Annotated in this window: 114 protein-coding genes and 3 tRNA genes (1 of these 117 running past the window's edge); 52 read left to right on the plus strand and 65 right to left on the minus strand. The window is 33.4% G+C overall.

Annotated elements, in window-relative coordinates; genetic code table 11:
* The first annotated feature begins 108 nt into the window (after positions 1-108).
* Positions 109-492 carry a DUF1508 domain-containing protein gene (locus DMA14_RS01800; protein WP_111422666.1) on the plus strand — a complete coding sequence of 128 codons (384 nt, stop codon included), beginning with the start codon at positions 109-111 and terminating at the stop codon, positions 490-492.
* Positions 493-614: 122 nt separating this feature from the next.
* Here DMA14_RS01800 and DMA14_RS01805 read toward each other — a convergent pair whose 3' ends face one another.
* Positions 615-830, minus strand: a complete 216-nt coding sequence (locus tag DMA14_RS01805; protein ID WP_008467260.1) for a PG1828 family lipoprotein — start codon at positions 828-830, stop codon at positions 615-617.
* A gap of 316 nt (positions 831-1146) precedes the next feature.
* Complete coding sequence (locus DMA14_RS01810) at positions 1147-2376, minus strand: 3-deoxy-D-manno-octulosonic acid transferase (protein ID WP_111422667.1); 1230 nt, start codon at positions 2374-2376, stop codon at positions 1147-1149.
* 136 nt (positions 2377-2512) lie between these two features.
* Here DMA14_RS01810 and DMA14_RS01815 point away from each other — a divergent pair, with 136 nt between their 5' ends.
* From DMA14_RS01815 to DMA14_RS01840, 6 genes are all read left to right on the plus strand, one after another.
* A complete protein-coding gene (locus DMA14_RS01815; protein ID WP_111422669.1) occupies positions 2513-3646 on the plus strand; it encodes a DegT/DnrJ/EryC1/StrS family aminotransferase in 1134 nt (377 codons plus the stop codon).
* A gap of 2 nt (positions 3647-3648) precedes the next feature.
* Positions 3649-4089 (plus strand): nuclear transport factor 2 family protein, encoded by a 441-nt coding sequence (locus DMA14_RS01820; protein ID WP_111422671.1) that lies wholly within the window; start codon positions 3649-3651, stop codon positions 4087-4089.
* A 15-nt stretch (positions 4090-4104) separates the two neighbouring features.
* The gene (gene galE, locus DMA14_RS01825; protein ID WP_111422672.1) at positions 4105-5121 is read left to right on the plus strand and encodes a UDP-glucose 4-epimerase GalE; all 1017 of its coding nucleotides are present in this window, start codon (positions 4105-4107) and stop codon (positions 5119-5121) included.
* Between the two features lie 79 nt (positions 5122-5200).
* Positions 5201-6106 carry a DMT family transporter gene (locus tag DMA14_RS01830; RefSeq protein WP_111422674.1) on the plus strand — a complete coding sequence of 302 codons (906 nt, stop codon included), beginning with the start codon at positions 5201-5203 and terminating at the stop codon, positions 6104-6106.
* Between the two features lie 50 nt (positions 6107-6156).
* The gene (locus tag DMA14_RS01835) at positions 6157-6354 is read left to right on the plus strand and encodes a hypothetical protein (RefSeq protein ID WP_111422676.1); all 198 of its coding nucleotides are present in this window, start codon (positions 6157-6159) and stop codon (positions 6352-6354) included.
* The gene (locus DMA14_RS01840) at positions 6342-6659 is read left to right on the plus strand and encodes a hypothetical protein (RefSeq protein WP_111422677.1); all 318 of its coding nucleotides are present in this window, start codon (positions 6342-6344) and stop codon (positions 6657-6659) included. Before DMA14_RS01835 ends, DMA14_RS01840 begins: the two co-directional genes overlap by 13 nt.
* A gap of 90 nt (positions 6660-6749) precedes the next feature.
* On the opposite strand, the gene fabD is transcribed toward DMA14_RS01840, so the two are convergent.
* Positions 6750-7622 carry an ACP S-malonyltransferase gene (gene fabD / locus DMA14_RS01845; RefSeq protein WP_111422679.1) on the minus strand — a complete coding sequence of 291 codons (873 nt, stop codon included), beginning with the start codon at positions 7620-7622 and terminating at the stop codon, positions 6750-6752.
* 74 nt (positions 7623-7696) lie between these two features.
* A complete protein-coding gene (locus DMA14_RS01850; protein ID WP_111422680.1) occupies positions 7697-8059 on the minus strand; it encodes a DUF983 domain-containing protein in 363 nt (120 codons plus the stop codon).
* A gap of 96 nt (positions 8060-8155) precedes the next feature.
* Here DMA14_RS01850 and DMA14_RS01855 point away from each other — a divergent pair, with 96 nt between their 5' ends.
* Positions 8156-9019, plus strand: a complete 864-nt coding sequence (locus DMA14_RS01855; RefSeq protein ID WP_111422682.1) for a helix-turn-helix domain-containing protein — start codon at positions 8156-8158, stop codon at positions 9017-9019.
* A 228-nt stretch (positions 9020-9247) separates the two neighbouring features.
* Here the strand turns inward: DMA14_RS01855 and DMA14_RS01865 are convergent, their stop codons facing one another.
* The 5 genes from DMA14_RS01865 to DMA14_RS01885 all read right to left on the minus strand — a co-directional run bounded on the left by DMA14_RS01865 (position 9248) and on the right by DMA14_RS01885 (position 13649).
* Entirely contained in the window at positions 9248-9781 is a 534-nt protein-coding gene (locus tag DMA14_RS01865; protein WP_111422686.1) for a YceI family protein, read from the minus strand.
* Positions 9782-10065: 284 nt separating this feature from the next.
* Positions 10066-10296 (minus strand): (4Fe-4S)-binding protein, encoded by a 231-nt coding sequence (locus tag DMA14_RS01870; RefSeq protein ID WP_012023810.1) that lies wholly within the window; start codon positions 10294-10296, stop codon positions 10066-10068.
* A 168-nt stretch (positions 10297-10464) separates the two neighbouring features.
* Positions 10465-11181 carry a pirin family protein gene (locus tag DMA14_RS01875; protein ID WP_111422688.1) on the minus strand — a complete coding sequence of 239 codons (717 nt, stop codon included), beginning with the start codon at positions 11179-11181 and terminating at the stop codon, positions 10465-10467.
* Positions 11182-11801: 620 nt separating this feature from the next.
* Positions 11802-12161 carry a hypothetical protein gene (locus tag DMA14_RS01880; RefSeq protein ID WP_111422690.1) on the minus strand — a complete coding sequence of 120 codons (360 nt, stop codon included), beginning with the start codon at positions 12159-12161 and terminating at the stop codon, positions 11802-11804.
* A 6-nt stretch (positions 12162-12167) separates the two neighbouring features.
* A complete protein-coding gene (locus tag DMA14_RS01885) occupies positions 12168-13649 on the minus strand; it encodes a helix-turn-helix domain-containing protein (RefSeq protein WP_111422692.1) in 1482 nt (493 codons plus the stop codon).
* 209 nt (positions 13650-13858) lie between these two features.
* Between DMA14_RS01885 and aceB the strand changes: the two genes are divergently transcribed.
* Both aceB and aceA read left to right on the plus strand, forming a co-directional pair.
* On the plus strand, positions 13859-15460 hold the full coding sequence (gene aceB / locus DMA14_RS01890; protein WP_111422694.1) for a malate synthase A: 1602 nt from the start codon (positions 13859-13861) through the stop codon (positions 15458-15460).
* Between the two features lie 204 nt (positions 15461-15664).
* On the plus strand, positions 15665-16945 hold the full coding sequence (gene aceA, locus DMA14_RS01895; RefSeq protein WP_111422695.1) for an isocitrate lyase: 1281 nt from the start codon (positions 15665-15667) through the stop codon (positions 16943-16945).
* Positions 16946-17136: 191 nt separating this feature from the next.
* Here the strand turns inward: aceA and DMA14_RS01900 are convergent, their stop codons facing one another.
* The 9 genes from DMA14_RS01900 to DMA14_RS01940 all read right to left on the minus strand — a co-directional run bounded on the left by DMA14_RS01900 (position 17137) and on the right by DMA14_RS01940 (position 26134).
* Positions 17137-17712: a Crp/Fnr family transcriptional regulator gene (locus DMA14_RS01900; RefSeq protein ID WP_066032734.1), complete on the minus strand. Its 576-nt coding sequence runs from the start codon at positions 17710-17712 to the stop codon at positions 17137-17139.
* Entirely contained in the window at positions 17712-18032 is a 321-nt protein-coding gene (locus DMA14_RS01905) for a DUF6370 family protein (protein WP_111422697.1), read from the minus strand. The genes DMA14_RS01900 and DMA14_RS01905 overlap by 1 nt, the downstream gene beginning before the upstream one ends.
* A gap of 2 nt (positions 18033-18034) precedes the next feature.
* A complete protein-coding gene (gene purT / locus DMA14_RS01910) occupies positions 18035-19195 on the minus strand; it encodes a formate-dependent phosphoribosylglycinamide formyltransferase (RefSeq protein WP_111422699.1) in 1161 nt (386 codons plus the stop codon).
* Between the two features lie 407 nt (positions 19196-19602).
* Complete coding sequence (locus DMA14_RS01915; RefSeq protein WP_111422700.1) at positions 19603-21471, minus strand: peptidase U32 family protein; 1869 nt, start codon at positions 21469-21471, stop codon at positions 19603-19605.
* A gap of 138 nt (positions 21472-21609) precedes the next feature.
* The gene (locus tag DMA14_RS01920; RefSeq protein WP_111422702.1) at positions 21610-22155 is read right to left on the minus strand and encodes a dihydrofolate reductase family protein; all 546 of its coding nucleotides are present in this window, start codon (positions 22153-22155) and stop codon (positions 21610-21612) included.
* A gap of 62 nt (positions 22156-22217) precedes the next feature.
* Entirely contained in the window at positions 22218-22805 is a 588-nt protein-coding gene (locus tag DMA14_RS01925; RefSeq protein ID WP_111422703.1) for a hypothetical protein, read from the minus strand.
* Between the two features lie 120 nt (positions 22806-22925).
* Positions 22926-23381, minus strand: coding sequence for a ferritin-like domain-containing protein (locus DMA14_RS01930; protein WP_111422705.1), 456 nt, complete (start codon positions 23379-23381; stop codon positions 22926-22928).
* 391 nt (positions 23382-23772) lie between these two features.
* Positions 23773-24963 (minus strand): pyridoxal phosphate-dependent aminotransferase, encoded by a 1191-nt coding sequence (locus tag DMA14_RS01935; protein WP_111422706.1) that lies wholly within the window; start codon positions 24961-24963, stop codon positions 23773-23775.
* 73 nt (positions 24964-25036) lie between these two features.
* On the minus strand, positions 25037-26134 hold the full coding sequence (locus tag DMA14_RS01940; protein WP_111422708.1) for a fatty acid desaturase family protein: 1098 nt from the start codon (positions 26132-26134) through the stop codon (positions 25037-25039).
* A gap of 107 nt (positions 26135-26241) precedes the next feature.
* Here DMA14_RS01940 and rsmG point away from each other — a divergent pair, with 107 nt between their 5' ends.
* Positions 26242-26871, plus strand: a complete 630-nt coding sequence (gene rsmG, locus DMA14_RS01945) for a 16S rRNA (guanine(527)-N(7))-methyltransferase RsmG (RefSeq protein WP_111422709.1) — start codon at positions 26242-26244, stop codon at positions 26869-26871.
* Positions 26872-26937: 66 nt separating this feature from the next.
* On the opposite strand, the gene DMA14_RS01950 is transcribed toward rsmG, so the two are convergent.
* From DMA14_RS01950 to map, 7 genes are all read right to left on the minus strand, one after another.
* Complete coding sequence (locus DMA14_RS01950; protein WP_111422711.1) at positions 26938-27669, minus strand: hypothetical protein; 732 nt, start codon at positions 27667-27669, stop codon at positions 26938-26940.
* A gap of 277 nt (positions 27670-27946) precedes the next feature.
* Positions 27947-29572 carry an L-glutamate gamma-semialdehyde dehydrogenase gene (gene pruA / locus DMA14_RS01955; RefSeq protein ID WP_111422713.1) on the minus strand — a complete coding sequence of 542 codons (1626 nt, stop codon included), beginning with the start codon at positions 29570-29572 and terminating at the stop codon, positions 27947-27949.
* A gap of 154 nt (positions 29573-29726) precedes the next feature.
* Positions 29727-30113 carry a Co2+/Mg2+ efflux protein ApaG gene (apaG, locus tag DMA14_RS01960; protein WP_008467225.1) on the minus strand — a complete coding sequence of 129 codons (387 nt, stop codon included), beginning with the start codon at positions 30111-30113 and terminating at the stop codon, positions 29727-29729.
* Positions 30114-30192: 79 nt separating this feature from the next.
* Entirely contained in the window at positions 30193-31446 is a 1254-nt protein-coding gene (locus tag DMA14_RS01965; RefSeq protein ID WP_111422714.1) for a type IX secretion system plug protein, read from the minus strand.
* A 74-nt stretch (positions 31447-31520) separates the two neighbouring features.
* Complete coding sequence (locus DMA14_RS01970) at positions 31521-34427, minus strand: DEAD/DEAH box helicase (protein WP_111422716.1); 2907 nt, start codon at positions 34425-34427, stop codon at positions 31521-31523.
* Positions 34428-34550: 123 nt separating this feature from the next.
* The gene (locus tag DMA14_RS01975; protein WP_111422718.1) at positions 34551-35324 is read right to left on the minus strand and encodes a class I SAM-dependent methyltransferase; all 774 of its coding nucleotides are present in this window, start codon (positions 35322-35324) and stop codon (positions 34551-34553) included.
* A gap of 21 nt (positions 35325-35345) precedes the next feature.
* Entirely contained in the window at positions 35346-36164 is an 819-nt protein-coding gene (map, locus tag DMA14_RS01980) for a type I methionyl aminopeptidase (RefSeq protein WP_111422868.1), read from the minus strand.
* Between the two features lie 204 nt (positions 36165-36368).
* On the opposite strand from map, the gene DMA14_RS01985 reads away from it, so the two are divergent.
* Positions 36369-37622: a DUF445 domain-containing protein gene (locus DMA14_RS01985; protein ID WP_111422869.1), complete on the plus strand. Its 1254-nt coding sequence runs from the start codon at positions 36369-36371 to the stop codon at positions 37620-37622.
* Positions 37623-37761: 139 nt separating this feature from the next.
* On the opposite strand, the gene DMA14_RS01990 is transcribed toward DMA14_RS01985, so the two are convergent.
* The 3 genes from DMA14_RS01990 to DMA14_RS02000 form a co-directional block, all read right to left on the minus strand.
* Entirely contained in the window at positions 37762-38388 is a 627-nt protein-coding gene (locus tag DMA14_RS01990) for a hypothetical protein (protein WP_111422719.1), read from the minus strand.
* Positions 38389-38610: 222 nt separating this feature from the next.
* Positions 38611-40128 (minus strand): 2,3-bisphosphoglycerate-independent phosphoglycerate mutase, encoded by a 1518-nt coding sequence (gpmI, locus tag DMA14_RS01995; protein ID WP_111422721.1) that lies wholly within the window; start codon positions 40126-40128, stop codon positions 38611-38613.
* A gap of 102 nt (positions 40129-40230) precedes the next feature.
* Entirely contained in the window at positions 40231-40443 is a 213-nt protein-coding gene (locus DMA14_RS02000) for a DUF5916 domain-containing protein (protein ID WP_111422723.1), read from the minus strand.
* 200 nt (positions 40444-40643) lie between these two features.
* On the opposite strand from DMA14_RS02000, the gene DMA14_RS02005 reads away from it, so the two are divergent.
* A complete protein-coding gene (locus DMA14_RS02005; RefSeq protein WP_111422725.1) occupies positions 40644-41369 on the plus strand; it encodes a murein L,D-transpeptidase catalytic domain family protein in 726 nt (241 codons plus the stop codon).
* Here the strand turns inward: DMA14_RS02005 and DMA14_RS02010 are convergent.
* Together DMA14_RS02010 and DMA14_RS02015 are read right to left on the minus strand one after the other, a co-directional pair.
* Positions 41358-42941 (minus strand): L,D-transpeptidase family protein, encoded by a 1584-nt coding sequence (locus tag DMA14_RS02010; RefSeq protein WP_111422727.1) that lies wholly within the window; start codon positions 42939-42941, stop codon positions 41358-41360. The two genes, DMA14_RS02005 and DMA14_RS02010, sit on opposite strands and share 12 nt — an antisense overlap.
* Position 42942: 1 nt before the next feature.
* Positions 42943-43380 (minus strand): GNAT family N-acetyltransferase, encoded by a 438-nt coding sequence (locus tag DMA14_RS02015; RefSeq protein ID WP_203418237.1) that lies wholly within the window; start codon positions 43378-43380, stop codon positions 42943-42945.
* A 135-nt stretch (positions 43381-43515) separates the two neighbouring features.
* Between DMA14_RS02015 and DMA14_RS02020 the strand changes: the two genes are divergently transcribed.
* Positions 43516-43588: transfer RNA gene (locus DMA14_RS02020), tRNA-Gly, on the plus strand.
* A 94-nt stretch (positions 43589-43682) separates the two neighbouring features.
* A tRNA-Gly gene (locus DMA14_RS02025) sits at positions 43683-43755 on the plus strand.
* Between the two features lie 139 nt (positions 43756-43894).
* Here DMA14_RS02025 and pepE read toward each other — a convergent pair.
* Positions 43895-44602 carry a dipeptidase PepE gene (pepE, locus tag DMA14_RS02030; RefSeq protein ID WP_111422730.1) on the minus strand — a complete coding sequence of 236 codons (708 nt, stop codon included), beginning with the start codon at positions 44600-44602 and terminating at the stop codon, positions 43895-43897.
* A 163-nt stretch (positions 44603-44765) separates the two neighbouring features.
* On the opposite strand from pepE, the gene DMA14_RS02035 reads away from it, so the two are divergent.
* The 7 genes from DMA14_RS02035 (at position 44766) to DMA14_RS02065 (ending at position 50867) form a co-directional block, all read left to right on the plus strand.
* A complete protein-coding gene (locus DMA14_RS02035; RefSeq protein ID WP_111422732.1) occupies positions 44766-45533 on the plus strand; it encodes a carboxypeptidase-like regulatory domain-containing protein in 768 nt (255 codons plus the stop codon).
* The gene (locus DMA14_RS02040; RefSeq protein WP_111422871.1) at positions 45520-46245 is read left to right on the plus strand and encodes a carboxypeptidase-like regulatory domain-containing protein; all 726 of its coding nucleotides are present in this window, start codon (positions 45520-45522) and stop codon (positions 46243-46245) included. The genes DMA14_RS02035 and DMA14_RS02040 overlap by 14 nt, the downstream gene beginning before the upstream one ends.
* Positions 46235-46990, plus strand: coding sequence for a hypothetical protein (locus DMA14_RS02045; protein WP_111422734.1), 756 nt, complete (start codon positions 46235-46237; stop codon positions 46988-46990). The genes DMA14_RS02040 and DMA14_RS02045 overlap by 11 nt, the downstream gene beginning before the upstream one ends.
* Positions 46987-47493, plus strand: a complete 507-nt coding sequence (locus tag DMA14_RS02050) for a DUF6702 family protein (protein ID WP_111422736.1) — start codon at positions 46987-46989, stop codon at positions 47491-47493. The genes DMA14_RS02045 and DMA14_RS02050 overlap by 4 nt, the downstream gene beginning before the upstream one ends.
* 66 nt (positions 47494-47559) lie before the next feature.
* On the plus strand, positions 47560-49803 hold the full coding sequence (locus tag DMA14_RS02055) for a M1 family metallopeptidase (protein WP_111422738.1): 2244 nt from the start codon (positions 47560-47562) through the stop codon (positions 49801-49803).
* A gap of 153 nt (positions 49804-49956) precedes the next feature.
* Complete coding sequence (locus tag DMA14_RS02060; protein ID WP_111422740.1) at positions 49957-50304, plus strand: Sec-independent protein translocase subunit TatA/TatB; 348 nt, start codon at positions 49957-49959, stop codon at positions 50302-50304.
* On the plus strand, positions 50304-50867 hold the full coding sequence (locus tag DMA14_RS02065; RefSeq protein WP_111422741.1) for a phosphatase PAP2 family protein: 564 nt from the start codon (positions 50304-50306) through the stop codon (positions 50865-50867). The genes DMA14_RS02060 and DMA14_RS02065 overlap by 1 nt, the downstream gene beginning before the upstream one ends.
* 282 nt (positions 50868-51149) lie before the next feature.
* On the opposite strand, the gene DMA14_RS02070 is transcribed toward DMA14_RS02065, so the two are convergent.
* The 6 genes from DMA14_RS02070 to DMA14_RS02095 form a co-directional block, all read right to left on the minus strand.
* Positions 51150-51791 (minus strand): O-methyltransferase, encoded by a 642-nt coding sequence (locus tag DMA14_RS02070; protein ID WP_111422743.1) that lies wholly within the window; start codon positions 51789-51791, stop codon positions 51150-51152.
* Positions 51792-51906: 115 nt separating this feature from the next.
* On the minus strand, positions 51907-52272 hold the full coding sequence (locus DMA14_RS02075) for a hypothetical protein (protein WP_111422746.1): 366 nt from the start codon (positions 52270-52272) through the stop codon (positions 51907-51909).
* A gap of 177 nt (positions 52273-52449) precedes the next feature.
* Positions 52450-53001: a hypothetical protein gene (locus tag DMA14_RS02080; protein ID WP_111422748.1), complete on the minus strand. Its 552-nt coding sequence runs from the start codon at positions 52999-53001 to the stop codon at positions 52450-52452.
* Positions 53002-53012: 11 nt separating this feature from the next.
* On the minus strand, positions 53013-54464 hold the full coding sequence (locus DMA14_RS02085; RefSeq protein WP_111422750.1) for a hypothetical protein: 1452 nt from the start codon (positions 54462-54464) through the stop codon (positions 53013-53015).
* A gap of 5 nt (positions 54465-54469) precedes the next feature.
* Positions 54470-55039, minus strand: a complete 570-nt coding sequence (locus tag DMA14_RS02090; protein WP_111422872.1) for a YceI family protein — start codon at positions 55037-55039, stop codon at positions 54470-54472.
* A gap of 281 nt (positions 55040-55320) precedes the next feature.
* On the minus strand, positions 55321-55881 hold the full coding sequence (locus DMA14_RS02095; protein ID WP_111422751.1) for a YceI family protein: 561 nt from the start codon (positions 55879-55881) through the stop codon (positions 55321-55323).
* Positions 55882-56242: 361 nt separating this feature from the next.
* Here DMA14_RS02095 and rlmN point away from each other — a divergent pair, with 361 nt between their 5' ends.
* On the plus strand, positions 56243-57286 hold the full coding sequence (gene rlmN / locus DMA14_RS02100) for a 23S rRNA (adenine(2503)-C(2))-methyltransferase RlmN (RefSeq protein ID WP_091492539.1): 1044 nt from the start codon (positions 56243-56245) through the stop codon (positions 57284-57286).
* A gap of 151 nt (positions 57287-57437) precedes the next feature.
* Here the strand turns inward: rlmN and DMA14_RS02105 are convergent, their stop codons facing one another.
* Entirely contained in the window at positions 57438-58301 is an 864-nt protein-coding gene (locus DMA14_RS02105; protein ID WP_111422753.1) for a hypothetical protein, read from the minus strand.
* 160 nt (positions 58302-58461) lie between these two features.
* Between DMA14_RS02105 and DMA14_RS02110 the strand changes: the two genes are divergently transcribed.
* A complete protein-coding gene (locus DMA14_RS02110; protein WP_111422755.1) occupies positions 58462-59439 on the plus strand; it encodes a polyprenyl synthetase family protein in 978 nt (325 codons plus the stop codon).
* 14 nt (positions 59440-59453) lie between these two features.
* On the opposite strand, the gene DMA14_RS02115 is transcribed toward DMA14_RS02110, so the two are convergent.
* On the minus strand, positions 59454-59945 hold the full coding sequence (locus tag DMA14_RS02115) for a barstar family protein (RefSeq protein WP_111422756.1): 492 nt from the start codon (positions 59943-59945) through the stop codon (positions 59454-59456).
* A gap of 269 nt (positions 59946-60214) precedes the next feature.
* Here DMA14_RS02115 and DMA14_RS02120 point away from each other — a divergent pair, with 269 nt between their 5' ends.
* From DMA14_RS02120 to dnaG, 4 genes are all read left to right on the plus strand, one after another.
* Positions 60215-60775, plus strand: coding sequence for an RNA polymerase sigma factor (locus DMA14_RS02120; protein WP_111422758.1), 561 nt, complete (start codon positions 60215-60217; stop codon positions 60773-60775).
* Positions 60762-61487 (plus strand): hypothetical protein, encoded by a 726-nt coding sequence (locus DMA14_RS02125; RefSeq protein ID WP_111422759.1) that lies wholly within the window; start codon positions 60762-60764, stop codon positions 61485-61487. Before DMA14_RS02120 ends, DMA14_RS02125 begins: the two co-directional genes overlap by 14 nt.
* 38 nt (positions 61488-61525) lie before the next feature.
* The gene (locus DMA14_RS02130; protein ID WP_157957644.1) at positions 61526-63121 is read left to right on the plus strand and encodes a hypothetical protein; all 1596 of its coding nucleotides are present in this window, start codon (positions 61526-61528) and stop codon (positions 63119-63121) included.
* 128 nt (positions 63122-63249) lie between these two features.
* A complete protein-coding gene (gene dnaG / locus DMA14_RS02135; protein ID WP_111422763.1) occupies positions 63250-65322 on the plus strand; it encodes a DNA primase in 2073 nt (690 codons plus the stop codon).
* 93 nt (positions 65323-65415) lie between these two features.
* Here dnaG and DMA14_RS02140 read toward each other — a convergent pair whose 3' ends face one another.
* Positions 65416-66045 (minus strand): response regulator transcription factor, encoded by a 630-nt coding sequence (locus tag DMA14_RS02140; protein ID WP_008467169.1) that lies wholly within the window; start codon positions 66043-66045, stop codon positions 65416-65418.
* A gap of 92 nt (positions 66046-66137) precedes the next feature.
* Positions 66138-66944: an NAD(+) synthase gene (gene nadE / locus DMA14_RS02145; RefSeq protein WP_111422765.1), complete on the minus strand. Its 807-nt coding sequence runs from the start codon at positions 66942-66944 to the stop codon at positions 66138-66140.
* A gap of 99 nt (positions 66945-67043) precedes the next feature.
* Between nadE and gldB the strand changes: the two genes are divergently transcribed.
* Together gldB and gldC are read left to right on the plus strand one after the other, a co-directional pair.
* Positions 67044-68000 (plus strand): gliding motility lipoprotein GldB, encoded by a 957-nt coding sequence (gene gldB, locus DMA14_RS02150; RefSeq protein WP_111422766.1) that lies wholly within the window; start codon positions 67044-67046, stop codon positions 67998-68000.
* Positions 68000-68332 carry a gliding motility protein GldC gene (gldC, locus tag DMA14_RS02155; protein WP_008467164.1) on the plus strand — a complete coding sequence of 111 codons (333 nt, stop codon included), beginning with the start codon at positions 68000-68002 and terminating at the stop codon, positions 68330-68332. Before gldB ends, gldC begins: the two co-directional genes overlap by 1 nt.
* An 875-nt stretch (positions 68333-69207) precedes the next feature.
* Here gldC and yihA read toward each other — a convergent pair.
* Positions 69208-69828 (minus strand): ribosome biogenesis GTP-binding protein YihA/YsxC, encoded by a 621-nt coding sequence (yihA, locus tag DMA14_RS02165; protein WP_111422770.1) that lies wholly within the window; start codon positions 69826-69828, stop codon positions 69208-69210.
* Positions 69829-69870: 42 nt separating this feature from the next.
* Complete coding sequence (locus DMA14_RS02170) at positions 69871-70635, minus strand: alpha/beta fold hydrolase (RefSeq protein WP_111422771.1); 765 nt, start codon at positions 70633-70635, stop codon at positions 69871-69873.
* A 377-nt stretch (positions 70636-71012) separates the two neighbouring features.
* Here DMA14_RS02170 and DMA14_RS02175 point away from each other — a divergent pair, with 377 nt between their 5' ends.
* The 16 genes from DMA14_RS02175 to DMA14_RS02250 all read left to right on the plus strand — a co-directional run bounded on the left by DMA14_RS02175 (position 71013) and on the right by DMA14_RS02250 (position 88988).
* Positions 71013-71486, plus strand: coding sequence for a division/cell wall cluster transcriptional repressor MraZ (locus DMA14_RS02175; protein ID WP_035691746.1), 474 nt, complete (start codon positions 71013-71015; stop codon positions 71484-71486).
* Entirely contained in the window at positions 71461-72369 is a 909-nt protein-coding gene (gene rsmH, locus DMA14_RS02180; RefSeq protein WP_185957094.1) for a 16S rRNA (cytosine(1402)-N(4))-methyltransferase RsmH, read from the plus strand. The genes DMA14_RS02175 and rsmH overlap by 26 nt, the downstream gene beginning before the upstream one ends.
* 21 nt (positions 72370-72390) lie before the next feature.
* Positions 72391-72738, plus strand: coding sequence for an FtsL-like putative cell division protein (locus DMA14_RS02185; RefSeq protein ID WP_066032697.1), 348 nt, complete (start codon positions 72391-72393; stop codon positions 72736-72738).
* Positions 72729-74738: a penicillin-binding protein gene (locus tag DMA14_RS02190; protein WP_111422773.1), complete on the plus strand. Its 2010-nt coding sequence runs from the start codon at positions 72729-72731 to the stop codon at positions 74736-74738. The genes DMA14_RS02185 and DMA14_RS02190 overlap by 10 nt, the downstream gene beginning before the upstream one ends.
* Complete coding sequence (locus tag DMA14_RS02195; protein ID WP_111422775.1) at positions 74735-76198, plus strand: UDP-N-acetylmuramoyl-L-alanyl-D-glutamate--2,6-diaminopimelate ligase; 1464 nt, start codon at positions 74735-74737, stop codon at positions 76196-76198. Before DMA14_RS02190 ends, DMA14_RS02195 begins: the two co-directional genes overlap by 4 nt.
* A 100-nt stretch (positions 76199-76298) precedes the next feature.
* Positions 76299-77531 (plus strand): phospho-N-acetylmuramoyl-pentapeptide-transferase, encoded by a 1233-nt coding sequence (gene mraY, locus DMA14_RS02200; protein ID WP_111422777.1) that lies wholly within the window; start codon positions 76299-76301, stop codon positions 77529-77531.
* A complete protein-coding gene (gene murD / locus DMA14_RS02205) occupies positions 77532-78863 on the plus strand; it encodes a UDP-N-acetylmuramoyl-L-alanine--D-glutamate ligase (protein ID WP_111422779.1) in 1332 nt (443 codons plus the stop codon).
* Between the two features lie 90 nt (positions 78864-78953).
* On the plus strand, positions 78954-80273 hold the full coding sequence (locus tag DMA14_RS02210) for an FtsW/RodA/SpoVE family cell cycle protein (RefSeq protein WP_111422780.1): 1320 nt from the start codon (positions 78954-78956) through the stop codon (positions 80271-80273).
* Between the two features lie 16 nt (positions 80274-80289).
* Positions 80290-81378, plus strand: coding sequence for an undecaprenyldiphospho-muramoylpentapeptide beta-N-acetylglucosaminyltransferase (gene murG, locus DMA14_RS02215; protein WP_111422782.1), 1089 nt, complete (start codon positions 80290-80292; stop codon positions 81376-81378).
* Positions 81379-81453: 75 nt separating this feature from the next.
* Complete coding sequence (gene murC / locus DMA14_RS02220; protein ID WP_111422784.1) at positions 81454-82803, plus strand: UDP-N-acetylmuramate--L-alanine ligase; 1350 nt, start codon at positions 81454-81456, stop codon at positions 82801-82803.
* Positions 82790-83512, plus strand: a complete 723-nt coding sequence (locus DMA14_RS02225; RefSeq protein ID WP_111422786.1) for a cell division protein FtsQ/DivIB — start codon at positions 82790-82792, stop codon at positions 83510-83512. The genes murC and DMA14_RS02225 overlap by 14 nt, the downstream gene beginning before the upstream one ends.
* Before the next feature lie 6 nt (positions 83513-83518).
* Positions 83519-84925 (plus strand): cell division protein FtsA, encoded by a 1407-nt coding sequence (gene ftsA, locus DMA14_RS02230; RefSeq protein WP_111422788.1) that lies wholly within the window; start codon positions 83519-83521, stop codon positions 84923-84925.
* A 79-nt stretch (positions 84926-85004) separates the two neighbouring features.
* Complete coding sequence (gene ftsZ, locus DMA14_RS02235) at positions 85005-87002, plus strand: cell division protein FtsZ (protein ID WP_111422790.1); 1998 nt, start codon at positions 85005-85007, stop codon at positions 87000-87002.
* Positions 87003-87265: 263 nt separating this feature from the next.
* Positions 87266-87715 (plus strand): GatB/YqeY domain-containing protein, encoded by a 450-nt coding sequence (locus DMA14_RS02240; RefSeq protein WP_111422792.1) that lies wholly within the window; start codon positions 87266-87268, stop codon positions 87713-87715.
* Positions 87716-87836: 121 nt separating this feature from the next.
* A tRNA-Arg gene (locus tag DMA14_RS02245) sits at positions 87837-87910 on the plus strand.
* A gap of 136 nt (positions 87911-88046) precedes the next feature.
* Positions 88047-88988, plus strand: a complete 942-nt coding sequence (locus tag DMA14_RS02250) for an AraC family transcriptional regulator (protein WP_111422794.1) — start codon at positions 88047-88049, stop codon at positions 88986-88988.
* A gap of 269 nt (positions 88989-89257) precedes the next feature.
* Here DMA14_RS02250 and DMA14_RS02255 read toward each other — a convergent pair whose 3' ends face one another.
* The 6 genes from DMA14_RS02255 to DMA14_RS02280 form a co-directional block, all read right to left on the minus strand.
* A complete protein-coding gene (locus DMA14_RS02255; protein WP_111422795.1) occupies positions 89258-89809 on the minus strand; it encodes a GNAT family N-acetyltransferase in 552 nt (183 codons plus the stop codon).
* Between the two features lie 25 nt (positions 89810-89834).
* Positions 89835-90437: a hypothetical protein gene (locus tag DMA14_RS02260; RefSeq protein ID WP_111422797.1), complete on the minus strand. Its 603-nt coding sequence runs from the start codon at positions 90435-90437 to the stop codon at positions 89835-89837.
* Between the two features lie 31 nt (positions 90438-90468).
* A complete protein-coding gene (locus DMA14_RS02265) occupies positions 90469-90654 on the minus strand; it encodes a hypothetical protein (RefSeq protein WP_111422799.1) in 186 nt (61 codons plus the stop codon).
* Between the two features lie 40 nt (positions 90655-90694).
* Positions 90695-91552 (minus strand): tol-pal system YbgF family protein, encoded by an 858-nt coding sequence (locus DMA14_RS02270; protein WP_111422801.1) that lies wholly within the window; start codon positions 91550-91552, stop codon positions 90695-90697.
* A 93-nt stretch (positions 91553-91645) separates the two neighbouring features.
* Positions 91646-92152, minus strand: coding sequence for a hypothetical protein (locus DMA14_RS02275; RefSeq protein ID WP_111422803.1), 507 nt, complete (start codon positions 92150-92152; stop codon positions 91646-91648).
* Between the two features lie 99 nt (positions 92153-92251).
* Positions 92252-92716 carry an Mpo1 family 2-hydroxy fatty acid dioxygenase gene (locus DMA14_RS02280; RefSeq protein ID WP_111422805.1) on the minus strand — a complete coding sequence of 155 codons (465 nt, stop codon included), beginning with the start codon at positions 92714-92716 and terminating at the stop codon, positions 92252-92254.
* 138 nt (positions 92717-92854) lie between these two features.
* Between DMA14_RS02280 and DMA14_RS02285 the strand changes: the two genes are divergently transcribed.
* Positions 92855-93613, plus strand: coding sequence for a hypothetical protein (locus DMA14_RS02285; RefSeq protein ID WP_157957645.1), 759 nt, complete (start codon positions 92855-92857; stop codon positions 93611-93613).
* A 30-nt stretch (positions 93614-93643) separates the two neighbouring features.
* Here DMA14_RS02285 and DMA14_RS02290 read toward each other — a convergent pair whose 3' ends face one another.
* Positions 93644-94159 carry a DUF2199 domain-containing protein gene (locus DMA14_RS02290; protein WP_111422808.1) on the minus strand — a complete coding sequence of 172 codons (516 nt, stop codon included), beginning with the start codon at positions 94157-94159 and terminating at the stop codon, positions 93644-93646.
* Positions 94160-94161: 2 nt separating this feature from the next.
* Positions 94162-95409, minus strand: coding sequence for a TMEM143 family protein (locus DMA14_RS02295; protein WP_111422810.1), 1248 nt, complete (start codon positions 95407-95409; stop codon positions 94162-94164).
* Positions 95410-95713: 304 nt separating this feature from the next.
* Here DMA14_RS02295 and DMA14_RS02300 point away from each other — a divergent pair, with 304 nt between their 5' ends.
* Positions 95714-96031 (plus strand): GIY-YIG nuclease family protein, encoded by a 318-nt coding sequence (locus tag DMA14_RS02300; RefSeq protein ID WP_111422812.1) that lies wholly within the window; start codon positions 95714-95716, stop codon positions 96029-96031.
* Positions 96032-96576: 545 nt separating this feature from the next.
* Here DMA14_RS02300 and DMA14_RS02305 read toward each other — a convergent pair.
* Positions 96577-97041: a hypothetical protein gene (locus DMA14_RS02305; RefSeq protein WP_111422814.1), complete on the minus strand. Its 465-nt coding sequence runs from the start codon at positions 97039-97041 to the stop codon at positions 96577-96579.
* Positions 97042-97373: 332 nt separating this feature from the next.
* Here DMA14_RS02305 and DMA14_RS02310 point away from each other — a divergent pair, with 332 nt between their 5' ends.
* Positions 97374-97784: a helix-turn-helix domain-containing protein gene (locus tag DMA14_RS02310; protein WP_111422815.1), complete on the plus strand. Its 411-nt coding sequence runs from the start codon at positions 97374-97376 to the stop codon at positions 97782-97784.
* 109 nt (positions 97785-97893) lie between these two features.
* Here DMA14_RS02310 and DMA14_RS02315 read toward each other — a convergent pair whose 3' ends face one another.
* The 4 genes from DMA14_RS02315 to DMA14_RS02330 form a co-directional block, all read right to left on the minus strand.
* Positions 97894-98280, minus strand: a complete 387-nt coding sequence (locus DMA14_RS02315) for a hypothetical protein (protein ID WP_157957646.1) — start codon at positions 98278-98280, stop codon at positions 97894-97896.
* A gap of 122 nt (positions 98281-98402) precedes the next feature.
* On the minus strand, positions 98403-99620 hold the full coding sequence (locus DMA14_RS02320) for a hypothetical protein (protein WP_111422819.1): 1218 nt from the start codon (positions 99618-99620) through the stop codon (positions 98403-98405).
* A 233-nt stretch (positions 99621-99853) separates the two neighbouring features.
* A complete protein-coding gene (locus DMA14_RS02325; RefSeq protein ID WP_111422820.1) occupies positions 99854-100567 on the minus strand; it encodes a LytR/AlgR family response regulator transcription factor in 714 nt (237 codons plus the stop codon).
* Positions 100543-101625 (minus strand): sensor histidine kinase, encoded by a 1083-nt coding sequence (locus DMA14_RS02330; RefSeq protein ID WP_111422822.1) that lies wholly within the window; start codon positions 101623-101625, stop codon positions 100543-100545. The genes DMA14_RS02325 and DMA14_RS02330 overlap by 25 nt, the downstream gene beginning before the upstream one ends.
* 83 nt (positions 101626-101708) lie before the next feature.
* Here DMA14_RS02330 and DMA14_RS02335 point away from each other — a divergent pair, with 83 nt between their 5' ends.
* Positions 101709-101954, plus strand: coding sequence for a hypothetical protein (locus DMA14_RS02335; RefSeq protein WP_111422824.1), 246 nt, complete (start codon positions 101709-101711; stop codon positions 101952-101954).
* Positions 101955-102201: 247 nt separating this feature from the next.
* Positions 102202-103731 (plus strand): SulP family inorganic anion transporter, encoded by a 1530-nt coding sequence (locus DMA14_RS02340; protein WP_111422826.1) that lies wholly within the window; start codon positions 102202-102204, stop codon positions 103729-103731.
* 356 nt (positions 103732-104087) lie between these two features.
* Here the strand turns inward: DMA14_RS02340 and DMA14_RS02345 are convergent, their stop codons facing one another.
* The 9 genes from DMA14_RS02345 to miaB all read right to left on the minus strand — a co-directional run bounded on the left by DMA14_RS02345 (position 104088) and on the right by miaB (position 113771).
* Positions 104088-105293: an alkaline phosphatase family protein gene (locus DMA14_RS02345; protein WP_111422828.1), complete on the minus strand. Its 1206-nt coding sequence runs from the start codon at positions 105291-105293 to the stop codon at positions 104088-104090.
* A gap of 318 nt (positions 105294-105611) precedes the next feature.
* Positions 105612-107243, minus strand: a complete 1632-nt coding sequence (groL, locus tag DMA14_RS02350; protein WP_111365082.1) for a chaperonin GroEL — start codon at positions 107241-107243, stop codon at positions 105612-105614.
* An 84-nt stretch (positions 107244-107327) separates the two neighbouring features.
* The gene (locus DMA14_RS02355; protein WP_008467105.1) at positions 107328-107603 is read right to left on the minus strand and encodes a co-chaperone GroES; all 276 of its coding nucleotides are present in this window, start codon (positions 107601-107603) and stop codon (positions 107328-107330) included.
* 143 nt (positions 107604-107746) lie between these two features.
* Positions 107747-108091, minus strand: a complete 345-nt coding sequence (secG, locus tag DMA14_RS02360) for a preprotein translocase subunit SecG (protein ID WP_111365084.1) — start codon at positions 108089-108091, stop codon at positions 107747-107749.
* Positions 108092-108094: 3 nt separating this feature from the next.
* The gene (locus DMA14_RS22870) at positions 108095-109810 is read right to left on the minus strand and encodes a tetratricopeptide repeat protein (protein ID WP_203418239.1); all 1716 of its coding nucleotides are present in this window, start codon (positions 109808-109810) and stop codon (positions 108095-108097) included.
* Positions 109811-109899: 89 nt separating this feature from the next.
* Positions 109900-110403: an LptE family protein gene (locus DMA14_RS02370; RefSeq protein ID WP_111422830.1), complete on the minus strand. Its 504-nt coding sequence runs from the start codon at positions 110401-110403 to the stop codon at positions 109900-109902.
* 100 nt (positions 110404-110503) lie between these two features.
* Positions 110504-111763 (minus strand): sigma-54 interaction domain-containing protein, encoded by a 1260-nt coding sequence (locus DMA14_RS02375; RefSeq protein WP_111422832.1) that lies wholly within the window; start codon positions 111761-111763, stop codon positions 110504-110506.
* Between the two features lie 108 nt (positions 111764-111871).
* Positions 111872-112243 carry a GxxExxY protein gene (locus DMA14_RS02380; protein WP_111422834.1) on the minus strand — a complete coding sequence of 124 codons (372 nt, stop codon included), beginning with the start codon at positions 112241-112243 and terminating at the stop codon, positions 111872-111874.
* Positions 112244-112325: 82 nt separating this feature from the next.
* A complete protein-coding gene (gene miaB, locus DMA14_RS02385; protein WP_111422836.1) occupies positions 112326-113771 on the minus strand; it encodes a tRNA (N6-isopentenyl adenosine(37)-C2)-methylthiotransferase MiaB in 1446 nt (481 codons plus the stop codon).
* A 371-nt stretch (positions 113772-114142) separates the two neighbouring features.
* On the opposite strand from miaB, the gene topA reads away from it, so the two are divergent.
* Positions 114143-115343 carry the start of a type I DNA topoisomerase gene (gene topA, locus DMA14_RS02390; RefSeq protein WP_111422838.1) on the plus strand. Its footprint extends 1328 nt past the window's final position, so the window shows 1201 of its 2529 coding nt (coding positions 1-1201); it begins with the start codon at positions 114143-114145; its stop codon lies off the right edge, out of view.

The raw sequence follows: 115343 nt of genomic DNA on the forward strand, positions 1-115343 counted from the left end.
CTCAGAATCTCAGAATCTCAGAATCTCAGAATCTCAGAATCTCAGAATCTCAGAATCTCAGAATCTAGAAAAATCTAAAATTAACAATCTAATATCTAAAATTTATAAATGGGTGCTTTTGTAATTAGCAAGCGATTTAATGATGAATATAAATTTACGTTTACCTCTCGAAAAGGGAAGGTTATTTTTACGAGTTTGAGTTATGAGTTGAGGTTTGAGTGTGAAGAGGATATTGAGAAGTTTAAAGCGAATATAGAACTTGCGAAATTCTTGAAGTTTAAGGGTTCTGGAGGAAAGTATTTTTTTAAATTGATGTTGGGAGAGGTTCATTTTGCTACAAGTCGAAAATACAGCACGGAATTACTTTTGCAGAAAGGGATAAAAGAAATTGTAACATATTCTTCTAGGTCAGAAATTTTAGATTTCTCTTCAAGTGAGTCGATTTTTGGAGATGATGAGGTTGAAGAAGAAATGGAAGAGGCGGCTGAATAAATAAAAAAAGCGTTCATAAATTATGAACGCTTTTTTTATTGCTTTTGGATTAATGGAAAAATTAATCGCAAAAAAAAACCATCTAAAAGATGGTTTTAAAATCGTTAGAACTTAGGTTCTAATTATTTTTTTACTTCTTCTACTTTAGCAGCAGCAGAATCAACTTTAGCAGCAGCAGAATCAACAGTTGCAGCAGCAGAATCAACAACAGCAGCAGCTGAATCAACAGCAACAGCAGTAGAATCTACAGCAGGAGCTTCAGCAGCAGCGTCAGCTTTTTTACAAGATACAACAGTTAATACAGCAACAACAGCTAAACTTAAAAATACTTTTTTCATCTTACTTTATTATAAAAGGTTAATTATTAATTCGTGGCAAAGATATAAATTTTTTAATATGTAAAATATTTTTTCACTTTTTTTTTAAAATATTTTCCTTACTCACGTTTATCTTATTTATCAAAGAATATGCCAAAATTATAAATTTTTCTTAAATTATCTAATTTCTAGTCTAAATTATTTTTCATTGAATAATCTTTATGTAAATCAGTTATTTAGCTTCTTGGGTTAAGGGTTTGTTTCGTTTTTTAAGAGTATTTAAGCAAGATCTATTTGCTTATTTTCTCAAATTTAACGCTTTTGTCAAATCAAAAGGTTATGAGATGCGTTTCATAATCGTTTCGGTGGCTCCTTTATTGTCTTGAATAAACGCTTTGCAGATTTTACTTTTTTCTTCTAGAAAGTTTTTATCATTCAATAATTGGTCAAATACTGCTTTAAGTTCTGTGCTTGTTGATATTGTTAAGCACCCACCAATTCCAACTAAAGCGATAGCTTCTGCAAAATTCGAATAGTTTGGGCCAATTACAATTGGGATTCCGAAAGTAGCAGGTTCTAGTATATTATGTATTCCTGGGTTTCCAAATCCGCCTCCTACGTATGCGATCGTTCCATAGCTGTAAATCTTAGTCAAAATGCCAATTGTATCTATTATAAGAACATTATAGTTAGATAAATCTTTGTTTTCTTTTTCTGAGAATAAAACCGTTGGTTTGGTGATTTTCGACAATAGATCTGAAATTTGATCTGGCTTAATATTATGCGGAGCTATAATAAATTTTACATTTTCAGAAGCTTGATTGATGTATTCGGCAATCAAAACTTCGTCTTTTGGCCATGAGCTTCCAATGACAATTGTTGGTTGGTTGTTCTTGAAATTTTCAATAAAATCTAAGCGATTGTCTCTTTCTAAAATAGCATTTACACGATCAAAACGGGTGTCGCCAGAAACAATTACATTTTTAAAACCAAGTGATTCTATTTTTTGTTTAGAGCTTTCATTCTGAACAAAAAAATAGGTAAATGCATTTAATGCTTTTCGGTAAAAACCGCCATACCATTTAAAAAACATTTGATTGTCTCTGAAGATTCCTGAAATTAAATAAGTAGGGGTTTTGCTTTTTTCTAATTCCTTTAAATAGTTTAGCCAGAATTCGTATTTGATAAAAAAAGCAAATTCAGGATTAACTAGTTTTAAAAATCTCTTTGCATTGCTTTTGGTGTCAAGTGGTAAATAAATGGTCACATCGGCAACTGTGTTATTTTTACGCACTTCGTATCCAGATGGGGAAAAAAAGGTTACAATTATCTTATGCTCAGGATATTTTTCTTTGATTTTTTCGATTACCGGAAGTCCTTGTTCGTATTCGCCTAGTGAGGCAGAATGGAACCAGATGGTTTTGTCGTCTGCTTTAGTTTTTTCTTCTAATATTGAAAATACATTTTTTCGCCCTTCAACAAAAAGCTTAATTTTCGGACTAAATAGCGCTATTATTTTTAAGAAAAATCCTGCGATGTAGATGGTTAGATTGTATAAAAAAAGCATGTAATTTTTTTTGCAGCTAAATTACATTTCTTTCGACTATTTTCATTGGTTTGAAGCTATTAATAACTATTTTTGTTCCTCCTTTTAGAGATTTCTGTTAAAAATAGAGTCTTTAATTTTTAAATATTATTCGAAAATGAAAAAAATACAAATGGTTGACTTAAAAAGTCAATACGAGAAAATAAAATCTACTGTAGATGCTTCAATTCAAGAAGTTTTAGATACAAATACTTACATCAATGGGCCTTTAGTTCATCAGTTTCAAAAGAATCTTGAAGATTATTTAGGTGCAAAACATGTTATTCCTTGTGCTAATGGTACAGATGCGTTGCAGATTGCAATGATGGGTTTAGATTTGAAACCAGGTGATGAAGTAATTACTGCCGACTTTACTTTTGCTGCAACTGTTGAGGTTATTGCTTTATTGCAATTAACTCCAGTTTTAGTTGATGTTGATTTGCATAATATGAATATCGATATCGAAGCAGTGAAAAAAGCAATTACACCAAAAACAAAAGCGATTGTTCCAGTTCATTTATTTGGACGTGCAGCTAATATGGATGCGATTATGGAAATTGCTAAAGAACATAATCTATATGTAATCGAAGATAACGCACAAGCAATCGGTGCAGATTATATTTCGAAATCTGGATCAAAAGTAAAAGTGGGTACAATTGGTCACGTTGCAGCAACTTCATTCTTTCCTTCTAAAAACTTAGGTTGTTATGGAGATGGAGGAGCGATTTTTACAAATGATGATAAATTGGCACATATTATTCGTGGAATCGTAAATCACGGAATGTATGAGCGTTACCACCACGATGTTGTGGGTGTAAATTCACGTTTAGACAGTATTCAGGCGGGAGTTTTAAATGCAAAACTGCCTCTTTTAGATGAATATAATAAAGCTCGTCGTTTGGCGGCGACTAAATATAATGCAGCTTTCGCAGGAAATGCAAAAATTATTACTCCTGATTTTGATGCAAACGAAAATGACCACGTTTTTCATCAATATGTATTAAGAATTTTAGACGCAGACAGAAATGCTTTAATGCAACATTTATTAGATAAAGGAATTCCATGTGCAATTTATTATCCAATTCCATTGCATTCTCAAAAAGCATATTTAGATCCTCGTTATAAAGAAGAGCAATTTCCAGTTACAAACCAATTAGTACAAGAAGTAATTGCTTTGCCAATGCACACAGAACTTGATGACGAGCAAATTAAATTTATTACCGATTCTGTTTTAGAATTTTTGAATAAATAAAGATGAGAAGAGGTAGTCTTTTAATTTTAATATTTTTTCTTCACTTTTCGGTTTTGGCTCAAAAAACGAATTCTAAAGAAGAGAATGCTGTCAGCAGTCAAGTTGAAATTTTGCGTCAGGCAATGATTGATGCTGATGGAGCGAAATTGAAAGCGCTAACTTCGGACAAATTAAATTATGTCCACTCAAATGGTAATTTTCAAAACCAAGCTGAATTTATAGAAGGAATTGTAAGTGGAAAATCTGATTTTGTTTCGATCGATTTTCAGGACCAAACTATAACTATTCAGAATGATGTTGCCATAGTTCGACATGTTTTATCGGCTCATACCAAAGACGATGGAATAGATCGAGACATTAAAATAGGAATTATGCTCGTATGGCAGAAACAAAAAGGCAAATGGATTTTAATTGCTAGACAAGCTTATAAATTAACTACATAAAACAACCACAAAAAAATGAAAGTATTAGTAACAGGAGGATTAGGATTTATCGGTTCTCACACCGTAGTCGAATTGCAAAATGAAGGCTTCGAAGTGGTGATCATTGATAATCTTTCTAATTCTTCAGAAGATGTTTTAAAAGGAATTACTGCGATTACAGGAAAAACGCCTTTATTCGAAAAAATTGATTTAAGAGAGAAAAGTGCCGTTCGGGATTTTTTTAAAAAACATAATGATGTTACTGGTGTAATTCATTTTGCCGCTTCAAAAGCAGTTGGTGAAAGTGTTGAACAGCCTTTACTGTATTATGAAAACAACATTAGCAGTTTAGTTTATCTTTTACAGGAATTACAGCAAAAACCTGAAGCGAGTTTTATTTTTAGTTCTTCTTGTACGGTTTACGGTCAAGCCGAAAAAATGCCGATTACAGAAGATGCTCCAGTTCAGGTAGCAATGTCTCCTTACGGAAATACCAAACAGATCGGAGAGGAAATTATTACAGATACAGCTAAAGTTACCAATATCAGTGCTATTTTATTGCGCTACTTTAATCCAGTTGGAGCACACGAATCTGTACAGATTGGTGAATTACCACTGGGAGTTCCTCAAAATTTAGTTCCATTTATTACGCAAACGGGAGTAGGATTGCGTCAGGAGTTATCTGTTTTTGGAAATGATTATCCAACACCAGACGGAACTGCTGTTCGTGATTACATTCACGTCGTAGATTTAGCAAAAGCGCACGTAATTGCTTTAAAGCGTTTGTTAGATAAAAAGAATCTGGCAAAAGTGGAAACTTTCAATTTAGGAACGGGAAAAGGAAGTTCTGTTCTGGAAGTCATTAATAGTTTTGAAAAAGTCAGTGGTAAAGAATTGCCTTATAAGATGATGCCGCGTCGTGAAGGTGATATTACTGAAGCTTATGCAAATACAGATAAGGCAAATAATGTCTTAGGATGGAAGGCTGAACTAAGTTTAGACGAAGCAATGGCAAGTGCTTGGAAATGGGAACAAAAAGTGAGGAATAAGTAATTTTTTAAATAAAATTATAAATTTTTAAGATCCCAGATTATAGCAATATAGTTTGGGATTTTTTTAGCTATTAATTATCATGAAACAAAGTTTAGATTATAAATTAATATTTGCTCTTGCAGCAGTTGGGATTATCTGGGGTACAACTTTTTTAGGAATCCGTGTTGCGGTTGAAACTATTCCGCCGTGGTTTGTAACTTCAATTCGTCAGGGATTAGCAGGATTAATCATGATGATGATTTTATTGTTTAAAAAAGAGATGAAATGGATTGGTTGGGAGAATTTAAAACATCAACTTGTCCCTTCTATTTTGATGATTGTTGTGGCAAATGGTTTTACAACCGTTGCTGAACAGACTGTACCAAGCGGACTGGCTTCGGTAATTAGTGCTATGGCTCCTATACTTATTTTTTTAGGCAGCATTTTGTTCAAATTGCAAAAACCAAGTTTAAGAGGATTTATTGGAGTAATAATAGGATTTTCGGGAGTGGTTTTTATATTTAAAGATGGATTAGGATCTTTTCTAGATGCCGATTACAGAATCGGAATGATGTTTATGGGGTTTGCAATTACTGCCTGGGCTGCTGGAACAATTTATACCAAAATTCATGGGAATAAATCTAAAAATATAGTTCTTAATTTATTTTACCAGTTTACAATGGCTTCTTGTATTCAGATTGTTTTGGCATTTATTTTTTCGCCTACGATTGATGTGAATTTATGGAGTACGAAAAGTATTTTAGCGGCATTGTATTTGTCGATTTTCGGATCTGTAATTGCTTTTTTCAGCTATAATTATGCTCTGAAACACGTTACTCCAGTCCAGGTTTCTATTTTAGCGTATATCAATACTATAATTGCGGTATTTTTTGGTTGGCTGATTTTGGATGAAAAAATTACAATTGATTTTATAATTGCAACAATACTGATCATTTTGGGAGTTTTTATTATTAATTACAAAAAGAAGGAAAAGAAAACTTTGTAAATTTTGATTTAGTTTATTTTGTAAATTTGTAAGGTTAAAATGTAGGAATTATGAGTTCGGATAAAGAAAATGAAAAGAAAGATAAGGTTGAAGAGCCAGCAGTTGATTATGAAGTTCAAAAACCAAAATTTAAAGGTATAGATCGTGAAACTTTTGATTTTGATGCTGAATTTGCAAAAGGATTAACGCCAGAGGAGTTTAAAGCTGAAATGTCTAAAAGAATAAAAGCTTATCCTTGGAAAAAATAATTTTTGGAAATAACGTTCTGGAATATTTTGATAATTTAGTCTATACACTTTTTAAGGAAGAGTATTTTGGTTTTTCTGAATCTGCTCAGAATTATATAGATAAAATAGTTGGTTTTATTATTTCAAGTGTTTCAAGTTTTCCTCATAAGAAAACACCAAAATCACTTCAATACTTAGGTTTAAACTATGTTTTTTATAAATCTAATACGAGGACAACGTGGTATATATTTTTCGAAAAAAGCAATCAAAATTATTTGATTACCGGAATTCTAAATAATTATAGCGAAGAAGCAAAAGAGCTATAAAGCAAAAATCCTCATAAACAATCTGTTCATGAGGATTTTTTATAAGTATAGTTTTTAACTGATCACTAAAAACTGAATATTGAACACTAACTACGCGTTAGCAACCGCAGCTTCTTTGTCAATTTTATTAATCAAACCAGTTAATACTTTTCCAGGACCAATTTCAGTAAACAAAGTCGCACCGTCAGCGATCATTTGCTGAACAGACTGAGTCCATTTTACAGGAGCAGTTAACTGAATGATTAAGTTCTTTTTAATTTCATTAGCATCAGAAACTGCATTTGCAGTAACGTTTTGATACACTGGGCAAATAGGAGCAGAGAAAGTAGTTGCTTCAATTGCAGCAGCCAATTCTTCTCTTGCTGGTTCCATCATTGGCGAGTGGAAAGCACCTCCAACAGGCAAAATTAAAGCACGTTTTGCTCCAGCAGCTTTCATTGCTTCACAAGCTTTTTCAACAGCAGTAGTTTCTCCAGAAATTACTAATTGTCCTGGACAGTTATAGTTAGCAGCAACCACAACTCCGTCAATAGAAGCGCAAACCTCTTCTACAACATTATCAGCTAAACCTAAAACAGCAGCCATTGTTGATGGAGTGATTTCGCAAGCTTTTTGCATTGCAAGAGCACGTTGAGAAACTAATTTTAAACCATCTTCAAAAGATAAAGTTCCGTTAGCAACCAAAGCTGAGAATTCTCCTAATGAATGTCCTGCAACCATTTCCGGTTTGAAATCTTCTAAAGTTTTAGCTAAAATAACAGAGTGCAAAAATACAGCTGGCTGCGTTACTTTAGTTTCTTTTAGTTCTTCGGCAGTGCCTTCAAACATAATATCTGTAATTCTGAAACCTAGAATTTCATTTGCTTTTTCGAATAATTCTTTGGCTAAAGCCGAATTTTCATATAAGTCTTTGCCCATTCCTGTGAATTGCGCACCTTGACCTGGAAATACGTATGCTTTCATTTGTCTAATTTAATTTTTACTTTTTTATTAAAATTGAAAATTAGTTTCAATTGGAAGGCAAAAGTACTATTTTTTTAGCTCGAATAATCTTTAAACATATAAATCCACGCTAATCTTGAAAATCTAAGATTAAAAGGAGTGAGTAAAGTAATGGTTACTGCAATAATTGGAAGAATTCTTAAATCGAAATTCTTTTCAAAGAAAAACTGTGCAATACAATACGTTGCAATTCCTTGAGCTACAGTTAATCCGTAGTTTACGTACATGGCACCAAAAAAGTAACCAGGCTCTTTTTGAAATTTATAATTGCAATGACTGCAGTATTCATTCATTTTTGGAAAACTGAAATTCAGAAAGATATTCTTGTCTGTAAAAACTTTTCCTTTATGACAAACAGGACATTCGTTTTTTAAAATATGAGTTAATGTGCTTGACATGATATTGTTAATTTTTGTTTAAACAAAGGTAATTCAGAACCTTAAAGAAGTCTTTTTAGTATCTTCGCTTATTGTAGCACAATAAAGACATTTGTTATGAAGAAATATCCCATTTATAGTGTTCAGAATTTTAGCTGTAACGACATTCATCGTGATTTTTATGTAAATACTTTTACCGAACATCTCAAAAATCACAGTTTTGTAGAAGAGCCACATCGACACGACTCTTATTTGATGGTATTTTTTACGAAAGGTTCAGGCTTGCATGAAGTCGATTTTGATCAGTTTGAAATCAAAAGAGGAAGCCTGTTTGTGCTACAGCCGGGACAAATGCATCATTGGAATTTATCTGAAGACATTGAAGGTTTTGTAATTATTTTTTCGCAGGAATTGTACAATCTGTATTTCGGACAGAAAAAGATCAACGATTATAACTTTTATCATTCCATACAAAATCGACCAGAAATGGTTTTTGAAGAAAAAGAAATTACTAAAATTCTTCCATACTTCGATTTACTGATTCAGGAAAATGGTCAAAATAACAAATATCAATTAGACAAATTGTTGAATTTATTGGATTGTATTCATATTGAAGTAGCCAGAAAATATGGAGAAACCTATTCGCATCAAACTCATTCATACAATATTAAGATCAATAAGTTTGAATCGCTTTTAGAAGAATATTTCAGAACTCAAAAACTGCCTTCGTTTTATGCAGAAAAGCTAAATATTACGCTAAAACATTTAAACAGAATCTGCAATGAAATCCTGCAAAAAACTGCCACAGAAGTAATTATGGATAGAGTAATTCTAGAAATAAAACGAATGTTGATCGATAAACAATTGGCAGTAAACGAAGTTGCCTTTAAGGTTGGTTATGAAGATTACTCGTATTTCTCTCGCTTCTTCAAAAAACAAACAGGAATGTCGCCGACTGAATTTAGAAACACAGTGCGTTAATTTTTTTTTTAGGTTTGCCACGAATTACACGAATTTACACGAATTAATTTTTGCCAAAGATTAAAAAGATTATTTGGATTTTTAATCTGTGGAAATCCTTTAAATCTGTGGCAAAATTTCAACTTTGAGAGAAAAAATTTGTGGAAATTAGTGCAATTCGTGGCAAAAAAAAGCCCTGCAACATGCAGAGCTTTCAATAACCAACCAATTAAATCTAAAACCAATAGATTAAGCTTGTTTTACAAATTGTAATTCAATGTTCAAACGAACTTCTTCGCCTACTAAAACACCACCTGTTTCAAGAGCTGAGTTCCAGTTTAAACCCCAATCTTTACGATTAATTTTTCCTTCTATACTTAAACCAACTTTAGTATTTCCCCAAGGATCAGTCATAGTTCCGCTAAATTCTACTGGGAATTTTACTGTTTTAGAAACACCTTTAATGTTTAAATCTCCAGTTAACTCATAATCTCCAGCATCAATTTTTTTGAAAGATGAAGCTTTGAAAGTCAATTTTGGATTGTTTTCTACATCAAAAAAGTCAGCACTTCTTAAATGTCCGTCTCTATCTGCATTTGCAGTATCGATTGAAGCGATATCGCCAGAAAATTCGATAGCAGCATTTTCGAAGTTGTCTCCGTCTGTAGTAATTGTAGCATCATAAGTTCCAAATTTTCCTGAAACATTTGTAAACATCATGTGTTTAACTTTAAAACCAATTTCTGAGTGAGTTGGGTCAATTGACCATTTTGTAGTTGCCATAATTTTATTTTTTTAAATAATTAATTTGTTTCATTTTGATAGGACAAAGTTACGGTGACAGTTGTCCTAGAGCACTTAACCTAGATTAAGAAATAAAAATGGAATGTTTTTTTTGCCACAGATTGCACAGATTAAAAGGATTTAAAAAATACATTGCCACTAATTGGGCGAATCTTCACAAATTTTAATTCAATTTATTTCGTGAAAATTCGTGTAATTAATGGTGAATAGAAATCACTTTAATCCCTTTAATCTGTGGCAAAAAAAAAACTAATATGTAAAGCTTAGCTTTTGTTATTCATATAAAATGTCAGCGCTCCCGACGGACATTTATTAACAGTAGAAATTATTTTCTCAGTAGTAGATTGTTCTGGAGTAATCCACGGTTTTTCTTTTGGACGAAAAACATCTGGATTATTTTTGACACAATTGGCAGAATGAATGCATTTTCCAGATTGCCATACAATTGTGACTTCTCCGTTTGTATATTCTTTGGTGAGATTATTTGGATTCATGGTTTAAAATTTTAAGAGTTAGTTTAATTTTAAAGTCAGACCAATTTTTTTTTACTTATAAAGTTAGTCTTTCTTTTTTGAAATGGAATAAAAAAAGAAACGATAATAATCTGATTTTCAGAATTATTATCGTTTCGGCGTTCAGGTATTTAATTGTTTTTGTTTGAATTAATAATTCATCGGAATGTCCATTAATAAAAATTCAGCATCTGTGTTGGCTTTAATATTTAAAGTATCAGTTCCTGAAATTCCAACTGCATCACGAGAGTTTAATTCCTGACCGTTGATGGTTACATTTCCTTTTAAAACGAAAGCATAAACTCCGTTTCCTTCTTTTTTGATTTTATATTCAGCAGTAACTCCAGAGTCGAAATTCCCCATATTAAACCAAGCATCTTGGTGAATCCAAACCCCTTCATCATCTGCATTTGGAGATAAAACCTGAGATAATTTATTATGTCTGTCGGCAACGTCTAAAGTAATTTGCTGATAACGTGGCGTCACATTTCTTTTGTTTGGAAATAACCAAATCTGCAACAATTTAGTCTGCTGATCTGCATTCGGATTGAACTCGCTATGCTGAATTCCAGTTCCTGCACTCATAACCTGAATGTCACCATTTTTGATTACTTCAGTGTTTCCCATGCTGTCTTTGTGAGCCAAATCACCTTCTAATGGAATCGTAATAATCTCCATATTATCGTGAGGGTGAGTTCCAAAACCCATTCCAGCAGCAATCGTATCGTCATTCAAAACACGAAGTGCTCCAAACTGAATTCTATCTGGATTGTACCAGCTCGCAAAACTAAAGCTATGATAAGCGTTCAACCATCCGTGATTTGCGTTTCCTCTTGTGTCTGCTTTGTGCAATACTATATTTTCCATGATTTTGTCTTTTATTGATTTTGATAGTACAAAGATACGGTCGATGTAAAGGAAAAGCACTTAATCTAGGTTAAGAAAGGTTTTTTGAGGTGCAAAGGTTCAGAGTTGTAGAGGTGCAAAGTTTTTTTTCAGGAGCGGAAGTATCGTTTTCAAAAGACCTCTAGTCCCGCTATACGTTGCAATCTTTTGTGGTGAACCCCACCACAAAAGGATTTCCACTTCTATCGGGGCTATGCGAGAAGTTTTATTTTTATAAGAAGGTTCAAAGGTTCAAAGGTTCAAAGTTACAGAGGTTCAAAGGTTTTGCCTCAAAGTAACCATATGGCTTGTCATTTCGACGAAGGAGAAATCTCCGCAAGTAACTCGACAAAGATTGGAAATGATAGAGTTTTTAAACTCAAAGTAACCACAAAGTTTGTCATTTCGACGAAGGAGAAATCCCCGCAAGTAACTCTACAAAGATTGGAAATTATAAAGTTTTTTTAGGTTCAAATTAACCAAATAGTTTGTCATCCTGAGGAACGAAGGATCACACGAAAAATTTCACCTGCATAATCGCCAATCTTTGTCGACTTCCGAGTGTGATCCTTCGTTCCTCAGGGTGACAAGATTGTGCTGAATTACTTAATCCTAACCAATTTCCCTTTCCCAACTACTTCGTCAAGATAGTTTGCAGAAGAACTTTTTTTATCATGCATAAAAAAAGGAATAGTATCTTTTTCGAGTTGGTCTTTTGGTATACTGATAATCAAATCAGTATTAATAAAATTATCCAGTAATATTACATTGCCGTATGAAATTTTCCCTTTCGGCAGATACTTATTGTCAAAAGCAAAAACACTATCCTTAAAAGTAATTTTATCTTTTTGGACATAAGCATTATTGTCTTCAATTAAATAATTGTAGCGGCCAGTAAGTTTAACTGTTTTCTGGTTGAAGTTGATGAAAAACAGAGTGATTAGTAAAGTAAAATATTTCATGGCATTCTAACTGTATTGATTTATAAACTGCTGTACAACAGTGTCTGTATTTTGATGGCGTTTCTCTTTTTCCAAAACTGTCGGCGGAGCACTTCGTTCCAAACAATCTTTTACAGCACAAGTTTCGCAAGTTACACCAACAATTCGTTTCACCAAAGGTTTCCCATCAATGAATTTGAATTTCTTTTTCATCGTCGGATTAATCAAGATTCCAACCGAAATGCTTCTAATATAATTTTCTGCAAAAGGATCTTTTGTAGCCGATGAAAAAACCAAATATTCGTTTCCGCTATTGGCATAACTAGAAATCTGGGCATCAAAAAAATGAGATTTGTTTTGCTTGATCGCTTCATCAATTGTTTTTACCGAAACCCATCTTCTGCAATAATGTTCATTCGTTTCGTTGGCGTGCGGTTCCTGCTGATGTGTAATATGTAGTTCTTTATTAATCTGATAAAAATCAGAACCGATTTTATGAGATAATCTTAAAAAGAATAAGTTTTTCAGCTGAAAGTCTTTCGGTAATAAATTGGTCAATCGCTGATAGAAAGATTCAGGCGAAACCTCAAAACTTTCAATTAACTGAACAAATTCTTCTGGTTTTGGATTCTCGTTTTCTAGAAAATTATTGATTTTATCTACCACTAATTTTCTTGGCAATAATAAAGCGCCTGCAAAATAAGAGGCATAAAAATTATTCAAAACCTGATCGAAATTTTCAAACTTAATCCAGCTGAAAGTCAGTAATCTATCGGATATTTTTAAATAATTATAAGCGATTTCTTTAGCTAAAATAAAAGCTTTCTGCGGAGCATCGAGTTCTGTCGAAAGTAATAAAGTTCTACTTTTTGGAACATAAATCGAACGCAAATCATCTAAAGCTTCCTGATCTGTAAAAGCAATTTCTTTAATGTTGTACTCGTATTCTTCTTTTAGAATTGCTTCCAATTCTTCAACGCTGATTTTAGAGTCCAGATTAATCTGAAACGACTTCGAAAATACAATTACCTTTTCTTCTAAATCTTCAAAATAATTGCTGTGCGCTTCCTGATACGAACGCAAAGCTGCTAAAAAGAAACTTTCGCGACTTAAATTATAATGCTGTGCAATTTCGATAATCGTACTAATAAAAGCATTGACTTTTGCCGGAGCATTGGCAATAATATCAATTAAATCAGCTTCTTGAATGCCGAAAAGCTCTAATGGAATCTCTTTTAAAATTCCAGATTTTAAAATTTCGCCAATAGGAGCGAGGTTATTATCGAGTTTTAAAGACACCATTTGGTCGTAATTCACGTCCAAATGTTCGCATAAAAGCAAAATTTTATCTGTTTTCGGATATTTTTTTCCCTTTTCAATTTCGTTTAAGTACGATTTTGAAAGATTGGTCAGTTTGGCCAGGCCAAAAAGAGACAAGTTTTTTTGTGTGCGAACTTGTTTCATTTTTAGCCCAAAAATCAGCTTTATATAGTCTTTTTCGATATCCATAATCCAAATGTAAGTAATCTAAAAATAATCGCCAAAAAAATATTTTTAAAATTTAGCGAACGTTCGCTTGTTTTGTAAAAAACTTTTTTATAACATTGTATCGTTGAAACTTGTTAATTATGAATTAGTTATGATTAAGTCGTTTTGATGAAATGAAAATAAAAAACGGAGAATCTGTTTTTTTAAATTAAAAATTAAAATCTGCAGCTATGAAAAACCAATTAGAGATCACTGAAATGGCTATAGAATTTCTAGCCAACAAAAAGCTTGCTTATCCAAAAATCTGGACAGAAGAAGCAACTGCGTTTATTATTGAGTTACATAAAAAATTCGAATCGCAAAGAAAATTACTGCTTTTACAGAGAGAACAGAAACAAGTCACTTTTGATCAGGGAATTATGCCGGTTTTTATTCCAGAAACCAAAAGCATCAGAGAAAGTAATTGGACAGCCGGAGAAATTCCGAAAGATTTACAAGACAGAAGAGTAGAAATTACTGGGCCAGTTGACCGCAAAATGATTATTAATGCTTTGAATTCGGATGCCAAAACTTTTATGGCCGATTTTGAAGACAGCACTTCGCCAACTTGGCAAAACTTGATGGACGGACAGGTAAATTTGATTGATGCGGTGAACAAAACGATCACGTTTACTGATTTGGTGAAGCAGAAATCCTATCATTTAAATGAAAAAATTGCAACACTGATTGTTCGTCCAAGAGGATTGCATTTGCCTGAAAAACATGTTTTAATTGAAGGAAAAGAAGTTTCGGGGTCTTTGGTAGATTTTGGCTTGTATGTTTTTCATAATCATAAAAGACTTTTGGAAAACAATTCTGGACCGTATTTCTACATTCCGAAATTGGAGCATTATTTGGAAGCTCGCTGGTGGAATACTGTAATTGATTTTACCGAAGATTATTTGAATTTGAAACGTGGAACCATAAAAGTGACAGTTTTAATTGAAACCATAACAGCAAGTTTTCAGCTGGACGAAATTATTTACGAATTGAAAGAGCACATTGTTGGTTTGAACTGCGGGCGCTGGGATTATATTTTCTCTTACATTAAAAAGTTTAGAAAAAATCCAAAATTCATTGTTCCAGATCGTGATCAGGTGACTATGATTTCGCCTTTTATGAATGCGTATTCAAATCTGGTAATTCAAAGATGTCATAAAAGAAGCATTCATGCGATTGGCGGAATGGCAGCACAGATTCCGATTCGAAATAATGAAGAAGCAAATGCAGTCGCTTTCGCGAAAGTAAAAACCGATAAAGAACGTGAAGTTAGAAATGGACACGATGGAACTTGGGTAGCACACCCAGATTTGGTTGCCATTGCAAAAGAAGTTTTTGATAAAGGAATGCCGACTCCAAATCAGATTCACGTAAAAGGAGAACATCGAAAAATTACAGAAGCCGATTTGATCGAACCGCCAATTGGATTGATCACAGAAAACGGCGTTCGAAAAAACATCAATGTCGCAGTTCTTTATCTGGCTTCATGGTTGACCGGGCAAGGTGCAGCAGCTTTACACAATTTAATGGAAGATGCTGCAACAGCCGAAATTTCGAGATCGCAATTATGGCAATGGCTTCAAAATAAAGTGATTTTGGATAACGGACGAAAATTGGATTTGGCGTATTATCATGAATTGGCTTTGGATGAATTCAGGAAAATCAAAGAAGAATTAGGAGTAGAAAATCATGAAAAACAGCAGTTTCCATTAGCGGAAAAATTACTGGAAAGATTAGTTGTAAACCTGCATTTTGTGGATTTCCTTACTATTCCGTGCTACAAATATTTATAAATTTTTAAACACATAGAAACATAGATTTTTGGTTTTTAATTAAGAAAGAAAGAAGAAAAAATCTAGATTTTCACACATAGCTATGTGCATTGAAACAAGTGAAACGCCTTTCAACTCAAAGCATAACTATGTTTCTATGTGTTAAAAAAAGTCACAGTTAAAAACTGAACATTAAAAAACGAACCACTTTAACTAAACTATATTATGAAAACAACAGAAGACAGAATTCAGGAATTGATTAACGATTGGATAACGAACCCGAGATGGAAAGGAGTAGAGCGTCCTTATACTGCAAGTGAAGTAGTAACGCTTCAAGGGTCTTATAAAATTGAGCATTCTATTGCCAAAATGGGTGCAGAGAAATTATGGAGAAAGTTAAAAAGTCAGGATTATGTTGCAGGTTTGGGAGCGTTGACTGGAAATCAGGCAATTCAGGAAGTCGATGCGGGTTTAGAAGCGATTTACTTAAGCGGATGGCAGGTTGCTGCTGATGCAAATCTGGCTGGAGAAATGTATCCTGACCAATCACTTTACCCTGTAAACAGCGTTCCGATGGTGGTTAAAAAAATTAATAATGCGTTGTTACGTGCTGATCAGATTCAGACTGTAAATAATATTGAAGATAAAAAAGATTATCTAGTGCCCATTGTGGCTGATGCCGAAGCAGGTTTTGGCGGAAACTTAAATGCTTTCGAATTAATGAAATCGATGATTGAAGCTGGAGCTTCTGGAGTTCATTTTGAAGATCAGTTAAGTTCTGCTAAAAAGTGTGGACACTTGGGCGGAAAAGTTTTGGTTCCAACGCAAGAAGCAATTAATAAACTGATTGCTGCGCGACTGGCTTCAGATGTTATGGGTGTTCCAACTTTAATCGTTGCCCGAACAGATGCCGATGCGGCTAATTTACTAACAAGCGATGCCGATCCTAGAGATAGAAAATTTTTAACAGGAGAAAAAACGGCTGAAGGTTTCTTTTACGTAAAAAACGGAATCGATCAGGGAATTGCAAGAGGTTTGAGCTACGCACCTTATGCCGATTTGATTTGGATGGAAACCAGTAATCCGGATTTGGATTATGCAAGAAAATTTGCAAAAGCAATGAAAAAAGAATTTCCAGACAAAATGTTGGCTTATAATTGTTCTCCATCTTTCAATTGGGCAGCAAAATTAACTGTTGCCGAAATGGAAACGTTCAGGGAAGATTTAGCTGCAATGGGATATAGCTTCCAATTCATCACTTTAGCAGGATTCCACGCTTTGAATACCAGTATGTTCGAATTATCTAAAGCCTATAAAGAACGAGGAATGGCAGGATATTCTGAATTGCAGGAACGCGAATTTGCTTTACAAAAAAACGGATTCAGAGCTGTAAAACATCAAGCTTTCGTAGGGACTTCTTATTTCGATGCCGTTCAAAATACGGTGATGTTAGGAAAATCAGCAATAACCGCAATGGAACATTCTACAGAGGTTGAGCAATTTTAATTCAAAAGAAAATACGGTTCGATTACGAGCCGTATTTTTTTGCCACAGATTTCACAGATTAAAAGGATTAAAAAATGTTGCCACGAATTACACGAATTTCCACAAATTTTTTATTCAATTTAATTCGTGGAAATTCGTGTAATTCGTGGCTAAAAAAAAATCACTTTAATCTGTGAAATCTGTGGCAAAAACTATTTCTTCAAAAGCCTAGCTTTCATTTTGCTGAAGAATTCTGGTGTTACACCAATGAAAGAAGCGATTTGTTTTTGAGGAACTTTGTGTACCAATGTTCCGTATTTTTTGGTGAATTTTTCAAAACGTTCTTCCGCAGGCAAACTCAGGTTATCCATTAATCTCTGCTGATTCGCAACCAATGAATTCTCAATTAAAATTCTGAAAAAACGTTCCAGTTTTGGAATTTCAAGATACAATTGTTCTTGGTTTTCTTTAGATAACGAAACCACTTCAGCTTCTTCTAAAACTTCAATAAAAAGCTGTCCTGGTTTTTGCGAAAAATAACTGTACATATCGCTCATCCACCAGCCTTCGCAGGCAAATGATAAAACATGTTCAACAATATTATCGTTGATATTGAAACTTCTTAAAATACCTGAATTTACAAAATAGGAATGTTTGCAGACTTCGCCAGCATTTAATAAAAGTGTTTTGGCTTTGTAAGTGTTCGTTTCTAGTTTAGATAAAAAAAGCGCCTGTTCTTCTGGTGTCAGAGAAACGTGTTTGGCAATATTTTCGAGAATTAATGCCATTATTTTTTATCGTCGATTAAGGTAAATGAAGTTGCTTTGAATCTATTGTTTACGATTTCTCCCGTAACTAAAGCTTTGCTTATTGCATTACAGAACCCTTTTTCAGCGTGAGCGTCTCCATGATCATGAATTGTCGTTCCGTCAACGAAATAAGATTTTCCGTCAATACGAACTGCTAAATCACAGCTTTTGCCTTTCATTCCAAATTGACATTCCCCGCAAGATGCTTCAACGACTGTTGGTTTGTCAAATTTCTTTTTGTCTTGTGCCTGTACTGCAATTCCAATAAAAAGGAAAGTTGCTAAAAGTATATTTTTCATAGTTAAGAATTTACTGTGATTAGTTTTGCCGTTTCTTTGGCGCGTTCTGTTATTTCGTTAATTGGAGTTGAAAGTGTATCATGGCTTAAAACAACTCCCATTCTGCGGTAAGGTCTTGAAGTTGGTTTACCAAAAATTCTGAAATCGGTTTTTGGTAAAGCGGCTACTTTCTCAATTCCTGTAAAAGTTGGATTAGTTGAATCTTCTGAAGCTAAAATTACAGCACTTGCTCCAGCTTTTTCTAAAGTAATTTCGAAAATTGGAAGACTTAAAATGGCTCTTAAATGTAATTCAAATTCGTTAAAATTCTGCGTTCCTGCCAAAGTTACCATTCCAGTATCATGTGGGCGCGGTGAAAGTTCAGAGAAATAAACGCCTTCTTTCGTTAAGAAAAATTCAACGCCAAAAAGCCCTGCTCCCCCAAGAGCTTCCGTAATTTTTTCGGCCATATCCTGTGCTTCGTACAAGTCTTTTTCTGAAACCAAAGCAGGCTGCCAGCTTTCTTGATAATCTCCTCTTTCTTGTCTGTGGCCAATTGGTGCGCAAAACAAAGTTGGGTTATTATTTTGAGTAATCGTTAAAAGTGTAATTTCAGAATCGAAATTGACAAAAGCCTCTATAATAACTTCGATAACATCGCCACGTGAACCTGCAACGGCATATTGCCACGCTTTTTCGATATCACTTTCAGTTTTGATAGTCGATTGCCCTTTTCCAGATGAAGACATTAATGGTTTCACGACGCACGGAATTCCAACTTCTTGAACGGCTTTTTGGAGTTCTTCTGCTGAAGTTGCGTATTCGTATTTTGCTGTTCTTAATCCTAATTCTTTTGCTGCTAAGTCACGAATGGCTTTACGATTCATGGTAAAGTTTGCTGCTTTCGCTGAAGGAACAACGGTGATTCCTTGTTTTTCGTAATCGTAAAAACGTTCGGTGCGAATGGCTTCTATCTCAGGAACTATAAAATCAGGTTGGTGTTTGGCTACGATTCGGTCAAGTGCTTCGCCGTCGAGCATATTGATGACTTCGAAATCATGTGCAACTTGCATGGCTGGTGCATTTTCGTAACTGTCAACTGCGATTATGGTTTGTCCGATTCGTTGTGCGGCAATGACAAATTCTTTGCCTAATTCACCTGAACCTAGAAGTAGTATTTTCATTTTTGAGTAGTGTATTGTTTGAGTAGTAAAAGTAGGGAAAAATGTTTTTAACCACAAAGCCTATTCGTATGGATTGGTGTAGAGACGCACTGCAGTGCGTCTACATAATCTAGGTTTAACCGCAAAGTACGCAAAGGTTTTACGCAGATTTTACAGATTTATTTTTTGAGTGAGATTTTAATTTTTATACAAAGTAACCATACAGTTTGTCATTTCGACGAAGGAGAAATCTTCACGAGTGGCTCTACAAAGATTGGCTTATTGGAACGGAGTTACTTGCGAAGATTTCTCCTTCGTCGAAATGACAAGATTGGAGAAATAACAGGATAAAAAAAGGTTCGCAAAGATTTTAAAATAATCTTTGCGAACCTTGCGTATTTCTTTGCGCTCTTTGCGGTTAAACTTTTTTAGTGAAAATGATCTTCTTCAATTTCAAATTCAGCATCTTTTTCCCAGATTTCCATTTCGCAAGGTTTACAGTTGAATTTTAGTTTGTATTCTAATTCTCCCTGTTTTAATACTAATGGCTCTTTTACCTTAACACCAACGATGTCTTTTTGGTGTATTGGGCATTTTTTCAACTCGTATTTGATGCAATATTTCGTTGTCATTACACGAGATTTTCCTGGATCCCATTGTAATTCGAATGCTTTTTCGATTTCGGTAACACCGTGGCGTTCGTAGAATTTACGAGCCGTTTTGTTCGAAACGTTGTACATGAAATCCAGTTTAGTTTCTGGATAAGGATGCGACGTTTTTACCAATTGGTGTTCTTCGCGAACGTAATTTGCCAAACGAATTTCTGATAATTGTTCGAAAACATTTCTTCTCATTTCGTTGATTTTTGAAATAGGAAGGAACCAGTTTTCGGTGAACATTACATTAATTTCATCAGCGCTATAAGGTGTAAAACCTGTTTTTGCTAATTGAACTTTTATGTTTTCTTCGATTGATTCGCCAGTTTTAGTTTTCTCTTTCGGATGCTCTAGTTTTACTGTACTTACGTTTCCGTCTTCGTCGGTTGCTATTAATTCAAAACCATTTTCATTTTCAGTAAGCAATAAAGTAGTTCCGATTTTACGGATTGCACTATCTTCTCTTTCTACGATTTTGATAAAAGCAGCGTCGTTGTTTCTATAGATGAAAGTTCCGTCTTTGATTTCTTTTAAAACGTTTGGATATACTTTTCCGTTTTCAGCTTTGTTTACGTAGATTCCGTCAGCTTCGTTGTTCTCGTTAATGAAACAAAGTCCGTCACCGTTGTTTAATAATTCGCCGTTTTCAATTTCGTAAGCGTTTCCGACAGTTCTAATTAATTTACCAATATATTGACCTTTTGATTTTGGACTTTCCCAAGAACCAATCGAGCTGTGTCTTTCGTTTACGAAATAATCAGTATAACCGCGGTTAAAAGTTCTGCTTAAAGCAGAATCGAAAGTATACGTACATTTTCCAGAAGAAGCTTTGATATATTTGTCGCTTCCTTCTAAAAAGCTGTCCAATTTTTGACGTAAATAAGATACGTTGTTTTTAACGTAAGCGACATCTTTTAATCTTCCTTCAATTTTGAAAGAAACGATTCCAGCTTCAATCAAATTTGGAATCTGATCTGAAACGTCTAAATCTTTAATCGAAAGCAAGTGACTGTTTCGGATTAAAGTATCTCCGTTTCCGTCGATTAAGTTGTAAGGTAAACGGCAGTTTTGTGCACAAGAACCACGGTTTGCGCTTCGTTCTCCGTTTGCCACACTCATATAACAGTTTCCGCTAAAAGAAACACATAAAGCTCCGGTTACGAAAAACTCTAATTCAACATCAGCGTGGTCGTATATTGTTTTAATTTGATGCAGGTTCAATTCACGCGCTAAAACCACACGTTTGATTCCGGCATCTTTAAGAAATTTAATTTTATCTGCATCACGATTATTAGCTTGTGTACTGGCGTGAAGTACGATAGGAGGCAAGTCCATTTCCATAATCGCCATATCCTGAATGATCAAGGCATCGACACCAATATCGTATAATTCCCAAATCATGGCACGACACGTTTCTAATTCATTGTCGTACAAAATGGTATTCATAACCACAAAAACCTGTGCGTTAAATAAGTGCGCGTATTTTACTAATTCAGCAACATCTTCAATTGAGTTGTTGGCATTAGAACGTGCCCCAAATTGCGGTGCACCAATATATACAGCATCGGCACCACTATTTATGGCAGCGATTCCTCCAATTAAATCTCTAGCAGGAGCTAATATTTCGATTTTCTTCTTCATTTCTAAAACTTTAGACTTTTGTGGTATTCCCGAAAAAAAGTGTGCAAAGGTCTAATAAATATTCCGAGTTTGCTAGCGATGAAGCGATTTTTTTGAATTTGTTAACTTAATATGGAATGATGATAAGTGAATTTTTGCTTATCTCACAGGTTCGTAAATAAGTTGTGCTACTCCAGATTTGAAAATATTGGTTTTAAGTAATCTTAATTCTAGCCGCTCTTTTAAATCTTCAAATAACGGTTTTCCACTTCCTAAAGCTATTGGATGAACTGATATTCTATAAGTGTCAATAAGATTTAGTTGAATAAAAGTTTTAATAAGACTTGCACCGCCATAGAGCCAAATGTCACCTCCAGATTGCAACTTAATCTCATTTACTTTTGTAGTGATATCAGAATTTATAAATGTTGCCTTGCTATCTTGTTTGTTTTGACTAGAAAAAACGTATTTCTTTTTTGAATGTACTCCTTTCCAAAGCATTTGTTCGGCATTATTTGCATTTGCTTCAGGTTGATAATTACCCCAAGAATCATAACTTACACGACCATAAAAGATAGTATCTATGCCTGATAAAAATCCATCAAAGTCCATATCGTCATCCATAATGCACCAATCAATTTCTCCGTTTGTGCTTTCAATGAAACCATCTAAGGTTACTGCTAAATCTAGAATTGCTTTTTTCATGCATCAAATATTTATGTCTGGTTTACTTTAGTGTAAGGTAGGTTTTTTTAGTTTATATAAAACTAATCTAACGGAAAAGTATATCCGACTGCAAACACTCCTGTTGACTGTTTTGCAGCTGGATGAAAATACCCAGAAATCCCGATTTCGAAATTGTTATGTCTGCCGATTGCCAATCCAATACTAAATGGAATATGCAGTAAAACATCACTTTTATTAAAATTAACATTTGGCGTAAACGTTTCGAATTTACCTATTGAAGTTCCAATACCTCCTTCTATAAATGGTGCAACCCATGGAATTGGAGCGCAAAAACGAACTTTTCCTCCCATTAAAAAAGCATTAGTTGTTACTTTATATTGAGGCTGATTTTGTATGTTTTGATTTTTGTCTACAGATTCAAAAATAGCGCCAGCGTAAGGTCTTATGCTAAACCACGATTTTAGTCCTATAATATACTCACCTTGAAGGTAAAGACCGCCTCCCATAACATCTACTTCTTCTTGGCTTCCATAATCTTCTATGTAATAAGAACTGCTCGATCCATAGCCTATGGATGCTTTGATGAAATTACCTGTAGTTTGGGCTTTTGAATGAGATGAAAATAATACTATAATAATAATAGTAAAATAGCGTAGAGTTGAAGTCATATTTTTTTGATTTCTTAAATAATGGGGCGAATGTAAGAATTATTCGTTCGATTTTAAAAACAAAAAAACCGCCCAATCCGAAGACCGAGCAGTTTTCAAAAAAAAGCATGAATCGATCAATTAATTTACTCTCATTTTAATTTGCGATAAAGTATTTTGAATACTATTTAATTGTTTTGAAATGATATATACTTGATCATGTTCCAAATGGTTTTCTTCGAGTGCTTTTTTGTATTTTTCAATTGCAGCTTCTTCACCTGTAATACAAGCGTTTATAATTGCTTCTGTATCACCTCCTGTAAAGGCAGATTTAATATCGATCCAAGCTCGGTGTAGCGCGCCTAATGGACCTCCGCCTAAAGTATCTGTAGATTTTCCTAGTTTGTTGATTTGGTTTTGTAATTCTACAATAAACAATGCTCTTTCGCGGGCATATTCAAGGAAATCGGTTTTCATGGCTGGATTTTCTACATGTTCGGCTGCATCTGTATATCCTAATTTCCCGTCTTCAAGGATTGAAATTAATCCCTCTAAAGTTTTAACAGCTTCTTGTGTGGTTTCGTCTGTATGTATCATGACTAATAGTTTTTAAATTAATACATTACAAAGTTGACGATTTATAAAGTGTTATGTTTTATAGGATTACAGTTGGGGTTTTATAATATTGTAGAATGGGAATTTTGAAACTGTTTTTTTGTTCGCCACGAATTTCACGAATTTCACCAATTTTAAATGCTCAAAAATTTAGTTTTGAAAATGATATTTCTCGTATGCTGTTTGCTTGAGGGATAGGAGTGGAAAGCCCGGAGCCTGACGAAGGAAGTGCGAGGACTTGTAACGGATAGCCTCCCGATAGCTATCGGGACAGGCTTACGTCCAAAATAAACTCATAAAAAAAACAGCTTAAAGTATAAAAGTGATGAAACTTTTGAACCTTAAGCCGTTTTTATAAAAACTTAGAATATTGTTATGCAGTCAAAGCTTCTTTGATTCTGCGTAATGCCTCTTTTAAAATATCGTTGCTTGTTGCGTAAGAGAAACGAATACAGTTTGGATTTCCGAAAGCCTCACCAGTTACTGTTGCTACATTTGCCTCAGCTAAAAGATACATTGAAACGTCGTTTGCATCTTTAATTTCGTGTCCTTTTAATGTTTTTCCGAAGAAAGAAGAAACGTCTGGGAACACATAAAATGCACCTTCTGGAACGTTAATTTTTACTCCTGGAATTTCTTTTAATAATCCAACCACTAAATCTCTACGACCATGGAAAGCTTTAACCATGTGGTTTAAAACGCTAGGATCAGCATCTACAGCAGTAATTGTAGCGCGTTGAGCAACAGAATTTGCACCAGAAGTTACTTGTCCTTGAATTTTTGTACATGCTTTAGCAATAAATTCTGGAGCTCCAATGTAACCAATTCTGTATCCTGTCATTGCGAATGCTTTTGCAACTCCGTTTACAGTAATTGTTTTTTCTAACATTCCTGGGATTGAACCAATGCTGCAGAAAGTTCCTGAGAAATTGATGTGCTCATAAATTTCATCTGAAACTACATAGATATTTGGGTGTTTTTCTAAAACTTTTGCTAATGCTGTTAATTCTTCTCTGCTGTAAACAGAACCTGAAGGATTACAAGGAGAAGAGAACCACATCATTTTTGTTTTTGGTGTGATGGCAGCTTCTAATTGTTCTGGTGTCATTTTGAAATCTGTTTCTACAGATGTTGGAACTTCAACTGGAACTCCGCCAGAAAGTTTTACGATTTCGAAATAAGAAACCCAGTAAGGTGCTGGTAAAATCACTTCGTCACCCTCGTTTAACATTACTTGTGCAATGTTGTATAATGATTGTTTTGCTCCTGTAGAAACTACGATTTGAGTTGGTTTGTATTCTAAATCATTGTCTCTTTTGAATTTTCTGCAAATTGCTTCTCTTAATTCTAAGTAACCTTCTACTGGAGAATAAGTGCTATAATTTTCGTTTACTGCTTTTATTACTGCTTCTTTAATGAAGTCTGGTGTGTTGAAGTCAGGCTCACCTAAACTTAAGCTGATAATGTCTTTTCCTTGTGCTTTTAATTCTCTTGCCAAAGCGGCCATTGCTAAAGTTTGCGATGTAGCAAGGTTGTTGATTCTGTCCGAAAGAATATGATTCATTATAAAATTTTTGAATGTCCCTAATTTGCTGTTTATTAAGGAAGGTTAATTATTAATAGATTTTCTTTAGTTATTAAACTGATAATTCAGGTTTCATTCCCAAATCGCGTAAATGCTTAAAGTGAGCAACAACAGCACTTCGCATTGTTTTGTATTCGTAATAAGGTAAGTTGCATTCTTTTGCTGTTTCTTTTACGATTTTTGCAATTTTACCATAGTGAATATGACTGATATTTGGAAAAATATGATGTTCGATTTGATGGTTTAATCCGCCAGTATACCAGTTTACGATTGCATTTTTTGGCGCAAAATTAGTTGTAGTATACAATTGGTGAATTGCCCATGTGTTATCCATTTCTCCTAAATCATTTGGAGTTGGATTTGTAGTATGATCAACTACGTGTGCTAATTGAAATACAATACTTAAGATTAATCCAGCTGTGTAATGCATCGCAAAAAAGCCAACAAGTACTTTCCACCATGTAATTCCAATTACTATTGGTAAAACAATCCAAATTGATACATAAATCATTTTAGTGATGATAAGTGTTGTCCAAAGGATTTTAGGGTTTTTCGGTTCTCCGTAAGATAATTTTCTTTTCAGGTAATTTCTCATTTGCTTAAAATCGGTTGTTAAAGCCCAATTGAAGGTTAATAATCCATATAAGAAAACAGAATAGTAATGTTGGAAACGGTGAAAACGATGCCATTCAGCATGTTCTGTAAAACGAATAATTCTTCCCGCATCTAAATCTTCATCATGCCCAGGAATATTAGTATAAGTGTGATGCAATACATTATGTTGTACCTGCCAGTTGTAAACATTTCCGGCCAAAACATAAATTGTTCCACCCATAAATTTGTTTATCCAGCTTTTATTTGAATAAGAACCATGATTTCCGTCATGCATAACGTTCATTCCAACACCAGCCATTCCAACACCCATTACAATTGATAAAAGTAACATAACCCAAAATGGCATGTTAAGGGTAAGAATTAAAAAATAGGGAGTTAGAAAAACAGCAAATAGAATAACGGCTTTTAAGTGTAACTTCCAGTTTCCAGTTTTCTGAATGTTGTTCTCCTTGAAGTAATTGTTTACCCGAGAGTTAAGTGTTCTGAAAAACTTCAGATTGTCTTGCCTTGCAAAAGTTGGAGCCGTGTTATTCATAATTGTTTTAAATAGGTTTCAAAGGTAATTATTATAAATTCTCAATTTGCAAAATTGAGTTAAATATTTCAATCGTAAAGTAGTACTTTTGTTAAAAATTTACAGCAATGGATGAGATATTGAAATATTTTCCCAATTTGACCGATCTTCAAATCGAGCAATTTCAAAAATTAGACTTTTTATACCACGATTGGAATGAAAAAATCAATGTTATTTCGCGTAAAGACATTGATTCATTATATACAAAACACATTTTGCACTCATTAGGAATTGCAAAAGTTATGAAGTTCGAACCAGGAGCAACAGTTTTGGATGTTGGAACAGGCGGAGGTTTTCCTGGCATTCCTTTAGCGATTCTTTTTCCTGAAACTCGTTTTTATTTGATTGATGTTATCGCTAAAAAAATAAAAGTAGTTCAGGGTGTTGTAGATGCATTAGAATTAAAGAACGTAAAAGCAGAACAAAAACGTGCTGAACTGGTAAAAGGTGATTTCGATTTTATTGTAAGCCGAGCAGTTACTAATATGCCTGATTTTGTTTCGTGGATTAAAGACAAAATCAAAAAACAGCATAAACACATACTGAAAAATGGAATTTTATATTTGAAAGGCGGTGATTTAACTGATGAGCTGAAGGATTTTCCAAATGCAACTTTATACGATTTGGCGAATATATTTGAAGATGAATTCTTTGAAACTAAGAAAGTGGTTCATCTTCCATTAAAATTTAAACCTTAAATAACAAATAACCCGATTAGGAAATTCTAATCGGGTTATTTTTTTGAACAAAACTAAAGGTCGAAATTATGATGCTTTTTTTGGAAGATTTGAAAAACTATTCGCTTTATGATCTAAATTATCAATCATGGCATGAATTGCGTTTTCTGATGCTTCAAGAGAGTATTTGAATTTTTCATCGAAGAAAAACTCTCTACAAATAACAGGTTCGTTTGATGAATCGTATACAGCTTCATCACTTTCATCTAAGGTATCATTCTTATACGGATTGGGATGAGAATGAGTTAATTTGATGATAGTTTGAGCAAACCAATTGTCAAAGTTTTTCTTTTTTGGAGTAATATGGCGCGCCAATAATGCTAGTCCAACAAGGTCATTTTGTAAAAAATAAGAGCCTTTTCGGTATCTAACATCTATCATTCTTACATTCATTAATGCAATCCATAAAGCGCCATTAACAGATCCAGTTGCAGATACTTCAAAATCTGTATCAAATAAAAGAGGGTTTGTTTGTTCGCGATTATTGATAGAACACCACAGTGCTTCAATTCGTTTTTGAGTATCATCTGTTGTTTGACTGTATCCTGTAAAACGCCAATATACCCATTCTAGTAATGCTGCGGTCAATCCAATTGAACCTTTATGATTTATTTGCATAAGGGTATTTTCAAGATCATCATTTCCTTCAATAGGATCTAAAAGTTTATTTATTTTCTTTTTTGTCCATTTGTAGTCAATGGGGTGTCCTATACTTTTTGATTCCATAATAATTTTAGGAACATTGTTTAAATTTCTCATACTTATGCTATTAATTTATTAAATCTTTTAATGTTGCTTAATGATGAAGCAAATTTATACTGATGAGTTTTTTTTGAAGGGAACAAAAAGTTTTTAAAGTAATAAAATAAGACAATTAAAACTTTTAAAGTGTTGATTTTTAAATAAATAAGAAAAGTATTACAAAAAAGTAACAAGAAAATAGAGGTAAGTAAAAACGAAAGCCGATCTTCAAAGAGGATCGGCTTTTATATATAGTCAGATTTCAAAACTTGAAACCTGAAACTTGAAACAAAAATTAACCTAAGAAAGGATATCTGTAATCTTCTGGAGTTACAAAAGTTTCTTTGATAGTTCTTGGAGAAGCCCAACGTAACAAGTTCAATGCAGAACCTGCTTTATCGTTAGTTCCAGAAGCTCTTGCTCCACCAAATGGTTGCATTCCTACAACAGCTCCAGTTGGTTTGTCATTGATGTAGAAGTTACCAGCAGAGTTTTGTAATTTAGTTGTAGCAACTTCAATTGCATAACGATCTTGGCTAAATACAGCTCCTGTTAAAGCGTACTCAGAAGTAGTATCAACTAATTCAAGAGTTTCTTCCCATTTAGCATCTTCGTAAACATAAATCGTGATAACTGGTCCGAACAACTCAGTTTCCATTGTAGTATATTTTGGGTTTGTAGTTACAATAACTGTTGGCTCAATAAAGTAACCTACAGATTTATCATAATTTCCACCAACGATGATTTCTGCGTCAGCATCTTTTTTAGCTTGATCAATATAACTAGCTAATTTGTCAAAAGAACCTTCGTGAATAACTGCTGTAATGAAATTTCCGAAATCTTCTGGAGAACCCATTTTCATAGATTTTACATCAGCAATCAATTGTTCTTTTACAGCTGGCCATAAACTTTGTGGAATATAAGCTCTAGAAGCAGCAGAACATTTTTGTCCTTGGAATTCGAAAGCTCCACGAGTAATTCCAGTAACCACTTGTTTTACGTTTGCGCTTGGGTGAGCAATGATAAAATCTTTACCTCCAGTTTCTCCAACGATTCTTGGGTATGTTTTGTAGTTGTGAATGTTTGCTCCAATTTTAGCCCAGATATCTTTAAATACATGAGTTGATCCTGTAAAGTGAACACCAGCAAAATCACGGCTTGCTAAAACTGTATCTGTAATCATTAAAGCATCTCCAAAAACTACGTTGATAACTCCGTCAGGAACTCCAGCTTCTTTGAAAACTTCTAAAATGATTTTTGTAGAAAATACTTGGCTATCACTTGGTTTCCAAACCACAACGTTACCCATCATTGCAGCACTTGCAGGAAGGTTTGCAGCGATTGCAGTAAAGTTGAAAGGAGTAATAGCGTAAACAAAACCTTCTAATGGTCTGTATTCTACACGGTTCCAAACAGAAGAATCTGATTTTGGCTGATCGTTGTAGATTTGAGTCATAAACTCAACATTGTAACGTAAGAAGTCGATTAATTCGCAAGAAGCATCGATTTCTGCTTGGTGAATATTTTTAGATTGACCAATCATTGTAGCAGCGTTAATACGAGCTCTGTATGGTCCAGCAATAAGTTCAGCAGCTTTTAAGAAAATAGCAGCACGCTGTTCCCATGCTAAGTTTGCCCATGCTTTTCTTGATTCAAGTGCATTTGTAATTGCTTTTTCAATATGTTGTTTTTCAGCTAAATGATATTTTCCAACTACGTGCTGGTGATCGTGAGGAGCTGTAATGTTTCTTGTATTTCCAGTTCTAATTTCTTCGTTTCCAATATACAAAGGAACGTCAATTTGAGAATTCCACATTGTGGTGTAAGCAGCCTGAACAGCAGCTTTTTCTGGTGAGTTTGGTGCGTAGCTCTTTACAGGCTCGTTTACCGCTTTTGGTACATGGAAAAATCCTTTAAGCATGTTATTTAAAATTTTGTGAATTAGACAATTTAAAGTTAGACGATTTGTTTTGTTACGAATAATCTAACGTTGCACAAAAGTACAAAGGATAAATTAATAAATTGACAATTTTATGATTAAGATAACGATAAAAGCAATAGTTGTAAACTATATCTTAATTTAATGCAAAAGGAGCACACATTCTAAAAGTAGGAACAATTACTTTGAATGTTTTTGTAGTAGTAAAATTGATCATATTAAAATGACCTTTCATTGCGCCATAAGGAGACGATAATAAACAGCCAGAACTGTACGTATGGTTTTCGCCAGGTTTTAGAACTGGTTTCTTACCAATTACACCTTCACCATCTACAACTTCTAAATCATTTAAAGAATCAAAAATTTCCCAGTGGCGAGAAGTTAATTGTACAGAATCTTTACTATGATTTTCGATGGTAACTACGTAGCTAAAAGCAAAATGAATCTTGTAGTTTTTGAAGTATGTACCTTCAAAACTAGTCAAAACAGATATTTTTATGCCTCGTGTAATTTGAGAAACCATACTAACGCCGTATATATGTGAGTGTTATAGAGGCAAAGCTACAAAAAAAAATCGTTTAATCTAAAACCTTAACATTGTTTTAATTGACTATATTGATAGAGTTTGCATTTCCTTTTCCGATTACGCGCTGATAACGGTCAGTGGCTTCTTTGTAATAAACCAAGATGGTGTACTCGTTTTCAGTCTGATAAAAGTTTCCGTCAATAGCATTTTCAAAATCAACGACGCCTTTTTTATCTGCGACGGTATACTGAAAATTAGTAAAACCTTGTTTGATCATAATGGCTTTTTCAAAAACTCCTTTGTCATTATTGTAATCCATTTTGTACTCTGGCGAAAGACTATAGTTGTTAAACATTCCAGTAATATAAATGTCTTTGTTCATTCTAAAAGCAGGAGCAGAAAGACTAAAATAAACCCATGCATAATCGGCTTCAATATCATTATTAGAACCGTTGATGTTCTTAACAACAAAATTTCCATTTACATCTTCATAATTAGTATAAATCTGATTTCCTCTTGCGGCATTGGTGTACAAAAACGCATTGTAAATGTCATTGTTTGAACCTATTTTGGCAACATTATTATTAGCTGCTCGAATGTCTTTGTTTTCAAAATACAAAAACTCATTTCCACCCCAAAACTGAGTTTCTTTGTCATATTTATAGACCAGCTGATTGCCAATGGTATATTGAGGAACAATATTTTTTATCTCGGTATGAAAGTTTCCGTTTTGCAGTAGAAGCACTTTTACATTTTGCAATGGAGTTTGAAACACAATATCATTGGATAAAATAGCAAAATCAAGATTCTGTTTATAATCAATATTACTAAGGTTACGGCTTCTTTTTACTTGCACGCCAACAGTACAATGATTTTCATGCAAAATAAATTTTCTTGAGAAAACAACTTCTCTGTCTTCGTTTAGAATTCGAAGCATATAATTGCCTGAAAGCTTTAGTAATTGTGTAAACTGATTCGGAAAAGAAAGTCTATAATGTGTATAAACCTGTAGAGTATTAAACGAATTCGAAAAATCGGTAATTCGCTGATTATCCATGCCAAAAATATAGTCGGTCTTTGGAATGTCTGTTGGGAACCAGTTGTAATCGCAATGAATAACTTCAAAGTAATAGTTGGCTTCATTGCCAAACAAATCATCAAATTGAAAGGTAAATGGAGAACCTAATTCGAAAATTGGCGGAACATTACTGCCATTCTGAATAAAAGAGACAGTTTTAATGTTGTAAGGAGGATCAATTTCTTTTTCTTGAGCTTTCGCTAAAGTGAAAATGAAAAGAAAAATAAAGCTTGTATATAAAAATTTCGGCATCTTAAAACGTTGTAAGATTGTAAATATAACAATTTTATATAACGAAAAAGATGCCGATCTATTGGATTTAACGATTAATTTCCTAAAATATACTCTAAGTTACCCTCAATTTCATCATTGATATAACTTTCTTCTAAAAGTGAGTCAGATAATAATTTTTTGTTTTCCTGCAATTTGATGATTTTTTCTTCGACTGTATTTTTAGAAATAAAACGAATCACATTTACTTTATTCAATTGTCCGATTCTGTGTGCACGTGCGACACCCTGTTTTTCAGCAAAAGGATTCCACCAAGGATCTAAAAATAAAACATACGAAGCTTTGGTGATATTCAAACCAACACCTCCAGCTTTAAGCGAAATAAAGAACAACAACGGATTTTCTTTTTCTTGAAACATTTTAACCTGTTGCTCTCTTTTATCTGATGGGGTTTCGCCTGTAATTTCGCAGAACTCTATTTTGTTTTCCTTACACCAATCGGTATAGAAATTTAAATTGGTAACAAACGAACTGAAAATGATTACTTTCTGTTTTGCTTTTACTAAGTTTTCTAAATAATTGGTTACGGCAATATACTTTCCAGAATCAACTTCAGATTCCTGATCGATCATTTTTGGGTGATTGCTCAGCTGCCTCAACTTCATCAAAGTATTTATGATATTGATTTTATCTGGGCCAGATCCGTCAGTTTTAAGCAAGAAATTACGCGCCTTAGATTTCTCTTTTTCGTATAATTTTTCCTGTTCCGGATCCATGTCGCAGTAATAAATCTGCTCTGTCAATTCTGGTAAATCTTTTAAAACCTGTTCTTTAGTTCTTCTTAAAATATAAGGAGCGATGAGGTTTTTTAATTCCGTTAAAACTTCTTCGTTCTGTTTTTTCTCAATAGGATTTTTGAAATTTTCCATAAAGAAAGCGTAGCTTCCTAAAATCTCTGGATTGATAAACTGCATTTGCGACCATAAATCGTCAAGCGAATTTTCGATTGGCGTACCACTCAGAGCAATTTTATGTCCTGTACTTATTTTATTGATCGCCTTAAAAATCTTAGAATTTTTATTTTTGATGTATTGGCTCTCGTCCAAAATCAGATAACGGAAATCGTATTTTTCTAAAATAGAAATATCTCGGTGAATGATGCTGTAGCTTGTAAAAATCAAATCGGTTGAATTGATTCTGCTTGCTAATGATTTTCTGTCATTTCCAACATATTGCATTTTCGAAAAGTGTGGCGTAAACTTTCCAGCTTCATTAAACCAGTTAAAAACTAATGAAGAAGGAAGAACGATCAAAGCTTTTAGTGGTTCTCTTTCGATAGTGGTTTCGTTAGCAAACAAATCAAAATTGGTGGTTTTGGTCGTAAAGCCTAATTGTTCTTGTACAGAAACCAAAACAGATAAAGTTTGCAGCGTCTTTCCAAGTCCCATATCATCAGCCAAACACGCGCCCATATTGGAATTAAAATGACCTAAAAGCCATTTTACACCATCAATTTGATAAGGTCTCAAAGTCGCTTTTATTAAGTCTGAAGCTGTAAATTCAGCTTGATGAATCTGATCTAAATCACTGTCAATTTCTGAAATTCCGTCCAAAGCCGTAAAATTGCTTTTACGCAACAAAAGAACGCCATTTTCTGTTTTAGCTAATTTTGCCAAAGAGCCATATTTGCTGAACCATTCTAGCGGAATCAAAAAGTAGTTTCCATCAGGCAATGCAAAAAGTCTCTCCTTGCTTTTTATGTTTGGAATAATTTCGCTAAAATTGATTTTATAATTGCCAACTGTAATAATGATTCTAATGTCGAACCAGTCGCCAGTTGTTTCTTTTGAAGCAGAAATAGTATAGCTTTCTGTAATGATTTCTTTGCTTTCCAGTTTTAAATTTTCGATGGTAAAACCTAAACTTTTCAGTTCTTCTTTATGATCGATAATCAGTTGAATATTGACGTAAGGATCTGTGTTTTCAGCTTCTGAATTTAATCCAAATAATTCGTTTTTGATTTTGGTTAAACCAATTTTATTTAACTTTTCAATGAATAAATTCTCGTCTGGATTTCTTTTAAACTGAATTATTTTAGGTTCATTAGCAATGCTGAAATCTACAAAAGAATGTGACTTTTTGGCTTTGCTTCCGTCAAAGGAATATCCGTTGTAATCAAAATAAAGATTAAGATAATAGCAGTTTTTAAAGAAATCATGAATAGGCTGAATCGTGCAAGAAATGATTTTGTCACGAAGTTCAATCTCAAAACCAGTTGCTTCAATATCAATTTTCTTCGCGATTTGCGGAATAAAGCTTTTGAAATAATCATCAACTAATTTTGATGGTATTTCAATAGATTTTTTCTTTAAAAAAGGCATCAGTTTTTTGGAGTTCAACTCTTTTAGCTGTCCCAATTTTTTATTAATAATCAGCCAGCCTGGTTCGTCCAAAAGAATTTCTGCCTTGATATCCATTGGAGAAAAAGTGGTTTCATTTTCTTTTAAAGAAAGGGTATAGGTGATTCCTTCAGCATGCTTGTCAAATTGAATTTGAGGTTCAAAATCAAGCGGATCAATGTTAACTCTTGAGCGATAAAAATCTTTTTCTGGACCAAGATTTAAAGACAGGGGAAATTGTTCTTTTACGATTAAATCGTAAAACGAGCTTAAATTGAATTTTAAGTGCTGACGAATGGCAAATTCAATTTTTGAATCTTTCTGTAAATCGGCAATTGTTTTGGCTGATTTAATTTTAGCACCGAATTTTTTAAAAATAAATTCAGGTTTTAAAGAGTCGCAAGCGGTTAATATTCTTTTTGAGTTGGAATCTAAACTGTCAAAAATGATTCCGAAACTTTCAAGTACGTCTGGACTTGCTTTTTTGTCCAAATATTTGATTTCGCTAGTATTCTCAACAATGTATGCGGTTGGAATATAGACATTCAGATTTTTTTCCAAACTGATGTCAAAACAGAACTGAAATGATTTTGTAGGTTCCAAGATTTAGGGATTTGGTTAGGCTTGTAATTTAGGTTTGGGCAAAAAAATAAAAGGAGTTTTCAAATTATTACTATTTTGAAAACTCCTTTTAAATGAACTTATATCACTTATATGGTGAGAAAATTAGTTTTCCTGTTTAAAGCAAAGCGGAATAATCTCGCCTTTTGCTAAACAGTATTTTTCAACCAATTCTGGTGCAATTTTATTTGTATAATCTTCTTCGATCACAATAAAACCGATACTTCTTAATTTATCGAAATAATCGCGTCCGTAAACACGAACGTGATCGTATTGTCCGAAGATTTTTGCGCGCTCTTTTTGATCTGTAATCGAATCATCGGCAAATGTAACCTCTCGAGATAAATCCTGCGGAATTTGAAGAACTGCCATTCCGCCTGGTTTTAAAACACGGTATAATTCCTGCATTGCTTTTGTATCGTCAGGAATGTGCTCTAAAACGTGATTACATAAAATAACGTCATATTCGTTATCCTTAAAAGGTAAATTACAGATATCTGCTTTTACATCTGCCAATGGCGAAAGTAAGTCAGTTGTCGTATAATCTAAGTTTTTTTGCTTGCGGAATCTTTTATAAAAAGCTTGTTCTGGAGCAAAATGCAATACTTTTTTTGGTGCTGTAAAAAAATCAGTCTGATCGTTTAAATACAACCAAAGCAAACGGTGTCTTTCTAAAGAAAGCGTACTTGGCGAAAGCACATTATTACGCTGTTTTCCGTATCCATAAGGCAAAAACGATTTAAAGCTTTTCCCATCAATTGGATCTGTAAATTTATCTCCTTTTAAAGAGAAAGCTAAAATTGGACGCGCCACATAACTTAAACGAATTAATATTGGGCGTGGAATTGTATTAAGGACTAATTTAAATAGTTTTTTCACAGGTTTGATTCGGGGTTGTATTTATACGATTAACGGAACTTGTCTGAATTCATCTTCTTCGTTACTCTCGATTCCAAGGGCTTTGTAGATGTATTTGAAAGTCGATAATAATTCAGGTTTTCCATCAATTAAAGCTACATCGTGTTCGAAATGCGCACTAGGTTTTCCGTCAGCAGTCAAGATTGTCCAGCCGTCTTTAAGTTGTTTGATGTTTCTAGTTCCCATGTTGATCATAGGCTCGATTGCTACAACCATTCCTTCAACAAAAAGCTTTCCGCGTCCGCGTTTTCCGTAGTTTGGCATCTCTGGTTCTTCGTGCATTTTTTGCCCAACACCATGTCCAACCAATTCACGAACTACTCCGTAACCGTGAGCTTCAGTATATTTTTGAATCGCATTTCCAACATCTTCTACACGATTTCCAGCTTTAAATTCTCTAATTCCAACGTAAAGAGATTCTTTAGTAACACGTAAAAGTTTTTTAACTTCAGGTGCAACTTCTCCAATCTCGAAACTATATGCGTGGTCTCCATGGAAACCATTTTTAAAAGCTCCACAGTCAACCGAAATAACGTCACCACTTTTTAGAGGAATATTATTAGGAATACCGTGAACAACTTGAGCATTTGGACTCATGCAAAGCGAATTCGGGAAATCATACAATCCAAGGAAACTTGGGACAGCACCGTGATCACGAATAAATTCTTCGGCTAATTTGTCAAGATATAATGTAGTTACTCCTTCTTTGATTTCAGAAGCAATCATTCCTAATGTTTTTGATACGATTAAAGCGCTTTCGCGCATTAATTCGATTTCCTCTCTAGTTTTTTGGATAATCATATTTTTTCCATTTTTCAGTTCGCAAAAGTACAATTTTTATCTCATTTTTTGCGCAAAATTTTTAGCCACGAATTTCGCGAATTTGCACGAATTATTTGGTCAAAATTTTAAAGGAAAAGCAATTAGTGAAAATTGGCGGAATTCTTGGCAAAACTAATATCTCCAAAAAAAAGCCGTAAATTAGTAATACAAACGCTTATAAATATGGAAACTATTACAGATCAAGATATAGCCAAAGTAAAGGCATTAAAGAAAATGAAAGCAACTGCTTTGTCTCTTTTGGGTTTCGCGGTGCTTCTTTTTATAATAGCCATTTACTTTAAAATTCCAATACTTCAGGCTTTTAGCGAGGCGGCAATGGTTGGCGGAATTGCTGATTGGTTTGCCGTTGTGGCGCTTTTTCGTCATCCGATGGGAATTCCGATTTGGCATACGGCTATTATTCCGACCAAGAAAAATGAAATAGGAGAGAACTTAGGAAATTTTGTTTCTGAGGAGTTTTTAGACCGAGAAAAATTAGAAATAAAACTTGACGAATTCAATTTTGCCACTAAAGCTTCAGATTGGCTTTCGAAGGAAGACAATGCAAATAAAATTGCGAATGCAGTTGCAGTAAATATTATTCCGGGAATTTTAAGAACAATAAAAGATGAAGATGTCAGAAGATTTATTCAGGTTCAGTTTAAGGAAAAAATTGAAGGAATAAATTTTGGCGATTGGGTTGCATTGGCATTAGAACCTTTGCAAAAAGGAAATTTAAAAAATCAGATGCTGACAAATCTTCTTGAAGTTATGAGTACCGAATTGACTAACAACAAAGATTTAATTAGGCAAAAAGTTAAAGCTTCGACACCACTTTTAAGTTTCGGATTGGCAGATAAAAGTATTACAGAAGGTGTTTTTAATGGTTTGCAAGATTTTCTTAATGAAGCTAAAAAGCCTGAAAGCGCAGTACGCATAAAAATTGACGAATACATTTTTAATTTCTTAGAAAAGGTAAAAAGCTCAGAAGAGATGAGAGTCAAAATCAACGATATGATTTTGGGTTTTGTTGGAAAAAAAGAGGTTCAAGATTACATCAATGGAATTTGGGATGAAATTAAATTGTCTATTACAAACGATTTGAATAAAGGTGACAATTCTTCGATAAAAAATAGTATTTCAAATTTAATTCAAACTTTCGGAAACGGAATTAAAGAAGATCCTGTTATGATTGATAAAATCAACAGTTTTATAAAAAATGATTTATTATCGGTTCTCTTAAACAACAAAAAAGTAATTGGAGATTTGATTTCGTCAACAGTAAAGAGCTGGGATGGAAAAGAAGTTTCAGAAAAATTAGAATTAGAAATCGGGAAAGATCTTCAATACATTAGAATCAACGGAACTTTGGTTGGTGGTGTTATTGGTCTTGTGATTTATGGGGTTGAACAGATTTATCATTATTTTATAATGTAATAACCCCTATTTTGTCATTTCGACTGAAAGGAGAAATCACACAAGGAACTCGACAAAGATTGGTGACATACTTTGCGGAATTTCTAGTGTGATTTCTCCTTTCAGTCGAAATGACAAAAATGAAGCAAAACACAGTTATTTAATTTTCAATTTTCTTTTTTATAATTTCCAAAAGTTCTTCTTTTGTCATAAAAGTATTCATGAAATCTTCTAGATTTCCTTCGTTAGTAACTTCTCTGAAAAAGACTTCATGATCTGTACCAAATAAAGTTGGATTTTCAGGTTGTGGGTCAGATAAAGTAATATAAAAATTATCGGGAAAACCGTAGTTTGTAACGAGTAAAACAAAATCTGGTTTTGGGTCATTTGTAACTTTTATAATTTCACTTAAATCAGTTTCTTCATCTATAAATTCATCATTCCATTCTTCATAATCTTCCGTGCCTTCTTTGAATGGAGTAAAAGGGTAAGCTTGCCAAAACATTTGTCCAAATCCTTCTTCTGTTAATCTAAAATATTTTTGAATGATTTTATCGTAAAAGGCGTCTTTATCTTCTTTAAAAAGAGCTTCGTTTTCATCGATGAAATCTCCAATACCATGAATAGGTTCTTCTTCGTCAGCGGTTGCCCAAGGTGTATCTGTAGGACGTTGATACAAAACTGTGTCAAAGGTTATTGATTGTAAATCTTCTAGTAGCGAATCGCCTTTTATATTGTCTATATTTCCACCTAACTGTTTTATTCTATCTAAAATTTCCTTTTTCATTTTTATTGTATTTAAACCATTTCAAAAGTAAGAATTTTCTTTTAACTAAAATATATTAATATTTTCTAGTAAAATTATGTCGCTCCGCTGGAGCTTTTTTTCGGAGCAATGTTGTTTGGCTATAAATATTATACTCCGCTGGAGTATTGGCGTAGAATTATATGTAAAATAAAAGAGGCGAATTCTTAGAATTCACCTCTTTTTATATAAAGAAAAATATTTCTACAATAATGAATGACAAGTCATAGCATTTGGCTGTTGAACTCCCATTAATTCTAAAATTGTTGGAGCGATATCGCCTAACACACCATCTTGAATGTTTTTTAGTTGTTTGTCAACCAAAATAATCGGCACTGGGTTTGTTGTGTGCGCAGTATTTGGAGATCCGTCAGGATTAATCATGGTTTCGCAGTTTCCGTGGTCGGCAATTACGATTGTAGTATAATCATTTGCAAGAGCGGCGTCAATTACTTTTTTCGCGCAAGCGTCAACAGCTTCACAAGCTTTAATTGCAGCTTCCATAATTCCAGTGTGTCCAACCATATCTCCGTTTGCGAAGTTTAAACAAACGAAATCAACTTCACCTTTGTTCAATTCCGGAACAAGAGCATCTGCCAATTCGTAAGCACTCATTTCTGGCTTTAAATCGTAAGTTGCTACTTTTGGAGAGTTTCTTAAGATTCTTGATTCGCCTTCAAAAGGAGTTTCTCTACCGCCAGAAAAGAAGAATGTTACGTGAGGATATTTCTCAGTCTCTGCAATTCTGATTTGTTTTTTACCTGCTTTTTCTAAAACCTCACCAAGCGTTTCAGTGATATTATCTTTATTGTAAACTACTTTTACGTTTTGGTACGTTTCGTCGTAGTTTGTCAATGTTACATAATATAGGTTTAGTTTGTGCATGTTCTGCTCGTGGAAATCTTGCTGTGAAAGCGCTTCAGTAAGTTCACGTCCTCTATCGGTTCTAAAGTTAAAGAAGATTACAACATCGCCTTCTACAATTGTAGCGAGAGGTTTTGCATTGTCATCAACAATAACAACAGGCTCGATAAATTCGTCAGTTACATCTTTTTCGTAGCTTGACAAAACACTTGCAACAGCATTTGTTGATGGAGTTCCAACGCCGTTAACAAGAAGATCGTAAGCCAATTTTACACGTTCCCAACGTTTATCACGATCCATCGCATAATAACGTCCAACGATAGAAGCGATTTTTACAGGAGTATCTTTAATATAATCTTCAAGATCATGAATATATTTTGCTCCAGATTTTGGGTCAACGTCACGTCCGTCTGTAAAAGCGTGAACATATACCTGATCTAAACCATATTCTTGAGAAGCATCTATTAATCCGCGAAGGTGTGAAGTATGTGAGTGAACACCACCATCTGAAACTAATCCTAAAAAGTGTACTTTTTTATTGTTGTCTTTAGCGTACGTAAAAGCGTCAATTAAAACTTGCTCTTTTGCTAAAGTTTTGTGTTCTACAGCTAAATTTATTTTGGCTAAATCTTGGTATACAATTCTTCCTGCACCTAGATTCATGTGTCCAACTTCGCTATTTCCCATTTGTCCTTCTGGAAGACCAACATTTAATCCGTCAGTTCTAAGCTGTGCGCTTGGGTAGTTTTTATAAAGACTGTTTATAAAAGGAACATTTGCATTGTCTATTGCAGATACTTTAGGGTCAGGAGATTTTCCCCAACCATCCAAAATCATAAGGATAACTTTTTTGTTCATTGCATTTTTGTTTTCTACAAATATAAGGCATTTCTAAAGTTTGAAACCTGAGCAATGTTACATTTATGTTTAATAAAATGAACTATAAAAAAAAATATTGATTTAATTGAAGAAGGCTTCATTTTTTAAAATTAATTCACGGGAAGCTCTTTTTCCGACTTTATTTTTGAGAGCATTATAGTCAATAAAGTATTTTACACTAACAGAAAAGACTTGTTTTAAGACATCATTGTTTAATAGTCTCGCAGCACTGTGTCTAAAAGCTTTAATTAATAACTCATTCAAAGCGAGTAGAGTTGTGTGTTTTGAATTCAAGATTTTAATTTTTGTTTAATTTTTTTTAAGAAAGTAAAAAAAATATTTTGTTTTTCAGCATAAGATAAAATCTTACAGAAAGACCGTATAATGTTAAAATTTAAACAAAAAGCGCCTGAAAATCAGGCTCGTATTTTGCTCGGTATGATTTTTTTATATTTTTGCGATACCCAAATTTTTGTTTAACCTAAAGAAATTCAATGATTTACAAAATTTATCCGTTATTTGTGTTTTTGCTATTGTCTTTTGGAAAAGATTCAAAAAACACAGCAGATCTTAAAAAAAATGCGACTGTAAAGACGATTGCTAAAGTCGAAAAAGTTACAGTAGATTCTAAAATCGAAAGCGTTTATAATTCATTAAATTCTAACAACTTTAAAATGCCTGAGCTTAAAACTTTCTCAGAAGCTTTAAAAGGATTTTATTTGTTGAAAGAAAGAGGAGTGATTAAGAAAAACATCTTAACACTGATTGATTTCAGTTTGTCATCAAACACAAAACGTTTGTGGGTGATTGATTTAACGAGTAATACAATTTTGTTTAATTCGCTTGTAGCTCACGGTAGAAATACGGGCGAAGAGTTTGCTTCGGCATTTTCAAATCTTAATTCATCATTTAAAAGCAGTTTAGGTTTTTATGCGACTGGTGAAATTTATCAGGGAAAACACGGTGCTTCATTGCGTTTAGATGGTTTAGAAAATGGCGTAAATGACAATGCTCGCGAAAGAGGTGTTGTAATGCATGGCGCAGACTATGTTTCTGAATCTTTCATTAGAGATCATAAAAGATTAGGCAGAAGCCAAGGCTGTCCAGCGGTTCCAGTTGAATTGACAAATGAGATTATCGAATTAATAAAAGACAAATCGTGTTTATATATCTACCATCCGTCGAGAAGTTTTGCGATGGAGGAGAGGCTAATTTCTTAGTTGCGCATATAAATCCGAATCTAAATCATAAATATCAGCTCTGAAAATGAGCTGATTTTTTTTGCTCCATGCTGTCCAATACCACTGGTATAAAGCGTATTTTTTGGTAATCTTGAAGCTCATTGTCGTTTTACTCGCGATAATAGTGTCAATTCTGTCTTGCGGCCAGTTCCCGTCAACATCTAATATATGTTGGGCAAGTTCTAGTGGATTTTCAACACGTACGCATCCAGAACTCATAGAACGGTTATTGAGTCCAAAAATATTTCGGTGATTGGTGTCGTGCAGATAAACACTATGATGATTTGGGAATAAGATTTTCATTAATCCCAAAGAATTATCGTATCCAGGGCTTTGTACATAGCGATAGTTGTTTGGTTTGTTTTCATTCCACGCCATCGGAGAAACTACCTTTCCGGCAGTATCGTAAATTGTGATATTCTTATTAGCCAAATAATTTCGGTTTCTTTTCATTGCAGGAACGACATCTTCTTTTAGAATCGTTGGCGGAACAGTCCAAGTCGGATTAAAAACAACTGTCTTTAAGAACGAAGTAATAATAGGGGTTCTTCTTTTGCTGGTTCCTACGACAATATTTCTAACCAAAGTGGTGTCTTTATTTTCAACAACATTTAAGCTGTAGTCAGGAATATTGATAATAAAATAATTTTCAGCCAATTCTGACGGATACCACCTCCAACGTTCCAAATTGGCAATTATCTGTTTTTTTCTGTCTTCTTTAGAATAGTTTAAAGCACGAATAGTTCCTGCTCCGATAACTCCATCTGAAGCTAAACCGTGCCTTTCTTGGAATCTTTTAACGGCTTCAAAAGTTTTGTGGTTATAAATATTGGAAAGACTGTCTTTTCCAGACATGTCGTTCCAGTACAAAAGCCTTTTTTTAATGTTTATTAAAGCAGGGTTAGTGTCGTTTAAAACAATTTTATCAGCAGATTCAATAGCTTTTACATTGTCGTCTGGAAAAGTATTAATGATTTCAAGAGCTTTTAGTAGTTCTTTGTAGGTTTGTGTTTTAGGCTGAATATTTTCAACAATGCTGTCTAATTTATTCTTATTGAATCCTTTAATTAAAATAGAATTTACATCAAATTCTTTTTCATCCAAATCCCAATTGGTGTACAATTTTTTAGGGTCTAATTTTCCTTTATATATGTGGCTTAGATATTTCTCAAAATTATAAGTCAGTAAGATATCATACGTAACCACGTCTTTATCACTAAGCGAAGCTACTTTGCTTTCGAATTTTTTAAGTTGAGATATTTTGTAGTCTTCTGGTTCTAAGCCTAGTTCTTCTGATTTTTCTAATTGGGATAAAACAAAAGTTCTTTTTTTAAGATTTCCCCATACAGTTTGGTTTTCAGATGCAACGTAAAATTGTTTTAAGGTTTCGCTTTTAAAAGTTCCTATTAATGCGGTGTCAATTTCGACAGTTCTCTCATCAGTAAGTATAATTGCCGGTGCCTTTTTTTTGATATTAGGTGCGGGTTTTGGGCTTTCTTTTTTACAGCCTACTAAAAGGCATATTACTACTAAAGAGTAAAGTATTCTCATTTTATAATTTTTTAAACATCAAATAATGTTCGCCAACATCTTTAATCTCAAATGCTTCGCCTAGAGGCTTATAGTCTATTTTTTGATAAAATCCGACAGCGGCAGTTCTGGCATTAAACCAAATCAAGTCGACTTTGCTATTATTGCAATACGCTTCACAATGTCTTACCAAAGCCTCGCCAATTCCTTTTTTCTGATGGGTTTCTAAAACAGCCATCCCTCGAATCTGTGCTTGATTTTGAGCGGCAAATATAGGGTTGATTTTTTCAAATAACGAAATAATTCCTGTTAAATTTTCGTCTTCAAATAAGCCGAAATGATGAGTAGATTCTAGATCGTCTCCTTCAAAGACGCAACTTTCTATAGGTTTTCCTTTTCTTAAAACAGGTTGACGAACGGCATAAGTCTCTTTTGATGGAATTTCTTTAATTGTAATCATGATTTTTTGAAAAAATATTGCTTTTATAACTTTTTAATTTTAAATAAGTTATAAAAAAATGTTGATTTTTATTGATTTTTTTTGCCCAAAAGCTTGTTTTGAACTGAACTTTCTTTCTATATTTGCACAACCAATGCGAAAGTAGCTCAGTTGGTAGAGCTCCAGCCTTCCAAGCTGGTTGTCGCGAGTTCGAGCCTCGTCTTTCGCTCTAAAAGTAAACACGTTTTACTTATGTGAAAATAAATTTTTTGATTTTTATTTTGTTTTAAAAATTAAATTTTTTAAGTTTGCACCCGATTAATGCGAAAGTAGCTCAGTTGGTAGAGCTCCAGCCTTCCAAGCTGGTTGTCGCGAGTTCGAGCCTCGTCTTTCGCTCTTCAAAAGCCTCAAACATTGTTTGAGGCTTTTTTGTTTTTAGACTAGACGTAAATTCCAATATTTTTAAAATTCCAAATTCCAATTCTGTATTCATTATGTTGACTTAATTTTGGAATTTGGAATTTTAGATTGGATTTTATTTTAAATCGCTTAAATCGCTTTCTGTTTCTAATTCCTGAGCTTCTTGGTTTTGTTGGAACAAACGAGCAGATAAATTTCCTTTTAAAGTGATTTTTTCTCCTTTAACTTCTAGCCAGCTTCCTTCTCTTAAGCCTAAAACCGGGATTGAATTAAATGCGTGAAATTCTTTAATTCTTGTTTCACGAGTTTCTCCCATGTGTTTAGATTGTAAGTCAGCATCCAGATAATGCGGATTTAAATTGAAAGGAATTAGTCCTAAAGTCTGAAAGCTTGGAGGGTAAATAATGGGCATATCGTTTGTTGTCTGCATTGATAAACCGCAGATATTGCTTCCTGCGCTTGATCCTAGATAGGGTGTGCCATTTTTTACAGTTTCAGAAAGTAACTGCATAATATTGTTTTTGTAAAGTTGGGTAACCAATAAAAAAGTATTGCCTCCTCCTGTAAAGATTCCTTCAGCGTTTTTTACTGCATCCTGTGGATTTTCAAATTCATGAATTCCTTTGACGCTGATGTTAATTGTATTAAAAGCCTCTGCAGCTTTTTTTGTGTACTCATCATGCGAAATACCGCTTGGGCGAGCATAAGGAATAAATAAGATTGTTTTACAATTTTTAAAATGCGTTTTTAAAGTAGGTAAAATATATTCTAAGTAGTTGCCTCCGTGTAAAGTAGAAGTGCTTGCAATGATTATGCTTTTCATGATTTTTAAACTCAATTTTTGTTTGTTAAAGATAATTAAAACTCTGTTTTTCTTTGTTTTTTTAATGTTTTAATTAACAAATTTTTACCAAGTTATTAATATTAAATTTGGAAGGACTTAGGATATTTTTACCGTTTTAAGAATATTTTTAAATTACTTTATTTTGCTTCAGAAAATTACTTGTTTTTTAATTATTGTGGCTGGGCAAGCTTGCTGGTCACAAAGCCAGGATCGCTCTGTTTTTAACGGTAAAGTGGTTTCAAATGCTTCAGATTTAGAAGGCATACATGTAATCAATGCGCAAACAGAAGAAACCGTGACAACAAATGCTTTTGGATCTTTTTCGATTTCTGCAAAAGCAGATGATATTTTGGTTTTTTCTTCAATAAGTTTTAAAGAAAAAAGAGTTTTATTGAAGCAAGAAGATTTTTCAAATCTCAATTTTGCTGTCAATCTTACCATGATTATGTATCAATTGCAAGAGGTTGTTGTAAAGAGGTATGATAATATTAATGCTGAAAGTTTGGGGGTAATTCCTATGGGACAGAAGAAATATACTGCAGCAGAACGTAAACTGCAAACAGCGACTGCCTTAAATGCAACTGCAAATGGAGGAACAATGGCTGGAGGTTCTATTTCTGCAGATCCATTGCTAAATTTTTTCTCAGGAAGAACGGCTATGCTTAAGAAAGAAGTTGCAGTAGAAAAGAAGGAGTTTTTTATGAGGCTTTTGGAAAATATGTTTACGCTGGAGCATTTTGTTGAAAGATTAAAAATCCCAGCAAATTATGTTAAAGGTTTTGAATATTATGCTGTAGAGAATGAGAAATTTACTGTGATTTTGAATTCTAAAAATAAAACTTCTACGGAGTTTTTGCTTGGAGAGTTGGCTGTAAAGTATAAAGAAATGATTGCTGGTGAAAATAAGTAGAGTTATATCGATTGTTGTTTTTCTTTTGGTTCAAATAAGTTTTGGACAAAAAAATGATGTTAAACTATTGACAGGGAAGGTGCAGGAACAGTCTACTCCTGTTGAGGGGGTAAATATTATAAATAATGCCACTCAAGCTGCAACAGTTTCGGATTCTGATGGCAGTTTTTCAATTGCGGTCAGAGAAGGAGATGTTTTGGTTTTTTCAGCAGTAAATTTAAATCCTGTTAAGCATAGAATCACTGCGGAAGACATGACTGCCAATTTTTTGGTTATAAAAATGACTGCTAAAGAAGTAGAGTTGAAAGAAGTGGTAGTGAATGAAAATGCCAATATAACTGCTGAGAATTTAGGAATCATTCCATACGGACAAAAAAAATATACGCCTGCAGAACGAAAGGTCTATACTGCAACTTCGACATCAGTAGATAAGCTTTTAAATGCAATTTCGGGACGAACTGCGATGCTGAAAAAGGAAGTGAATGTAGAGAAAAAAGAAGCTCTTTTTAGAAAATTGGAATATCTTTTTGAAGAGAATTATTACACGAATCGATTAAAGATTCCTGTGGATGATATAAAAGGATTTCAATTATTTTGTGTAGATGATGCCGATTTTGCTGTATCTTTGAATACTAAAAACAAAACAATGAGTATGTTTTTAATCACAGATCTAGCAAGAAAATATCTAACAATTCTCGAAAATGAAAAATAAATTAGGAGTACTCGTTGTATGCTTATTTTGTCAATTTGTATTAGGGCAAAACGGTTTTAGGAAGCCATTACACGGTCAGGTTATCAATGATTTTTTAGCCATAGAAAGTGGTTATGTAATGAATGTTAATGCTAATGTCAGAACATTTATTGGGGCTGGCGGTTTATTTGATATAATGGCGCAGCCAAAAGACACCTTGCTGTTTTCAGGTCTGTCATTTCAATCAAAAAAAGTAGTTTTAACTGAAAAGGATTGCGCTGAAGTTCTTTTAAAAATCAAATTGGATTTGGTTAATAATCAGCTTAAAGAAGTTGTGGTTCATAAAGAATTAAAGGTGAAATCGATGCAAGGCGGTTCACAGAAATATGTAGATATGCAGTTTGAAGATGATAAACAGTCTACCGCAAAAAACAATGCGATGCTTTCTGATCAGACTATAAAATATGGAACCGATTTTGTTCGAATCTTTAAAGACGTCAAAAAGCTTTTAAGTAAAAAAGACGAAGTAAGGGAAGAAGAAGTTACAGATATTGCTTTTGTAGAATATGCCAAAGATAATTTTACAAAAGATTTTTATGCCAAAACTCTTAATCTTAAAGATGACGAATTAGAGCTTTTCTTAATGTATTGCTCAAACGACCCGCATTCTAAAGAATTGGTAGATCCAGATCAGAAGTTTCAGTTGATGGATTTCATGATCAATAAGAATAAAGAATTTAAGAAAGCTGAGGCTGTTCAAAAATGAAAAAAAAGTTAGTTTTCCCTTTGCTGGGGGGTTTGTTTATATTGTTTTCAGCATTTGCTTTTCATAAATTTTATGTTGGTGTTTTTCAGGTGAATTATGCTTCAGAAAAGAAAATGTTGCAAATTACTTCCCGCATTTTTATTGATGATTTGAATAATGCGATGGAGAAAAAGTATCACAAAAAGACATTTGTTGGTACAAGCAAAGAAACTCCTGCAGATGTTGAACTATTAAAAAAATATCTATCAGAACATTTTTTAATTAAAGTAAATGGGCAATCAAAAGTGATAACTTTTTTATCTAAAGAAGTTGAAGCAGATGATGTTTTGGTATGTTATTCCAGAATAAAGGATATTGATAAATTCAAAACGCTTGAGATTTCAAACACTATTTTGGTCGATTGGAATTCAGAACAGCAAAATATTACACATATTTCAGCATTTGACACAAAAAGAAGTGTACTTTTTACAGAATCTTCAAGGAAAGAATTGTTAAAATATTAAGGTATTGATAAAATTAATGTTTTAATTACTATTTTCACAGCCTAAAGAAATTACCATTAAATTTTTATGAAAAAACTTTCATTATTATTGCTTTTTCCTGCAATGTTAGTGGCGCAGGATAAACCAGTAACAGCTCCTGCCAAACAACAAGGAAAGTACGACACAAACAAGTTTAGCCAAATGTACGATTTATTGGCAACACCAAACATGTTTCGTACGGCTTCTGGAGCTCCAGGACCAGCTTACTACCAACAACAAGCAGATTATAAGATTGATGTTGAATTGGATGATAAAAATTCAAAATTAAGCGGATCTGAAACAATCACTTATACGAATAACTCACCAGATAGTTTGGAGTATTTATGGATACAATTAGATCAAAATCAGGCAAAAGCAAATACACAAACTTCATTGGCTGAAAGTGATAAAATCAATCAGGTTTTGCCACTTGATGGTTTTTCTTCTAAATATTTGAAAAAAGATTTAGAGCGCGGTTTTAATATTGAACAAGTTAAAGACGCTAAAGGAAGCGCAATGTCTTATACGATCAACGAAACCATGATGCGTATTAATTTGACTTCACCTTTAAAGCCAGGAGAAAAAATTTCTTTCTCAATCAAATGGTGGTATAATATTAATAACTATAGAAAAGAAGGCGGTCGTTCAGGATATGAGTTATTCGAGAAAGATGGCAATAAATTATACGTAATTGCACAATTCTACCCAAGAATGGCGGTTTACAATGATGTTGAAGGATGGCAGAACATGCAGTTCTGGGGAAGCGGAGAGTTTGCTCTTCCTTTTGGAAACTTTGACGTAAATATTACAGTTCCTGCAGATCACGTAATCGACGCAACTGGGGAATTAATGAACAGAAGTGAAGTGTTTACAGCTGAACAGGTAAAAAGATACGAACAAGCACAAAAATCTTTTGATAAACCTGTTGTTATTGTAACGCAGGCAGAAGCAGAAGCAGCTGAAAAAGGGTTTTCTGAAAAGAAAAAAACTTGGAAATTCAGTGCTAAAAATGTTCGTGATTTCGGAATTGCTTCTTCAAGAAAATTCATTTATGATGCAATGGCTGTGAAAATTGGAAATAGAACTGTTATGGCAGAATCTGTTTATCCAAAAGAAGCAAACCCGCTTTGGGGAGAAACTTCTACAATGGTTGTGGCTCATACTTTAAAAAGCTATTCTTCTCATACTTTTGATTATCCTTATCCCAAAGCTGTTTCAGTTTCTGCAGAAGATCAGGGTATGGAATATCCAATGATTTGCTGGAACTATGGTCGTCCTGACGAAAATGGTGTAACAAGCAGAGAAGTTAAAAACGGAATGATTGGTGTTATTATTCACGAAGTAGGGCACACTTTCTTCCCAATGATTGTTAATTCAGACGAGCGTCAATGGACTTGGATGGATGAAGGATTGAATTCATTCTTAGAATATTTAGCAGAACAGGAATTAGACTCAAATTTCCCTTCAAGAAGAGGACCAGCAAAAAATATTGTTCCTTACATGAGCGGCGATCAAAAGTTTTTAGAGCCGATTATGTCAAACTCTGAGACCATTCACCAGTTTGGAAATAACGCTTACGGAAAACCAGCTACAGGTCTTAATATTTTGAGAGAAGTAGTTATGGGAAGAGAATTATTCGACCATGCATTCAGAACGTATGCAAACAGATGGAAGTTTAAACACCCAACTCCAGAAGATTTCTTTAGAACAATGGAAGATGCTTCAGCAGTAGATTTAGATTGGTTCTGGAGAGGTTGGTTCTACTCAACAGATTTTGTAGATATCGGAATTAAAGATGTGAAACAATATTATGTTTCTGATACTCCGACTACAGATATTAAAGATGTAAAAGTTAGAAAAGGACGTTTTGGATTCGAAAAAGGACCTTTTGTTTACTTAGTGTCTGGAGATAATGCGGAAGTAAGTGATTCTAAGAAAAAAGCTTTAAAAGTAGAAGATTTTAAACCTTTGGCAGATTACGTAGATCAGACTTTTACAGCTGAAGAAAAAGCTAGTATTAAATCTCCTAAATATTTCTACGAAGTAGAATTCAACAAACCAGGCGGAATGATTATGCCTATTTTAGTTGAGATTACTTACGAAGACGGTTCTAAAGACAATTACAAATATCCAGCTCAAATCTGGAGAAAAAGTAATGAAACGGCTAGAAAAGTTTATGCAACAACAAAAGCAATTAAGAGCATTCAAATCGACCCACAATTGCTAACGGCAGATATTGATGTAACCAATAACTCTTGGCCAAAAGTAGAAACGAAGTCAAAATTTGACTAAGTAAATTAAAAATAAGTAAAAAGCTCATCAGGTTTATAAAAGCTTGATGAGCTTTTTTATTTTAATTAAATGAATTTTCAAGGACTTTTTAAGTTAATTTTAAAACTCTAAGCTGCAAAATTTAATATCTTTGCGACTACAAAATTAAAAGTTATGTTTGGTATAGGAGGAGGAGAATTAGTTTTTATACTGTTTATAGTACTAATGCTTTTTGGTTCAGATAAAGTGCCGGAAATCGCGCGTACAATGGGAAAAGCTATGGCTCAATTAAAAAATGCAACTAATGATATTAAAAGCGAAATTCAGAAAGGAGCAGAGGCTAATGGTCTTGATGCAAAATCTCTGAATGATATTACTGGAAATATCAATGCAGAAATTAATAATGCAAAATCGAATTTACTTGGCGATACAGGAAATCTTTTAGGAGATACTGCGACTGAAATCGAAAAAGTAAAAGAAGATATTGACACTCTTTCAGGACCTATTAAACGCCAAATGTAATGCTTGAAAAAATACAGGAATTAGATAAAGATCTTTTAATATTTCTTAACGGATTAGGTTCCGAAACCTACGATAAATTATGGCTTATCATTACCAATCAGTTGTATTGGACGCCATTTTTCTTATTTCTATTTTATCTTATTTATAAAAAAATAGGAGGAAAGCAAACCCTGTATTTACTGCTTTTTATAGCTGTTTTAATTGCTTTTACAGATCAAACCTGTAACTTATTCAAACATACTTTCCAGCGTTTGCGACCATGTAACGATCCAGAAGTAAACACAATTATACGAGTTGTACAGGTTAGAAAATCATATAGCTTTTTCTCTGGACATGCAGCCAATACTATGGCGGTTGCCACTTTCTTATTTTTGATTTTAAAACGCTATTTCAAATATTTCGGGTTTATATTTCTATGGCCTTTAATCTTTGCTTACAGCCGAATTTATTTAGGATTGCATTTTCCAGGTGATATCCTTACTGGATATTTCTTCGGAGCACTTTTCGGTTTTTTACTTTATTTAGTTTATAGAAAGCTAAAACCGCAGTATTTTCCAGGATAGAGTTTTTTAGAAAGGTGCTAAGTTGCTAAGGAACTGAGGTTTTAAGGTTTTTCTTTACGATTTTGAAAATTATATAATTGAATTGCCTCCAGCTTTAGCTGGAGGTTTTTTATGTACAAATAAAAAGGCTTTGGCCAAATTAAGTAATCTTAATTTGGCCAAAGCCTTTCATTTTAAATTATGTTCCTCCAGCCAAAGCTGGAGGCAACCCAATAGTATATTTTTAGTTTAAAAACTTAGAATCTCAGAACCTTAGTTTCTCAGTACCTTAGAAGCTAAAGCTTACAATACCCTCGAAACCGTCAATCCATCGCGAATTGGCAATAAAACCGTTTCAACTCTTGGATCATCTTTTAAAAGCTGATTGTATTCTAAAAGTACTTTTGTGCTAACATCATTTGGATGAACTGGTTCTAAGATTTTTCCGCTCCATAAAACATTATCCGATAAAATGATTCCGCCTTTATTCATTTTAGGGACAATCATTTCCCAGTAATTCAAATAGTTTTCTTTATCAGCATCAATAAAAACTAAGTCAAATTTTAAGTCTAAATCCGGAATAATATTTACGGCTTCTCCCAAATGCTGAAAAATTTGTTTTCCCCAAGGAGACATGTCAAAATATTTTCGTTGAAAATCGACCAATTCTTCTTTAATATCAATGGTATGTAACTGTCCATTTTCTTGCATTCCTTCGCACAAACACAAAGTTGCATAACCAGTATAAGTCCCAATTTCAAGAATATTAACTGGACGAATCAATTTTGAAAGCATGCTTAAAACACGACCTTGAAAGTGGCCGCTAAGCATTCTAGGCAAAAGTATTTTTTGGTAAGTTTCTTTGTTAAGTTTCGCCAACAATTCTGGTTCTTTTTCAGAATGCTGCTCGATATAATCTTCTAATTCTTGAGATATAAAATGCATGTTGTAGTATCTTGTAATTTAGTTGCAAAAATACAAAAATATGCCCTTAATATTAGGCATAAAAAAAAACCATCCGTTCACGGCGGATGGTTTCTGTTTCAGATTTAGATGAAATTTATTTTTTCAAAGCTTCATTTACCTCTTTAGCTGTTTTTACGGTTCCGTCTTTTGCAGCTTTTGCAGCATTTTCTACTTTTTCAGCGCCTTTTTTAGTAGCATCTTTTACATCTTCAGCTGCTTTTTTAGTAGCGTTTTTTACATCATTTGCTGCTTTTTCTGTAGCATCTTTAGCTTTAGTAGCAGCATTTTCGGCCTTGCTTACTGCAGTATCTTTTACTTCTTCGATATCTGATGTTAGAGAGTCAACTTTGTTGCCAAGAGTTAATTCATCTTCTGCAGGTTTGTTTTCTTTTTTCTCGCATGATTGAACAGCGAATGCTAATAAAGCAATTACAGCTAAACTCAAAATTTGTTTTTTCATAATTTCAATTTTTTTAGGTTGATAAAACTTAAAGGTTAAATGGCTGAAAAATAAAATTACAAATTTTAAAATGATTGAGCTCTTTGTAAGATTATGTTTTCTTTTTAGAGCAAAACAATTCTTGTGCCAAATTTTGATTTTTGTGTATTTACTATTTTGTTTTTTTTAATGTTAAAATTAGTTTTTGTATAAACTGAAATTAATTACAATATCATCTTTGACTTTGATCAAACCAGCCATTTTTACTGGTGGCTCCAACTCAATATCAGAGAACTTCAAACTAAGTGTTCCCTGAATTTTATCATCGGTGTTATATAGTATAAAATCTTTGTATTTGAGTGTTTTATCAGTTATGAAAAAGTTTAGTCTGCATTTGTAATTTTTCCCCATAGGTTTTATATCACTGATAGAAACCGTGCTGTTGGGGAATTTTTTCACTTTTACTGTTCCTTGTAAATCTTTCGTCATTATTTTATTGCCACAATCAAAGTTTGACATTTTGATGTCGGTGTTAAAGGTGTTTTTTTTAACTGAGTTTACATAGACAGTGTCATTTATATTAAATGTGTTTGAGCAATTGTATTTGCCCACAGTTGATAGACCTGTGATTTCTATTTTTATTTTATTTATTACCACAGCTGTATCTTCTGGAAAAAAAGTGGGTTTAGCACTTCCTAAAAAAAAGAAAACTACTAAACCCATAATTAAGATTGAAAATCTCGTTTTCATTTTTTTCTATATTAGAATGCAATTGTTGCTTCGAATACTAAGCCTTCAAATTTACCACCATAAAAGTTGTTTAGATTTCCAGTTGCAGGATCTCCTGTAAATTGTGAATAATCTTTATATTGTTGATTAACGTAGTTTAATTTAGCTAAAATGTTTTTAGTCATAAACCAACCAGCACTTGCTTCAAATTTATCTACGGTAACCTTTTTAGCATCAGCATTAGATAATTTTCCAGATACGGTATTGTATTTTCCTCCGATATAGAATTGTTCAGTGTTTCCAAATCTGTAGATAAGCTCTGAAGCATATTGGTTCGCAGTACGTTTATCGTCAGTACCAGCTTTATCTCCTCCTGAAGCCAATTCGATTGTTCCGAAGAATTCAAGTCCTTTATATTTTACAAAAGGGTTAATCATGTATGTCGTAGCCCAATTTTTGAAATTAGGGTTGAACGTTGCTTCTGGAGTAGATGTTTTACTGAAACTAGTAGCGACATCAGTAGTATTTGTAGAAATAACATTTCCACTAGCATCGGTCTTAGTAATAGTATTTTTATATGGGTTATTATTTAATATACCCCAATAACCAAATCCTGATCTATTAGCAGAATATATGTTTGCGTTACCAAGATTTGCATTATGATAAAGAGAACCAGTTAATCTTACTCTTAAATCTTCATTAAGCTGTTTGTCGTAACCTAATTTAGCTAAGATTGAAGGGCTATGCGTTGTATTAGTGTTTGGTCCAGCTGGGTAAAAAACTTCTTCATTACTTTGATTTAAATTACCGTTTGTAACACCTAACATGCTTACCAGTCCATTTCTGTTGTAGTAAACCTCCATACCCATTTCTGTAGTGAAAGAATACATAATGTTATTTCCAACAAAAGCATTTCTGATTGTATTACCATTATCAGAACCTCTGAAGTGAGCATCACCAAAATTGTTCTCCATTTGCCCAATTTTAATGGTAGCATATTTCATTACATCAGCCAAGAAGTCTTTTTTGATGAAGTCTAACTTATCAATTTGCAAGTATCCACCTTTTACATAAGAATCATTGTGGTGTCTTGAAGCTAAATAAACATCTAAATTCACTCTTACTCCATCAAACAATTGAGCGCCAATGTACATATCAGCAGCAGGAAGAGTAAAATTGTTTTCATTATTCATTAAATGATATCCAGTAATTGTTCTAGTGGTAGTTCCTATAGGTGTAGTAGTCGTAGTTGTAACGGCAGCAGGTTGGTTGTTGAATGAATTTGTTGCTTGGAAATCCATGTTGAAAGCACCGCCAAGATCAATACTAAGACCTTTAAATTCTCGATTGTCTTTTTGTACATCGAAAACGTTAATACCGTCTTTTCCTCTAGAGATTTGGTTTTGCATGTTTCCAAAACTGACCTGTGCCTGAACAGCAAATGTGCTGATTAATGTGACGAATAGAATATAAATTTTCTTCATGGCGTTTATAAATTAAAGTTTAAATTGAATTTTATTGTTAGGTCTTGACCTGTTTTTATTGTCCCAAGCATTGCTGTCGGAGACTTCATTCCGAAATCTGTAAAAGTGATTTTATTAGTTCCCTGTAGGTTTAAGCCATCTTTTGTGACAGTTGTTTTTACAGAAGTTTTGTAAACTTTGCTAACTCCAGCAATGGTGTAAGTTCCTGTTAGTTCCCAAGTCGTTTCGTTTACTTTTTCAGCAGATTTAAGAACATATTTAATGTTTTTGTTTTTATCTGTTTTTAAAGTTTCGTAAGCAACTTTATCCATGCTTTTTTTCTCGCTTTTAATGCTTTCAGCTAAAAGAGTTACAGTCAAAGCTTCAATGTCAGTTAGCTTTCCGTTAGCAATATTTAGAGTTGCTGTTCCAGTTCCCGAAGCTGATTTCATTTCCCAATCGTGAAGTGTAGATGTACCGGCTACAGAAAAAGTTGATTTGCTATCTAAAGCATATGATTTTTGTGCTGTCGCAAATGAGGTAATTCCGAAAATTGCAATAACAAGGGCGAATAATTTAATTTTAAGGGTTTTCATTTTAATTGTGATTTTGATTTTAAAAAAATAGATAAACTCGGCCAATTCTATCTCTAAAGTGTTTTAACTTGTATCAAAGATCAGCCTATAAACCAGCTTTGGGCATGATAAAAATCATTGTTAAAATTTTATTAAATTGGTATTTAATAACTACAACGTTTTCATTTTTTCGAGCGATCGATAAATAAGGCTCTAAATTTTATTAAATTGATATTTTTAACATTTAGTTTGAATTGGTAAAAAGTTAAAAAAGGAGAATTCTTTAACGTTAGGAATAAGATTTAGCTTAGAATAATATTGAAGATTACAGTCAAATCTTTTCCTGCTTTTACAACTCCAAGAGCCGCTTTTGGAGGTGTCATTTCAAAATCTCCAAAAGTGATTTGATTAGAACCTTGCAAAATAAAACTTCCTTTGTTGGTGGTTACTTTTACCTGAGTTTTGTATTCTTTGCTTACGCCTGCAATAGTGTAAATTCCTGTAAGATTCCAAGTTGTTTCATCTACTTTTTCAGCAGATTTTAAAACATACTCAATGTATTTGTGTGTTTCGGTATCCATGGCTTCATAAGCGACTTTGTCCATGCTTGCTTTGTAGCTTTTTAGGCTCTCTGCTAATAAAGAAACAGTCAAACTATTTATTCCTGCTAGTTTAGAATCTTTAACCATTAGGGTTGCATTTCCTGTTCCTTCTGTAGATTTCATTACCCAATCGTGTACGGTAGAAGTGCCCGCTACTTCAAATGTTGAGTTTGCAGCTACACTATAATTTTTTTGAGCATTTGCCTGTAATGCCATTGTTGTAAAAATTACTGTCAGTAAAAATGATTGAATTGTTTTCATGTTGATAAAGTATAGGTTAATCAGTTAAACAAGGAAGCTTTAGAATTCAGTTAGTGGTTAATGAATTAATGATTTCCTTTATTTCTTGGATCAAAATTATCGCGCGCGCGAAGAAAAAGGAATGATAAAAATCATGGCGAAAGTTTTATTAAATTGTTATAGTAAAGAGTGTAAAGCCTTGTTGTTCCTAGGGTTTTGATTTTTGTAAAACAGAGTCAAGAGTTAACTGTTTGCTTATTAAGCTGTTGTGTTCTCTGTCGAGAAATGTCAACTTCATTTTTTGAGCGGCTTTTTTTGAGGTTTAATTAAGAATGAATGTAAAAACCAAACAAAAAATGACAAAAGTGATTAACTTTGCAGCATGCAAATGGAGAAAAAAGACATACGAGCCTTATCAAAAGACCAGCTTCGCGATTTTTTTGTTGAAAATGGAGATAAAGCTTTCCGCGGAAATCAAGTTTATGAGTGGTTATGGAGCAAAGGTGCTCACAGTTTTGAAGACATGACAAACGTAGCGAAAGCTACAAGATCAATGCTTGAAAATAATTTTGTAATCAATCATATTAAGGTTGATACTATGCAGAAAAGTAGTGACGGAACTGTAAAAAATGCCGTTCGTCTTCATGACGGACTTGTGGTAGAATCGGTTTTAATTCCGACAGAAACCAGAACTACTGCCTGCGTTTCTAGTCAGGTTGGTTGCAGTCTAGATTGTAATTTCTGTGCAACAGCAAGATTAAAAAGAATGCGAAATCTAGAACCTGGCGAAATCTACGATCAAGTTCTAGCTATCGATAAAGAAAGTCGTTTATATTACAATCACCCACTTTCGAATATTGTTTTTATGGGAATGGGAGAGCCTTTAATGAATTATAATAATGTCATTAAAGCTATCGATATGATTACTTCAGAAGAAGGTTTAGGAATGTCTCCGAAACGAATCATGGTTTCGACTTCAGGAATTCCGAAAATGATCAAAAAAATGGCAGATGACGATGTGAAGTTTAAACTAGCAGTTTCTCTGCATTCAGCTATAGATGAGACACGTGCACGTATTATGCCTTTCAGTAAAAACTTTCCTTTAAAAGATTTACGAGAAGCATTAGAATATTGGTACAGAAAAACAAAAAGTAAAATATCGTACGAATATGTAGTTTGGAAAGGGATTAACGATGATAAAGCTTCAGTAGATGCTTTGGTTAAATTCTGTAAATATGTGCCTTGTAAAGTCAATTTGATTGAATATAATCCGATTGATGATGGTGAATTCCAACAAGCTTCAGAAGAATCGATCATGGCTTACATAAAAGCTTTAGAAAATATTGGAGTAGTTGTAAAAGTACGTCGCAGTCGAGGAAAAGACATCGACGCCGCCTGCGGACAATTAGCCAACAAAGAAGCATAAAAATACTTCGCTAGGAGCATCTGATCGGTAGAAAAAAATATTGACAAGGATGGATATGTCCCTTCGGGACATTTGATTGGTATAAAAAAAGCATTAAGAACAAGACTTATTTCTCGTTTTTAATGCTTTTTTTTGGACAAAAAGGATGCTTTTATTTTTTCAAATCTATTTCTTCTGTAACTCCATCTTTGGTTACTTTTGCTAGAGTATCGCATTCTCCGTTTCCATAATCAATAGTTGCCAAAGCGCCATTTTTAGTAATAGAAACAATTCCTTTTACTGCAAAAGATTTTCTGCAAGAAGCATTAAACTCTAAAGGAGTTGTGATTTCTGCTGAAAAAGTGTCTCCGTTAGGAAAAGTTGTAGAACCGCTTCCTGTAACAACAAATACATTGTCATCCCAGTCAAACCAAGTATCGTAACCAGAAGTCATTTCTTTTACCAAAGTTCCTTTTCTAGAATAAACTTTTCCATCATCAAAAGTAATCGTTAAATCTATAGCAGCTGTTGATACAGGGTGTGGGGTTACTAATAAATTAGTTTCTTTAATCGTTCTCACAATACTTTTGCTTCCCTGAAGTTTTCTGCCATTATGATAAAATCCTTCAAAAGTGTAGCTGATGGTTTGTGTGGAAGAAGTAAAATCGTTTGAAAAAGAAACAACCATTTTTCCTTTTACAGTATTTCCGTTATTCAAAGTACAGCCTTCAACGCCAAAATCTACTGTTTTTGTCCAAGTATTATTGGTTAAAACGGTTGTGATTGTGGCACAGCTCGGAAGATAATTTTTTATTGGTCCGCTTGGTTTTGAAGTTACGTTAAGCTGAGAACTAAATTGGTCTTCAGCAATATTAGTAACATCCTCTACAGAGGCGTCAATTTTAGAATTAGCTATAATTTCGTCGTTTGTAATTTTAGCTGATGATCCGTCATTTGTTTTTTCATCAGAATTACAGCTAATGAAAAAAGACAATGTAATTATACATGTTCCAATTAATAAAAATTTTGTTTTCATAAATAAATAGTTTTGGGTTTTCTTTTACGTTAATGAATTCAAATCAGTATTAGTTAGAGCTATTTTTGGTGGGTGTTTTTGGTTTAAGACATAAAATTTTAAAATCCTAGCCTAAAATACACAACGTATTTTTATTTAAAATAGTATATTTGGAGTCTAAATGAATATTACGTCTCAAATAAAGCAGCCTATTTTTACCGAGATGGAACTTTTCGAAAAAAAGTTCCATGAATCGATGACTTCAAAGGTTGCGTTATTAAACAGAATCACTTATTATATCGTAAACCGCAAGGGAAAACAGATGCGTCCGATGTTTGTTTTTCTTACTGCAAAAATGGTTTCTGGAGGAATTGTAAACGAAAGAACCTATCGTGGAGCTTCAGTAATTGAGCTTATTCACACCGCAACTTTAGTACACGATGATGTTGTGGATGATAGTAACCGCCGTCGTGGATTTTTCTCAATCAATGCACTTTGGAAAAACAAAATTGCCGTTTTGGTTGGAGATTATTTATTGTCTAAAGGTTTATTGCTTTCTATCGACAATGGCGATTTTGATTTATTGAGAATCATTTCTGTTGCCGTTCGCGAAATGAGCGAAGGGGAATTGCTTCAAATAGAAAAAGCAAGAAGACTTGATATTACCGAAGATGTTTACTACGAAATCATCAGAAAGAAAACAGCAACGCTTATTGCAGCATGTTGTGCGCTTGGCGCGAAAGCTGTAATAGAAGATGATGCTCAGGTAGAAAACATGCGTAAATTTGGTGAGCTGATCGGAATGGCATTTCAAATCAAAGATGATTTATTTGATTATAGCGAAGAAGCCATCGGAAAACCAACTGGAATCGATATTAAAGAGCAAAAAATGACATTGCCTTTAATTCATGTTTTAAATACTTGTACTCCGCAAGAAAAAAAGTGGCTGATAAACTCCATAAAAAACCACAACAAAGACAAAAAACGCGTAAAAGAAGTGATTGCCTTTGTAAAAAATAACAATGGTTTGGCTTACGCCGAAAACAAAATGGTCGAATTCCAGCAAGAAGCACTTGCATTACTTCAAAACTTTGGCGATTCTGAGTACAAAGACGCTTTGACTTTGATGGTGAATTACGTTATTGAGAGGAAGAAATAGGCTTAAAATAAGTATTATCTTCGCTTAGAATCAAGCCATTCATTTATATTCCAAGTTGCTTTTATTGAGCCTATATCGTCTGCTTTAAAATCATTGTTATTAACTTGTACCAAAATCAGCACTCGTTTTCCTATAATAAAATTTAATCTTGCCATATTTACAAATATATCCAAAACTCGATCTAAAATATCTTTTTTAAGACTGTCAGCATTTTTGAATACAATTGCCATTCCAATTCCTTTTATTTCTATATCTCTGAGACAATCATTCAAAGAGTTTAAATTATGGTGAAAATATTTTGGAAATAAAAACTGCTCTCTAAATTGCTCAAATAACTTACTTTCGCTATTACATTTAAATTGAACAATTTCATATCCTTCATTTTCTAGCCATTCGATATCATTTCCTAAGATAGTATTACTCAGGTATAATTGGAACCAACCATTTGCTACAATTTGATAATCAATTTTTTTATATAATTCGGGAGAGTTTTTAAATGAACTCATATTTTCTTTGTATTAAATTGAATCAATATTTTTTAATAAACAAAGTTAGAGTATTTTCTTTCAAAATCAGGATAAGATATAAATGTCTTAAAAATATTGACGTTTCTTTTTTATTATATTTAGTATGTTTATCCTTAGTTTTTAATGCCTTTAGAAAAGAGGCAGTTTAGGAATTAGATTTTTTTTTCACTCCCATGCAACCATTTCAAATCGACAATCGTCTATGCTAATAGAAGTCTGTTTATAAAACCAAAACCGAAAGCTTATTAATGAAAATTATACCCTTGCATCAAGAAGAAACCAAAATCATAAAGCTGGCTGTCGAGAACAATCGTCAGGCTCAGCAGCAGATTTATGGTAAATATTCTTCAAAAATGTTAAGTGTATGTCGTCAATATATAAAAGACATACAATTGGCAGAAGATGTAATGATAACTGCTTTTATGAAAGTGTTTACAAATCTGAAAAATTTTGAACACAAAGGAAGTTTTGAAGGATGGATTCGTCGAATTATGGTTAACGAATGCATTTCGTATTTAAGAGTTCAGAAAAAGGTAAAATTTGCCGAAGATGAATTTTTTGTTGAAGAAAGCTTTAACGAAATCGACAGCCAATTTACTGTAGAACAGATTCAGTATTTAATTGATGCTTTGCCTGATGGATATAAAATGGTTTTCAATTTATACGCAATTGAAGGTTATAAACATAATGAAATTGCCAAGATGTTAGGAATTAATGAAGGAACATCAAAATCGCAATTATCGCACGCTAGAAAAATGCTGCAAACACAAATTACTATTTTAAAAAAACAAGATAATGGAACCGAATAATTTTGAAAAGGATTTCCGTGAAAAACTAAACCAACGCGAAATTGAACCAAGCAACAATGCTTGGGATCGATTGGATGCAATGTTGAGTGTAGCAGAAGAGAAAAAGCCAAAGAAAAATAGAAAATGGCTGTATATAGCTGCAAGCATCGCGGGGTTTTTATTGGTTGGAACGATCTATTTGAACCGTTCTGAAACTGTAGAAATAAAAAGGGATACACCAATAGTCTTAGAACAAAAAATAAATAAAGATACTTCAGATGTAGTAGGAATAAATAAAGATGACACTATAAGTATCAATAATCATAATCTGAAACCAATAACGAAAAATGTGCAAGCTGTTGTTGAAATTCGTAATCAAAACAAGAATTCAAAACAACTTGAGAATAATGTAGCGCTTTCGGTTAAAAATGATTTAAAAGAGGATAATGTAGCAGATAATTCTTTGGAAAATAAGAATCCCCGATTTGAGAATAAAAGCAAATACATTTCAGCAGAACAATTATTAGCAGAAGTGAATGGTAAAGTCGAAACAAAATCTGCTGATGAAGTAATTAAAAAAAACAGAAAAGCTGTTTCGGTAAATCCTAATGATTTGCTGTTGAATGCTGAAACAGAATTAAATCAATCTTATAGAGAGTCAGCGCTAGATAAATTTAATAAAAATTTGAAGGCTGTAAAAAGCGCTATAGCAAATAGGAATTACGAAGAATAAATAAAGAATTATCAATCATCAATCAAAAAACGAAAATCATGCAAAAAATTATATTACTTATAATGATGATAGTTGTTATGGCAACTAAATTATCAGCACAAGAAAGTGGCAGTTATAAAAAAGTTTTAGACTGGTCTTATTGGCAACATGAACCTGTAAAATATGAAATGAATTTTGAGAAAGATCCTGAATCTGCTGATCAAAATATCTTTACCATAAAATCAGTTCAAAATAAAGTAAAAGGTTTTGGCAGTTTGGGAAAAGGAGCAAAACCTAATTTGTATCAGGATAAAAAGCTTAAAATGACTGCTTATGTAAAGACAGAAAACGTAAGTTCATGGGCTGGACTTTGGATGCGTGTTGATTATTATTCTGCTCGTGTACTTGCTTTTGATAATATGCAGAATAGACCTATAAAGGGCTCGACTAATTGGACAAAATATGAAGTTGTTTTGTTTGTGCCAAAGGATGCAACATCCATTACTTATGGAGTTTTATTAGATGGGCCTGGGCAAATTTGGTTTAAAGATGTAAAACTTGAAGTGGCTGATGACAGTGTTCCAGAAACTGGGTTAACTAAAGGACAAGAGCATAAGGAAATTCCATTTGAAGTAAGGGCAAAAGCGATTGCTGATCAAATTAAAAAAATAACAGAGGATGAAAAAAATGCCTTAAAAATTGAAGTAGATTCATTAGATAATGAAGTTTCAAAAGGAATAATTTCTAAAGAAAAAGCAGAAGAGCTTAAATTAAATAAAGCTAAAGTTCATGCTGCTAATATTGAAACCAATGTAGCTATCGAAGAAAATAAACTAAGCCAATTGGTTCAGGATAGAGTTGATGGAAAAATTGAGACAGAAGATGCAAATAAAAGAAAAGGGACAAAAATTATAATTGGCGATTGCAATGATTGTGATAAAGGAGACCAAACAATCATTAATCTTACTTCTATGAAAGTGTATCACGGACAAAAAGATGTTGATAAACGTCAATCAAAAAGAACTACGACTCAATTTGTTTTTGCTTTTGGAGCAAATAATTTAGTGACAGATGGCCAAGTTGCCCATTCCGATTTTAAATATTTGCAATCTCACTTTTATGAATGGGGGATAACTGGAAACACTAGAATTTTAAAAGAAGATAATTTGCTGCATTTTAAATACGGAATGTCTTTGATGTATAATAATCTGCGAGCGACAGATGATCGCTATTTTGAAAAAAATGGCGCACAAACCGATTTAGTGACAAGCCCCGTACATTTAGACGAATCCCGATTTAGAAATGTATATGTAATGGTGCCATTGCATTTGGAGTTTGACTTTACTAAGAAAGAAGTTCGAGATGGCGTTAATTATTTTAAATCACATAAAAGTGCCAGATTTGGTATAGGAGGTTATGCAGGATTTAGAGTGAAATCAAAACAAATTTTATGTTTTGATGATGCGGTTGGAAATGATGTGAAGCAAAAAACAAAAGGTAATTTTAATGTAAATGATTTTAATTATGGACTAAGTACATATATAGGTTACAAAGCAACAAGTTTGTATTTGAAATATGATTTACAGCCTTTATTTGAAAAAAATAGTGTTGATCAAAATAATATTTCCTTGGGATTACGCTTCGATTTCAATTAAATATAAAATTAAGTTTAGTTAGTAAAAGGGCATCTCGTAAGAGGTGCTTTTTTTGGTTTAAAATGATTAAAATTCCAACAAGATTTGCGTATTTTTGCTAGCTCTCAACTTTTAAAATTTAATACACTTTGATTTCACAAACCACCATTGATTCTGTTTTTGAAACTGCTCGAGTAGAGGAGGTTATTGGCGATTTTGTGAATTTGAAGCGCGCAGGAAGCAATTTTAAAGGGTTGAGTCCATTTTCAGATGAGCGTTCGCCGTCGTTCATGGTGTCGCCCGCAAAAGGAATCTGGAAAGATTTTAGTACTGGAAAAGGAGGAAATTCTGTTAAATTCTTAATGGAGCATTCACAATTTACCTATCCAGAAGCCATTCGATATTTAGCTAAAAAGTACAATATCGAAATCGAAGAAACTGAACAGACAGAAGCAGAAAAAGCAAATACAGATCTTCGCGAAAGTATGTACTTGGTTTCTGAATTTGCTGCCAAATATTTTCAGGATGTTTTGGTTAATTCTGAAGAAGGAAAAGCAATTGGTTTGTCTTATTTTAAAGAAAGAGGATTCACCAACGAAACCATTAAGAAATTCAATTTAGGATATTCACCAGAAACTTGGGATGCCTTGACGAAAGAAGCCCTTGGAAAAGGTTATAAATTAGAATTTTTAGAAAGTACAGGTTTAACAATTCCGAGAGAAGATCGTCCGTTTGACCGATTTAAAGGGCGTGTAATGTTTCCGATTCAAAGTATGTCTGGCCGTGTTTTAGGTTTTGGAGGGCGTATCTTAACCAATGATAAAAAAGCAGCAAAATACCTGAATTCGCCAGAAAGTGATATTTACCATAAAAGTAAAGTCCTTTACGGAATTTATCATGCCAAACAATCTATAGCGAAGCAAAACAACTGTTATTTGGTAGAAGGTTATACCGACGTGATTCAATTTAGTCAAGCCGGAATAGAAAATGTTGTGGCTTCGTCTGGAACAGCTTTAACGCCAGATCAAATTCGTTTGATCAATCGTCTGACGCGAAATATCACCGTTCTGTTTGATGGAGATGCTGCGGGTTTACGAGCAGCTATTCGAGGAATTGATTTGATTTTGGAAGAAGGTATGAATGTTCGTGTTTGTTCTTTTCCTCAGGGAGAAGATCCAGACAGTTTTGCTCGAAAAAATTCACATGATGATTTAGTTTCCTACTTAGAAAACAATAGTAAAGATTTTATACAGTTTAAGGCTTCGATTTTAATGGGCGAAGCTAAAAACGACCCGATAAAAAAAGCTGATCTGATTCGCGATATGGTTGCGAGTATTTCTAAAATACCAGATCGTATACAGCGCGAGGTCTACATTCAGGAATGTGCTCGAATTATGGATATTTCGGAGCAAGTCTTGACGAGCACTTTAGCACAGCTTATTCAGAAAGATATAGCTGACGCTAATAAAAAGCAGAAACAAGAGCAGAAGCCTTTTGAAGTAGTTAGAAATCAGCCTCCACAAGCAGGTACATTTTCAGGAGGAGACCCCGAAGATCCAAGAACGGGTCCGCCAGAAGGTTATGATTATCCAGGAGATCCAGGATATTATCCGCCAGAACAAACTCAAAAAGTAGATATTTTATATGGTTTTGAAAAGAAAGTCATTGAGATTTTGCTATTGTACGGAAGTGTTGTCGAAAGTTTTGAAGACGTTTTCTTGAAAGCAGATGAAGAAGGAAATGTAAAAGAAGTTTCGGAAAAAAGACAATATAAAGTGTTTGAAAAAATATATTTGAGTCTTCAAGAAGATGAGGTAGAATTGTCGAATATCTTATTTCAAAATATTTACAATAACATTATTGCTTTTTACAATCAGAATGAGACTTTTAGTTTAGATAAATATTTGATGCATCTAGAGCCTGAATTTGCTCAAGAAGTGACCAATATTTTAATGGAAGACGAAAGGCTGACTATTCATAATTGGGAAGGACAGAATATTTTTCCAAAACACAAAAGCGAAACCATAGAGCAGAATGTTTCTGATACGATATTTTCTATGAGATGGTATTTGGTATCTGGAATTATTGCAGAATTAAAGAATTCTCTTTTAACCGATCCGCAAGAAGATAATTCAGAAATTTTAAGTATGGTGATAGATTATTCTAAACTGCTGAATAATTTTTCGAAAAAACTAGGCCGAGTAGTGGTGCCTTATCACTAAAAAGAGAAAAACTCTATCTAATTTGATGAATCAAAAAAGATAGAGTTTTTATAAATTTTTGACTGCTTAAAATTTTAAGCTAGCCGATTTAAATTAAATAATTTCTAAAGTCTTAGCTTTGTTTACTAAGTCAACTAAATTAGTAACGTTTAATTTCGTTAATAATCTCAGTTTGTAAGTACTGATCGTTTTTTCGTTCAGATTTAAGATTTTAGAGATTTCATTGTTTTTCTTACCATCACTTAAGTAACGTAAAACTTCGATCTCACGGTTAGAAAGTTTTCTGTACAGACGCTCACTTTTGCTTTGTTTAGCAATAAGTGCCATGTTTTTACGTACTGTTTCGTTGATGATAATTTTTCCTTCGTGTACTTTAATAATAGAATGGCCTAATGTTTCAAGTTTTTCTGTTTTGTGCACATACCCAGAAACTCCTGCTTTAATTGCGTTTGGAGCGTACATTTGCTCAGCAAGATCACTGAAAATAACAATTTTTGTTTTTGGGAAATTTTTCAGGATTGATTTGATTTCGAAGATGCTTGAAAGCCCTTCTAGTTCTAAATCTAAGATTAGAATATCGATTTCCTTCGTTTGAAGGATATCTCTAACCATTGAAAAATTGCCTACATTGGCAACAATTGAAATTTGATCGTGGTCTTTGAAATAAGACTTAACGCCAAAGTGCGTCACAGGATGATTGTCTGCTAGACATACTTTAATCATAATTTTTACCTTTTTTAGAATTGTTCATGTTTTTGGAACGGTAAAATTAATAAATAAATTCTGTAATAACTCGCAGAGAATGTTAAAATGTGTTATTTTAACGTTTTTGGTATTAAACAAACCGGAATTGGATCCATTTTGTGCTTGTTGCTGGTGTTTAATCGTTTATAAATTTCAAAGACAGATTTTTCTCTCCCCTCAAAGTCAGATGCCGTATTTCCTGACTCCGCGGCCAACATCGCCCATTCTAATTCGTCATAACTTGCACCTAATTGGTCTTCATCAGTACGATTATCGCCAAATAATCCGTCTGTAGGTGCTGCTGTTAAAATTGACTTCGGAATTTCTAAAAATTCTCCTAAAGCATATACATCAGATTTCATTAAATCAGCTATCGGACTTAAATCTACGCCACCATCTCCATATTTTGTATAAAAGCCAACGCCAAAATCTTCAACCTTGTTTCCTGTTCCTGCAACAAGTAAGCCATGAATTCCAGCTAAATAATATAAAGAAGTCATTCTAATACGTGCACGTGTGTTTGCCAAAGCTAAATTTACTTTAGCTGTATCCTCTGTTGAAGGAACAGCACTTTTAAACGATTCAAAAGTTTCTGTCAAATCAGTCTTAACATCAGACACATTAGGGAAACGTTTTTTAAGCTGGTCGATATGTTCTCTTCCTCTTGAGACTTGACTTTCTGCCTGATGAATTGGCATTTCTACACATAAAACTTTCAGTCCGGTCTGTGCGCATAAAGTTGAAGTTACTGCAGAATCTACACCACCTGAGATTCCAATTACAAAACCATTTACTTTTGCATTAGTAGCGTAATTTTTTAACCACTCTACAATGTGCGTATTTACTTTTTCTGTCTGAATTGTGCTTTTTTTAGCCATAATAGTTTAAGTTTTAAGATACAGGGATGTATATTTGCAGAATTATTTTGAGTATGCACTTACTTAAAATTCTGATAACACAAATCTAATTAAAATAAAATGAAAATATATCGCTTTGCAGTGGTTCTATGCCTGTTTTTTTTGTCTTGCAATCAAAAAAGTAAGGTTGAAAAAGCAGTAGAAGAAATTCCTGTTGATATTAAAGTGGAAAGATTTGACAAGGTGTTTTTTGAGACCAAGCCTCAAGATCTTCCAAAAATAAAAAAACAATATCCTTTTTTCTTTCCTGGCAATGATGATAATGTCTGGATTCAGAAAATGAACGATCCAATCTGGAGAGAAGTTTACGAAGAAGTTCAGAAAAAATACAGCAATTTTGAACCTGTTCGCAAAGAGTTTAATGAGCTTTTTCAGCATGTAAAATATTATTTTCCTAAGACTAGAATTCCTAAAGTAATTACAGTTATTGGAGAAATGGATTATAATGCGAAATCAATTTATGCAGACAGTCTTGTAGTTGTAGCTTTGGAATTGTATTTAGGAAAGAATCATAAATTTTATGAGTTTCCAAATTACTTAAAAGAGAATTTTGAAGAAAGACAGATTATGCCAGATGTGGTTTCCAGTTTTTCTTATCGAAATATTCCAAATTCAATTGACAGGAGTTTGGTTGCTCAAATGATTTTTGAAGGAAAACAGCTTTACGCAAAAGATTTGCTGATTCCTGAATATACCGATGCTGAAAAAATGGGGTATACTCCTGAGCAGATAAAATGGTGTGAAGAAAATGAAGCATACATGTGGCGTTATTTTATAGAAAATGAAATGCTTTACAATGAAGATCCTAAATTGAGAGCACGATTTATAGCTCCAGCACCTTTTTCAAAATTCTTTTTAGAAATAGATAACGATTCTCCAGGGCGAGTGGGAGCTTGGATTGGCTGGCAGATGGTACGTTCTTATATGAAAAATAATAGTGATGTTTCTTTGGCTGAATTGTTCAAACTTGAGCCAAAAGAAATCTTCGAAAAATCAAAATATAAACCTAAGAAATAATGGCAAATATAAACTCAGAGATTAAATTTAATATAGAATTGGACGAAAACCGCGTTCCTGAAAAACTAACTTGGAGTGCGCAAGACGGTGGAGTTCAAGCTGAAGAGGCAAAAGCAATTATGCTGTCTATTTGGGATAGTAAAGCAAAAGAAACAATGCGTATTGATTTGTGGACGAAAGATATGCCGGTAGATGAAATGAAAATTTTCTTTCATCAAACTTTAGTAGCTATGTCGGACACTTTTAAACGTGCAACAGATGACGAAAAAATGTCTGATACTATGAAAGACTTTTGTGATTACTTTGCGGAAAAACTGGAACTTACGAAATAGTCAAGCTTCAAATAAAAGAAATCCCAAATTCCAATATTAAAGATTGGGTTTGGGATTTTTTGTTTTTTATTGTAAATTGTCTAGGTAAAACAAATTATATGCTGTTCGCTTTTCTTGTAAGTCTTATCGGGTTGTTTTTTTTACTTGCCAATGCGATACGTTTTTACATGACCTGCAAAAACAGAGATATACTGTATCGTATTATAACAACATATTTGGTATTGTTGTTTTGTGTAGAATTACTTTGTCATATAATCGGATTCCTTTATCCTAATTCTAATTTCTTCCTTTCACACTATTATTTTATTTTCCAGTTTATCACGCTTAATCTCTTTTTTTATAAAAGTTTTTCAAGTAAAGTGCTGAAGCAGATTATGGTAATTGTATTTGTTTCGGTGATGCTTTTCTTAACGTATCAATATTTTGATAATCCTTCGCTTTATTGGGAGTTTAATTTGATAGAAATTGCCATAACATCGATTCCGCTGTTGTTTTATGCAATCTATTTTATTATTTCAAATTTTAAAAAACATAAGCATAATTATTTCTATTTCTGTAACGGGCTAATTATTTACGTCACAAGCAGCGCTAGTATTTTTCTATCTGGAAATAGTGATTCGGTGTTTTTTACAGAGCCATTTGTGCTCGATTTCTGGTTTTTCAATTCTCTCTTTTATATTTTATATCAGTATCTGATTTATAAAGAATGGAGAGTTTTAAATTTCAGAAGAAAAACGAAGAAAAAGCTACAAGAATAAATTCCAATAAAAAAATCCCAAATTCCAATTGTAAGTTTGGGATTTGGGATTTGGGATTTAATATTTTGAGTTTCTAAAGTTTAGAATTTGGAATTTCAAAAAATTGGAATTTAAACTTTAAAATTCCGAGTTGTTTTTAAAAACTTCCTGATTCACTTGATCGATATAAGATAAAAGTTCTTCTTTTCCCATTGATTCTGTAGATGAGGTTACAAAATACTGTGGCATTTCGGCCCAGTTGTTGGCAAACATCTGTTTTTTGTAAGCGGCGATATGCGAATCTATTTTAGTTTTACCAATTTTATCTGCTTTAGTAAAAATAATGCAGAACGGAATTTCGCTTTCACCCATATAAGACATGAATTCAATGTCAATATTTTGCGCTTCGTGACGAATATCAATTAAAACAAAAGCACAAACCAATTGCTCTCTGTTTTCGAAATAATCGGTAATAAACTGTTGGAAAATTGATTTTGTTTTCTTTGAAACTTTAGCATATCCGTAACCTGGTAAATCGACCAAAAACCAATTGTTGTTGATTTTAAAATGATTGATTAATTGCGTTTTTCCTGGTTTTCCAGATGTTTTAGCTAAGTTTTTGTTGTTGGTAAGCATATTTATCAAAGATGACTTACCTACGTTTGATCTTCCTATAAAAGCATATTCTGGCAAAAAATCCTTCGGACATTTTGAAGCGTCAGAATTGCTGACAATAAATTCGGCGGTGTTAATTTTCATAATCTCTCGTTTTAAAACCTCCTAAAAAAATAAATTTTATGGCTAAAAATTCTTTTCAGTAAGCCATTTTTCAAGAATTTCATTGAATTCCTGAGGGTGTTCCATCATTGCTGCGTGTCCGCATTTGTCAATCCAGTATAAAGTTGAATTTGGTAGTAATTTATCAAATTCTTCTGCAACATTTGGAGGTGTTACAGAGTCATTTTTTCCCCAAATAATACAAGTTTCAACGTCCATTTTTGGCAAATCTTTAGCCATATTATGACGGATCGCACTTTTTGCAATGGTTAAAGTTTTGATTAATTTGATTCGATCATTAGCTGTAGCATAAACTTCATCAATCAAATCTGGGGTTGCAATTTTTGGGTCATAAAATACAGCTTCAGCTTTTGTTTTGATGTATTCGTAATCGCCTCTTCGTGGGTAACTGTCTCCCATTGCACTTTCGTAAAGTCCAGAACTTCCTGTGATTACAAGTCCGGCAACTTTTTCTGGATAAAGTTTTGTGTGATACAAAGCGATGTGTCCTCCTAATGAATTTCCTAGAAGAATTACTTTGTCAAAACCTTTAAAAGTGATAAAGTCTTTTACGTATTTCGCAAAACTTTTTACGTTCGTTTTTAAAATGCTTTGGGTGTATATTGGCAAATCTGGGATAACAACTTTATATCCTTTTGTTGGGAAATATTGTGCTACACCATCAAAGTTACTTAGGCCTCCCATTAAACCATGCAGGATAACGATCGGAGTTCCTTCTCCAGCTTCGAAATAGCTGTATTTGCCTTCTTTTTTATAGTGTTTGTCCATCTAATCTAATGCCAATTTCAATTTCGACAAATATAGGGTTAATTCAACAAAAATGAATTTTTGATGCCATTTTTTAACTAGATAATTTGAGTAGAATATGTAAAAGGTTAAAAATCAGTAATTAAACGTGTATTTGTTAAAATATTCAAATGTTAAGAAATATGCATTATAATCAATTTTTTAAGAAAATTAGCGCATTATTTTTTTGAATGAATAGCGTATTTAAGGATCTGTTAATTAATAGTTAAGGTATTGATTGAATGAGGATTATGGAAAGTGGTAGCAAAGTGGTTAAACTTATTAACAAAGTGGTATAAAGTGGTAAAATGTGGTAATATTTTTTATATTTTTGCTGTATAACATGTTAACTAGTTTTTTTGAACACAATTGTTGGAACATATGAGTGTAAAGTCGATGCTAAAGGAAGGCTAATGATGCCTGCTCCTTTAAAAAAGCAGTTGACAGCTTCTCTTCAAGACGGATTTGTTTTGAAGCGCTCTGTTTTTCAGCCGTGTTTAGAATTGTATCCTATGGTAGAATGGGATGCGATGATGAAAAAAATCAACAAGCTTAATCGCTTTGTAAAAAAGAACAACGATTTCATTAGAAGGTTTACTGCTGGTGTTAAAGTGGTTGAGGTTGATGCATTAGGGAGATTGCTTGTTCCCAAAGATTTGGTAACGTTTGCAAGTATTTCTAAAGATGTGGTTTTTTCATCTGCGGTTAATATTGTTGAGATTTGGGACAAAGATTTATACGAGAAATCAATTAGCGGCGAAGATATGGATTTTGCAGATCTAGCCGAAGAAGTAATGGGAAATATTAATGACGACGAAGATGGAATATCATAATCCGGTTTTGCTTCATCCAACAGTAGATGGTTTAAATATTAAACCTGATGGTGTGTATGTAGATGTTACGTTTGGAGGCGGTGGTCATTCAAAAGAGATTTTAAAAAGATTAGGACCAAACGGAAGGCTGTTTGCATTTGATCAAGACGAAGACGCGCTTGCCAATGCATTGCCAGACGAAAGGTTCACTTTGATAAATGAGAATTTTAGATTTATAAAAAGATTTTTACGTTTTCACGGAGTAAAAGCGGTTGATGGAATCTTGGCAGATTTAGGAGTTTCATCACATCAGTTTGATGTTCCTGAAAGAGGTTTTTCAACAAGATTTGATGCCGAGTTAGATATGCGGATGAGTCAAAGAAATGATTTAAATGCTTATCGAGTGGTTAACGAATATGAAGAACAGGATTTACGTCGTGTTTTTTTTGATTATGGGGAGTTGAAAAATGCACCTGTTTTGGCAAGAACAATTGTTGAGGCAAGAAAAGATTATCCAATCAAAACGACTGAAGAATTAAAAGAAGTTCTGAAAAAGTTTTTGCCAGAGAAAGTTCGAAACAAAGTATTGGCTCAGATTTATCAAGCAATCAGAATCGAGGTGAATCAGGAAATGGATGTTCTGAAAGAATTTATAGAACAGTCATTGGAGATTTTAAAACCTGGAGGAAGATTTTCTGTAATCTCTTACCATTCTTTAGAAGATCGTCTGGTAAAAAGATTTATCAAAAACGGAATGTTTGAAGGAGAGCCAGAAAGAGATTTCTATGGAAACTTTTCAGTTCCATTTAAAACTATCGGGAAATTGATTGTTCCAGATAACGAAGAAATCAAGATTAATAATAGAGCAAGAAGTGCCAAATTAAGAGTTGCAGAAAAGCTATAATATATATTAAGGTAGGAAATAATGAAAAGTGGCGTATTTAGCATATTAAAAGCAAGATTCCTGATTCATGAAGATGCAGTGAAAAACTGGCGATTTATTGTCTTTATAATTCTGCTGGCCATTTTGATGATCGCCAATACACAGCGATACGAGCAGAAGGTTTTTGAAATCGCGAAATTGAATAATGAAGTAAAAGAACTAAGATCTGAATTTGTTGATCGACGTTCAGAATTGATGAAGTTAAAAATGGAGTCAACCATTTCGGATAAAATGTTAGAAAAACAAATTTTTCCGTCAACAGTTCCTCCAGTAAAAATAGAAGTTACAAAAGAAGAAGAAAAAAGTTTCTTTAAAAGAATATGGCAGTAGAAGATAAACATATATCCTACAGAATTTACCTCGTAGCAGTTTTCATCTTTTTGATGGCAATTGCTATTGTTGTTAAATTAACCAATATTCAATGGGTTGAAGGAGACTATTACAGAAAACTGGCAAAACAGCGTACCGTAAGAAACTTTGTAATTCCTGCCAATAAAGGAAATATTTATTCTGCTGACGGAAGTTTGCTGGCAACATCAATTCCGAATTATGAAATTCGTTTTGATGCAAAAACGCCGAAAAAAGAAACGTTTGAGAAGTACGTAAAACCATTATCAGATTCTCTGGCAACAGTTTTAGATAAACCTAGCAGTTATTTCCAGAAAGAATTGCGAAAAGCACGCGAAAATAAAAATCGCTATTATTTGATTGCCCGCAATTTGAGTTATACTGAATATGTGAAAATTAAAGGTTTTCCATTATTCAATTTAGGAGCTTTCAAAGGTGGGATTATTGTTGAGCAGGAAACGGTTAGAAAACATCCAATCGGTAAAATTGCAGAAAGAACAATTGGTTACGATCGTATAGATCCAGCGACAGGAGTAGAGGTAGGAAAAGGAATTGAATGGGCTTTTAAAAGTTATTTGAACGGAAAAGACGGTAAAATTTTAAAGCAGAAAATAGCAAAAGGACAGTGGAAACCAATTCGTGATGTTAACGAAGTGGATCCAATTGATGGTTACGATGTAATTTCAACAATTGATGTTTTCATTCAAGATATCGCACACCACGCTTTGCTAAAACAATTGGAAGATTACGAGGCAGATCACGGTTGTGTCGTGGTAATGGAGACGGAAACGGGACATGTAAAAGCAATTTCTAATTTAGGAAGAGCAGAAGACGGATCGTATTATGAAACAACGAACTATGCAATTGCTGAATCTCACGAGCCTGGGTCGACTTTTAAATTAGTTGATTTGATGGCTATTTTAGAAGACAAAGTAGCTGATACAAGTACAGTTTATGATAGTCATAATGGGGTCGTTAAATATTATGGAAGATCTGTTCGTGACTCGCACAACGGTGGTTATGGAAAAGTTTCATTAGCGCGTGGATTTGAGCTTTCATCAAATACGGTAATGGTTCAGGCGGTTTATGAAGGATATAAGAGCAATCCATCAAAATTTGTTAATCATATTAATAGTTACGGATTAAATAAAACATTAGGGTTGCATTTTAAAGGAGAAGGAAGACCATATATTCCGCAACCAGGAGATAAGCATTGGTCAGGAGTATCACTTCCGTGGATGGCATTTGGATATGGAGTTTCAGTTACACCAATGCAAACTTTGGCACTGTACAATTCAGTTGCAAATAATGGCGTGATGGTAAAACCGCAGTTTGTATCTGAAATTAAAGAATGGAACAAAACCATCAAGAAGTTTGATGTTGAAGTTATAAATCCAAAAGTTTGTTCGTCAGAAACATTAAAGAAAGTGAAAGCGGTTTTGCTTAATGTGGTTAAGAAAGGAACAGGTTCTAAATTGTATTCGAAAGATTTTTCGATGGCAGGAAAAACAGGAACAGCTCAGATGAATTATGGAGGAAAAGAAGGGAAGTCAGCCTTGTATTACGCTTCTTCTTTTGTGGGATATTTCCCGGCTGATCATCCTAAATATTCTTGTATCGTAGTGGTTCATAAACCAAATACATCTAGAAATAACTATTATGGAGCAGATGTTGCTGGGCCAGTTTTCAAAAGAATTGCGCAAAAGATTTTTACTGATGCACCTTCGACAAATAAGATTAAAAAATTAGACACTAGAATTCCAAAGCAGGATGCTAGTTATGATAAATACACGGCTGAAGCTAATAAAAAGCTTAATCAGATTCCTAATTTAAAAGGAATGCCAGGAATGGACGCGATTGCTTTACTAGAGAATTTAGGTTTGAAAGTAAAAGTAAATGGAATGGGGAAAGTAAAAAATCAATCGATTCAAGCTGGAACTAGTATTAGCAAAAACACAACAATTGTATTAGAATTATCGTGAAAGTATTAAAAGACATATTATATAAAGTGGCTATTGAATCTGTAAAAGGTTCAACAGATATTGCTATTTCTAAAATTGAATTTGATTCACGTAAGGTTGAAACAAATGATGTTTTTGTTGCGATCAGAGGTTCGCTTTCAGACGGACATGATTACATAGAGAAAGCAATTCAGCTCGGAGCAAAAGCAATTATTTGTGATACGCTTCCAGTAAATGCCGCTAATGATGTAACCTATATTCAAGTAAAAGATACCAATACGGCTTTGGCTTTTATGGCGGCTAATTATTTTGAAGATCCGTCCTCAAAATTAAAATTAGTTGGTGTAACAGGAACAAATGGAAAAACGACGATTGCTTCGTTGTTATTTCAATTGTTTGAAAAAGCAGGTTTTAAAGTGGGATTATTGTCGACTGTAAAAATTGTAGTAGATAAAACAGAATATCCTGCAACACATACAACGCCAGATTCTTTGACTATTAATCATTATTTAAATGAAATGGTTGAAGCTGGAGTTACACATTGCTTTATGGAGGTAAGTTCGCATGGAATTCACCAGAAGCGTACAGAAGCTTTGCATTTTGTGGGTGGAATTTTTACGAATCTTTCTCACGATCATTTAGATTATCATCCAACATTTGCTGAATATAGAGATGTTAAAAAGTCATTTTTTGATTCACTTCCAAAATCAGCTTTTGTTTTATCAAACATTGATGATAAAAATGGTTCTGTAATGCTTCAGAACACTGTTGCTAAAAAGCTGACTTACGCTTTAAAATCTTACGCAGATTATAGAGCCCAGATTTTAGAAAGCCAATTGTCTGGATTATTGTTGAAAATTAACGACAATGAAGTTTGGGTAAAACTGATTGGTACTTTCAATGCATACAATGTTTTAGCGATTTACGGAACTGCTGTGGAGCTAGGGATTGATAGTCTAGAAGCGTTGCGATTACTGTCTGATTTAGAAAGTGTTTCAGGTCGTTTTCAGTATATCGTGTCAGATAGCGGAATTACAGCCGTTGTAGATTACGCACATACGCCAGATGCATTGGAAAATGTTTTAAAAACGATAAATGATATCCGTACTAAAAACGAGCAATTGATTACTGTAGTTGGTTGTGGAGGGAATCGTGATAAAACGAAGCGTCCGATAATGGCAAAGATTGCTTCGGATATGAGTGATAAAGCAGTTCTGACTTCGGATAATCCAAGAAATGAAGATCCAGAAGTTATTTTGGATGAAATGGAACAGGGAGTTGAGCCACACAACTATAAAAAAATGCTGCGAATTACAGATAGAAAACAGGCAATTAAAACAGCTTGTCAATTGGCTCAGCCTAAAGATATCATTCTAATTGCAGGAAAAGGGCACGAAACATATCAAGAAATAAATGGTGTTCGCCATCATTTTGATGATATGGAAACGGTAAAAGAAATTTTAGAACAACTAAATAAATAACAAAAAGGAAATTCCAAATTCCAAATCCCAATAAATTTGGATTTTGGGTTTTAAAAAATTGGAATTTAATTCGAGATTGGAATTTAAAAAATAAGAAAATATGCTGTACTATTTATTTGAATATTTTGATAAGACATTGGACATTCCTGGAACAGGAGTTTTCCAGTATATCACATTTAGGTCAGCTTTGGCATTTATGCTTTCGTTGCTTCTGTCGACTATTTATGGTAAAAGAGTAATTAACTTTTTGCGCCGTCAGCAAGTGGGAGAAACAGTTCGAGAACTTGGTCTTGCTGGTCAGAATGAAAAAGCTGGTACGCCAACAATGGGTGGATTAATCATCATTTTGGCTACTCTTATCCCTGTTTTGTTATTTGCAAGATTGCACAACATTTATATCGTTTTGCTAATTGTAACTACCTTATGGATGGGGACTATTGGTTTTGTTGACGATTATATCAAAATATTTAAAAAAGATAAACAAGGATTAAAAGGTATTTTTAAAGTAATTGGTCAAGTTGGTCTTGGAATCATCGTTGGGGCAGTACTTTATTTTAATCCCGCAGTTACAGTAAGAACAGACACAGGTCGTGCAGATATTTTTAAAACAGCAGCAAATTCAACAGTTGTTGTTCCTGCTGGTGTTGAAGAAAAATCTACAGCAACCACAATTCCTTTCGTGAAAAACAACGAATTTGACTATGCTGAAGTTTTGTCTTTCATGGGTGATGGATATGAAAAATGGGCTTGGCTAGTATTTATTCCAGTAGTAATTTTTATTATCACAGCAGTTTCAAACGGAGCAAATTTAACAGATGGTATCGACGGACTCGCCGCAGGAACCTCTGCAATATCCGTCCTCGCGCTCGGGATTTTTACATTCGTTTCAGGTAATATTATTTTCTCGAATTATCTAAACATTATGTATATCCCTAATTCGGGAGAAATGACGGTCTTTATTTCTGCCTTTGTAGGAGCTCTTATTGGATTTCTTTGGTACAACTCATATCCGGCATCGGTTTTTATGGGAGATACAGGAAGTTTAACTATTGGAGGAATCATCGCAGTATTGGCAATTGCAGTTCGTAAAGAAATATTGATTGTTTTATTCTGTGGAATTTTCTTGGCAGAAAGTGCTTCGGTAATTATTCAGGTAACTTATTTTAAATATACAAAGAAGCGTTTCGGAGAAGGACGAAGAATTTTCCTGATGTCGCCTTTACATCATCATTATCAGAAAAAAGGGTATCACGAAAGTAAAATCGTAACACGTTTCTGGATTGTTGCCGTAATGTTAGCCATATTGTCAATCATTACCCTAAAATTAAGATAAATGAGATTAGTAGTTTTAGGTGGAGGAGAAAGCGGGGTAGGAACCGCGATCCTCGGTAAGAAACAAGGATATGATGTTTTTGTATCCGATTTTGGAAAAATAAAAGAAAGTTATAAAGAAGTTCTTATCATTAATAAAATAGCCTGGGAAGAGGAGCAGCATACAGAAGATTTGATTCTAAATGCAGATGTGGTGATGAAAAGCCCAGGAATTCCAGATAAATCTCCAATAGTAAAAAAGCTGGTTGCAGCGGGAGTAAAAGTGATTTCTGAAATTGAATTTGCATTTCCTTACACAGAAGCAATGACAATAGGGATTACGGGAAGTAATGGCAAAACGACCACCACAATGCTCACGCATCATTTAGTAAAATATGCGGGATTAAATGTCGGATTAGGAGGAAATATTGGAAAAAGCTTCGCCTGGCAGGTGGCTGAAAATAAATTTGATGCCTACGTTCTTGAATTAAGCAGTTTTCAGTTAGACGGAATAATAAATTATAGACCTGATATTGCCATAATAACCAATATCAGTCCGGACCATTTAGATCGATACGAATATAAATATGAAAATTATATCAATTCGAAGTTCCGAATAACAATGAACCAGACTGAAAATGACTATCTCATTTACGATGCAGATGATGAAGCAAGCATAGAATGGTTAAAGAAGAACAAAACAAAAGCAAAACTAATTCCTTTTTCATTGACGAAAAAATTTGATGAAGGGGCTTCTATAAATAACAACAAAATGGAAATAAAGATCAACCAAGAAGAGTTTACAATGGATACAGAACACATTGCGTTAGAAGGAAAACATAATATGAAAAACGCCATGGCAGCAAGCTCTGTAGCTAAATTGATGCAAATTAGAAATGCAACGATTCGTGAAAGTCTATCTAATTTCCAAGGTGTTGAGCACCGTTTAGAAAAAGTATTAAAAATACAGAACGTTCAATATATCAACGATTCAAAAGCAACAAACGTAAACGCTACTTTCTTTGCTTTAGATAGTATGAATGCGCCGACAGTATGGATCGTTGGAGGTGTTGATAAAGGAAATGATTACAACGAATTAATGTCTTTAGTACGTGAAAAAGTAAAAGCAATTATCTGTCTTGGAATCGATAACCGCAAAATCATTGATGCTTTTGGAAACGTTGTTGATATTATGGTTGAAGTAAACAACATGAATGATGCAGTAAAAACTGCTCAAAGATTAACAGAAAAAGGTGATGTAGTTTTATTGTCTCCAGCCTGCGCAAGTTTCGATTTGTTCGAAAACTACGAAGACCGTGGAAAACAATTCAAGCAAGCTGTACATAACTTGTAGAAAATAGTTTAAAGTTTCATGTTTCAGGTTTCAAGTTGAATGCCTAAAACATGAAATCTGAAACAAAAGAAACTTGAAACAAAACAACAAATGAAGGAGTTAGTTAACAAACTAAAAGGAGATAGAGTAATATGGTCATTCGTGGCCCTATTGGCGTTGTTTTCATTTATGCCTGTTTTTAGTGCAAGTAGTAATCTGGCGTACATAGGTCATGGAACGGGAAATACATTGGGTTATTTGGTAAAACATCTGGCTCACGTTTGTATCGGTTTCTTGATTATTTACTGGGTTCATAAAGTGCCGTACCATTATTTTAGAGCAATTTCAAAAATTGCACTTCCAGTGGTTTGGCTTTTGTTGTTGTATACTTTATTGAAAGGGACGGTAATCGCAGGAGCAAATGCGAGCCGTTGGATTCAGGTGCCGTTCATTGGAATTACGTTTCAAACTTCGACTTTAGCGGCAAGCGTATTGTTTATTTACGTTGCACGTTATCTGTCGAAAACTAAAGAAGAAAACGAGCCATTTCAAACTTCGTTTATTCAGCTTTGGATTCCGGTATTTATCACTTTGGCATTAATATTACCAGCCAACTTCTCGACCACAGCGTTGATATTTTCAATGGTAATGATGCTTACGTTTATTGGTAAATATCCATTAAAATATATTGCTTTTATTATAGGATCGGGAATTGCAATGTTAGCCTTTTTCCTTTTGGTGGCTAAAGCATTTCCAGATTCAAGATTCTTCAGCAGGGTTTCTACATGGGAAAGTCGTATTATGAACTTTACAACCGATAAACCAGACGAAGATGATTATCAGATTGAAAAAGCAAAAATTGCAATTGCATCGGGAAGATTGGGCGGATTAGGACCAGGAAAAAGTGTTCAGAAAAATTTCTTGCCACAATCATCTTCAGATTTTATTTACGCAATTGTAGTAGAAGAATATGGTTTAGTTGGTGGTGTTGCAATATTGGTTTTGTACTTATTGTTATTGTTCCGATTTGTGATAGCATCGCATAAAGCCAATACATTGTTTGGAAAATTAGTTGTCGTCGGCCTCGGATTTCCGATGATATTTCAGGCCATGATTAATATGGCGGTTGCAGTAGAATTATTGCCGGTAACAGGACAGACGCTTCCGCTGATAAGCTCTGGAGGTAGTTCTATCTGGATGACATGTTTCTCTCTCGGAATCATTATTAGTGTAACTAAGAAAGAAGAAGAAATCGCCGAAGAGCAAGAAGAAAAAGCAAGAAGAAAAGAAGCGCTTCAAAGATTAATAGATAAAGAATTGGCAGAAGAAGATTTGGCCAGCGATGAAAAAGAAGAGATTTACGACGAAGAAGCTTTGTATTCTATCGAAGATAATTCGAGAAATCCGATGAATGCAGTTTTGAACAAATAATAAGGATTGAATAGTTATGACAAAGTATAAATTCATACTTAGCGGAGGAGGAACAGGAGGGCATATCTATCCTGCAATTGCGATTGCAAATGAATTAAAATTACAATTTCCTGATGCGGAATTTCTTTTTGTAGGTGCCAAAGATAAAATGGAAATGCAGAAAGTGCCTCAAGCGGGTTACGAAATAAAAGGTCTTTGGATTGCTGGTTTACAGCGAAAACTGACTTTGCAGAACTTAATGTTTCCGTTAAAATTGGCAAGCAGTTTATTGGAATCAAAAAGAATAATAAAAAAGTTTAAGCCTAATGTTGTAATTGGAACGGGTGGTTTTGCCAGCGGTCCTTTATTGCAAGCGGCAGGTTCAGCAGGAATTCCAACAGTGGTTCAAGAACAGAATTCTTATCCAGGAATAACAAATAAATTGTTGAGCAAAAAGGCAAATGCAATTTGTGTGGCGTATCAAAATTTAGAACGTTTTTTTCCGAAAGAGAAAATCGTTTTAACAGGGAATCCAGTTCGTCAGGATTTGATTGATATCGAAAGTAAACGAGAGGAAGCAATTGCTTTTTATGGTTTAGACCCAAATAAGAAAACATTATTGGTTTTAGGAGGGAGTTTAGGAGCAAGAAGAATCAATCAATTAATTGAAAAAGAATTGCAAAATTTTTTTTCGCAAGATGTTCAGGTAATCTGGCAATGTGGGAAATTATATTTTGAAGAATATAAAAAATACAATCAGCCAAATGTAAAAGTGGTTGATTTTATTGAAAGAATGGATTTTGTTTACGCAGCATCAGATGTCATAATTTCACGTGCAGGTGCTTCATCGGTGTCAGAATTATGTATTGTTGGAAAACCAGTGATTTTTATTCCGTCGCCGAATGTAGCTGAGGATCACCAAACTAAAAATGCGCAGGCAATTGTGGATGAAAAAGGTGCGATTTTGTTGAAAGAATCTGAGCTTGACAGTCAGTTTAGCATTGTTTTTGAAGCGCTGCTGAAAGATCACGGAAAACAGAAACAATTAAGTGATAACATTAAAAAACTGGCAAGACCAAAAGCTACTCAAGATATTGTAGCAGAGATTGTGAAGTTAATTAAATAGAAAAATTTAAAAAGCTGAAGGTATATAGTTAAGAGACTTTAAAAACTTTGGACTTTAAGACATTAAGACTCAATTATGAATTTAAATCAAATACAAAACGTTTATTTTATTGGTATCGGAGGAATCGGAATGAGTGCTCTGGCTCGTTATTTCAAGTTTATTGGAAAACAAGTTTCAGGTTACGACAAAACGCCTTCTATGCTGACTAATGAATTGATTGAGAGTGGTATTGATATTCATTTTGAAGATGATATAAACTTAATTCCAAAAGATTATTATGTAGAGAATACGTTGGTAATATATACGCCGGCTGTTCCAAAAACACATTCAGAATGGAATTATTTTATTGAAAGAAATTTTGAGGTTAAAAAACGTGCTGAAGTTCTTGGAATTATAAGTAGAGATACTTTTTGTTTTGCAGTTGCTGGAACACACGGAAAAACAACAACATCAAGTATTTTGGGACATATTTTGTTTCAAAGTGGTGCTGATGTAACAGCTTTCATTGGTGGAATTGTAGAAAATTACAATTCGAATTTAATCGGAAACGGAAAAACAGTAACGGTTGTTGAAGCAGATGAATTTGACAGATCGTTTTTGCATTTGCGTCCAGATATCGCTTGTGTGACTTCTATGGATGCGGATCATTTGGATATTTATGGAACTAGCGATGCAATTCAAGCTTCGTTTAGAGAATTTGCTTCAAAAGTTGAGGATAAAAATAATCTCTTCATTACCAAAGAATTGCCTTTAGATGGTGTTCAATGCGCTATAAATGAAGATGCTGTATATAAAGCTTATAATGTTCGAATAGAGGATGGGGCTTATGTTTTTGATGTGCAGACGCCATCAGAAATTATGAAAGATTTACGTTTCGGATTGCCTGGAAAACACAATTTAATGAATGGATTGATGGCTATTGCGATGGCTAAAACTTTCGGCACCCCGACCGATTCTATTGCAAAAGCCATTGCTTCATTCAACGGAATCAGAAGACGTTTTTCGTATCAGATTAAGAGCGAAAATTTAGTATATATTGATGATTATGCACATCATCCGACAGAAATAAATGCTGTTCATCAAGCAGTTAGAGAATTGTATCCAGGACGTAAAGTGCTGGCAATTTTCCAACCGCATTTATTTAGTAGAACAAGAGATTTCGTTGACGGATTTGCAGCAAGCTTATCGCAGTTTGATGAAGTGTTTTTGATGGATATTTACCCTGCTAGAGAGCTTCCGATGGAAGGAGTGACCTCTGAATGGCTTTTAGGTAAAATGACAAATTCGAACAAAAAAATTGTTGCAAAAGAAGATTTATTAGGTGAAATCAAAGCCAGTGATGCACCTATTATTGTAACAATTGGAGCTGGTGATCTGGGAGAGATGGTTCCGTCAATTAAAAAGGTTTTAAATGAAAATATTTAATTGGGCAAATATAAGATTAGTACTTATTTTCGGACTGGTTTTATTTCTATATTCCTTCGCACAACATCGAAATGGAGATCGAAAATTGAAAAAATCGATGGTTGTTTTTGTAGGAGAAAATACGCTTTTTGTGAAGCCAGAAACGGTTAATAAATTGTTGATAGAAAATAAAAGAGACGCTTCCAGTATTAGAAAAGATGAAGTAGATTTGAATAAGATAGAGAAAACCCTCGATACGCAAGAGATGATTGAGAAGTCAAATGTTTTTGTAAGTATCGATGGAGTTCTAAAAGCAGTAGTAAAACAGAAGACGCCCATAGCAAGAGTTTATGATGGCGCTGCTTCTTTTTATATTGACTATGAGGGTAATAAAATGCCCTTGTCGGACAATTTCACTGCGCGAGTTCCTCTTGTTTCAGGGGCAATAAATGCAAAAAATAACGAAGATTTAGCAGCTTTATTTCGCACAATTTATGACGATGCGTTTTTGAAAAAAAACATCATTGCTATAGAGATTATGCCGAATGGAAGCTTAAAAATGTTTAATCGTAACTATGATTACTTCATAGATTTTGGCAGAACGATGAATGTTGATAAGAAATTTAGAAACTATAAAGCGTTTTTTCAAAAAGCGGTTTTAGATAGTTCGTTATACAAATACAAAAAAATTGACCTTAGGTTTACGGAACAAGTAGTTTGCACTAAATAATAGAAAATGGAAAAAGATAACATTGCAGTAGGTCTAGATATTGGAACAACCAAAATCGTTGCCATGATTGGCAAAAAAAATGAATATGGTAAGTTGGAGATTTTGGGCATTGGTAAATCCAAAAGTTTGGGAGTTGCCAGAGGAGTAGTAAACAACATCACGCAGACGATTCAATCGATACAACAAGCGATAATCGAAGCAGAAAATAATTCAGGATACAAAATCAAAGATGTGGTTGTGGGTATTGCCGGACAGCACATCAGAAGTATTCAGCATACTGATTACATCAGCAGAAATAATCCTGAAGAAGTAATTGGGGAAAAAGATATTCAGCTTCTAATCGATCAGGTAAATAAACTGGCGATGTTACCAGGAGAAGAAATTATTCACGTTTTACCGCAAGAATTTAAAATCGACGGACAATCTGAAATTAAAGAGCCAATCGGAATGTACGGCGGAAGATTAGAATCTAGTTTTCATGTTGTAGTTGGACAGGCATCTTCAATTAGAAACGTTGGAAGATGTATTCAGAGTTCAGGAATAGAATTGTCTGGATTGACATTAGAGCCATTGGCTTCGGCTGATGCCGTTTTAAGTCAGGAAGAAAAAGAAGCTGGTGTTGCGCTTATCGATATTGGAGGCGGAACAACAGATTTGGCTATTTTCAAAGATGGCATCATTCGTCATACTGCAGTAATTCCTTTTGGAGGAAATGTAATTACAGATGATATCAAAGAAGGATGTTCGATTATTGAAAAACAAGCTGAACTTTTAAAGATAAAATTCGGATCTGCTTGGCCAGGAGAAAATAAAGACAATGAAATTGTTTCAATCCCAGGTTTGAGAGGAAGAGAGCCAAAAGAGATTTCGCTTAAAAACTTATCTAAAATTATCCATGCAAGAGTTGTGGAAATTGTAGAACAGGTTTTTGCAGAGATTAAAGCTTATGGGCACGAAGATCCACGTAAAAAACTAATCGCTGGAATTGTATTAACAGGTGGAGGTGCACAATTAAAGCACATTAAACAGTTGGTAGAATACATTACAGGAATGGATACTAGAATTGGTTATCCGAACGAGCATTTGGCAGGTAACTCTAGTGAAGAAATCTCTAGCCCGTTATTTGCAACTGCAGTAGGATTAGTAATGAACAGTATCGAAAACAGTTCGCAAAGTGCTGTTAGATTGGAAATGGTTCAAGAACAGCCAAAAGTTGTTTACAGAACTGCTCCGCCAGTGCAGCGATACGAAGTTGAAGAAAACTACGTTGAGAAAGTAGAAACCATTGAAGAACCTAGAGAAACCGTAAGTCAAAGGGTGCCTAAAAATGAATCTACTGAAACCAAAATAAGAAGATCATTTTTTGATCGATATGTCGACAAAATCAAAGAATTTTTAGACAACGCAGAATAATAAAAAGAGAAGGATTATTTCTTGCCCCAAGTCAAGAAGTAAAAAATGTACTTAATAAGAATTTCAAAAAACCAAAAAGATGATGAGCAACTCAGAATTTGGAAGTATTTCATTTGATTTACCAAAAAATCAATCAAATGTAATCAAAGTAATAGGTGTAGGTGGGGGCGGAAGTAACGCTATTAACCACATGTTCAAACAAGGTATTAAAGGCGTAGATTTTATCGTTTGTAATACCGATTCGCAAGCGCTTCAAAATAGTTCAGTACCCAATAAGATTCAGTTAGGAGTTAATTTAACTGAAGGATTAGGAGCAGGAGCAAATCCAGACGTTGGACAGCAGTCGGCTATCGAAAGTATTTCGGATATTGAAAAAATGTTGGATAAGAATACTAAGATGGTATTCATTACTGCTGGTATGGGTGGAGGAACTGGAACTGGTGCAGCTCCGGTAATTGCTCAATTAGCAAAAGAAAGAGAAATATTAACAGTTGGTATCGTGACAATTCCATTTCAGTTTGAAGGGAAAGTACGTCAGGAGCAAGCGATTATTGGAATTGAGAAATTGCGTAAGCAGGTCGATTCTTTAATTGTAATCAACAACAATAAATTAAGAGAAGTATACGGAAATCTTGGTTTTAAAGCAGGATTCTCTAAAGCGGATGAAGTTTTGGCAACAGCCTCCAGAGGTATTGCTGAAGTAATTACGCACCACTATACTCAAAATATCGATTTACGTGACGCAAAAACTGTTTTGGCTAACAGTGGAACTGCGATCATGGGATCTTCTGTGGCTGAAGGCGACAACAGAGCTAAAGATGCTATTGTTTCAGCGTTAGATTCTCCATTGTTAAATGACAATAAAATTACGGGTGCCAAAAACGTATTGTTGCTTATCGTTTCTGGAACTAATGAAATTACTCTTGACGAAATTGGAGAAATCAACGATCACATTCAAGATGAAGCTGGTTATAATGCAAATATCATTATGGGAGTTGGTGAAGACGAAACTCTTGGTGAAGCTATTGCTGTAACTATTATCGCTACAGGTTTTGACGTAGAACAACAAAACGAAATTGTAAATACAGAGCCAAAGAAAATCATTCACACGTTAGAAGATGAGCAGAGAAGTGTTCATAATTTAACAAACAAACCGCTTGCTTCTTTTGACCTAACTGTTGATACACCGACAGCGAAAGTGGAAGATAAAGTTGTTTTTGATTTAATTGATGATGATGAAACATTTACTCCAACTGCACAAGCTGTTGCTCCAGCAATCAATCAGGAAGAGTTAGTGGTGATGTCTGAGTTTATCAAAAATCTAGATGTAACTTTCGAAATTGTTTCGCCAATTACAGATATCGATTTTACAATTTCATCTCCTGAGGCACCAGCCGTTCAACAAGTACAACAAGTACAGCAACAGCAGCCATTCCAGCCAGTGCAACAACAAAGAGTTTTTGAAAAAGAGGAACAGACAACTTTCTCTTTTGATCTTCCTTTGTTTAAGCAAGAGCCTGTAAAAAGAGAACCAGTTGTTGAGGATAATAGAGTTCTGTTTGAATTGACAAATGAAACTCGTGATATTAAAGTAAACGATCCAGTACAATTTGTTCCTGTAACTGAAGTTTCAGACAACGGAATTATTAAATATTCTCTAGAAGAATATATGGAAGTTGAAAATGATTTATTGGCTTCTAAACCAGTTGAAAAAGTAGTTGAGCCTACAATTCCAGAAGAATTAAATATTACATTGAAGCAAAGAGTTGATTTTGCAAGTCAGCCTGATATTTCTACAACTTCTGAAGTTTCTCCTTTAGAATTAACTATTGAAGAAACATTACGTTTAAGAGCAGAAGAAAGAAGAAAGAAACTAAAAGAATTTAACTATAAATTCCATAACAATGTTTCTAGAATCGATGAGTTGGAAAAAGAGCCAGCTTACAAAAGATTAGGAATAGATTTGTCTAATTCTCAGTCTAATAATACTAATTCTAGAATCTCTGTTGGAACAGACAGTAATAATGATTTACAATTACGTTCAAACAATTCATTTTTGCACGATAACGTAGATTAATTTTTAGAATCATAATATTAGGTAACCCGAAAATTGGATTTAATTTTCGGGTTATTTTTTTTATCTTCGCACAGAATTTCAAAATTTGACTTTTAAATAGTACTTTTAAAATAATATTGTCACCCTGAGCGTAGTCGAAGGGTTTTTTGTCGAAAAGAGCTTCGACTCCGCTCAGCCTGACAAACTATAGGATTAGTTAAATAAAAATTCCAAATTAATATATCAATTAATAAGCGCTTAGCTTATTCAAATAAAATATAGACATGAGTTTACAAACACAAATCATGGACGAAATTAAAACGGCCATGAAAGCAAAAGATACAGTAGCTTTAGAAGCTTTAAGAGCTGTTAAATCTGAATTATTATTGGCTTCAACAGCTTCAGGATCTAAAGAAGATTTATCTGAAGATGATGAAATTAAATTACTTCAAAGATTGGTTAAAACTCGTAAAGAAAGCGCAAGAATCTTTACAGAGCAAAACCGTCCAGATTTAGCAGAACCAGAATTGGCTCAAGTTGCTGTAATTGAGAAGTTTTTACCAGCTCAATTAAGCGAAGAAGAAGTAGAAGCTGTAGTAGCAAAAATCATTGCTGAAACAGGAGCTTCTGGAATTGCTTCAATGGGTAAAGTAATGGGATTAGCATCTGCTCAATTAGGAGGAACTGCTGAAGGAAAAACCATTTCTACAATTGTAAAAAAATTACTGTCGTAATTTTTAAATTCCAATAAAGAAAATCTAAATTCCAAATTGGAAAGCTCAATATATAAATTCCAAATTCCAATACTAAACTTGGAATTTGGGATTTTAAAAAATTGAAAATTTAAATATTTTTGACCTCGTAGTTCAACTGGATAGAATATCAGATTTCGGCTCTGAGGGTTGGGGGTTCGAACCCCTCCGGGGTCACTATAAAAGTTGAAAGCCTGAGAATATTGATTCTCAGGCTTTTTTTTATGATACGAAAATACATTCTTAACTTTGGTTTCAATATTGGTTTACACATCATGAATCTTTAATTGAAACGAAATATAGATCCAAAAGCATGACAAAAGAAGAGTCTATTAAAGAGTACTATTTTAGAATTAATAAGAGTATAGATTATATTAAAGAGAATCTTCATGAAGAACTTTCTTTAGAGCAATTGGCTGTTCTTTCGAATTTTTCAAAATTTCATTTTCATAGAATTTTCAAGTCAGTTACAGGAAAAACAATTAATGATTTTATTAAAAATGCAAAAATTGAAAGAGCCTTATTCTTCTTAATGAACAATCCTTCAAAAACGATTAGTGAAATTGCAACTGATTGTGGCTTTTTAAGTATTTCGTCCTTTTCAAGAGCTTTTCGTGAAGTTAAACAGCAAACACCTTCTGAATGGCGGAAGTTGTATAAAAATAGCAATATTGGTATAATAGATAGCAATATTGGAAAAATGCAGTCCGAAATTGAAAACTACCTTGCACTCAAATTAAATAATTTAAAAAATATTGAAATGAGTGAAACTATAAAACTTGATTTTGAAATCAAAAAGCTCGATGCATTTAATGTTATTTACATTCGAAATCTGAATATTCACAAACATGATAGTGAAACATTTGAAGATATGTTTAAACAGCTTTTTAGCTGGGCTTCTCCGAGAAATTTGGTGAATTTTCCTGAAACAAAAGCACTAACTGTTTATAGAAGCAATGCTAATTTAGAAGGAATGCTTCAGGCAGATGTTTGTTTGTCTGTCCCTGAAAAAATAGTTGGAGAAGGTATAATTGGCAATACAACCATAAGTGGCGGATTATATGCTATTTTCCATAAAGAAGCGCCAATGTCTGAATGCTTTAAAACATGGAAGTATATTTACGAAGTATGGTTTGAAGAAAATGGGTATCAGCCAGATAATAGAAATTTCTTTTTGAGTCATTTAAATGATCCTAAATTACATCCCGAAAATCATCACATTATTGATATTTATATACCAATAAAATTATTGTGATAATTATGAAATTGTCCTTTACAGTCTCATTTTCTTTTACAGCTAATGGTATGCAATTCAATTTTAGAATAAATTATTTTTAAATATTATATCGAAGTACTTAAGCTATGATGTTACTTAAGTAGAAAATAGGCATTAGATTATGCAGCTATTTAAAATCCTGAGAATGTAGATTCTCAGGATTTTTTATGGTTTGAATTTTTTTTAAATTTTCTTTAGTTTAAAAGTGCCTATGATTAATGGAGGTTTTGGTTCGAACCTTGGCAATTCTACTTATTAATTTGATCGTTTCTTAAAGTGTAAGTTACCAGATTTTTTATATTCTCATGGGTATTATTATATTTTTTATTCTCCAATTCAAAGTTCATTTTTTTTAATATTGATACAGAATTAATGTTGTCGGAAGACGGAAAAGCAGTTATCATTTTTGCTTTTATTTTTTCAAACGCATATTCTATTACTTTTTTGATTGCTTCAGTCATTATTCCTTTGCCTTGAAATTCACTCAGCATTTCATATCCTATTTCTACAATTTCATTTTCAATATCAAAATTCCATAAACAAACTGAACCAATTAGGTTGTTATTTCCTTTTTCCGTTATGACCCAATAAATGCATTCATTTCTCGCAATTAAATTTTGCATTTTAATTATGTATTCTTCTGCTTTTTTTAAGCTTGACGAATTGTCTCTTCCGACAAACGCATTTACAATTGCATCAGAATGTAATTTATGAATTAAAACAACATCCGTGTTTTCAATATTTCTTAATATTAATCTTTCGGTAATCAGTTTAGGGAAATCTCTAAAATTCAATTCCATTCTGTATTTTTTTTTGATTAATTTTTTACAGACTTATTTGACAATCTATTTCATAAGGTTCTTTATGAAAACTGTATAAAATGATCTTGTGGCTGTCTACATATTTTATTGGGAGTAAATTGTCTAAATTGGCATTTTCATAAAACGAAACAAACAATGTATCATTTAACTTTTCTATTAGAATTTTCCGTCCCTCTCTATTCATTCGTTTGTTTATTTCTTGTATGTATGGAGGATCTAAATCTTCATTAAAACGTACATTTATTTTTTCCCCGTTCCAATTAAACTCAAATTTCAAACCCTCAATTTCATTTTCTGTTAATCTTGTTTCGGTCGGATGTAGTTTTTGATAATCATTTTCGAAAATGCAATCTTCTGTAATAGATTCTTCGTTACTCAAAGAGTAACATATTTTACCTTTTTCAAAAAAACGAATCCTATTTGGATTTATAAATTGATGTTTTGTTTCGGCTAAATTTCCACTTCTATTTTCATCTTTTATTTTTAATAGAGAATCTTCGTTGCTTTTTTCAATGATAAAATAATTAATGTCATTATTGTTAAATTGAATAACATGGGGAGCTCCATAACAATCTGGAGATTTGATATATAACCAATTCTCTTTCATAAACTTTTCGAGGTTTATTATTAATTATATTTTATTTCTTTTTAGAATTTTTAATGATGTAATAAACCGAAAATAAAAAGACAATACCATAAATGACGGCCATTGCCGGATTCTCAAATTTCAGATTTTTAAAATCAAATTGCTTAAATAAAGTTACGCCTAAAATAATGGCTACTATCCAAAAAACAAATGTAATAGGTTGGTTTTTATTTTCCATATTTAGATTGTTGGTTGTTAAAGATGTTTCTAGTTCAGATTTATAGCTTATCCTGTTCAGCTCTTAGTAAATCAAAAATATTTTCGTTCTTGAAGTTCTCCATAAATAAATTAATTAGAGGTACAGTTGGGCTCTTTGGATATTTTTTCATGAATCGGTTAAATTCCTGAATATTTTCTGGATAAATATAGTTTTCATCTGTTGCTCTTTCCGCAGTTGGTGTATTGTCTTGACCCACAAGATAATCCATCTGGTAATTTTTGTATTGCTCTTTTACAGATGCAATCAAATTTGAATCAGGATATTTGGTCATAAAATTTTCCCATGAAATTATTCTGTCTCCCAAATCTTTAAAAGAGATAACAAGTCCAGCATCTGCAGAGTATAACGATTTGCTTTCTTCGCTAACTAAATATAAATAATCTTTATAATCATTTGTAACGTAGTCTTTAAAAATCTGATAGTAAAAATCATGAACGGGATCTATTTCAACATATCCTTCGCCAATTTCAGAAAACTCTAGTTGGTGCTTAGAAAGTTTTTCGCCCAAAAGCTTAACTGCTTTTTTATTGGCCTCATCTTCATAGTAGAATTTATCTAATACTCCAGCTTCTTTTTCGGCTATTTGCTGTACTAAAGCGGTATTTTCTTCAGAATATTTTTCATACAAAGCATTGGCTTCTTTATTAGAAAGTGTTTTTAATTTATGAATAACTTCATTTTTGTTTTTAGAAAATTGTTCTAACAAGTCAGAATTTGATTGTACGGTTTGTGAAGAATTTTCAATTTTAATGCTGTCTTTTTTTGTTGTCTCTTTGTTCTGAATGTTTTTAGTGTCTGTTTGTTTGCATGAAGAAAGTAAAATTACGGAAGTAATTACTGTCAAGAGTTTTCTCATTTTATAGATTAAGTTTTTAAATGAAAAAGACAAAAAAGATAAAATTCCTCTTTGTCCTTAATTTTTTAGAATTGATTTAGGATTTAAAGAACGTTAGAAAGTGTGTTTAAATTTGCTCATTCCGCTAAATTCTTTATACTCTGAATATATTTCAATACCAAGAAGTGTCCATTTTCTAGTTCCTCCAGCCTGATATTGAAAGGTGTTTTTCTTTTCTGTTTTATTTATAGTAATGTACTGTGTAGACCATTCTGTACCACAAAAAAATCCAGTTCTTGGAATCAATGCTGAACGAGCATTTTCGTCATCGAAAATAACGTACAATTCGATTTTTGAAAAGAGATCATCTTCGAGAGTAGTTTTTGAAAGATAGGTATTGTAATTTGAAGATTGTTTTTCTGTTTCCCTATTTTCAAATTCAAATTTTTTATCTTTTTGTTCTTTGCTAGGCCTTGTCATAAAGGATAAAGCAAAAAAAGAAAAGAGAATGGCAACCGATAAGCTAACTTTTTTACGAATCTCTACTGCTTTTTTTGCGCTAAAAATAAGAAGCCCTAAAGACAGTACAATGTTTAGTATTCCCCAGATTAACTGTATCATGATTTTATTTTTGGTATATCAAAAGTACATTATATTTTAAAAATAAGAGAATACTTATGTTTAATTGTTCTTCAATATTGTAATATTATTTTGAATGATTTATTTCCTAGAAAACAAATTCTCAACAACCCAAGCAGGACCGATCAACAAAAACTGAAGATCTTTTAAGAAAGAAGGTTTTTTGCCTTCAATATTATGCCCGTAAAATTGTCCGATCCAAGCAATAACAAAAACTCCTATTGAAAATGCCCAAAGCGGAACAACTTGTCCAATAAAATAATTTAAGATTAAACAGATTCCCGAGAACAAAGCAATTTTAATAGCCATTGCAACCGATAATCTAATGTAGAAAACCAATACAAAAAGCAGAACCACAAAAGCCCAGTTTTCGATAATAGGCAAATTTAGGTTTAAAGTATTGGCAATAATCCCGCTCGGAATACTCATTAACAAGCCTACGATAGAAAAGAAAATTGCTGGCACACAAATGTAATGTATTGCCTTGTTTGTTGGGTTCTGATGACTTACGGCATATTCTGCAAACCATTGATCTAATGTTCTCATTTTTGTGGTTTTAAGGTTAGATGCGTAAATCTAGTAAAATTTCTTTTAGCTTTTACCGTGCTGTATTTTCATTATTTCGTCTAAAATAAAATTTAAATGATTATTTTTTGTAATTTTATTCTTTCAAAAAAAAGAATAATGTATAAAGATGGATTTAAAGATTACTGTTATATTTATGGTTATTCCAGTGATATTTCAGTATGGATTAAAAAATCAATTGAATTGTTTTCAGAAATTGGTTTTATACTCAAAAGTGTAAGTTACGACATAAATTATGAAAGATTTGAAAGGAAGAGCCTTAACAAATTTCTTAATGAATTTGATTTAGATAATGAGGCGTCTGTAGAAAAATTATATTCATTCACAATCTTTTATGGTAAAAACTTAAAATACCCAGATTCATGGAGTTATGGAGTTAGATTTGATAAACCAAGTAGTTCATTACAAATTTTTTTTGATAAAAGTGTTGAAAATAGTGCTGAAATTATTTTAAAAATCTTGCAAAGCTATTTAGAAGATAAAATAATAAATTTTGGTTATTTTTCTTTAGAATCTCCTGCGGGTCGTGAAACCTCATTAAACCTTTATAAGGAAGATAATCATTCCTGGTGGCTTGCATTAAATCCAAGAAATAGACAGATATTATATAATTCTTCTCCAAAATTGAGACATATTTACCCTTGTAATATTATCAATCGTGATTTTTATTATTACAAAGAGAAAGAATTTTCTTTTAAGGAATGGATTAAGGATTCTGAAAATGGTACTTTAAAAAAAATTGGAAGTGAAAATTGGTTGTGGACCGTTCCTCATAATCGATTACATGAAATTGGAAAGTTGTTTTATGAAAAAAATCTTTTACTTGGAGTTAAGGATACGGCTTTCAATCTAATTTAAATATGAATTTTGGATCAATTATAACCTCTTTTAGCTTTTACCGTGCTGTATTTTCATTATTTCGTCTACAATCGAAATGGCTTTTTCCAATGTAATTCCGTTTTCTTGATCTAAGGTTAAAGGGTGATTTTCTTCGATCATTTTTATTTCAGGAATTAATCCTAAACCTTGTTCAATGGCGATTGATTTTAGAGATATGGTTTTGCCGTAAGTGGGAACATCAGTTTGCATCCAGCCAAAATAAGGTTCTTGGTGAATTCTATTTGGATCTTCCCATAAATCCATTCGAAGACAAAAATTATCTTCGCTTATCGTTGTCCAGACATTAAAAACCAAATCTTCATGATAATCGATTATCGGAATTGTCAATCTCCCGCGATGAAAAAAATGTTCTTCGTCTACGTAACACCAACTTCCTCCATATTCAATTCGTTTCTCTCTTTCTTCTGGCGGAATAGCAAAATAATAAGCAGGAAATTCGTTGCCAAAACATAAAGGCATTTCATCAAAAACTTCTCCGCAGCAAGAACATTTGTAGATATACATTTTTAATTATTTAGAGCATCTGCTTTCTGGTTATACTGAAAAACATTATCCCAAAGTTCATCAATGGCAATAAGTGCTTCATTTAGCGGAATCACATCCCATTTACCATTAGTTTCTAATCCTAAACCAATGCTTTTTAATTTTAATAAAGCATCATTTACGTCAAAATCTAAATCGGTATTTAGTTTGGTTTTAAACCAAGATTCAATTTGATTGTCTAGTTCTTCGGCTGTTAAAGAATTTTCACTTTCGTGTAAAAAAGTATAAGCCAGAATGGTTTCTTTTAAAGCTTCCTCTTCAGAAGAATTTAATAAAGAATAAAACGCGCCGCTATTGTTGCCAACATTCTTAAAATATAAACTATCAGAAAGTGTCTTAGAATATCTGATTTTCTTATTTATGAAGTTATTGTATTGACGGAAACAATATGCTCCTAAAAATCCTAGAGCAATTAAGCCTTGATTTAAGGAAGTTTTACTGTTTAATAGATCGATGGTTTCGCCAGTCTGATAAGCTTCATACATATTTATCAGGGCTGGAATCACCTTGGCACTTAATAACGAAAGCCCACCAAAAACACCTGGAACCCAAAGCAGCAATTTATCTCTGAGAGACATTTTCGGAATAGCGTTCGGGAAAATGGTTTCAAGGTCGTTTTTAGGAACACGTTTAAAGATTTTTAATGCAATAGAGCCTGGATCGATTGGCATTTTACCTAATTTGACTTTCTTTTCTTTCAGGTAATCTGCTTCGCTGTAATTAAGATAAATAAGCACTCGATCATAATATTCAATTTCGACTTCTTTGGTCCAGAAAAAGTATTTTTTGACCTTTTCTTTCGCTTTATGATGTCCGCGTGCATAGAGTTCGAAATCTTTAAAAGCATTAAAATCAATAGAAAGGTTTAACCCGATCAAATCAGATTCATTAAAGGCGTCGTTTAAAGCTTTCTGATTAATTCTGTAGTAATTGCCACGTTCGAGAACTTTCAGCAGTGTTTCTTTAAAAATTGGGAAATTGCTTTTATTTATAAACTGTTCGCGTTCTTTTTCGCTTAAATCTGGATCGTAGAGTGCGTAATGCTGTTTTAGATTTCGGTTAAGGTTAAAAGATTCGTAATGATAATAGTGTTCGATAATTTCGAACAGCTTCTTAAAATCATCAACCTTTTGCGGATTTTCAGAAAAAGCGGAAATTTGCTGTTCCAGTAAAAATTCTTTGTTAAACGGAATATAATGTTCTCTAGTCATTCGGACTTAATTTCGTGGCTTTTACAGAATGCAAAAATACTGCTTTTTTCTTAGGTGCAAAGGAGCAGAGGTACAAAGAAACAGAGGTTTGTCATCCTGAGAAACGAAGGATCACACAAGAAACTCCGTAAAGATAATGAGATAGCAATTTTCTCATGGTTTTGTCATCCTGAGGAACGAAGGATCACAGAAGTAGCTCCGCATAGAGAGTCTCCAAACTTTGTCGATTCCCGAGTGTGATCCTTCGTTCCTAAGGATGACAAGATTGCTTAGTATATAAAAATAATGTATTTTCGTACAAAAAATGTTCAATCCACAAAAAGGGTATCACACTTATTACATCTACATTATTACAAATAGACATCGTTCAACATTTTACATCGGTGTGACTCAAAATTTAAAAGTAAGGCTAAAGCAACATAAAGAAAATATTGAGAATAATAATAAAACGTTTGCATCTAAATACGGAATAGAGTTTTTGGTTTATTATGAAAAATTCATCTGGATTCAAGAAGCAATTGCAAGAGAAAAGGAATTGAAAGGGTGGATTAGGGCTAAGAAAATTGATTTGATAAAAGAATTTAATCCAACTTTTGAATTTCTAAATCATCATTTTGAATAATGCGTTCAGTTTGTCATCTTGACGTAAGGAAAGATCACACAGGCAGCTCCACATAGAAAGTCTCCAAACTTTGTCGATTCCTGAGTGTGATCCTTCGTTCCTCAGGATGACAGAATAATGTGGGTGTTCTTTGTTAAAGACTATTAGTTTTGTCATCCTGACGCAAGGAAGGATCACACAAGCAGCTCCACATAGAAAGTCTCCAAACTTTGTCGATTCTCGAGTGTGATCCTTCGTTCCTCAGGATGACAAACAAAAAAAACTTTGCGAACTTTGTGTTATCCTTTGCGCTCTTTGCGGTAAAAAAACGGTCAGATAGATAAACAAAAAAAGTGAAATTTCTAATCGGTACCAGCGATTTGAAATTCCACTTTCTGTTCCAAAAAAAAAGTGACAAAAAATTAAAAAGCTCTCTATATAGAAAACCTTGCCTAAACTAAAAAAATTATTCAGAACAATATTAGCTTAAAATTAAGTGATGACTACGGGTATTTATACCTGTTTTTGTAAACGGTCAAAGATTTTGAGTAGTTGGGATGCAAAGGTTATTGTAATGCCGATTTCTTTAATTCTATTACACCTTGAATATATTTTATTAATTCTTCTTTGGTAACGGCAAAAGGAGCTTTTTCTGCCTCAAATTCCAAATATAAATTAGCAATGCTTTCGGCATCGAGATTTTGAGTGAGGTAATGGTGCTCTGCGTATTGTATAAGATGATCTACAAAAAGTTCACGCTGTTTTCCTTTTTCAATGGTTTCGAGATCGCCTTCTTTTATTTTTTCGATTACTGATTCTGGCAAATCTATTGTGAGATACATGCAGTCAACAGAAACTTTCGAAAGCATTTCTTTGGGGACTCTTCCTGTTGCATCGCAGTACGCGCATGGCGCAGGACTCCATTTTAATTGACGATTTAAACGGCGGATATCATCCCAATCAACAAATCTTTTTCCAAGACATCTCGGACATTTTGTATCGGATCTTCTAAAAAAATTAAAAATGTTCATTGGTTCGTAAGTAGCTTAATGGTTTGGTTGGCGCGAATTTAAATAATTAAGTAAGAAAAGTTTCTTAGTTTGCTATTTTTTTTAAGAAAAGAATTAACAAAATCTCAATTTTGAATAGCTGCTATAGATTTAAAACAAATAAAAATAATTGTTGCCAAAATTTGAAACCTCAGTAATTACCTGCTATGCATGATTTTATTTTGGCATTAGATTTAGCGCAAAAGGAAATAACCAATGCTTTTTTAGTTGTGAGAAAAACGATACTTTTGTTTGCTAGAAAGGTGTTTTTATTGAAACAAAAAACTTTGAAGAATTTTAAATATCTTTGAATTATGAGCACAGCAACAAAACCAAAACATATCGGCAGAAATATCAGCCGAATTAGAGAGCTTAGAGGTATGAAACAAGAAGCGCTTGCTATTTCTATTGGAGTAAGCCAGCAATCTGTTTCTAATATTGAGGGAAGTGAAACCATCGATGAGGAAAGATTAAATAAAATTGCTGAAGTTTTAGGCGTTTCTGCAGAGACTATCAAGAATTTTAGTGATGAAGCCGTTTTTAATATTATTGGCAATACAGTTACTAATCACGATAATTCTGCTTTATTTCAATTTCACCCAACATTCAATCCAATCGAAAAGTTGATTGAATCTTATGATGAAAATAAGAAACTTTATGAGCGTTTATTAGAATCTGAAAAAGAGAAGATTTCTTATTTGGAAAAGTTGCTTAAAGAGAAATAGGATTTTATAAAATATTATAAAAATGGAAAAAGAGACTTTTGTGAGAAAGTCTCTTTTTTTGTTTCTTATTTTCAGGACTTTCTTGCGAACAGTAGCAAGAGAAAAATCTTTATAATAGAAATTTTGTCCAATATATATCGACTTCAGTAACAAAATCGCTAAAAATGATGCTTTTGCCAAGTTCGTCATAAATGAATATACTTTTTCTGTAGTTACCTTTAAAAATGTCTTTTTCTGCAGAAATACAGTAGTACCAAATACAATTTATTCCATTGTAATCTTTCATTTCTGATCTTTCAATTATTCGAACTAGATCTTTTGTGTTATTGTTTGCGTAATTTTTTAATATGATTTCTGAGTCAGTTATAGTAATTTCTGTTTCCTGTTCTCTGTCCACTATATTAGACTCTTTTTTTATAAAAGAATGGGATTTTAATTCTTGTCCGTTAGTAAAATTGTAAATGCATATTAAAAATAGCGTGATAATTTTTTTCATTTTGGGTATATATTTATTAGTTTTTGCTAACTCGAGCATTTCACTCATGCAAATTTATTAGAAATATTTTGCATTCACGAGCGAGATGCTCGCGCTAGCGGAAGGGGACCTATTTAAAAACATTATCTTCTGTCAACAAGAGCTTGGTAAATTATATAACGCAAATATTCAGTTGTGTCAATATCTTCATTTGCTAATAACTCTATTTTTTTTAAAACATTTAAAAGTTCAATTATATTAGAGACGCTGTTATTAAGTTCTTTTAAGATTTCTGTTTTGTATCTTTTGATTTCCTCACTTTTTGCTTTTTCAACTTTACGTTTAACTAAAAATTTTATTTGTTCAGGTTCTTTAATATTTGCAATTTTTGAAATATCATCAAATAAAGTTTTATGTACTTTTTCTGAATTTTCGATATTTCCCAATTCTTCAATTGCTGTTTTAGGAATCTGATTATGTTTAATTGATAAAATTTTTGACTTTATTTCTTGCGGTTTTATAAATAATTCTTTCTCAATATCTTTATGTTTAAAAATTATTGAACATATTCCTGAAAATTTAAGAGCTTCTCTTTTTATCTCATCATTTGAAATTTCAATAATATTTTTAATATTTCCAACTTTTTCCAATTTATTGACTTCAGAACTTTCAAAAAACATTCTTATAAATGATTCGTTATATTCGCATAACTGTAAATTATAAGTTGTTTTAGATTTTTTCATTTCATTATGAAGCGTAATCAATCCAACGACAATTGCAATATTGTTGTCATAATTGTAATAATTATTTAATGAGATAATTGCTCTTAGATAGAAGGCATCGTCTGTCTTGTCGTGTAAAATTCTATATTTTTTAATTGTTTGGTGAATACCTTTTAATAACTGAAGATTAGTTTCTACAATTTCTTTATGCCCTCTATTTATAAGTCTTGTCGCATATTTATCCATTTGAAATAATCCTGAAAAAAAATCTCTCTGCGCAGAGTAAATAGGCGTAGTTGAAATTTCATTTAATTTCAAATCATTGAAATATTCATTATGTCCTATATTATAAAAATTGATTGAAAAATCTTTTTTATTGAATAATGATATGTTATTTAATTCACTTTTTAAATCTTCTTTTTTGTATCTCTTATTAATCGAGTTTTGAACATCAAACAGTGTTTTAGCCCCACTAATCTTAATAAATTCATCCTTTATAGATTCAAAATCTATAAGGCTTAGTAGTTTATTTGTGAACTCATTTCTTTCTACAAGTTTTATTAGATCATAAACTTTAATTCCGTCATCACTTAGCGGAATGCTATCTTTTTTAATTGTCTTTTTTCTAAATTTTTCCATTTTACTATTAAATTTAATTACAGAAAATATTAATGAGTTACAAATGTTGAAATCTTTTAAAGATGATTTTTATGGAAATCCATAATTCAACAAATTTATTTCCAGACAATTATGCTAATAAATGAAAACTCAAGACCAAGTACTTCTACGCATTTTACAAATCATTTAAAAAAAAAGCCCAACATAAAAAAGTTGAGCTTTTCAAAAATTATCTAATTATTAAAATTGACAAATTATCTAATTGAAAGATTATTTAGCAGAATCTGATATTTCCTTCCCACAGGAATAATATCGTCATTTGACATTGTGAGATTTTTGGTCGTAACAGCAGAAATTTTAGTTGTATTTACAATATAAGATCTGTGAACTTGCAGAAAATGTGCACAATCAATTTCGGCGCTTATACTTGCAAGCGAACCGTAAATGACAATTGGAGATTTTAATTTACAGTTGTACAATTTCATGTAATTGCCCAGACTTTCGATATATAAAATATCAGAAAGAGGCGTTTCAATTACTTGTCCGTTGGAACGATAAGAAAGTACTTTTTCGTCGTCGTTGTTTTCTTTTTTAAGATTATTTCCCGAATGATACGTTTTGGCTTTTTCTATTGCTTTTGAGAATTTATCAAACGAAATGGGTTTCATTAAATAATCTATCGCATCGTTTTGATAGGCCGAAAGCGCAAAGTCAGAATAAGCTGTTGTCACAATCGTAATGGGGCGTTTGGGCTGAAGTTCCATTAATTCTACACCCGAAATTACGGGCATATTAATGTCAAGAAAAATAATATCGTATTGGTTTTCGTTGAGCAGTTTTATGGCTTCCATACCATTAAAAGCACTTCCAGAATGTTCCAGTTCGTCAAATTTGGAGATGTGCGAAATCAAGGCTTTGTGCGCCGGCGATTCGTCATCGATTATTAGACAGCGGTAGGTAAGTGCCATATACTCAATTTTACGATAAAGATATCTTTTTCTTTTTTACAGCTCAAATCATGTTTTAGACGATAAACTTCTAGACGTCTTTTTAAGTTTTCAATTCCAATTCCCGTGCTCGAAAGACGCGATCCCGAATCGAGATAATTGTTTTTCAAAGTAAAAACAACGCTTCGGCAATTTACCTTCAGATCAAGATTGATAAAAGGTTCGGCAGTTTCGGCAGAAAACTTCACTGCATTTTCTACCAAAGGCAGAAAGAACAAAGGCGGAATCTCGATTTGGTCATGAACGCCTTCAATTTTTTGCGTTACGGCAAGTCTTTCATTTCTAAAGGTGTAATATTCTATGTATTTTTTAATAAATGCAATTTCTTCCTGCATTAAAACAAAATCTTTCTTAGAAGCTTCTATCTGATAGCGCAGCAAATCTGAAAGATTCAGGATTCGATCTGGAACTTTTTCTGGTTCTAATAAAGCTTCTCCGTAAAGATTATTCATAGCATTCAATAAAAAATGCGGATTCAGCTGTTGTTTTAAAAACGAAAGTTCTGATTTGAAATTCATAATATCTTTATCGGCTTGGCTCATTTTTTTGCTAATAACAATATGCAGGAAATAAAAGAAACAGCCGTTTATAATAAGCGATACAATCTGAAGGGTTTTTAAATTTCCTAACTCGACAAGCGGAAGGAACCAATTCATGAAGAAATAAAAACAAGTCCAATAAGCCGCAAGAAGCGTAAAAAAGATTTTAAACCTTTTATGAAATAAAAAAGGTTTGATGATGCAGATATTAAAAATCGTAATCCAAACAATACACGGAAAATATCCCATGGCAATTTTACTAAGAATATAAGACCAGCTGTGTCCGTCGAGTCTTACTTCGTCATAAATACAGGCCAAAATAACTAAGTAAACAAGTGTATTTACGATTAGGTTTCGCAGAAAAAAGTTTTGGTAGATTTTTGCAATTGTCATAGCGGCAAAAATAATACAATCATATAGTTTGTAGGTATTTATAAAGAAAAATTTATACCAACGCCATTCGTATAAATCATACGCCATTGGTATAAAATTGCTGTTAAAATAAGGACGTCTGCTTTATTTTTGATCTTGAGTTTCTATAATCTTTTTAATAATAAATAAAAATGTACCAGTTTAAAGAATTACAAGAAGCAGAGAGACTTGTGGAAATTTTTAAAACAAATGTCCAGAAAGAATCTGATCGGGATTATATCATGACGGTTATGCAAAATCAGTTTCCAGATTATAAAATCAATTTTGATCTGGAAGATTGCGATAAAATTTTACGAATTGAAGGTGTTGATTTGCAATACGATAATGTTGTGAATTATGTTTCTAGTTTGGGCTATACTTGCATAAGACTAGAATAATGTTTTTATAAAAACACAGTCAAAATCGGGTAAAAGTACGCAGCTGTATTTCTTTTTTTTGTAAGTATTTTGTATGATATTCTAATTTAAAACTAAATGCAGAAATGATCGGTTTTATACTTTCGATTTTCCTATTTCTTCTAGAACAGTTAGCTTAATAAAGCTGTCTGCGTTCTGGCTTAATTACAGCTTTTTCATTACGAAAAGGTTTGTGCTTTTTTGCATATTATTTTTCTAATTTTGTGGCATGAAAAAAGCACTCCAACTCTTCGATTTTAGCCAGAAAGTCAATTACAAAAATGAAATTTTAGCGGGTTTAACTGTAGCAATGACTATGATTCCAGAATCGCTGTCGTTTGCTATTTTGGCTGGATTTCCACCATTAGTTGGGTTATACGCAGCTTTTATTGCCGGATTGGTTACGGCTATTTTTGGCGGAAGACCCGGAATGATTTCGGGCGGAGCAGGAGCAACGGTAATTGTTTTGATCGCCTTGATGAAATCGCACGGAATAGAATATGTTTTTGCCGCCGTAGCTCTTGGCGGTGTTGTCCAGATCTGTATCGGACTCTTTAAACTCGGAAAATTTATTCGGTTAGTTCCGCAACCTGTAATGTTTGGCTTTGTAAACGGTTTGGCAGTTGTCATTTTTATGTCTCAACTGGAACAGTTTAAAACCGTTGTAAATGGACAGGTTTCTTGGCTTGAGGGAACTCCTTTGTATATTATGTTAGGTTTGGTTGCTTTGACAATTGCAATTGTTTTGATTTTTCCGAAAATTACAAAAGCGGTTCCAGCATCTTTAGTAGCGATTATGGTTGTTTTTGCCTTGGTAATTATTTTTAATATCGAAACCAAAACGGTTGAAGATATCGCTTCAGTTCAAGGCGGATTTCCTCCGTTTCATATTCCGAATATTCCATTTTCTTTTGAAACTTTAAAAGTGATATTTCCGTACTCGGTAATTGTTGCAGCGGTTGGTTTGACTGAAGGTTTGCTTACGCTGAATTTGGTTGATGAAATTACGGGAACAAGAGGAAATAGCAATAGAGAATGCATTGCGCAAGGAAGCTCGAACATTTTAAATGGCTTTTTCTACGGAATGGGAGGCTGTCCAATGATTGCGCAAACTTTAGTAAATCTTGGAGCAGGATCAAGAGCTAGACTTTCAGGAATTATTGCAGCTTTGACTATTTTAATGATTATCCTTTTTGGAGCTCCTGTAATCGGTAAATTGCCAATGGCGGCTTTAGTAGGAGTTATGATGATGGTAGCTATTACTACTTTTGAATGGGCAAGTTTCAGGATTATTAATAAAATGCCAAGACATGATATTTTTGTTGGAATTCTAGTTGCTGTAATCACAATTGTACTGCATAATTTGGCTTTGGCAGTTTTAATTGGCGTAATTATTTCGGCTTTGGTTTTTGCTTGGGAAAGTGCCAAAAGAATCCGTGCACGACATTATATTGACGAAAACGGAATAAAACATTACGAAATTTATGGTCCATTATTCTTTGGTTCAACAGCTGCTTTTTTAGAAAAATTTGATATCAAGAACGATCCTGATCATATTATAATTGATTTTAAAGAAAGTCGCGTTTCTGATATGTCGGCAATTGAAGCTTTGAACAATATTACGAAGAAATACAATCAGCTTAATAAAACAGTAGAGTTACAGCATTTAAGCGAAGACTGCAGACAATTGCTGAAAAATGCTGATGCTGTTATAAAAGTGAATGTTATTGAAGATCCGACGTACAAAGTGGTGTCTTGATAATTGTTAATTGTGAATTATTAATTGTAAATTATAAAAAACACGGCCAATATTCTGTAGAGACGCACTGCAGTGCGTCTATGCAATGTATATAAAAAACAAACCCGACAAGTTTTTAAAACCTGTCGGGTTTGTTATTTTTATCGGAATCACTCAGGGTGACATTTGATTTTGCAACAGATAAATTTATGCTTTATTGGCTTGCCTCCAGTTTTAGCTGAGCATAAGAAAAAGGCTTTAGCCAAACCTAGTAGTTTGGCTAAAGCCTTTTAAAATGTTTAAATAAGCTGAACTCCAGCTAAAGCTGGAGACAATTCAATTTCTTTGATTGCCTAATTATCAAATAGACACATTATCTAATTTTTGCGCAGCGCACCCTCAACATCACTCAATTTCCCATCAATTTCACCTACTTGCAAACCTAAAATATGAGCAATTAAAGGATAAACCGAAACGTTCTGAAACGTTTTTATTTTTTTATTGATTTTAAAAGCAGGGCCTTTTGCGTAAAAAATGGCATGCATATCTTTTTCGTTATTGTCATAACCATGCGTTCCGCCATTTATATGAGTACTTTCTTTGCTAACTAAACTCCATCCTTTTTCAGCTTCAATAACAAAATCATGCACACGCGGATTCGTTCCGTAATGTAATCTTTCAGGAACTTCAGTCGATTTCCAGAATTTAATATGTGGCACTTTTTTCAAAGCATTGGCAATCGAATCTTGATAGCCTGGTTTTGCCTGCAAACTCATAATTGGGTTAATAACGTCTTTATAACCTAACCATTCTGGTTTTATATAATCCAACACCGCTACTTTTTTATCATTGCTGATAGTAGCCATTCCGTGGTCAGAAACGATGATTAAATTGATTTGTTTTCCAATAGGTAATTGATCTAATCGTCTAGAAATTTCTCCCATAATGGAATCCATTTTGATTACTGTTTTTTCAGTTTTTGGCGAAAGCGGACCAAAATTATGTCCAGTATGATCTGGCTCGTCAAAATACAAAGTCACCAAATGCGGACGCTGTTTTTCTGGAAGCTGTAGCCATTTCATAACCGTATCGATTCTAGCTCCGTACGGAACTTTACCATCGTAATTTTTAAAATAGCTCGGATTTCTTTTGTCGATATCAGAACCTGGCCAAAAGAAAGAGGCTGTTTTTACGCCTTGCTGTTCAGCTAAATTCCAAATCGGATTTCCTCCATAAAATCTTGAATCATTTTTAGCATTGCTAGATAAAGAAAAAGACTGATTCAAAGAGGCATCATAAAAAACATTATTGATAATTCCGTGATGATCTGGATAAAGACCTGTCACAATAGAATAATGATTCGGGAAAGTCTTACTTGGATAAGACGGTTTCATTGATTTAGCATGAACGCCTTCTTTTTCAATTTGTTTCAGATTTGGAAGATTATACATTTTGCCATAATCCCAGCGAAAGCCATCCATAGAAACTAAAACTACATAATTGTCTTTAGCATTTTGGGCTTGTAAAAAGAATGAAAGCGAAAGAAAAACTAAAGATAGGAGTGAAGTAAAGTACTTTTTCATTTTTAATGTTATTGTGAAGTCGCAAAGGTAGAGATAACAGATTTTTTAAAGAAAAAGAGAATGTTAAATAAAGGAATAGCCACGAATTCACGAATTATTTTTTTATAATCTTTATCTATATTTTTATTGGCCACAGATTACACAGATTAAAAGGATTATAACCTGTGATAATCTTTTTAATCTGTGGCAAATAAATAAATACACAGATTAGAAAAAATAATTCGTGAATTCGTGGCTATTTTTCTTAGTTGAGTCGTGGCTAAAAAAAAAAGCGCCAGAAGTAAATCTAGCGCTTTTAAGTTTTAAGAAGAGAATGAATTACATCATTCCTGGCATTCCGCCACCCATTGGCATTCCGCCACCAGCATTTTCTTCTTTAATATCAATTAATGCACATTCTGTAGTTAAGATCATTCCAGAAACAGATGCAGCGTTTTCAAGAGCTACACGAGTTACTTTTTTAGGATCGATAATACCAGCAGTAAGCATATCTACATATTCGTCAGTTTTTGCGTTGTATCCAAAATCACCTTTTCCTTCAGAAACTTTAGCCACAACAACAGAACCTTCAAGACCAGCGTTTTCAACGATAGTTCTTAATGGAGCTTCAACAGCACGAGAAACGATTTGGATTCCAGTTGCTTCATCAGCATTGTCAGCTTTTAAGTCAGCTAAAGCAAGTTTAGCTCTCAATAAAGCAACACCACCACCAGCAACGATTCCTTCTTCTACAGCAGCGCGAGTAGCGTGTAAAGCGTCATCAACTCTATCTTTTTTCTCTTTCATTTCAACTTCAGAAGCAGCACCAACGTAAAGAACAGCAACACCACCAGCTAATTTAGCTAAACGTTCTTGCAATTTTTCTTTATCGTAATCAGATGTAGTAGTTTCCATCTGGCCTTTAATTTGGTTAACTCTGTTTTTGATGATATCAGCTTCACCAGCTCCGCTTACGATAGTTGTATTGTCTTTATCGATAGAAACTCTTTTTGCGTTTCCTAACATTTCGATAGTTGTATTTTCTAGAGTATAACCTCTTTCTTCAGAAATTACAGTTCCGCCAGTTAAGATTGCGATATCTTCTAACATTGCTTTTCTTCTGTCTCCAAAACCTGGAGCTTTTACAGCAGCAATTTTAAGAGCACCTCTTAATTTGTTTACTACTAAAGTAGAAAGAGCTTCTCCGTCAACATCTTCAGCAATAATCAATAATGGTTTTCCTGATTGAGCAACTGGCTCTAAAACTGGAAGTAATTCTTTTAAAGAAGATACTTTTTTGTCGTATAATAAGATGTATGGAGAGTCTAATTCAACTTCCATTTTCTCTGGATTTGTTACGAAGTAAGGAGAAAGGTATCCTCTGTCAAACTGCATTCCTTCAACAACGTCAACGAAAGTATCAGTTCCTTTAGCTTCTTCAACAGTGATAACACCTTCTTTTCCAACTTTAGCGAAAGCTGTAGCGATTAATTCACCAATAACTTCGTCATTGTTAGCAGAGATAGAAGCAATTTGCTGAATTTTATCAGAGTCGCTACCAACCACTTTAGCTTGTTTTGCTAAGTCAGCCACGATAGTTTCAACAGCTTTGTCGATGCCACGTTTCAAGTCCATTGGATTTGCTCCAGCCGCAACGTTTTTCAAGCCTTCTTTTACGATAGCTTGCGCTAAAACTGTAGCAGTTGTAGTTCCGTCTCCAGCTAAATCATTGGTTTTAGAAGCAACTTCTTTTACCATTTGCGCACCCATGTTTTCTAATGCGTCTTTTAATTCGATTTCTTTTGCAACAGAAACACCATCTTTAGTAACTGTAGGTCCACCAAATGATTTTCCGATAATTACGTTACGACCTTTTGGTCCAAGAGTTACTTTTACAGCATTTGCTAATGCATCAACACCACGTTTTAAACCGTCACGTGCTTCAATATCAAATTTTATATCTTTTGCCATTTTAATTTTTGTTTAAAGTTTGATTTTGTTTTAAGTTAAATGAAGTTCTTAATTCTTAATACTTCGTACTTAATACAATATTTTTTAGATAATTGCAAGGATATCGTCCTCACGCATAATCAAATAATCAGTACCTTCTAATTTTAATTCAGTACCTGCATATTTTCCGTAAAGAACAGTATCACCAACTTTTACAGTCATAGTGTGATCTTTAGTTCCGTTTCCTACTGCAACTACAGTTCCTTTTTGTGGTTTCTCTTTGGCAGTATCTGGAATAAAAATACCTGAGGCAGTTTTAGTTTCAGCTGCAACAGGCTCAATAAGTACGCGGTCTGAAAGCGGTTTAATGTTTAAAGCCATGATTTTATATTATTATAAGTTATACGATTTTTTTCTGTTCTATAAACTTTCAGAAACTGTGCCATGCTAGAAAAACTGACATTATTTCTTAAAAAAAATGCCAGCTTTGACAGGCTGGCATTAGATTTTATATAGAGCTTCTATTATTTAGCTGGTGCTGGAGTTGCAGGAGCTGGTGTAGTTCCTTGCGCTGGAGCTGCAGGTGCATTTGCAGGAGCTTCAGTTTTGTCAATGATTTTAGATTCTGTATCGCTTAAAGATCCAGAGAAGCTTAAGCTAGAAAGTAAAATTAGCACAATTAAAACAGTAGCTAAAGTCCAAGTACTTTTATCTAAAAAGTCAGTTGTTTTTTGTACTCCACCTAACATTTGAGTTCCGCTGATAGTAGACGATAATCCGCCTCCTTTAGGGTTTTGTACCATGATAACTACGATCAATAGAAAACAAACTATTGTGATTAAAACTAAAAAAATTGAAAATGTGCTCATTACTTAATTATTGTTATTGTTATTTTGTTGTAAAATCTTTATATCCGATATGCGGTCTGCAAAGAAAGTAATTTTTTCTGGATATTTCAAAATTAATATTTCATAAGCTTGAATTGCTTTTGTATATTTCTTTTGTTCCAGATATACTCTGGCCAGAGTCTCGGTCATTAGATACGAATTGTCCTCTACAGGGGGCTCAATTTGAACTACTGGAGCACTTGTTCCAGGTTTAATTGGAGAGATTTTCGGATTGGTTTCGATAAATTTATCGATAATTTCAGCCTTCTTTTGTCTCTCTTCTTCTTTTGCAGCTTCAATTTTAGCTTGTTCTTCTGGAGAAAGTTCATTTGACCTGTCAATTGGTTCTGTTCTAGATAGTTGAAGCCATTCTTGAAATGAATGTTTTTCGCTAAGAGAAAAATCCAAAGGTTTTCCAATTTCTAAATGCTCCGCAGCTGTTTTTGCAGGTTCATTAGGCTCTTCTTCTTCGATTATTTCTTCAATTGGCTCTTCGTTTTCTTCTTGAATTTTCTCTTCTTCTTCTTTATCCTCAGATTGCAGAACTTCTAGAATCTCTTCTTTTGTTTCTTCAGGCGCTTTTGTTTCAGCTTCTTTAATTGAAGAAAGAATAGATCGTTCAACAGAATTCATTTTAAATTCCGGAATGATCATTTCTTCAATAACGCTGTCATCTTCCTCTTCTTCAACAGAATTTAAAACAGGCACATCAATAGTAAGTTCCGATTTTATTTCCTCAGCTTTTGCAGATTGTTCAATAGTTGCAGCTTCTGATTCTTTAATCGAGCTTAAAATAGAATTTTCAATACGATCAAATTTATGCTCCTCAACTACATTTATAGATTCGGGTTCAGTTACAGAAGGAGTTTCAGAAACTTTAATAGAACTTAAAATAGAGTTTTCTATACGATCAATTTTAGGTTCTTCTGTTATTATTGGTTCTTCTTCTATTTCTTCTTCTGATAAGATTTCATTTTCTTTCTCAATATTTGAGACTGAATCAACAACATCAATTTTATTTTCTGTTTCGATTACTGGTTTTTCAAAACTAATTGAATGCGCTTCTTTAATAGCAAGAAAAATAGACGGATCTATTTCAGGAAGTTTTTTAGGCTCTTCTATTATTACTGGTTTCTCAAAAGTAACAGAATGTGCTTCTTTTATGGCCAGAAAAATAGAAGGGTCAATTTCAGGAACTTTTTTAGGTTCTTCAATAATTACAGGTTCTTCGGCTTTTAATGGTTCCTGCGATTTTATTGGCTCTTCGATTTTTGTAAATGAAGGAGTTTCAATTGAAGAAATAAGTGTTTCTTTTATTACATCTTGAACTGGCTGCTCTTCAAGATCTGTCTTTATTTCAATAGCTTTCTGAATCTGTTCTGGCGAAATGATTTCGCTGTCAAAAACTGTAATTTCAAGAAGATCTCTCAATTTTTGTTCGTAGAAATCATTCTGAATAGAAGTGAAAGCTTCTGAAGTAATGAAATCAAATAAAACAGAACGATCTGCTGTATGTGCAGCCGTTACCTTTAAAGCATAATTATACTTAAAACTGTTTTGATTGTAAAGTCCTTTTAATCGTAATGCGCGTGCACTTTGAAAATACGGAAACTCATTCAAAACACTGCCTAATGCATCCGCTTGCTTTTCTGTAATAGCATCGGGTTTGTTCATTAAGTAGGTATAATCGCTAACGTTCATTCTTTATTTTTGGTTTAATCGGTTAATTGTTTAATCGTTTATTCGTTTTTGTTTGTTTTATCGATTAAACGATTCAACAAACAGCAAAACTACCATTTTGCTAATGATTCATTAAAGATATCCTGCGTAATTCTTTCAAAAATAACTCTGATTGCTTCACTTAAAACAGATCCTGTTGGTAAGTCTCTTCCTGGGAAATCATAATAGAATTCAAAAGACTTTTCAAAATCATCTGTTTCTTTCTTTTTATTCATGAATCTCACATTAACACGAATCGATAAACGGTTTTGAGCTGCCTGTTGGTCTGCGGTCGCAGTCATTGGAGTGATTCTGTAATCTGTAATTTCCCCTTCATAAACTAAATCCCCGCCATTGCTAACTAAGTTTAAATTAGTTTGATTCATAATCAAATCCTGTAAAGCCAAGGTGAAAGTTCTGTCGATTCCAGGTTCAATTAAATCGGCATTATTGTGAAAGAAGTTAACCTGAAATGTTTTGGCATCGATTTTTCCAGTTCCTGTAAAGTTATATACAGAACAGCCACTTAACATAAAAAGGCTTAAAAGTGCAAAAAGAGAATATATTTTTTTCATAATATTTAAGAGGAAATCCCAATTTTTAAATTCCAAATTCCAATTGCGCCAAATATAGGTAATTGGAATTTGGAATTTCGAAATTGTAATTTAATTATTTTTATAAGTCGAATTGCTTGATTTTACGGTATAAAGTTCTTTCAGAAATACCTAGTTCATCTGCAGCAGCTTTACGTTTTCCTTTGTTTTTTTCTAATGATTTTTTGATCATTTCGATTTCTTTTTGCTCCAAACGTAAAATTTCTTCCTCTTCGATCGTTTCAGCAAATAAATAATTATCGTCTTGCATTTGATAATTGTCTTCTCGAACAGCAGGCGTTGTCATAACAGCAGTTCTTGGTTCTTCTTCAAAATCAATTTCGCTGTCGTTTTGCTGATTTCCGTATATTTTCTGAATTAGATTCGGATTAATATCCTGTACTTTAGACGTACCATTTTTCATCAACTCTAAAGTCAGTTTTTTCAAGTCGTTCAAGTCGCTTCTCATATCAAAAAGCACTTTGTACAGAATGTCTCTTTCTGTGCTAAAGTCACTTTCTTTTTTACTGTCGTTGATAACAGAAGGCAAATTGCTTCCTTCAGCTGGCAAGTAAGATTGTAAAGTAGCAAGACTAATATCGCGATTGGTTTCTAAAACAGAAATCTGCTCAGCTACATTTCGAAGCTGACGAATATTTCCGCTCCATCTAAACTTTTGCAAAAGCTGAACGGCATCATCATCCAATCGTAAAGGAGGCATTTTGTATTTATGAGCAAAATCGGCCACAAATTTTCTGAACAACAAATGAATATCGTCATTTCTTTCGCGTAAAGGTGGTAATGTAATTTCGACTGTACTTAAACGATAGTACAGATCTTCACGGAATTTTCCTTTTTCGATTGCATTGAATAAATTCACGTTTGTTGCAGCAACAATACGGACATTGGTTTTTTGAACTTGTGAAGAACCTACTTTAATAAATTCTCCGTTCTCAAGAACACGAAGCAATCTTACCTGAGTGGTTAGTGGTAATTCACCAACTTCATCTAAGAAGATTGTTCCGCCATCGGCCACTTCAAAATAACCTTCACGAGTACTTGTAGCACCTGTAAACGCGCCTTTTTCGTGACCAAAAAGTTCACTGTCAATTGTTCCTTCCGGAATTGCACCGCAGTTTACGGCAATATATTTACCATGCTTTCTGTGTGAAAGCGAATGTATAATTCTAGGAATATTTTCTTTACCAACACCACTTTCCCCAGTTACCATAACCGAAATATCAGTTGGAGCAACCTGAATGGCTTTTTCGATAGCACGATTTAATTTCGGATCATTACCAATAATCTCAAATCGCTGTTTTATTGCTTGAACTGTTTCCATATAGATTTTGTTTCAAGTTTTTATTTGTTTCAGGTTTTGCCTAAAACTTTGGCTTGTATTTTTTGTCTGCCACGAATTTCTCGAATTTCACAAATTCTTGAAAAGTGGTTAATGAATTACTCTTTTGTGTTGTAATGTCTTTTTATTAAAATTAACGATAATTCCTAAATCACTATCAGCTAATTTTAAATAATTTATTGTTTGAGCGATATATTCATCAACTATTTCTTTTGGTGCTTTTACTTCTAATATGATTTCGTGATAAACTACAAAATCGGCATAAAATTTATGCGCTAAAACAATTTCTTTATATTGAATATCGTATTCTTTTTCACGTTCATAGGGGATATTATGTTTTTTGAACTCGTATTCTAACGCGTCTTTGTAAACAATTTCCAAAAGACCTCCGCCTAAAATTCTATGAACTTCCATACAAATTCCAACAATTTTATAGTACTCTTCTTTTCTGTATAATTCCATGCTTGTTTTTTTAAAACAAAGCTATAGAAATTTTTGAAAGAAAATTCGTGTAAATTTGTGAAATTCGTGGCGAAAAAAAAACTTAATTCATGCTACTAAGCCCAACTGCTTCGCCTTTTAAAGTTCCGCTAGTACAGCTTGTGATTTTTACGTTGACGAAATCTCCAATTTTGTAATTTTCTTTTGGGAAAACCACCGTTATGCTTTGAGAGTTTCTTCCAGAAAATTCATCTTTAGATTTCTTAGAAACTTTCTCTACTAAAACTTCAACTGTTTTGCCAACGAATTCCTCACTTCTAAACCAAGCATGTTTTTGTTGTAAATCGACAATTTCTTGTAATCTTCTTGCTTTAGTTTCCTCTTCAACATCATCCTTCATTTTTCTTCCAGCCAAAGTTCCAGGACGTTCAGAATACGAATACATATAACCGAAATTATATTTTACATATTCCATCAAGCTCATTGTATCTTGATGATCTTCTTCAGTTTCGGTTGGGAAACCAGCAATCATATCTTGAGAGATCGAAGCATCTGGAACAATTGCTCTAATTTTGTCAATCAAAGCCATGTATTCTTCACGAGAATGCAAACGATTCATTTCTTTTAAAATTCGGTTACTTCCAGATTGAACAGGAAGGTGAATATGTTTACAAATGTTTGGATATTTCGCAATAACATGTAAAATACTCTCATGCATATCCTGCGGATTTGAAGTCGAAAATCGAATACGCATTTTAGGAAAACCAGCAGCAACCATTTCTAACAATTGATCAAAATCAACTGCAGTTGCTTTTTGCATTTCAGAAGCATTTACGAAATCCTTTTTCAAACCGCCGCCGTACCAAAGGTAACTGTCAACGTTTTGACCTAAAAGCGTAACTTCTTTATAGCCTTTGTTCCATAAATCCTGAATTTCGGCCATAATACTTTGCGGCTCACGGCTTCTTTCGCGTCCGCGTGTAAATGGTACAACGCAAAACGTACACATATTATCGCATCCGCGCGTGATCGAAACCAAAGCGGTGATTCCGTTGCTCATTAAACGAACAGGTGAAATATCTCCGTACGTTTCTTCTTTTGATAAAATTACATTAATGGCGTCGCGTCCTTCTTCAACTTCAGCCAATAAATTCGGAAGATCTTTATAAGCATCAGGACCAACAACAAGATCAACTATTTTCTCTTCTTCCAAAAACTGACTTTTCAAACGTTCAGCCATACAACCCAAAACGCCCACTTTCATTTTTGGATTCGTGCGTTTTACTGCATTGTATTTCTCTAAACGCTTGCGAATGGTCTGTTCTGCTTTATCTCTAATAGAGCAAGTGTTCACCAAAACCAAATCGGCTTCTTCTAGAACAGAAGTTGTGTTATAACCTCCGTCAGACAAAATGGAAGCTACGACTTCACTGTCCGAAAAATTCATCGCACAGCCGTAACTTTCTATGAATAGTTTTTTAGTATTCTCAGGTTTATTTTCCAAAACAAGACTTTCGCCTTGTTTGCTTTCTTCAATAATCTTTTCCATTGTAAAAATTCAAAGTGCAAAGATAGCGTAATTGAAACGAATATGACAAGATGTCAGATAAAGAATTAACAATGTTTTAAAAATTTTAGATTGCAGATTTTGGATTTTAGATTATGTGGTGTTTATCAATTGATTTGTACTGGTTGTAAGTTTAAATTCAACTGCAAAAAATCTAAAATCTAAAATCTGCAATCTAAAATAAAGGGATTCCTTGGTTAAAAATCACTAAAAGTTATACCTATATATATTATCGATATTATTACAGATAAATCTGCAATTTTAAGTTTCATAATATCAAAATACCTCAAAAATGCATTCGTAAGGTTAATATTTAAAAAAAATAAATACTTTTGTTGCAGAAAAATAGAGCAATGGCAAAGAATTTAGTAATAGTGGAGTCACCTGCAAAGGCGAAAACGATCGAGAAATTTCTTGGGAGTGATTTTCAGGTGGAGTCAAGTTATGGACACATAGCGGACTTACCATCAAAGGAAATAGGAGTAGATGTAGAAAATGGTTTTAAACCAAAATATGAAGTTTCTCCGGATAAAAAAGCCTTGGTAACGAAACTTAAATCACTATCTAAGAATGCCGAAACGGTTTGGTTAGCATCCGATGAGGACCGCGAGGGAGAGGCTATTTCATGGCACTTGGCGGAAGAATTAAAATTGGATACAAAAAAGACCAAACGAATTGTTTTTCATGAGATTACAAAATCTGCGATTCTCAAAGCAATCGATAATCCAAGAGAAATTGACTATAATTTAGTAAACGCACAACAAGCACGTCGTGTTTTAGATCGTTTAGTGGGTTACGAATTGTCTCCTGTTTTATGGAGAAAAATCAAAGGCGGACTTTCAGCAGGTCGTGTGCAGTCAGTTTCTGTACGTTTGATTGTGGAAAGAGAACGCGAAATTCAAAATTTTAATGCAGTTGCAACATATTCAATTGTTGCAGAATTTGTAAACGAAGCTGGAAAAGCTTTCAAAGCAAAACTTCCAAAAAACTTCAATACTAAAAAAGAAGCCGAAGATTTCTTAAATCAAAACATCGGCTCTAAATATAAGGTAGCCGATTTAGAAACTAAGCCTACCAAAAAATCTCCAACAGCACCTTTTACAACTTCGACACTTCAGCAGGAAGCGGCGAGAAAATTGTATTTGCCAGTTGGAATTACCATGCAGTTAGCACAGCGTTTATATGAGGCGGGACTTATTACTTATATGAGAACCGATTCTGTAAATCTTTCTAAAGAGGCAATGGATGCTGCACAAGCAGAAATTATCAAATCTTACGGAAAAGAATTCTCTAAGCCGAGAGTTTTTGCTAATAAAAATAAAGGAGCACAAGAAGCGCACGAAGCAATTCGTCCAACTGATATGTCTCGACATACTGTAAATATCGACCGTGATCAGGCTCGTTTATACGATTTGATCTGGAAAAGAACTTTGGCTTCGCAAATGAGCGATGCACAGCTTGAAAGAACAAATGTGAAGATCGAAGCAGATAATCATGATGAGATTTTTACAGCTTCAGGAGAAGTATTACTTTTTGAAGGTTTTTTAAAAGTAT

The organism is Flavobacterium sharifuzzamanii (assembly GCF_003254585.1).
Lineage (GTDB): Bacteria > Bacteroidota > Bacteroidia > Flavobacteriales > Flavobacteriaceae > Flavobacterium > Flavobacterium sharifuzzamanii.

Excerpts from the sequence above, each read along its gene's own strand:
- DMA14_RS01800 (WP_111422666.1), top strand. The coding sequence starts at position 109 with ATGGGTGCTTTTGTAATTAGCAAGCGATTTAATGATGAATATAAATTT.
- DMA14_RS01805 (WP_008467260.1), bottom strand. The coding sequence starts at position 830 with ATGAAAAAAGTATTTTTAAGTTTAGCTGTTGTTGCTGTATTAACTGTT.
- DMA14_RS01810 (WP_111422667.1), bottom strand. The coding sequence starts at position 2,376 with ATGCTTTTTTTATACAATCTAACCATCTACATCGCAGGATTTTTCTTA.
- DMA14_RS01815 (WP_111422669.1), top strand. The coding sequence starts at position 2,513 with ATGAAAAAAATACAAATGGTTGACTTAAAAAGTCAATACGAGAAAATA.
- DMA14_RS01820 (WP_111422671.1), top strand. The coding sequence starts at position 3,649 with ATGAGAAGAGGTAGTCTTTTAATTTTAATATTTTTTCTTCACTTTTCG.
- galE (WP_111422672.1), top strand. The coding sequence starts at position 4,105 with ATGAAAGTATTAGTAACAGGAGGATTAGGATTTATCGGTTCTCACACC.
- DMA14_RS01830 (WP_111422674.1), top strand. The coding sequence starts at position 5,201 with ATGAAACAAAGTTTAGATTATAAATTAATATTTGCTCTTGCAGCAGTT.
- DMA14_RS01835 (WP_111422676.1), top strand. The coding sequence starts at position 6,157 with ATGAGTTCGGATAAAGAAAATGAAAAGAAAGATAAGGTTGAAGAGCCA.
- fabD (WP_111422679.1), bottom strand. The coding sequence starts at position 7,622 with ATGAAAGCATACGTATTTCCAGGTCAAGGTGCGCAATTCACAGGAATG.
- DMA14_RS01850 (WP_111422680.1), bottom strand. The coding sequence starts at position 8,059 with ATGTCAAGCACATTAACTCATATTTTAAAAAACGAATGTCCTGTTTGT.
- DMA14_RS01855 (WP_111422682.1), top strand. The coding sequence starts at position 8,156 with ATGAAGAAATATCCCATTTATAGTGTTCAGAATTTTAGCTGTAACGAC.
- DMA14_RS01865 (WP_111422686.1), bottom strand. The coding sequence starts at position 9,781 with ATGGCAACTACAAAATGGTCAATTGACCCAACTCACTCAGAAATTGGT.
- DMA14_RS01870 (WP_012023810.1), bottom strand. The coding sequence starts at position 10,296 with ATGAATCCAAATAATCTCACCAAAGAATATACAAACGGAGAAGTCACA.
- DMA14_RS01875 (WP_111422688.1), bottom strand. The coding sequence starts at position 11,181 with ATGGAAAATATAGTATTGCACAAAGCAGACACAAGAGGAAACGCAAAT.
- DMA14_RS01880 (WP_111422690.1), bottom strand. The coding sequence starts at position 12,161 with ATGAAATATTTTACTTTACTAATCACTCTGTTTTTCATCAACTTCAAC.
- DMA14_RS01885 (WP_111422692.1), bottom strand. The coding sequence starts at position 13,649 with ATGGATATCGAAAAAGACTATATAAAGCTGATTTTTGGGCTAAAAATG.
- aceB (WP_111422694.1), top strand. The coding sequence starts at position 13,859 with ATGAAAAACCAATTAGAGATCACTGAAATGGCTATAGAATTTCTAGCC.
- aceA (WP_111422695.1), top strand. The coding sequence starts at position 15,665 with ATGAAAACAACAGAAGACAGAATTCAGGAATTGATTAACGATTGGATA.
- DMA14_RS01900 (WP_066032734.1), bottom strand. The coding sequence starts at position 17,712 with ATGGCATTAATTCTCGAAAATATTGCCAAACACGTTTCTCTGACACCA.
- DMA14_RS01905 (WP_111422697.1), bottom strand. The coding sequence starts at position 18,032 with ATGAAAAATATACTTTTAGCAACTTTCCTTTTTATTGGAATTGCAGTA.
- purT (WP_111422699.1), bottom strand. The coding sequence starts at position 19,195 with ATGAAAATACTACTTCTAGGTTCAGGTGAATTAGGCAAAGAATTTGTC.
- DMA14_RS01915 (WP_111422700.1), bottom strand. The coding sequence starts at position 21,471 with ATGAAGAAGAAAATCGAAATATTAGCTCCTGCTAGAGATTTAATTGGA.
- DMA14_RS01920 (WP_111422702.1), bottom strand. The coding sequence starts at position 22,155 with ATGAAAAAAGCAATTCTAGATTTAGCAGTAACCTTAGATGGTTTCATT.
- DMA14_RS01925 (WP_111422703.1), bottom strand. The coding sequence starts at position 22,805 with ATGACTTCAACTCTACGCTATTTTACTATTATTATTATAGTATTATTT.
- DMA14_RS01930 (WP_111422705.1), bottom strand. The coding sequence starts at position 23,381 with ATGATACATACAGACGAAACCACACAAGAAGCTGTTAAAACTTTAGAG.
- DMA14_RS01935 (WP_111422706.1), bottom strand. The coding sequence starts at position 24,963 with ATGAATCATATTCTTTCGGACAGAATCAACAACCTTGCTACATCGCAA.
- DMA14_RS01940 (WP_111422708.1), bottom strand. The coding sequence starts at position 26,134 with ATGAATAACACGGCTCCAACTTTTGCAAGGCAAGACAATCTGAAGTTT.
- rsmG (WP_111422709.1), top strand. The coding sequence starts at position 26,242 with ATGGATGAGATATTGAAATATTTTCCCAATTTGACCGATCTTCAAATC.
- DMA14_RS01950 (WP_111422711.1), bottom strand. The coding sequence starts at position 27,669 with ATGAGAAATTTAAACAATGTTCCTAAAATTATTATGGAATCAAAAAGT.
- pruA (WP_111422713.1), bottom strand. The coding sequence starts at position 29,572 with ATGCTTAAAGGATTTTTCCATGTACCAAAAGCGGTAAACGAGCCTGTA.
- apaG (WP_008467225.1), bottom strand. The coding sequence starts at position 30,113 with ATGGTTTCTCAAATTACACGAGGCATAAAAATATCTGTTTTGACTAGT.
- DMA14_RS01965 (WP_111422714.1), bottom strand. The coding sequence starts at position 31,446 with ATGCCGAAATTTTTATATACAAGCTTTATTTTTCTTTTCATTTTCACT.
- map (WP_111422868.1), bottom strand. The coding sequence starts at position 36,164 with ATGATTATCCAAAAAACTAGAGAGGAAATCGAATTAATGCGCGAAAGC.
- DMA14_RS01985 (WP_111422869.1), top strand. The coding sequence starts at position 36,369 with ATGGAAACTATTACAGATCAAGATATAGCCAAAGTAAAGGCATTAAAG.
- DMA14_RS01990 (WP_111422719.1), bottom strand. The coding sequence starts at position 38,388 with ATGAAAAAGGAAATTTTAGATAGAATAAAACAGTTAGGTGGAAATATA.
- gpmI (WP_111422721.1), bottom strand. The coding sequence starts at position 40,128 with ATGAACAAAAAAGTTATCCTTATGATTTTGGATGGTTGGGGAAAATCT.
- DMA14_RS02005 (WP_111422725.1), top strand. The coding sequence starts at position 40,644 with ATGATTTACAAAATTTATCCGTTATTTGTGTTTTTGCTATTGTCTTTT.
- DMA14_RS02010 (WP_111422727.1), bottom strand. The coding sequence starts at position 42,941 with ATGAGAATACTTTACTCTTTAGTAGTAATATGCCTTTTAGTAGGCTGT.
- DMA14_RS02015 (WP_203418237.1), bottom strand. The coding sequence starts at position 43,380 with ATGATTACAATTAAAGAAATTCCATCAAAAGAGACTTATGCCGTTCGT.
- pepE (WP_111422730.1), bottom strand. The coding sequence starts at position 44,602 with ATGAAAAGCATAATCATTGCAAGCACTTCTACTTTACACGGAGGCAAC.
- DMA14_RS02045 (WP_111422734.1), top strand. The coding sequence starts at position 46,235 with ATGAAAAATAAATTAGGAGTACTCGTTGTATGCTTATTTTGTCAATTT.
- DMA14_RS02050 (WP_111422736.1), top strand. The coding sequence starts at position 46,987 with ATGAAAAAAAAGTTAGTTTTCCCTTTGCTGGGGGGTTTGTTTATATTG.
- DMA14_RS02055 (WP_111422738.1), top strand. The coding sequence starts at position 47,560 with ATGAAAAAACTTTCATTATTATTGCTTTTTCCTGCAATGTTAGTGGCG.
- DMA14_RS02060 (WP_111422740.1), top strand. The coding sequence starts at position 49,957 with ATGTTTGGTATAGGAGGAGGAGAATTAGTTTTTATACTGTTTATAGTA.
- DMA14_RS02065 (WP_111422741.1), top strand. The coding sequence starts at position 50,304 with ATGCTTGAAAAAATACAGGAATTAGATAAAGATCTTTTAATATTTCTT.
- DMA14_RS02070 (WP_111422743.1), bottom strand. The coding sequence starts at position 51,791 with ATGCATTTTATATCTCAAGAATTAGAAGATTATATCGAGCAGCATTCT.
- DMA14_RS02075 (WP_111422746.1), bottom strand. The coding sequence starts at position 52,272 with ATGAAAAAACAAATTTTGAGTTTAGCTGTAATTGCTTTATTAGCATTC.
- DMA14_RS02080 (WP_111422748.1), bottom strand. The coding sequence starts at position 53,001 with ATGAAAACGAGATTTTCAATCTTAATTATGGGTTTAGTAGTTTTCTTT.
- DMA14_RS02085 (WP_111422750.1), bottom strand. The coding sequence starts at position 54,464 with ATGAAGAAAATTTATATTCTATTCGTCACATTAATCAGCACATTTGCT.
- DMA14_RS02090 (WP_111422872.1), bottom strand. The coding sequence starts at position 55,039 with ATGAAAACCCTTAAAATTAAATTATTCGCCCTTGTTATTGCAATTTTC.
- DMA14_RS02095 (WP_111422751.1), bottom strand. The coding sequence starts at position 55,881 with ATGAAAACAATTCAATCATTTTTACTGACAGTAATTTTTACAACAATG.
- rlmN (WP_091492539.1), top strand. The coding sequence starts at position 56,243 with ATGCAAATGGAGAAAAAAGACATACGAGCCTTATCAAAAGACCAGCTT.
- DMA14_RS02105 (WP_111422753.1), bottom strand. The coding sequence starts at position 58,301 with ATGAAAACAAAATTTTTATTAATTGGAACATGTATAATTACATTGTCT.
- DMA14_RS02110 (WP_111422755.1), top strand. The coding sequence starts at position 58,462 with ATGAATATTACGTCTCAAATAAAGCAGCCTATTTTTACCGAGATGGAA.
- DMA14_RS02115 (WP_111422756.1), bottom strand. The coding sequence starts at position 59,945 with ATGAGTTCATTTAAAAACTCTCCCGAATTATATAAAAAAATTGATTAT.
- DMA14_RS02120 (WP_111422758.1), top strand. The coding sequence starts at position 60,215 with ATGAAAATTATACCCTTGCATCAAGAAGAAACCAAAATCATAAAGCTG.
- DMA14_RS02125 (WP_111422759.1), top strand. The coding sequence starts at position 60,762 with ATGGAACCGAATAATTTTGAAAAGGATTTCCGTGAAAAACTAAACCAA.
- DMA14_RS02130 (WP_157957644.1), top strand. The coding sequence starts at position 61,526 with ATGCAAAAAATTATATTACTTATAATGATGATAGTTGTTATGGCAACT.
- DMA14_RS02140 (WP_008467169.1), bottom strand. The coding sequence starts at position 66,045 with ATGATTAAAGTATGTCTAGCAGACAATCATCCTGTGACGCACTTTGGC.
- nadE (WP_111422765.1), bottom strand. The coding sequence starts at position 66,944 with ATGGCTAAAAAAAGCACAATTCAGACAGAAAAAGTAAATACGCACATT.
- gldB (WP_111422766.1), top strand. The coding sequence starts at position 67,044 with ATGAAAATATATCGCTTTGCAGTGGTTCTATGCCTGTTTTTTTTGTCT.
- gldC (WP_008467164.1), top strand. The coding sequence starts at position 68,000 with ATGGCAAATATAAACTCAGAGATTAAATTTAATATAGAATTGGACGAA.
- yihA (WP_111422770.1), bottom strand. The coding sequence starts at position 69,828 with ATGAAAATTAACACCGCCGAATTTATTGTCAGCAATTCTGACGCTTCA.
- DMA14_RS02170 (WP_111422771.1), bottom strand. The coding sequence starts at position 70,635 with ATGGACAAACACTATAAAAAAGAAGGCAAATACAGCTATTTCGAAGCT.
- rsmH (WP_185957094.1), top strand. The coding sequence starts at position 71,461 with ATGACGACGAAGATGGAATATCATAATCCGGTTTTGCTTCATCCAACA.
- DMA14_RS02185 (WP_066032697.1), top strand. The coding sequence starts at position 72,391 with ATGAAAAGTGGCGTATTTAGCATATTAAAAGCAAGATTCCTGATTCAT.
- DMA14_RS02190 (WP_111422773.1), top strand. The coding sequence starts at position 72,729 with ATGGCAGTAGAAGATAAACATATATCCTACAGAATTTACCTCGTAGCA.
- mraY (WP_111422777.1), top strand. The coding sequence starts at position 76,299 with ATGCTGTACTATTTATTTGAATATTTTGATAAGACATTGGACATTCCT.
- murD (WP_111422779.1), top strand. The coding sequence starts at position 77,532 with ATGAGATTAGTAGTTTTAGGTGGAGGAGAAAGCGGGGTAGGAACCGCG.
- DMA14_RS02210 (WP_111422780.1), top strand. The coding sequence starts at position 78,954 with ATGAAGGAGTTAGTTAACAAACTAAAAGGAGATAGAGTAATATGGTCA.
- murG (WP_111422782.1), top strand. The coding sequence starts at position 80,290 with ATGACAAAGTATAAATTCATACTTAGCGGAGGAGGAACAGGAGGGCAT.
- murC (WP_111422784.1), top strand. The coding sequence starts at position 81,454 with ATGAATTTAAATCAAATACAAAACGTTTATTTTATTGGTATCGGAGGA.
- DMA14_RS02225 (WP_111422786.1), top strand. The coding sequence starts at position 82,790 with ATGAAAATATTTAATTGGGCAAATATAAGATTAGTACTTATTTTCGGA.
- ftsA (WP_111422788.1), top strand. The coding sequence starts at position 83,519 with ATGGAAAAAGATAACATTGCAGTAGGTCTAGATATTGGAACAACCAAA.
- ftsZ (WP_111422790.1), top strand. The coding sequence starts at position 85,005 with ATGATGAGCAACTCAGAATTTGGAAGTATTTCATTTGATTTACCAAAA.
- DMA14_RS02240 (WP_111422792.1), top strand. The coding sequence starts at position 87,266 with ATGAGTTTACAAACACAAATCATGGACGAAATTAAAACGGCCATGAAA.
- DMA14_RS02250 (WP_111422794.1), top strand. The coding sequence starts at position 88,047 with ATGACAAAAGAAGAGTCTATTAAAGAGTACTATTTTAGAATTAATAAG.
- DMA14_RS02255 (WP_111422795.1), bottom strand. The coding sequence starts at position 89,809 with ATGGAATTGAATTTTAGAGATTTCCCTAAACTGATTACCGAAAGATTA.
- DMA14_RS02260 (WP_111422797.1), bottom strand. The coding sequence starts at position 90,437 with ATGAAAGAGAATTGGTTATATATCAAATCTCCAGATTGTTATGGAGCT.
- DMA14_RS02265 (WP_111422799.1), bottom strand. The coding sequence starts at position 90,654 with ATGGAAAATAAAAACCAACCTATTACATTTGTTTTTTGGATAGTAGCC.
- DMA14_RS02270 (WP_111422801.1), bottom strand. The coding sequence starts at position 91,552 with ATGAGAAAACTCTTGACAGTAATTACTTCCGTAATTTTACTTTCTTCA.
- DMA14_RS02275 (WP_111422803.1), bottom strand. The coding sequence starts at position 92,152 with ATGATACAGTTAATCTGGGGAATACTAAACATTGTACTGTCTTTAGGG.
- DMA14_RS02280 (WP_111422805.1), bottom strand. The coding sequence starts at position 92,716 with ATGAGAACATTAGATCAATGGTTTGCAGAATATGCCGTAAGTCATCAG.
- DMA14_RS02285 (WP_157957645.1), top strand. The coding sequence starts at position 92,855 with ATGTATAAAGATGGATTTAAAGATTACTGTTATATTTATGGTTATTCC.
- DMA14_RS02290 (WP_111422808.1), bottom strand. The coding sequence starts at position 94,159 with ATGTATATCTACAAATGTTCTTGCTGCGGAGAAGTTTTTGATGAAATG.
- DMA14_RS02295 (WP_111422810.1), bottom strand. The coding sequence starts at position 95,409 with ATGACTAGAGAACATTATATTCCGTTTAACAAAGAATTTTTACTGGAA.
- DMA14_RS02300 (WP_111422812.1), top strand. The coding sequence starts at position 95,714 with ATGTTCAATCCACAAAAAGGGTATCACACTTATTACATCTACATTATT.
- DMA14_RS02305 (WP_111422814.1), bottom strand. The coding sequence starts at position 97,041 with ATGAACATTTTTAATTTTTTTAGAAGATCCGATACAAAATGTCCGAGA.
- DMA14_RS02310 (WP_111422815.1), top strand. The coding sequence starts at position 97,374 with ATGAGCACAGCAACAAAACCAAAACATATCGGCAGAAATATCAGCCGA.
- DMA14_RS02315 (WP_157957646.1), bottom strand. The coding sequence starts at position 98,280 with ATGAAAAAAATTATCACGCTATTTTTAATATGCATTTACAATTTTACT.
- DMA14_RS02320 (WP_111422819.1), bottom strand. The coding sequence starts at position 99,620 with ATGGAAAAATTTAGAAAAAAGACAATTAAAAAAGATAGCATTCCGCTA.
- DMA14_RS02325 (WP_111422820.1), bottom strand. The coding sequence starts at position 100,567 with ATGGCACTTACCTACCGCTGTCTAATAATCGATGACGAATCGCCGGCG.
- DMA14_RS02330 (WP_111422822.1), bottom strand. The coding sequence starts at position 101,625 with ATGGCGTATGATTTATACGAATGGCGTTGGTATAAATTTTTCTTTATA.
- DMA14_RS02335 (WP_111422824.1), top strand. The coding sequence starts at position 101,709 with ATGTACCAGTTTAAAGAATTACAAGAAGCAGAGAGACTTGTGGAAATT.
- DMA14_RS02340 (WP_111422826.1), top strand. The coding sequence starts at position 102,202 with ATGAAAAAAGCACTCCAACTCTTCGATTTTAGCCAGAAAGTCAATTAC.
- DMA14_RS02345 (WP_111422828.1), bottom strand. The coding sequence starts at position 105,293 with ATGAAAAAGTACTTTACTTCACTCCTATCTTTAGTTTTTCTTTCGCTT.
- groL (WP_111365082.1), bottom strand. The coding sequence starts at position 107,243 with ATGGCAAAAGATATAAAATTTGATATTGAAGCACGTGACGGTTTAAAA.
- DMA14_RS02355 (WP_008467105.1), bottom strand. The coding sequence starts at position 107,603 with ATGGCTTTAAACATTAAACCGCTTTCAGACCGCGTACTTATTGAGCCT.
- secG (WP_111365084.1), bottom strand. The coding sequence starts at position 108,091 with ATGAGCACATTTTCAATTTTTTTAGTTTTAATCACAATAGTTTGTTTT.
- DMA14_RS22870 (WP_203418239.1), bottom strand. The coding sequence starts at position 109,810 with ATGAACGTTAGCGATTATACCTACTTAATGAACAAACCCGATGCTATT.
- DMA14_RS02370 (WP_111422830.1), bottom strand. The coding sequence starts at position 110,403 with ATGAAAAAAATATATTCTCTTTTTGCACTTTTAAGCCTTTTTATGTTA.
- DMA14_RS02375 (WP_111422832.1), bottom strand. The coding sequence starts at position 111,763 with ATGGAAACAGTTCAAGCAATAAAACAGCGATTTGAGATTATTGGTAAT.
- DMA14_RS02380 (WP_111422834.1), bottom strand. The coding sequence starts at position 112,243 with ATGGAATTATACAGAAAAGAAGAGTACTATAAAATTGTTGGAATTTGT.
- miaB (WP_111422836.1), bottom strand. The coding sequence starts at position 113,771 with ATGGAAAAGATTATTGAAGAAAGCAAACAAGGCGAAAGTCTTGTTTTG.